The organism is Pseudomonas sp. QTF5, from assembly GCF_000512695.2.
Classification (GTDB): Bacteria; Pseudomonadota; Gammaproteobacteria; order Pseudomonadales; family Pseudomonadaceae; genus Aquipseudomonas.
On record NZ_AZRW02000012.1, the window covers coordinates 1 to 112,910 of the forward strand.

Genomic DNA, 112,910 nt, shown 5'->3' on the forward strand with positions numbered 1-112,910 from the left:
GGCAGCCTTCAGCTATGAAACATGTTTACCGGACACTAGTGACGCGGAGCGTGGGAACGATCAGTGCGTCTGTTAGCCCTGCGGATCGAGGTTATCCAGCACCCGATTCACCGCCAACTCACCGAGCATCACGACCTGTTGAATTCCCAACATCATGTTGCGATGTGGCATGTCCATCAACCCGGCGAACTCACTGAGCATCATGCTCGCTGACGCCAGGGATTCGCAGGCGTTGACCAGTAGGTTTTCGTTATCGACCTCGGTGCCGACATGGTAAATGGTGCTGGGTTTGCGCTTGGTGTCTTTGGGGATGGGCGGCTTGAGGTAGTGATCGAGGGCGCGGTCGGCGGCTTCGTTGAGTTTTTTGGAATCGAGGGATTCGTAGGGGGAGGTTGGATCGGTTTCCGGTGGGTTGGGTGTAGGTTTGAACATGGTGAACTCCTTGATGACTGGAGCTACCGCCGTTCGCGGTCAAACGAACAAGGTGGCAGCTGTACGCGGGTTGACCGACCGGACATCAAGGACTCCGGCACACCCGAAGGTGTCCCACGCACAGCCACCGCGACACGATATTTCAGGCAATGCCTGAATTAGGTCTTGGACGCTGGCGCGCCTTGATTGATTCGGACGGTCAAATCCGATCGCTGATTCGTCAGCGACCCGGAAACGATAGAGCCCGGCCTCAAGGCGCACAAGCCAGCGGATTCTGGCGTAGTCGTAGGCAACGGCGCAAGGATGTGTAGCCTGGGTGAGTGTCTGGAAGTGTCGTTTAAACAATGCTTGTTTAGCGGTCTGACGCCGAGCCTTGTGGTGGCTGTGCCGGCCTCTTCGCGAGCAAGCCCGCTCCCACAGTGGATTTGCAGTGAACCCATTTTTTGCGAACACCATAGATCACCTGTGGTGCGAGAAGGGCAATTTTCTGGGCTGGCTGAGACTTCTCAACTATTGGACGAGTTCATCCCTGCCAGTCGCCCGAGTAGCGCAGATGTCGCCTCGATTTGTTCTGTCAAAACCAATTCTGTAACGTCTTTTGCAACCATGCGGACCGAAATAACTGCATGGCCCAGGAGCTGGTGCCCGGAATCTGTCAGTGTTGCGTAGCCCACTCGTGCATCCCTCGGGTCAGGCTGTCGTGATACCAAGCCCAACTTTTCCAGGGGAAGCAAGCTGCGAGTGACGCCAGAGGCGGTCAAGCCCAAGCGTTCGGCCAAGTCCACCCGACGCAGCCTGCCGCCTGGCGCGCGCTCAAGGTAGTAGAGGGTCATGAAATCGGCAAAGCTGAGCCCGTGCAAACCGGATAACACGTTGTCGAGGCGTCGCGTCAGGGTGGCGTAGGCGCGTGACAATCTGATGCAAAATTCAAGGCCTGAGTCCGCATCGCTGCCAGTGTCAGCTATTTTCACGATGCTCATTCTTGCGGTACTCGCACAAGGTGCGAACCCGACAGTTCACTCTCGGTCGGACGCTCAAAGTACGACTCCATTGCCTCGAACATTCCGGGTGTCACATCGAACGAATACGTTTCTCCCCGCTCCGAGTTCCTGCGAAGCACTCGTTGTCTGCGAATCGGTAATTGGGCATCGACAAAGTGGAAAAGCACCCCATGCCCTGCTTGTTCAACCTTTGCCTTGATCGAGTCTCGGTCTACTTTTCGAAGCAAGCCAAGCTCCAGAACGACATCTGTTCCAGTACCCAGTATTTGTTGTGCAACCGACCAGATCTGGGTCTGGCATCTGGCCACACGAGGCATCACCCAAGACATGTCCATTCGTTCCGGCACGTCATCCCCGAACAGCGCATGCATCCACTCGTCAACGCCGAACCGAACGCCGTTGACTTCCGTGGCAAGCTTTCGGGCAAAGGTTGTTTTTCCTGCGCCGGTCGGTCCGTAAATGAGGTGTGCGGTTCGCTGATCGTTGTTCATGGGTATTCCTGGTTGATAGATACTTGATGACTCAAGCATAGCGCATGAATTTCGCAATCACTTAAAAATCGTCAGGCCAGTTCAGCTTGCTCGCAAAGAGGCCCGAAAGAACACCCTCAAACCCAGGATCAAACCACCGGAAAATGACCCTAACGCTGATTATCCCGAAACTGGCTCGGTGACAAGCTGGTCAAGGCACGAAACTGTCGGCTAAAGGCACTGTGGTCGGTGTAGCCGCAGCGCAGGGCGATTTCGGTGATCGGCAGTTCTGTGTGCAGCAACAACCGCGAACCTTCTTCCAGGCGTGCCTTGTGAATCATCTGCCGTGGGGTGAGCTGGAATACCCGTTTGCAGTGACGCTCCAGTTGCGCCACGGAATAGCCGGCGATGGCGGTCAGTTCGGCGAGGCTGATGGGGCGGGCGAAGTGGCTGCGGATGTGCGCATCCACGGCGGCGAGTTTCTGGAACGCGGGATGGTTGGACTGGGGTGATTGCAGGTCGCGGGAGATCCCGGCCAGGCCAACGATTTGACCCTGTTCATCCTTTAAGGCGAGTTTGTGGGTCAGGCACCAGATCGGCTGGTTGCCGTAATACAAGTGCAGCTCCAGTTGGTCGGACAGTTCGCGGCCGCTGGACAGTACCCGTCGATCCTGTTCGGTGTACAGCGGACCGAAGCGTTCCGGGAAGACCATGTCGGCGGTGCGCCCCAGCAGCTCCTCGCGATGTTTGAAACCGCAACGCCGGGCCAGGGTCTGGTTGACGAAGGCGTAGCGGGCTTCGCAATCCTTGATGAAAAACACCACGTCCGCCAGGGTATCGAGCAGCGGCGCGATCGGCTGCAGACTGTTGAGCAGCGTTGGCAGGTCGCAGGGTTTGAAGGTGCTGAGCGAGGGGTACATGGCGCTGGGGTCTGAGGGCGACCCCGGGATCATAGAGGCTCGGCAGCGTGGCCGAAACCCCCGAGTGGGAATCAGGCCGGCGGGGTGTCGTCCAGGCACATCAAGGTCTCGATCCGCGCCGGGCTGAAGGGCGGGCGGGGCGCTGAAGGTTGCCAGCCGAACAGGTGCTGCACCGCACCACCACACACTCGACCCTGGCAGGCCCCCATGCCGCAGCGACTGGCCAGCTTGGCTTCGCGCCAGTCAGTGTGCCCGGCCAATGCGGCGTAAGGCACGTCTTCGCAGCGGCAGACCAGGGTGTCGGGTTGGGCCAGTGACTTGAGTTGCGGGTCGAGAGCGAATGCCTGATTCAGTGCCTTGGCGAAACCCTGCCAGCGTCCCCGGCGTGGCCACAATTGGCGGGCCGCTTCAATATCACCGACCGCCGCGTGGCCAGCAATTGCACCTTCGACCAACGCCAGTTCACTGCCACCAAACCCGGTGCATTCGCCTGCCGCATAATGATCGGCGCGGCTGCTGGCCTGCCAGGCATCCACCGCCAACGCCTGACCTTCGAGGGCATAACCCAGTGCCTGGCCCAATTGAATGTTCGGAATCAAGCCGAAACCACAAGCCAGTCGATCACATTCCAGCTCAACGATTTTGCCTTGTTGTTGCAGACGCACGCCTTCCAATCGGTCAGTGCCAAGGGCGGCCAGCACATGAGTCGCGGTGCGGTAATGGCGGTCGAACAAGCTGAACGATTGCAACCATTTGGCGGGCCAGCGAGGCAGTTGCGCGGCGAAACCGGCGACGGCGATGCGCGAGGCTTGCTCGGCGATGCGTTGTACTTGCGCGCCATATTTTTTCGCGGTGGCGGCACTCGCCAGCAATAGCGGGCCGCTGCCGGCGATCACCACGCGCTCACCTTGCACCGGCACACCCGCCTTGATCAGCGCCTGCAAGCCACCGGCCCCGGTCACGCCAGGCAACGTCCACCCGGGGAAGGGCAGCAGCAGCTCGCGGGCGCCGGTGCACAGAATCAGTTTGTCGTAGCTGATCAACCAGCCGTTGTCCTCATCTTCGACCAACAGTTGTTTTGGACCGGGACTAGCGATCACCCGGGTGCCGGCGTGATGGCGGATGTTGCTGCAAGCCTGCAAACGCTCACGCAGGCGACGGGCCTGATCGGGTACGTTGGCTTGCGGGCCGTCACGCCAGATTTGCCCGCCCGGCAGCGGATTGTCGTCGAGCATGACGATGCGTGCGCCGCTGGGTGCGGCGGCAAGGGCGGCGGCCATGCCAGCGGGACCGGCACCGATGATCAGCAAATCGGCGTATTCGTTCATGGGCGTGTCTCCACGTGCATGCCATCTCGGCACAGGGTCTGGCAGGCGAGGCGTCGCCGGCCGTCGATGGTCACCCGGCATTCCTGGCAGATGCCCATGCCGCACAGTGGAGCGCGGCGCTGACCACTGACCGACGTGCGTGTGCATCCGTCGCTGCCCAACGCCAAGGCAGCGGCGACGCTGGTGCCCTCGGCCACCTTCAAGGCGCGGCCGTCCAGCAGCAATTCAGGCATAGGCAGGTTCTCCGAGGAAACGCTGGGGCAGATAGGGTTGTGCGGCCAGAGGCGGGGTTTCGTTGAACAGTTGTGCCACCAGCAAGTCGGCCGTGCCGGGGGCCGTGGTGACGCCTAACCCTTCATGACCGACGGCCAGCCACAAGCCTTGGCGCTGCGGGTGTTGGCCCACCAGCGGCAGGCCGTCGGGGCTGGCGGCGCGAAAGCCGGTCCAGGCACGGATGCCGTTGAGCCGGGCCAGCCCGGGCATGTACTCGGCGGCGCGCTTGAGCATTTTCGCCAGCATCCAGCCTTCGACTTGCGGGTCGGTGGTGCCGAATTGCCGTGAGGCACCGATGAACAATTGCCCGGTGGGGCGCGGCTGAATATTGCAGGCGGTCGACGGCCCCGTGGCGTTGTGGGCGCTGGTCACGTAACCCAGCTCCACCAGGGTGTGGGTGACGGTGCGGGGGTAGCGGTCGGTAATCAGCAGGTGACCTTTTTTCGGCTCGATGGGCAACTCCGGGCACAGTTCGTTGGCCTGAATACCGATGGCCAACACCACCGCTTCGGCACTCAACCAGTGGCCGTCATCGAGGCATACGCGGTTGCCATCGACTGCGCTGACCCTCGCCCGGCTCTGACGAATGTTCGGCGTGTCGAGCATCCAGCTGGCCGTCGCCGGCGCATAAAGAATGCCGTCGCCATTGATCAACAAACCGCCTTCCAGACCTTCGCGCAGTTCCGGTTCACGCTGGCGCAAAGCACTGGCGCTGATCAATTCGCACTCCACGCCCTGGGCTTGCAGGTTCAGGTATTTGCCATGGGCGACCGCCATTTCCTCGGCATTGGCCGCTAGCCACAGCGTGCCATTGTTGCGGTAGGCGCAGCCGTCGGGCAGGTCCGGCGCCAGTTCGCGCCAGCGTTGCAGGGAATATTGACTCAGGGCCAGCTCGGCCGGGTTGTCGTCGAGCACCAGCAGGTGGCCCATGCCCGCCGCCGTCGCACCGTGCAGGCCGGCGTCCAGCACCAGCACCTGCAAGCCACGACGGGCCAGCGCCTGGGCACAGGCGGCGCCGATGATGCCGGCGCCGATCACGATCACATCGGCCACAAGGCCCTCGTTCATGGACGAATGCCCCAGGCGAACGGGTCATCCTGTTCGATGATCAAACTGGCTTCGGCGCTGATAAAGGCACGGCCGCGAATGGTCGGCACGACGCGCTCGCCCTGCCATTCGTAAGAGCCTTCGAACTCGCTGCCGATGACACTGGCCTGGCGCCAGATCTGCCCCGGTTGCAACTTGTCGTCCGCTGCCAGGCACGCCAGTTTGGCACTGGTGCCGGTGCCGCACGGTGAGCGGTCATAAGCCTTGCCGGGGCAGAGGACAAAGTTGCGGCTGTCGGCGTGATCGTCATCGGCGAACAGCTCGACATGGTCGATCAGCCCGCCGTCTTCGCCACGAATACCCTGGGCCTCCAGCGCCTGCTGCACAGCGTAGGTATAAGTAGTCAGCGCCTCGAGGTTATCGCCGGCCACCCGCAGGCCATGCTCGGCGATCAGGAAAAACCAGTTGCCGCCCCAGGCGATATCGCCGATCACCTGGCCGACATCTGGCACCTGCAATACCAGCGCCTTGCGGTAACGGTAGGCCGGCACATTGCGCACGCTCACCGAATGGTCCTCGTGCAGAGTCGCCTGCACCGTGCCCACCGGGGTCTCGATGCTGTGCACACCGGGGCCGATTTTGCCCAAGTGCGCCAACGACGCCACCAGGCCGATGGTGCCGTGGCCGCACATGCCCAGGTATCCGGTGTTGTTGAAGAAAATCACCCCGGCACAGGCGCTCGGGTCCACAGGTGTGCAGAGCAGGGCACCCACCAGCACGTCGCTGCCACGGGGTTCCAGCACACAAGCGGCGCGCCATTGATCGTGATGTTCGGCGAGCAGCTTGCGACGCTCGGCCATGCTGCCGGTGCCCAGGTCAGGAAAGCCGGCAGTCACCAGACGGGTCGGTTCGCCGCCGGTGTGGGAGTCGATCACGGTGATGCGTTTCATGGGAGGGCCACGTCCGTTCAGATGAGTGAACGAAAGAGTGGCCTGTGCAGCGGGGTGTCGGCTTGATGGATTTATCCTGTGCCGGCGACGAAATCAGCACAGCATTCTAGTGGTCAGTGCGCGTGAGGCAGGTGTTCGAACAGAGTCTTGCAGACCCCGGCAATGTGCTCGTCCAGCAGCTTCACCGCCAGATCCACATTGCCTGCACGACAGGCTGCGAGAATTTCACGGTGTTCGTGATCAGCCCGTTCCTTGCCCGCCGACAGGCTCATCTGCATGCGCAGGTAGCGCTCCAGCTTGTCGTTGACCGAACGAATCAGGCTGACCAGAAACGGTCGTTGCGCCGGCTCGTAAAGGCAAGCGTGCAGCTCCCAATTGAGCTCGGCCCAGCGGCCCACGTTATCCTCGCCGATGAACTCCTGACAGATGCGCTCGGCACGGGCGAAGGTTTCTTCGGTCATGTTGGGAATGGCCAGGCGCAGTATTTTGTCCTCGAGCAACATCCGCACTTCGAACATCTGTGCCAGTTCGGCATCGGACACCCGCGTGACCATCGCCCCGCGATTGCGCTGGAACATCACCAGCCCTTCGGCCTCCAGCCGCTTGAGGGCCTCGCGCACCGGAATCTTGCTGACGTTGAACTGGCGGGCAATGTCGTCCTGGCGAATCGGCTCATCTTCGGCGAAATGCCCGGCGACGATCGCGTCCCGCAGATGACGGGTGATGATTTCCGAGGTCGAGGGTGTATTGCCAAGGTCGGGAGCGTTGAGTTTGGGTAGGTTCACGGCAGCGGTCGTTTGGAGTGAGATGGCGATAGGGTATACGAAATTCTTTCGCTGCGAAGTTCCGGGCGATGGCCGCCCCGAAGAATAGGCATCAGCGGGGCGCCATCCAGACGCTTCGCGTGGGATCTCACGGGTCTGAATAGTCATTCGACAGCGCGTCGGCCCGGGTCTGAGCGGGATGGCCGAGTGGATATCTGCGCGAAGCCGATTATGCTTCAAAAAACCTTGCAGCGATGCGAGGCCGTCAGCCTGTTTGCATGCTTTGCGCAATCCTTGATCCGATGACATCAGCCCTGGGGCCTGGGTGCGGTAGAAAGGTAAAAAGGTACTCCGGCCTATAACAAGAGCAAGACGGAGAAGACTCATGGCCGCAATCGACAACGCATCCACGGGCAGCGCGCCCCACCACGGGATCACCAAGGAGGAGCGCAAGGTCATTTTCGCCTCGTCCCTGGGCACCGTGTTCGAATGGTACGACTTCTACCTTTACGGCTCCCTCGCCGCGATCATCGCCAAGCACTTCTTCGCCGGCGTCAACGAAACAACGTCCTTCATCTTCGCGCTGCTCGCGTTCGCCGCGGGCTTCGCCGTACGCCCCTTCGGCGCGATCGTGTTCGGTCGACTGGGCGACATGATCGGGCGCAAGCACACGTTCCTCATCACCATTGTCATCATGGGTATCTCCACCGCCATAGTGGGCTTTCTGCCCGGCTATGCGACCATCGGCGTGGCGGCACCGATCATCCTGATCACCCTGCGCCTGTTGCAAGGCCTGGCCCTGGGCGGTGAGTACGGCGGTGCGGCGACCTACGTGGCCGAACATGCGCCCAAAGGCAAGCGCGGCTACTTCACCTCGTGGATCCAGACCACCGCGACCCTCGGCCTGTTTCTTTCGCTGCTGGTGATCCTCGCCTGCCGCACCATTCTCGGCACCGAAGCCTTCGAGGCCTGGGGTTGGCGGATTCCCTTCCTGCTGTCGATCCTGCTGCTGATCGTCTCGGTGTACATCCGCTTGCAACTCAGCGAGTCACCGGTGTTCTTGAAGATGAAGGAAGAAGGCAAGTCCTCCAAGGCGCCGCTGACCGAATCCTTCGCCCGCTGGGACAACCTCAAGATAGTGATCATGGCGTTGCTTGGCGGCACTGCCGGCCAAGCCGTGGTCTGGTACACCGGGCAGTTCTATGCATTGTTCTTCCTGTTGCAGACGCTGAAGATCGACCCGCAGACCGCCAACCTGTTGATTGCCGGCTCCCTGCTGATCGGCACACCGTTTTTCGTCATATTCGGCAGCCTGTCCGACCGCATCGGCCGCAAAGGGATCATCATGGCCGGCTGCATTATCGCGGCGCTGACCTACTTCCCGATCTTCCATGCATTGACCCAATACGGTAACCCCGACGTGTTCATCGCGCAGGAGAAGAACCCGGTCACGGTGATCGCCGATCCGAGTAAGTGCTCGTTCCAGTTCGACCCGGTGGGCAAGGCCAAATTCACCAGCTCCTGCGACCTTGCCAAGACCCTGCTGGCGAAGAGGGCCATACCCTACAAGAACGAAAAGGCTGAACCGGGCGCTGTTGCGCAGGTGCGCATCGGCGACAAGGTGATCCCGAGCTTCGAGGGCACTGGCATGCCGGCCGCTGACTTCAAGGCCCGCAACGATGCCTTCGTCGCGACCCTCGGCACCGCCCTCAAGGACGCCGGTTACCCCGAGAAGGCCGATCCGGCGAAGACCAACTATCCGATGGTGCTGCTGCTCCTGACCATCCTGGTGATCTACGTCACCATGGTCTATGGCCCGATCGCCGCCTGGCTGGTTGAACTCTTCCCGGCGCGCATTCGCTACACCTCGATGTCGCTGCCATACCACATCGGCAATGGCTGGTTCGGCGGCTTTCTGCCCACGGTGGCGTTCGCCATGGTCGCAGCCACGGGGGATATCTATTACGGGCTGTGGTACCCCATCGTCATCGCCGTGATGACGGCCATTCTTGGCACGTTCTTCCTGCCGGAAACCAAGGATCGGGAAATTCATCACACATAGGGTGGCACGTGCCCTCTCCCGCAAGGGGGAGGGCAAGTGCGGTATCAGGAATCTTTGAGAGCTAGCGCTTACGACGATGGCCAGTGATCATCGACAGCGGCAGGTTTTCACGCAAACGCAGGCTTTCCACCACCGCCGCGACGATATGCACGCAAACCAGCGCGAGCAGCACGTTGGCCATAACCTCATGGACATCACGTAGCCAGTCTTCGCCCCAGAAGTAGTCCACTTCTTCCATCAAAAAACCGCTGATGCCGAGGCCGGTCATCAACAGCAGCATGAGGACCATCACCAGTGCACCGATGGGCGAGTGCCCCATGCGGTGATAGCCCTTGCCGGAAAACAGCGCCCGGCCATGATGAGCGACCCGGGTCGGGGTCGGCCAGAAGTCTGCCCAACGTGCCGATGGTGGGCCGATGAACCCCCACACTACGCGCACCAGCACGACCGCCACGGCGTAATAGCCGAGCCAGCGATGCCAGCCGTCGCCTTCCTCGTTGAGGAAGTAGTCGCTGATGAAGACAACCGCCAGGGACCAATGACAAACGCGTACGAGGGGATCCCAGAGACGCAGGGTTTCAGCTTTCACATTCGTCCTATTCGATTTCTTCTTTCACGACTTTGCCGGTGACCGGGTCAAAGTAGATCTCGACTTTGCGCTTGTCTTTGTCAAAGCCGTAGATCTCGTAGCAATTGCCGGTCGTGACTTTGAACTTCTTGATGTTGTAGCCCTTGGCCTTGAGATCTTCCTGAAATTTGGCCTGGTCCTGCCATTGGGCCTTGTCGGCTGTGGTGCATTGAGTACCGGCGAAAGCCAGGGGGGAGGCGGCAAGAAGGGAGAGCAACAGAAGTTTACGCATGGGTTTTCCTCGAAATATTGTTGTTGTCCGACAACGCGAGAGATTCTCAATCAGTCTCGCGCGCTGAAGATTAGTTGAGCTTTTGATCGTTGTCACGATGTTGCGGGCTGCAACAAACGCCCGGGCGTTTGACTAGTGCCAATCGGTTAAGGTGCGAAACCTTTGGGAGCGGGCTTGCTCGCGAAAGCGGTGTGTCAGGCGATATCAATATTGACTGTGCTGCCGTCTTCGCGAGCAAGCCCGCTCCCACAGGAATTTGCGCTTAACTGACCGGTATTGCGGCATTTGATTTCAGGTTTTCACTCAGAACCGATAGTTGGTGCTCAACTCCAGAGTTCGTGGTGCTCCAGGGGTGATCAGGTCCACCGAGCCATGGGCCGAGGCGTAATAGTCCTTGTCGAAGACGTTACGCAAGCGCAGCGCCATGTCCCATTTCGGCAAGTTATAGAGCAACGCCGCGTCCACGGTGGTGTAAGCCGGCATAACCACCTGGTTATCCAGTGCGGTGTAACGATCGTCGACATAGTTTGCCCCCATGCCCACGCGCCAGGTGTTGGTCAGCGAGCGCACCAGCCAGAGGTTGGCACTGTGACGCGGGGTCAGGGTGGGTGTCTGGCCTTCGTTGGCGACGCCGTTGGTTCGGTTGTTGGACTTGGTGATTTCGGCATCCAGATACGCATAGCCGGCATACACTTGCCACTTGTCACTCAACTGCCCGCTGGCGGTCAACTCAAGACCGTCGGTGCGCTGCTCGCCCGACAGGACCAGTTTGGTCGGGTTCGCCGGATCGGTCGTTTTCATGTTGGTGCGTTCCAGACGGAACAGCGCCGCCGTCAACGCCAGGCGATTGTCGAGCAGGTCCCACTTGCCGCCGATCTCGAAGTTGGTGGTTTGCTCCGGCTCGAGGTCCTGGTTGGTGGTGCTCAGGGCGAAGACTTCGGAGGAGGGTTGGTAAGAACGACTCACCGAAATGTAGTAGGACTGAACCTGATCAGGCTGGTAGACCAGGCCTGCGCGCGGGCTCCAGGTATTATCGGTTCGGGACATGGAGGCACCCGTCAGGTCATCCGAGTATTCCTGATCGAACACGTCATAGCGCACACCCAGCAAAGCTTTCCATTGTGGAGTCAGCTCAATCAGATCCTGGACGTAGAAACCGGCCGTGTCCTGGGTATTGGTGCCCTTGGCGGTTTGACGGTTGGCCTGGAACGGCACGTCGACCAGGCCATCGCGGTACACCGGGACCCGCGCTACGTTGCTTTGGCTGAAGACGGATTGGTCCTTGACTTGGCGCCCCAGTTCCACGCCATAGAGCAGGTTGTGGTTCATCCCGGCGAACATGGCCTGTTGCTTCAGTTCGGTCTGGTTGAACCAGCCGTCTTCCTTGCGCTGCACGTTGCCCCGGTTGAGTTTCACCAGCAATTCGCCGTTGGGGGCAGTGACGAAACGTGTCGGGCTGGAGTCGGCGAGTGTGTTGTTGCGATCCAGATCGTAGTGGTAGTAGCGGCTGGTGTTGCTCAGGGTGAAGTCGTCGTTGATGCGGTAGTCGACGCCGGCCGTGAACGAGAACACTTCGCTGCGGGTGTAATCGTCATCCGGGTCGGCGGAACCGAAACGCTTGTCCCGATCGACATCGACTGGGCGATTGCCCCGCGCGGGAATGCCGAAGTCGATCAAGCGTTTGTCGTAGAGGTACGTCGCCCCCAGATTCAGCTCAAGATCGTCGGAGAGCTTGAAGTAGGCCGAAGGCGCAATGGCCTTGCGATCGATATAGCCGTCATCGCGGAAGGTGTCGCTGTTCTCCAGCGCACCGGTCACCCGGAATGCCTTGTCGTTTTGCTGCTGATCGGCCCAGCCAGCATCGAACTGCGTGCGCTTTTTACCTTCGCTGTCGAAGCTGACACCCACTTCCTGCTTGGGGGTGAAGTTGGGTTTCTTGCTGATGCTATTGATCAGGCCACCGGATGAGCCGCGGCCATAGAGCACCGCTGCCGGCCCCTTGATCACTTCCACGCGCTCGACGTTGGACAGATCGCGGAAATACAGCGCGTCGTCACGAACGCCGTCGACGTACATGTCGCCGATGGCACTGAAGCCGCGAATGGTGACCTGGTCGCGCTGGCCATCGCCGTTGGAAAGACCGATGCCTGGAACGTTTTTCAACACGTCTTCCATCGATTGTGCGCCCTGATCCTTGATCACGCTCTGGGGGATCACGTTCACCGTTTGCGGGATATCCCGCAGCGGGGCGTCGATCTTCAGCGCACTGCGGCTGTCGGTCGGCTTGTAGCTCTGCTCGCTGTAATCGCTGGTCACAGCGGTGGCAGGCAGGGCCAATGCCGATTGGGTTTCTGCCTGTAAATCAGGTACTGCAAAAAGCCCCAGCAGTGAGAGAGAGGCGGGGTAAATGCGCGGTAAAGCCACCATGAGCTCCTTTTTTAGTTATTGGCGCTAATGATAACGATTATCTTTTGTAAGTAAATAAATATCATTCACATGCAGGGTCGACACATTTGCCGTTGGCCCAAATGCGTAAACCCCAAACGCTGAGAAACCCAATGGCGTGATCACCAACCTGATGGGTGGCTACCTTGGCGCTCGGCTGGGTCTGGGGGCGTGTTTATGGATATCCAGTGCATTTGTTATTTTCGCAGCGCTGATTTCTGTGGCGTTACCCAGGCATGCCAAGGCGATTCAACTGCCCTGAAAGCCGCTGTTTCATGGGCTTTACACCAAGTAAGAAAGTTTAATTTCTAGTGTGCTTATTATGTGGGTGCCATTTTTCAGGCGTCAAATAGTTGAAGTTTATTATATGGATCGAAAAGTAATTAGTCTTAGCACAATTTATTCATACGCATTTATTAAAACTTCAGCCATAAATAACCAACCAGACCGGGCTGCGAGGAAAACTACAAGAACCTGACAACTAAAAGATTCGCCACAATAAAAATCAAATCCTCCTAATAAGTCGGTGATCATCATGATTAAATTCATGACCTACTTTTTTATAGGAGCTGTTCTTGCAGGATGCAACGGTATGGTAAAACCCGACTTGTCGGGGCCTGCCAATGATTCATACTTTTCAGTCTTCTCGGGCTTTCCTTTGCCTTATCTGTACATGGCTTCGGCCGTGCAATGGAACGAAGACTATGCCGTCACCACTCGCCACACCCCCCTCATCCGCAACGTGAAATACAGCTGCAGCACCGGTTGCGACCTTGTTTTCATCCAGCACAAGGCCGACGGCCGCTACCCGTCATGGCGCGCACCGCGTGTGGGTGAACACATCACCGCCGTGGGGGCGAGCCCCTACATGACCACCGTCAGCGGGCAAGGCAAGGTGTATTCGGCGCCTTTCATCAATAGCAATGAAGGCAGCGGCGAACGCTATGCCATTCATGATGCCCCGATAATAAAGGGGATGTCAGGTGGCCCCGTCATCGCCAATGACGGCAGCATTGTCGGTATCAATGTCGGTTTTTTCTCCACCTCTTTTAATGATGTGAGTTTTCACCCTGGGTTAGAGGGGGCTGAGAGAGTCAGCGTCTTTATCCCTTACTCGATCATTCAGCGTGAATGGGAGTTGATGCAGGTGAAACTTAACGATCCGCACGGCGCGAAGTACGCGAAGAAGTAACTTTACGTCGTCAATCAATTGACCGTCGGGATGTGTCTCATTGTATTGGCTGCAATGAGACACACCTTGGATGGTTAGTTGAATCCAGGCGTATATTGATTGTGTCGATCCAGATCATTGCGGCGAGAGCAGATCGCTGGCGGTGCGACAGACGAGAAGCTGGGGGGCTAGCAGATATCCCAGAACGTTTGGAGGTGTGACATGAGCCAATATCAACGACTCCTTCTAATAGCCGGTCCTACCATGCGTCATACGCCGGCGCTGCAGCGGGCCGTCGCCATTGCCGAAGCCACCGGTGCAGCGCTGCATATCACGGTGGTTATCGAAGACTTCAACCTCATGGGTTTGATACACGCCAGTGCGCGGTTTCGTGAGGCTTGTCAGCAAGAGAACGAAAAATGGCTCAAGGATGAAGCCGATCTAATCCGCGGGCGCGGAATCAACTTGAGCACCGAGGTACTTTTCACTCGCGACGCGCTGCAAGAAATCCTTCAACACGTGGCAACCCTACAGCCGGACCTGGTGATCAAGGACGTGCAGCATGAGTCCGCGCTCAAACGCGTGTTCATCACGCCTCTGGATTGGCATCTGCTGCGCGAATGTCCGGTGCCCGTCCATCTGGTCAGCGAAGTCGGTTGCCCACTTCCGCGCGTGATTGTGGCGGCAGTCGATCCGTCGCACCCAGAGACTCAGATCACTGGAATCAACGACCTGATCATCCAGGCTGCGAATGATTTGGCAACGCAATGCCATGCAGAAATGCATCTGCTGTATGCCTACGATCTGGCGCAGACGCATATGTCCGATGCGGGCGCCGGTGCAGTGACAATGCCTGGCTTCAGTAGCGACGTGCGCAAGTCTTTGCACAAGTCATTCATCGCATTGGCCGATCACTACAGCGTACCCACCGAGCGGCAACACTTCGTTGCAGGGCCGCCTGGTAAAGCGCTGGCCGACTTTGCAGCGCATCACCGGGCCGACGTGATCGTCATGGGAAATGCGCATCGCAAGGGGCTGGACAAGTGGGTGGGCAGTACCACGGAGCATGTTCTCTATCGAGTGCCCTGCAACATTTTCGCCGTCACCGGGCAAGCGGATCAATGAATGGATCCGTTGTTAAGTGATCTGGAAAGGGGATCTCGGCGGCCGGCTCGGGATTTTTTCAGGGCGCGTGCCGAGATATCCCGGTAGGTGTCACTGTCGGTCGCCGCGAGCAGCTTTCCACCGTCCTTCATTGTGGCCATAAAGGTCACTTCGGTGTTTTTGCCGGCGAGCAGATAACCGGCAATGGCTCCAACGGGACCGAGCAACATGGCACCCGCGAGCCCCAGGCCTATGGCGGACTTAATATTCTTGTTGGAATCAGTGTTCTGAATGGTCAGATCTTTAAATTCCGAGACCGGGAAGCTGGTTCCAAGCCGGGGTTTGAGAGACGTTTTGAGGGTGATGGTTCCAAGGTGATATTCCCCGTCGCACTGCGGGAAGTCACCGGCGAGTACTGTGATCTTTGCCATATGGAGTTTTCTCTTGGGCGATCATTTTTGGGTAGGACATTGCGCGCGCCGAAAGTCAAAACGTCAACGATCCGACGATGAGTGGCATCCATAGATTCGCGATGCACAAATACCAGTCCTGCAAAACATTTTCATTCGCCGGCGTAGGTCATTTACAGGGCGCCGGCCCCGGCGCTCCGACATGGACGTTTTATAACGTTTAGCTAAAGCGGGCAGAGAGTGCGCTTTAATCCTCCGCTGGTCCGACAGGTTTAATCGCGATCAGGATCAAATGCTCGGCATCATCAACAGACCTTTCAGCCGAGAGGGTTTAACGGGGGATTAATGGATTTCTGGACCACCACGCAGGTATCGATTCTAGGGTTGGTTGAAGGGCTCACAGAGTTTTTGCCCATCTCCAGCACGGGGCATCAGATCATTGCCGCGGACTTGCTCGACTTCGGCGGTGAGCGAGCGATGGCGTTCAATATCATCATTCAGTTGGGGGCTATTCTGGCGGTCGTCTGGGAGTTTCGTCACAAGATTCTGGAGATCACGACCGGTTTGCCGACCCAGCGTAATGCGCAGCGCTTCACGCTGAATTTATTGATCGGTTTCTTGCCGGCAGTTGTTCTGGGTGTGATGTTCGCCGACAAGATCCATGAGTATCTTTTTAACCCGATCACCGTGGCCGTGGCGCTGGTGATAGGTGGAGTCATCATGTTGTGGGCCGAACAACGCGAGCATGTGGTGGTGATCGATCACGTTGACGAGATGCGCTGGACCGATGCCTTGAAAGTCGGTTGCGCACAGTGCCTGGCGATGATCCCCGGCACTTCGCGCTCGGGATCGACGATTATCGGCGGTTTGCTGTTTGGTCTGTCACGCAAGACGGCTACCGAGTTTTCATTCTTCCTGGCGATGCCGACGATGGTGGGCGCCGCGGTGTACTCGGGCTATAAGTACCGCGACCTGTTCCAGTCCGCGGACTTGCCGGTGTTTGCCTTAGGGTTTGTCGCTGCATTTGTCTTTGCGATGATTGCCGTGCGCGGTTTGCTCAAGTTCATCGCCAACCACAGTTATGCAGTGTTTGCCTGGTACCGGATCGCATTCGGTTTACTGATTCTGGCGACATGGTTTTTGGGTTGGATCGACTGGAATCATCTCTCAGAAGGGGCGTAGGTTTTGTAGGGGCGGGCTCGCCCGCCCAGCCAACATTGATATCGCCTGACACAATGCTTTCGCGGGCCACCCTAATGCCAGTATCACGCTTAACTGACTGGCATTAGGGCAAGCCCGCTCCCACAAAATTTAAAGCTTGTTAACCCCCGCCAACGGCAGGCTGATGCGCTGTTCATGCTGCAAAAAATTCATCATCAGCAGTACCCGTTCCTCGCCGTCCATGGCCAGGAACACCGCTTCGAGATCGGAGAACGGGCCTTCAGTAATGCGCACCGTATCCCCGTGCCTCAACAACGTTGTCACGATCGCCTGGCTGTCTCGCTCCTGGAGCTCGTCGATCAGCGCATCGCGGATCGGCAGTGGCTGACCGCCGAACCCGACGACGCGCGAAACACCGCGGGTCGAGCGCAGCGGGCCCCAACTGTCCTGAAGGCTCAGTTGAATAAACAGATAGCCCGGAAACAACGACTCGCTGATCACACGACGCTGCCCGCGCAAAACGCGCTCACGCCGGTAGGTCGAGCGAAAACAGGCATAGCCCTGACGCTGTAAATGTTCTTCGGCGCGCTCATCCTGTTTGGGTTTGCACTGAAGCAGATACCAGGCTTTCTCGGCGTGTTCTGCAATCGCGTTCATTCGAACTCCCTCCCTGCATCGATTTGCCCCAGCAGTTCGGCGGTTTTGTGCTGCATGAGCACGCTGTCGCCGCGACTTTCCACGGTCAGGCAAGTCACGCAACCATCGTCCAAAAGACGCAGGCTGAGACGCCAGTCGGCAAAGACCAGGTTCAGCCCATCGCTCTCGTCGATGTCGAGGGCATCGGCGGCATAACGCTGCCTGATGCTCGCCAGCAACGCCGGACCATCCTTGACTTGACGGCGGATCTCCCCGGAGGAGGGGAAAGCGCCGATGCGCTCCACCAGCAGCACCGGTGGTTTCTGCACGCGGGGAAAAATCAGCTCCGACGCATAGGCGCGCACGATGAGGTACGCGAGGTTGTTTTTAAGGTCAGCGCCATACGGGCGGCGACTGTCACCTGCCTTGAAACCGCTCAATGTCTTCATAGAGGCTTCGTCCATAGGGAAATAAAGACCATAAAATCAATTCGATAACGCACACGTTTGTCAGGGTTCAGCGCCGTCACCAGGTGTTCTGATGCAGGTGCTCGAAACAGAAGTTGGTGGCTTCGATGTAACCTTCAGCGCCGCCGCAATCGAAGCGTTGGCCCTTGAACTTGTAAGCCAGCACGCAGCCATTTTGGGCCTGCTTCATCAAGGCGTCGGTGATCTGGATTTCACCGCCCTTGCCAGGCTCGGTGTCAGCGATCAGATCGAAGATATCGGGCGTCAGAATGTACCGGCCGATAATGGCCAGGTTGGATGGGGCGTCTTCCGGGCGGGGCTTTTCGACCATGCTGTTGACCCGGTAAATACCCTCGCGAATCAGCTCGCCGGCAATCACGCCGTACTTCTGAGTCTGCTCACGGGGCACTTCCTGAATGGCCACGATCGAGCAGCGGAACTGCTGATAGAGCTTGATCATTTGCGCCAGTACGCCATCGCCCTCAAGGTTCAGGCACAGGTCGTCGGCCAACACCACGGCGAATGGCTCATCACCGATCAACGAACGACCGCTGAGAATCGCGTGACCCAGGCCCTTCATCTCTACCTGGCGGGTATAGGAAAAAGTGCAGGTATCGATCAGCTCTCGAGTGCCTTCCAGGTACCGCTCTTTATCGGTGCCACGAATCTGGTGTTCCAGCTCGAAGCTGACATCGAAATGATCCTCCAACGCTCGTTTGCCCCGGCCGGTGACGATGGCCATATGTTGCAGGCCGGCGTCGCGCGCTTCCTCGACGGCGTACTGGATCAGCGGCTTATTGACGATCGGCAGCATCTCCTTCGGCATGGCTTTTGTGGCGGGCAAAAAGCGGGTCCCATAGCCGGCAGCGGGGAATAGGCATTTACGAATCATGGAAACGTCCTTGAAAGTAGACAGATGGAGTGGCTAATGGCAGTAGGAAAGGTTCCACTCTTGTTGTCGGAACCGACAACGCTGGAGAGTGCGGGCTCTAGATGGTCCGATCACTCGAGAAAATGTTCGCAACCCTCAGTCGGCAGCGAAAAGCCTCTACGCTATGTTTTGCGCCAGGTGCAGGCAGAGAAAAGATCGGGCGGTTGGTTGGCCGGCGAGCATGTCTGGTTGTTCCACGGCATGCTTTTGACTCACCCGCTATAAAAAAAGTTATTGCCCAAGGCATCTCTTACCCAACGATTAACCGAATACCCGACGCCCTGGCAATGCACTAGCGGAACAGCTATACATAAGCCATTCGCTATTTTGGTGTAATTTAGATTGAACGGTCGCGGGAAAATGGTAATTGTTAGAAATTGTCTGGATAAATTCATGAACTGTTATTTTCGGCATTTATTCGGCATTAAAGAGCGAAATGTTATTTTTTGTCTGGAGAAAAAGTTGGGGGGTGTTCAAACCTCATGGTAATAAATACGCACTGATTTCTTGAAAATTTCAGCTGCAGTTGCCGGGTTATAAATACCCGGATTCATTCGTAGTTTAAAGCTCTTATGTTCGGCAAGTGCTATGTCACCGCCAATGTTGACAAGACGGGGAATGTTATCTTGCTTAAAAGGGTTTTGATTGTCTGCGTCGGCAATATTTGCCGCAGTCCCACCGCGGAGCATCTGCTGCGCGGGGCACTCGTTCATTCCGATATTGAGGTCAGTTCGGCTGGCCTAGCTGCCTTGACGGGCAAACCCTTCGAGTCGACGGCACACGCAGTACTCACGGAGCACGGTCATCTGCCCCACGAGCACCAGGCCGTTCAGCTCACGTCTCAAGCCGTTAATGATGCGGACTTGATTCTGGTGATGGAGCGACGACATGTCAGCGGGGTACTCAACATTGCCCCTGAAGCCCGAGGCAAAGTGTTGCTGCTGGGCAAATGGCAAGACGATCGCGAAATCAGCGACCCCTACCGTCAAGGCAAACCTGCTTTTGTGCACGCTTATGCGTTGATCGAAGAAGCCGTACTCGCATGGGCACAGCGCCTGGCGCGCTGATGGCCACTCCTTTTTGAATCGTAATACAGGCAAAGAATCCGACTTATGCAGCAAGCACCGGTAATCAACGTGCGGGACGACGACAATGAAGAGATTGATCTTCTCGGCTTGTTTGGAACACTTATCGACCATAAATGGCTGATTGCCGCGGTTACCGGTGCCTTTATGGCGGCTGGTGTAGCGTTCGCGGTGCTGGCGACGCCGGTATACCAGGCGAATGCATTGTTGCAGGTTGAAGCGAAGAAGAACGATTTGTTGGGCTTCTCCGATGTCAGCAGCATGTTGGGAAAAGAGTCGCCTTCGGCGACCGAGATCGAGTTGATCAAGTCTCGTGCGGTGATTGGCAAGACGGTCGATAACCTGAAACTTGATATCGTCATACAACCGATGTACTTCCCGATTGTCGGCGAGTTCCTGGCGCGTCGGTTCCAGAATAAAAATCCCGGTGAAATAGCCGACCCTTTGTTGGGATTGAACAGTTACGCCTGGGGAGGGGAGTCGCTGAAGATATTCAAACTGGATCTTCCCGACTCGCAACTGGACAAGAAGCTGACCCTGACCACGGGTGAAAATGGGCATTACACCCTGGTGGACGAAGACGACAACTTATTGGCAGACAGCCAGGCGGGTCAACTTTTCGAACAAAATGGCGTTACGTTTCAGATAGAGGAACTGCATGCCAAACCTGGGACCCGTTTCAGAATCATCCGCAATTCCCGCCTGAGCAGTATCCTCGACTACCAAGAGGATCTCGATGTAGTCGAGCGCGGAAAGGATTCGGGCATGATCGGCCTGTCACTGGAAAGTACAGATCCGGACCAGGCCATTAAAACACTCAATGAAATCGCCGCTATTTATGTTCGGCAAAACGTAGAGCGCACTTCCGCTGAGGCAGCGCAGAGCCTGGCGTTTCTCAAAGAGCAACTTCCGGTGGTCAAGAAGGACCTGGAGAAAGCCGGGAATGCCTTGAATGAATACCAGACGCGCAGCAAGTCCGTGGACATCACGCTCGAAACCAAAGCCATTCTCGATCAGATTGTCGGGCTCGATACCAGCATCTCCGAGTTGAAGCTGCAACAAGCCGAAATGGACCGCAAGTTCACCCGGCAACATCCCGCCTATCGCGCATTATTGACCCAGATCGGTGAGTTGAGCAGCAAGCAGAAAAGTTTGGCGAGCAAGGTGGAGGGCCTTCCTTCCACCCAGCAAGAATTGCTGAACCTTACCCGGGATGTAGAAGTCGGTACGGCCATTTATACCCAGTTGCTGAACAAGTCTCAGGAGCTGGATGTGATGCGCGCGGGGACGGTCGGTAACGTGCGTCTGATCGACACTGCAGACGTCAATTTTCTCAAGCCGGTCAAACCGAAAAAAGCCTTGATTGTACTGATCGCCACAATATTTGGCGGCTTCCTAGCGGTGGCCCTGGTGTTGGTACGCAAGGCGCTGAACCGGGGATTGGAAAGCCCGGAAGCCATCGAGCAACTTGGGTTGCCGGTCTACGCTTCGATTCCTTACAGCGCTCTGCAGAAAACCGAAGAAGACAAAATCTCCCGCGGACGAGGGCGTTCCGCAGGTTCTACTTTGCTGGCCGTCAGTCATCCTACCGATCTGGCAATTGAGGCATTGCGCAGTTTGCGTACCAGTCTGCATTTCGCCATGCATGAGGCCGACAATAACCGCCTGATGATTTCCGGGCCTAGCCCTAAAGTGGGTAAAACGTTCGTATCGGTCAACCTTGCGGTGGTGATAGCGCAAACCGGGTTACGGGTATTGTTGATCGACGTCGACATGCGCAAGGGCTATCTGCACAAAGTGTTAGGTACTTCTGCAGACAATGGGCTTTCCGATATCCTGGCCCGGCGCTGCGATGCGGCCACCGCTATCCATAAGACCGCAATCGACAACTTCGATTTTGTCAGTCGAGGCCAAATCCCGCCCAATCCTTCCGAGCTACTGATGCACGCCAATTTCAGCGCGCTATTGGAGCAAGCAAGCAAGCAATACGATCTGGTGATTCTCGACACGCCGCCGCTACTGGCGGTGACAGATGCGGCGATCGTCGGACGCTTGTCCGGGACCAACCTGATCGTGACGCGCTATGGCCTGAACCCGGCGAAAGAAATCGAGTTGACGGTCCGCCGGTTCTCCCAGAATGGCGTTGCCATTAAAGGTGCGATTTTTAACGGCGTGGAGAGAAAGGCGTCCAATAAATATGGCTACAGCGATTATGGTTATTACAACTATGCCTATGCCTCTGACAAAAGTTGATGAGTATTGAATAAGGGCGCGTCATAAGTTCAGATGTTTGACGGCGGTACTATTATTCTTTGGTTTTATCGTTTGCTGCTGTTCCGGATCATTAGCCAATAGGCATGATCGAGCCGATATTTCATGGAAACATCACGTCCTGAGGAATATGACGAAAAATCCTGGGGCGGTAGCGTGCCCGCGCTCTCTAGAAACCTTGTAAAGGTCAAAGGGTTGTCAGTGATTCGAAAAATATTCTTCATGGGTTTTACCGTATTTGTTCGGCTGTTAACTAATGTCGCGCTATTCGTTTTTATGGCGCGTTATTGGAATGTATCTGAGTTTGGTGAGTTCATATATATATATACAGCAGCAACGATAGCATGTTTGATTGTGGATTTTGGATTCACTCAAAGTATATTGCGTGATATAGGAGTCAACAAGAATCAAGAAAGGCAGATATTAGCTGATGTTATAAAGGCTAAGTTAGTGTTGTCATTTGTATTGCTCCTTGTTTCAGCGCTAACGGTAATGTACTTGAAGCTTCATATGTACCAGGTGGTTTTGTTTTTTATTGTGTTAGCTTCATGTGTTATGACCTCGTTTTCCGAATCTATGAATGCGGTGTACAGGGGTATTAATAAGTACCATTACGAATCTGCAATTACACTTATTAGCAATTGTGTATACTTTTCTGTGCTCATGACAATTTTAATTATGGGAGGAGAAGCTAAAAGTGTTGCATTGGGTATGCTCTTTTGTAAGGCGGTGCAGCTTGCTTTGTCTTGTACCATCTATAAATTTATAAACTACCAACAGATGATTCGGGGTAGTCTGAAAAAAACCATAAGCGATATAAGAAGAAATACAGCTTTTGGAATAGATGCATTTTTAACTAACTTTGTGACCAGTATAGACACTCTGATTGTAGGGTATTTACTAGGGCACAACGCGGTTGGTATATATCAGGCAGGGATGCGCCTATTGCAAGGTGCGAATACGGGGGCGCAAGTCTTGTCTAATGTTTATCTTCCGAGTCTTTCACGTCATAATGCTGATGACGACAAGTTAAAAGCTTTGATAGTCCGGCTGTATTTTAAGATGCAGTTGTTAGGCGGTCTAGGAGCTGTGCTGTTCATATATGGCTCCGCGCCAATGACAAGCATAGTTTACGGAGAAAAATATGTAGAGCTAGTAGGCTTACTTCCTCTTATAGGTGTTTTGCTGATGCAGAGATATTTGGCAGCAGCACACGGGATAGTCTTATCTAGCTTAGGGCATCAAAGTTATCGGGCTTTTTACAACGTTTTAAGTATGCTCGTTTTTTTAGCGCTATCTGTATTGGTTGTGCCATATTTGGGAATAAAAGGGATTGTAGTTTCTCTTCTGGTTTCTATTTTGGTGTTGCACATGCTTTATATCTATAGGCTAATTAGCAGTAACGTGCCATTGGGGCTATCGAAACAAAATATAGTGCTAACCATCGGATTCTATATGCTTATAGCTATCTTTTTTATTAATGACTTTGGAGGAATTGGGTAATGAAAAAAATTGGACTTTTATGGCACAACTATCCTTCTGAAAATTTAGGCGTTGGAGCTTTAAGTTATAGTCATTTTTGTTTGATCGAAGAGGCACTTGAAGAACTTAATTTAGATGTTGGTTATCACGTCATTGGAATGATGCCGTCGACGGATAATGAATTTCAAAAAGCTACGACACGCAAGGTAAGTTATTCTCAGTTTTCAATAAGGCAAATAGCTAAAAATCCGTTAAAGCTACTTGATATCAGGAAGGCGATATCTGAATGCTTTATCGTGTTTGATTTGAGTGAAGGTGATAGTTTTACGGATATATATGGTTTTAAAAGGTTTCTTCAGCAGGCATTAAGTAAGGCGTTGGTGATTAATTGCGGTAAAGAACTTGTGCTTAGCCCCCAAACTATTGGGCCCTTTAATAAAGGGTATGGGAAGGTTGTATCAAACTTCATTTTAAAGAAAGCGAGTGCTGTGTTTGCTCGAGATGAGCAGTCCTATAATTATTTGGTAAAAAATGGACATCAGCGTAACTCAAGCGTAGTAACCGACCTGGCTTTTGCACTACCGTATAATCGTGGAAATGTTCAAAAAGTAAAAGAACATATAAATGTAGGGATCAATATTTCCGGGTTGCTAATGAATGGAGGGTACAACGGGGAGAATCAGTTTGGATTAACGATTAATTATCCGAGCTTGATCGAAAGTGTTATTAAAGAATTTTCGAAGGACAGTAATGTTAGAGTGCACTTGGTCTCGCATGTTATAACTGATAGGTATGCGGTTGAAGATGATTATCGCGCTAGCGTGAGTGTTAAGAATAAATTTCCTGAGTGTGTATTAGCGCCTAAATTTTCCTCGCCTGTAGAGGCAAAAAGTTATATTTCGAACTTGGACTTTTTTACTGGTGCCCGTATGCATGCAACGATTGCGGCCTTTTCTAGCGGGGTACCCGTAGTGCCTGTGGCGTACAGTCGCAAGTTTAGCGGTCTATATGGGACATTAGGGTATAAAAATTTAGTAGATGGTCAGTCTGATACAACTCAAGCCGCTATTAATACAATCTTAGAAGGTTACGCTGATAGAGAAAGTCTTGCCAAGGAAATAAGCAAGAGTAATGCTCTGGCGCAAACTAAGCTCGGTGTATATAAATCTTTCCTGAAAAGAAAATTTGAGAGCTGTGAATAAATGAGCTCAAATATTATTAAGTTAGTAGAGAAAAACAATCTATGTACTGGGTGCGGGCTGTGTGAAAGTATCGCGGGCGCCAGTAACATCAAGGTTGCAATGAATGATGAAGGATATTTAAGGCCGAAAATTTATAATGAGCTGAAATTGTTGGATTCAGAAGTTATAAAAGATGTTTGTCCAGGATTGAATGTTAGTCACGCTACTGCTAGTAAAGATCATCACCCATTGTGGGGCGTTGTCGATACAATTTCTATTGGTGCCGCGTCAGATAGCGAAGTGCGTCTGAAAGGGTCATCTGGCGGGGTATTGAGTGCAATTCAAATATATCTACTAGAGGAAAAAATAGTAGATTACGTTGTGAATACTTGTGTTGGTGATGAGAATCCGTTCGATACACAAGTTAATATAGCAAAAAATAGAGTTGAAATATTAAAGGCTACTGGTTCTAGATACTCCCCCTCGGCTCCATTGAATACTATTGTTAGTTTGTTAGACAGGCCGGGAACCTTTGCTTTCGTCGGAAAGCCTTGTGATGTGGCAGCTTTGAGACGATTGGCAAAGCACGATAAGCGAATAGACGACAAAATTAAATATATGTTGTCGTTCATGTGTGCTGGTGTCCCCAGTAAAGAAGGTACTCTGAAAATTGTTAAAGATTTAGGAGTAGAGGAATCTGAAGTTAAAGACTTTAGATACAGAGGCGATGGTTGGCCAGGGTCTGCTACAGTCACACTCAAGGACGATACCACAAGATCTATGTCCTATGAGGAGTCATGGAGATATGTTCTTAGTCCGCGGGTCCAATGGCGTTGTAAGTTATGTCCCGATGGTACAGGTGAATTTGCAGATATTACAGGTGCTGATGCCTGGCATGTTGCGGAGGATGGATCGCCTGATTTTTCAGAAAGGGATGGCCAGAGCTTTATTATTTCTAGAAATAGAGTAGGGCAAAATCTATTAGAGCAATGTATTAAAAGTGGATATATAAACGTTTCTAGTGAAGTAGATTGTTCGAGAGTAGAAAAGGTTCAATTTCATCAAGCATACAGAAAGAAAACGTTGTTGTTTAGATTCTTGGCTCTAAGGCTGATTGGCTTGGCCGTTCCAAGATATAATACGAATATTCTATTGAAGGCAACGATGCTCGCTACGCCTGTATCTTTATTAAGATCATTTGCAGGTACAGTAAGGCGTGGGTTCAAGATGAGAGAAAATAGGAAGAATGTCTGAGTATGCTATATAGACTATACTTGGCATACCTCACGTTGTTCACTTTGTGGCCAACGTATGCGGGTCTTAAAGTTTCGGGTCTACCTATACTTAATATTCAGAGGGTGTACGCATTATTATTGATAGTATTGACGATATTTTCAATGTTGGCTTCGCCAAAAAATATGACGATCGCGTATAGAAGTTTTCGCGAAAGCTCACGTGCGGTCGTTTTTGTAAGTTTGTTCTTTTTATGGCGATTAATATCATCTGTTTTTTCAGAAGATCCTATATATTCAGTTTTTATTGCTACTTTAGATATTCTTTTGCAGTATTCTTTTTTTATGATGACCATTTTGTTGGTGTCAAATAAAAAGAAGATAATTGAAGCGCTTAAGTTTGTGTTGTATGGCGCGGTCATAGTCTCTGTGATTGGGGTTATTGAGTCTTTAATCCAAGCTAATATGTTTTATAATTTAGTTCCTAGAAGTGCAATGGAAACGGGGTATGTTGCATCGGCGTTAACAGAAAAAATTAGGGGGACTTACAGAGTTCAGGCTGGTTTCTTACATCCGTTAGTATTGGCTGAATACTTAATATTAACTATTCCAGTGGCGATTTTGTTTTTAAAAATAAAAGTCAGTAAGCATATAAAGCTTGCTTCTGTCACAGTTTTATTGCTTGGAACATATACGCTGATTTCGACTGGGTCGAGAGCTGGAGTCCTTATTTTTATACTTCAGCTTGGGCTTATGTTTTTGTTTAAATTGATCCGGGACCTAAAAAATCAACGAGAGATAATGCCCATTGTTAGATCGTTTGTCATGATTGCTGTTGTTTTTACGTGTATTCCAGTCGCATATAATTTTGCGAGTATTACACTTGAAAGGCAAAGTGATTCTGAGTCAATGAGCACTCAAGCGAGAATTGATCAGTTTAATCTTGGGCTGGAGACATTTGAAAAACATCCACTGGTAGGATGGGGTCCTGGGTTGGCTGTGGATCATGTTGCAAGTTCAAATGTCACAACGGGTGAAAAGTCAGTTGATAACTACTACCTAACAATTGCAGCTGATTCCGGATTGCCTGCGTTTATATTTTTTGTTTGTATAGTGGTGGCTTATTATAGGAAGGCAAGAAAGCTTACGGCTAAGTTAGAGTCGCCGTATAGTAATGTGTCGGACGGTCTTTCAATATCGCTGTTTGGGTTTTTAATATTTTGTGCTGTATTAAGTACCTTTGAAGTGTTTACGTTGGCGTATGTATATTTTGCGCTTATAACTAAACTTGAAGTCTTTCAAAAAAACAAAGGTTTATGAATTTTTAGTAAGGGGCGACGAGATGGCTAATTCAAGTGGTTCTGTGACTATCCTGCTTTCAACATATAACGGTGAGAAGTATCTAAGAGAACAGATAGATTCTATCGTTCAACAACAATACCAAGATTGGGTGTTGCTTGTAAGGGATGATGGTTCTTCTGATAGCACGCTTGAAATTGTAAAATCTTATTCGGTAAAAGATGCACGGGTGCAGATAATTGCTGATGGTTATGGAAACCAAGGTCCCGCCGGATCATTCATTAAGCTTTTAGCTTGTGTTGAAACAGAATATTTTATGTTTTGCGATCAAGATGATGTTTGGTTGCCAAATAAGGTTTATGACAGCATAAAAATTCTCAAGTCATATGATGGGCCACATTTAGTATTTACTGATCTAAAGGTCGTCGACGAGCATTTGGAAGAGATGTCAAGCTCTTTTATGGAGAAGAGTAGATTTGATCCTATAAAAGGAGTCAATTTTTCAAAACTATTAATTCAGAATGTCGTTGTTGGATGCACAATTGCGGCGAATAAAAAACTACTCGAAGAAAGTAAACTATCCGCATTTGCTACACCGAATAACATAATGATGCACGACTGGTGGTTGGCGTTGGTCGCATCTAGTTTAGGTAAAATCACTTATTTGGATAAGCCCACTATTCTTTATCGCCAGCATGGAGGTAATTGTCTAGGTGCCAAAGATTCCGGCTTTCGGCATTATCTACGACTTCTATATAATCAAAAACCATGGTTAAAAGCTCAAAAATATCTAAACAGAGTCATATTGCAGGCTGCTAGTTTTAATGAGTGTTACGGTTGGAGAGTAACACCTTCTCAACGGAAATTATTATCTTTAACTGTTGGGTTGAGAAGTGGTTCAGTCGTTTTGGGTTTGTCGAAATGTTTTTCCTCAGGTATTAGCATGCATAAACTAGATCGAAATGTAGCTCTGCTATTATCCTTTATTTTTGGAAGGTTGAAAGACTGGAAGGCTGTGGAGAGTTAGCCTATGAAAAGTTTGGGTGCAAGGGCTGTTGGTTTTTTTGCGAAACAGTTTTTTCGCACTGTCGCGATCTTTTTTATTCTGCTCAACAGTTGCTTTGGTGAAGAAGCTACCAGTATAGGCGTGTATTATTTTCCAGGCTGGAAGCAGGAGGCTCCATTGATCAAGCGTCCGCCATGGGATTTAATAAAAAGGTTCCCTGATAAAGAACCATTGCTTGGCTGGTATAAGGATGGATCAAAAGATGTAACTGCTAAGCAGTTAATGTGGATGAAAGACAATCACATTGATTTCGTAGTATATGACTGGTATTGGGTCCCGAAATATGGGGTGACTCTAAACCACGCTATTGATTCATTTATAGAGCACAGTAAAACAACAGATATTGATTTTGCGATCTTATGGGCAAATCACACTGATACACCATCAAGTTTAAGACAGTTTGATGAGATTGTTGCATATTGGCTAAAAAACTATTTTGTCAATAGCAATTATAAGAAAATCAATAGTGAGCCGGTCGTAGTAATTTTTTCACCAGAGTCTCTTGAAAAACATGCAAAACAATTTGGAGAGAGTACCAAAAGCTTGTTAGCCCGAGCCCGTCAACAGGCAAGAAATGAAGGATTTAAGGGTATATATTTTATATCCAATACGGCGCCGATCGATAACGTTGTTAAGAAAATATTACCTGATGCAACTTATGATGCGTTAACTGCTTATAACTACCAATCTGCTCCTGTTTTAAAGCAGAGCTTATACAAGCAGTCTCGTTCTTATACTGAGTTGTCTGATGCTTATCAGGAAAATTGGAGCTGGATGATTAACAATTCGCCTCTGCCGTTCCTTGTGCCAGCTACCTCCGGTTGGGACCGAAGGCCGTGGGGTGGGAGTGCTGATCCTCTCCACGATAGTTCTATCAGCACGCCAGACGAATTTGATCATCATATACATGAAGCTATAACTACTGCTCGTTCCAATAAAGAAAAAACCCACAATACTGTGATTATATGCTGTTGGAATGAGTATGGCGAGGGGTCGTATATAGAGCCAACGAAAAAGTATAGGTTTAAATATTTAGATGCGATAAGGAGAAATTTTTTAAAATGAAGGTTTGTTGTTTATATCGTTAATTGGAGGGGGGTGTATGGGGGTTGATAAAAAAATTCATATATTGGGCATACGAGGTATTCCAGCTCAGCATGGCGGATTCGAAACCTTCGCAGAGAAACTCGCACTTTACTTAACAAATAATGGTTGGAAGGTCACCGTTTATTGCCAAGAAAAAGGCAGTGGCGGGATCTCCACTACCGAATGGCGTAGCGTTCAACGAATACATATCCCGTCCGCCAATACGGGGGTCGCTGGAACCATGATTTTCGACTGGAAAGCAACTGTCCACGCATTGGGCCAAGATGGTCTTTTTTTGACCCTCGGTTACAACACAGCTGTCTTCAATATTCTTCAACGCATAAAGGGCCAAACTAATGTCATCAATATGGATGGCATTGAATGGAAGCGCGAAAAGTGGGGTTTGATTGCCAAAACCTGGTTTTGGCTAAATGAGCGGGCAGGTTGCTGGTTCGGCAACCATCTGGTGGCCGATCATCCGAAAATCAAGGATCACCTGGCCACCCGGGTCAAGGATTCGAAGATCACCATGATCCCCTATGGCGGGGACCGGGTGAACGAGGCAGACCCGGCCGTGCTGGCCGGTTTTGGCCTCGAGCCCCATGGTTTCTCCGTAGTTATCGCCCGGCCGGAACCGGAGAACTCCTTTCTGCAGGTCGTCAAGGCCTTTAGTAGCAAGCGCCGTAACCATAAGTTGGTTGTGCTGGGCAACTTCACGCCAGAGAAGAATGAGTACCACAAGCGGGTGATGGACGCAGCCGGCGAGGAAGTGATCTTCCCCGGCGCCATCTATGAGGCGGCGGTGGTCCAGGCCCTGCGGTTTTTCAGCCGCTTTTACATCCATGGCCATCAGGTCGGGGGCACCAACCCTTCGCTGGTGGAGGCATTGGGTGCCGGCTGCTCGGTGATTGCCCATAACAACCATTTCAACCGTTGGGTCGCCGGTGATGCGGCGGTGTACTTCGACGACGAGCACGACTGTGCCAAGTTGTTCGAGAAGTACTTGCGCGACGACCACAACCATTTGATCGCAGCGATGAAGGCTGAAAGCACCCGCCGCTTCAACGAAAAGTTCACCTGGGAAAACATCCTTTCCCAATATGAAAAATTACTGATCCAGTGGTACCCCAAGGAGTACAGCAAGTGACCCAACGTATTATCGTCACCGGCGGTGCCGGTTTTATCGGCTCTGCCGTCGTTCGCCATCTGATCGACAACACCGATGTGAGTGTGCTCAATATCGACAAGCTCACCTACGCCGGCAATACCGAGTCCCTGGCGTCGGTGGCGGGCAGCCCCCGGTATGAATTCCAGCAGGTGGATATCTGCGACACCGAGGCGCTGCACGAGTTGTTCGCGCGTTTTCAGCCCGATGCGGTGATGCATCTGGCGGCCGAGTCTCATGTAGACCGTTCCATCGACAGCCCATCGGACTTCATCCAGACCAACATCGTCGGCACCTACAGCATGCTGGAAGCCAGCCGTCGCTATTGGTCGGGACTGGCGGCGGAGCAGAAACAGGGCTTTCGCTTCCACCATATCTCCACCGATGAAGTCTATGGCGACCTGGAAGGCACCGACGACCTGTTCACCGAAACCACGCCCTACGAGCCGAGCTCGCCATACTCGGCATCTAAGGCTGGCTCCGACCATTTGGTGCGCGCCTGGCACCGCACGTATGGCCTGCCGGTGCTGGTCACGAACTGCTCGAACAACTACGGGCCTTTCCACTTCCCCGAGAAGCTGATCCCCCATGTGATTCTCAATGCCATCCACGGCAAGCCGCTGCCGGTATATGGCGATGGCTCGCAGATCCGCGACTGGCTGTTTGTCGAGGACCATGCCCGAGCGCTGTTCGAAGTGGTGTCGCGCGGCACTGTGGGCGAAACCTACAACATCGGCGGGCACAATGAGAAGCGCAACCTGCAAGTGGTGGAAACCATCTGCGAGCTGCTTGATGAGCTGCGCCCACGCGATGGGGAGCTGGGCTCTTATAAGGAACTGATCACCTTCGTCGCCGATCGCCCCGGGCATGATCTTCGTTACGCCATCGATGCGAGCAAGATCGAGCGTGAACTCGGTTGGCAACCACAGGAAACCTTTGAAAGCGGTATACGCAAAACGGTTCAGTGGTATCTGGAGCATCAAGGGTGGTGGCAAAGGGTCCTTAGCGGTGAGTACCGCCCGGAGCGTCTTGGCCATATCGGTTGAACCATTCAAACCCTGCCACTATTAAACTTTGAAAGGAATCCTCATATGAAAGGCATCATTCTGGCGGGCGGCTCCGGCACTCGCTTGCATCCTATTACTCGTGGTGTATCCAAACAGCTGCTTCCGGTCTACGACAAGCCGATGATTTATTATCCGCTGTCGGTATTAATGCTGGCAGGCATTCGCGAGATATTGATTATTTCCACGCCGCAGGATTTGCCCAACTTCCAGAACCTGTTGGGTGACGGCTCTTCTTTCGGCATTGAACTCAGTTATGCCGAACAACCTTCTCCCGATGGTCTGGCTCAAGCCTTTCTGATCGGCGAGGACTTTATCGGCGACAGTAATGTGGCGCTGATTCTGGGCGACAACATCTTCTACGGTTATGGCTTCAGCGCCTTGTTGCGCGAAGCGTCTCAACGACAGTCTGGGGCGACCGTCTTCGGTTATCGCGTCAGCGATCCGGAGCGTTTTGGCGTTGTTGAGTTCGACAGCGAAGGCAAGGCGATCTCGATCGAAGAGAAGCCGAAACATCCGAAGTCCGACCATGCCGTCACCGGCTTGTATTTCTATGACAAAGACGTGGTGAGCATTGCCAAGCAAGTCAAACCTTCGATCCGCGGCGAGCTTGAAATCACTGACGTGAACAACGCGTATCTGCAGCGTGGGGATCTGCATGTCAGTGTGCTGGGGCGTGGTTTTGCCTGGCTGGACACCGGCACCCATGATTCGTTGATGGAGGCCGGGCATTTCGTTCAGACCATTGAAGCGCGGCAGGGCTTGAAAGTGGCTTGCCTTGAAGAAGTGGCTTACCACCAGGGGTGGTTGTCGGCCGCGCAGCTGGATCAGCAAGCAACCGCGCTGCACAAAACCGGTTATGGCCAATACCTGGCGCGGGTACTGGCGACGGAGCCTGCGAAATGAATGTCATCAACACCCGGTTACCCGGCGTATTGATTATCGAGCCCAAGGTGTTTGGCGATGCTCGCGGGTTCTTTCTCGAGAGCTATCATGAGCAGCGTTATCGCGACGCCGGCATCGACTTGCCTTTCGTCCAGGACAATCACTCGCGCTCGCAGTATGGGGTGTTACGTGGTTTGCACTTCCAGCGGACTCGGCCCCAGGGCAAGTTGGTGCGAGTCACCCAAGGGGCAGTGTACGACGTGGTGGTAGACATCAATCCTGAATCCCCGACATGTGGTGAACATGTGGGGGTCAAGTTGACCGCCGACAACCATCTTCAGCTATGGGTGCCGCCAGGTTATGCCCACGGCTTTTGCGTGCTCAGCGATATCGCCGATTTTCAATACAAATGCACTGACCTGTATTTTCCCGAGGATGAGGGTGGGTTGCTCTGGAATGATCCGGAGCTGGGCATTGCCTGGCCTTTAGAATCGCCCCAACTTTCGGAAAAAGACCAGCGCAATCCAAGGTTGCGCGCGGTGTTGAACGGGGAATGACTGACCCATCATTGTCTATAATTAACATTAACTCTTTATGACCTGATGTTATTTAACAATGAGGCTCCTGACGCACTGGAATCTTGCGGACTGGATGCTGTGAAAATACTGACTAATAATAACAATCGGCGCAAAAGAGGGATGAGTTGCATCCGGGATTTTTCGTGAAAAAACCATAATTTCGGCGGCAACGTCTTAAAAAATGCGCTAAATTTCCAGTTGTCACTGTCTTATGTAAATGCTTTACCCGTGAGGTGACCAGGTTTGGCATATGGCAAGTAATGCCTATAAATGACATCCTTCAGCGGAGGCGATGGTATGAACTGGCTGGTTCAATGGGCCGGTTTTATTCGTTCTGCTGTTCCATTCCCGGTCCCTTAGTATCAACTCTAATGAAAGTTTGATGACGAGAAGGAGTCTGACATGAAGAAGCTACTTACGGCCGGCTTGCTGGCTGTCATGAGCACCGCGGCATTGGCAGCGGATGAACCACCGAGTAAACCGGTAAACGAGCCACTTACCTTGAACACCCCGCTGGTCGGGGAGGTGACGGTCGCCGAAACCGTGCTGATCGGCGCGGCCGTTCTTGGCGTTGCTGCGGCTGCTTCAAACTCCGGTGGCAACTCCAATGGCGGTACCTCTGGCACAGGTGGCACCACCGGCACTGGCGGTACGACCGGTACCAACTAATACCCCGCGAAGTGTGTTGTTCAAGATCACTCAGAGTTCTCTGGGTGATCTTGTTTTAGATTTGCCCTCGACTAGCGTAGTGCCATTTATGATCCGTAGATTATCTGTTGTTATGCTGGCAAGCATCAGCTTGCACGGCTGTATGTTTTCGCCTGGTCAACACATGGACACCAGTCAAATGGTCAGTGACGGTTCTCCGGAAAGTAGCCGGGTGGAGCTTATTCCGATCACGCCTAAATTGATTGCCATGGATGCCGCCACGCAAGTTCGCGAATCGGTTCCCGCAGCATTGTCCTCCTATGTGCCTGGCGGTTATCGCGTGGGTGCCAATGACCTGTTGTTTATCACAGTCTGGGATCATCCCGAGTTGACAGCGCCTTCTGGCCCGCAACAACAAATCGATGCCAACGGTCGTCTGGTGCGCCCGGACGGCACGCTGTTTTATCCCTACATCGGTAATATTCCGGCCGCGGGTAAAACCATTGAAGAGCTGCGAGCCTATATCGCCGAGCGTTTATCGCAATTTGTCGAAAGCCCACAGGTTGACGTCAGCGTTTTGCGTTTCGCCAGCCAAACCGTGGTGGTTTCCGGTGCGGTACTCAAAGCTGGCCAGCAACCGATCACCACCAACCCGTTGAGTGTGGTGGAGGCCGTTGGCGCGGCCGGTGTGGACCCGTTGAACGCAGATTTGTCGGGCCTGACGCTGACCCGTGACGGGCGCGAATACAAGCTGGATCTGGACATGCTCAATCGCCCGGACGCACAGCTGCAGGGCGTTTACCTCAAGGGTGGCGACCGGTTGTACTTGCCTTATAACGACCAAAAGCGAATCTATGTCATGGGTGAGGTCAACCAGCCTCGCGCGCTGAGCTTCAAGAGCAAATCGATCAACCTGACCGATGCTCTGGGCACTGTAGGAGGCTTGAACCAGACCACTTCCAATGGCAACGCGGTGTACGTGATTCGCGGCGCGGACAATCTGGAAACCGAGCCGGCCAAAGTATTCCAGCTCGATGCCGAATCCCCTTCGGCCCTGGTGCTGGCCACCCGTTTCGATTTGCAGCCGCAAGACATCGTCTACGTTGGCCCGGCCGGCGTGACACGCTGGAACCGTCTGATCAGCCAGCTTCTGCCTACGGCCGCAGTCCTCGGGACCGGCGCCAGCTCTGTTAATAACCTCAGCGAAGCTAACAGCAGATAAGGCTCTATCCCGCCGTGAAAATTTTGCCTACCTGCGCCTGTCTGACGATGGCGCTCTTGCTGTGCGGGTGTAATCCGTTGATGAAGGCTTCCTGGGACACCCTTGGCGCTTCCGTCGCGGGGCCTGCCTCCATCCACTTGACCCGTGCTCAGGTCGACGCCGTGCCGTATCCGCAGATTCTGGTCACCACCACCTCTAGCGAGGGGGTGATGGCCATGGCTCGCCGGCGTGGCGATCTGCAGTTCTGGGTCGCTTCCGGCAAGCAAGTACTGATGATGCGCGACGGTCTGGTGGTGCGCACCGTTGGGCTGGGTGTTTCCCTGGATGGTACTCACTTCGATGATGAGTCGCCGTTCAAGCGCGGCCTTCAGCATTTACCCAACGGCTATGTCAGTACGCGCTGGATCGACATCTACGACGGCAACCGCATCGGCATCGCGGTCAATAGCCGTTTCAGCACCCACGACATCGAGACCATCCGCATTCTGGACAAGGATTACGCCTTGCTGCGCATCGACGAGCAGGTGGATGCACCCACCCTGAATTTTCACGCTACCAACCGTTACTGGGTCGACCCCCAGGACGGTTTTATCCTGCGCAGCGAGCAGCATCTGACGCCGCAGCTGTTCCTCAAAATCGTGCAGTTGCGCCCTGATCGGGGAGCTGGCCGGTGAAGTGTCCGAACCTTCTATTGCTTGGCTTGCTCTTGATCGGCCCGGGCGTGGGGCACGCTGGCGTCACGGTCAGCGGTGATGTGCGCAGCCCGGGCGACTTTGATGTCAAACCTGGGGCACGTTTGCTGGATGCCATTCACAACGCCCAACCCAACGCCGAGAGTTATTGGCTGGGGGCGGCCTGGCTGCATCGTTCATTGGAGGATCAGCAGGCCCGGCTAAAGGCCGGCGTACTGTTCGATCTGAAACTGGTGCAACGGGGTGCCTTGCTCGATGGCAGGGAAGCGCGAGCGGATTTGAGTGCGCGCCTGTATGAACAGATCGAGCGACTGCCGGTTACCGGACGCAAGGTCGCGGTGCTGGACCCGATCGCCGTGGAAGTTGGGTTTGCCCACAATGCCCGGCTGGATGACGGCGACCGTCTGATTTACCCGATGCGCCCCTCTACCGTGGAAGTTCTCGGGGCAGTCATTCAGCCCTGTCAGGTGCCTTACCGTGCCCTGCAGGAAGTGAGTGCCTATGCGCGCGATTGCGCCATTCTCGACGGCGCTGAGCGCGATTATCTGTGGCTGATCCAGCCCGATGGTCAGGTGCGGCGCGTGGGCGTGGCGGCATGGAATCGTGAGGAGGGCGTCGTAGCTGCTCCCGGCAGCAGGATTCTGGTACCGATCAGGAGTGACGACCTCGAGACGCCGACCCCTGAACTCAATCAACAACTGGCCGAGTTTCTCGCCACCCAACCCTTGGCTGAGGTGGCTCCTTGAAGTGCCCGTTTAAGTTACGTTTTGCTGCTGCATTGCTCCTGCCCTGTGGATTGGCCCATGGTGAGCCGCGTTACACCCAGAGTGATTTTGGTGGCGTCGGTCTGCTACAGACCCCCACCGCACGCATGGCCCCCGCAGGTGAATTGAGCGCTACCGCGAGTCGTACCGATCCTTACTCGCGCTACAGTTTTTCGTTGCAGCCGCTCGATTGGCTGGAGGGATCGTTTCGTTATACGGCGATCACCAACCGCAATTATGGTCCCGAGGATTTTAGCGGCGATCAGAGCTTCAAAGACAAGGCCATCGACGTCAAGGCGCGGCTTTGGGAAGAAAGTCACTGGGCGCCGCAGATCGCTGTCGGCGCTCGGGACATCGGCGGTACCGGTTTGTTTTCCAGCGAATATTTTGTCGCCAACAAGCGTTATGAAAACCTGGATTTCAGCCTCGGCATTGCCTGGGGCTATCTGGGTAATCGGGGGGATTTCAGTAACCCGCTGGCGGTCTTCGGCAGCAAGTTCAACGACCGGCCAGAGAGCTCGGCGGCTGTCGCCAGGGCAGGGGACGTGAACACCAACGCTTACTTCAGGGGCCATCCTTCGTTGTTTGGCGGGGTTGCCTATCAAACGCCGTGGGCGCCGCTGAGCCTGAAGCTCGAGTACGAGGGCAATGATTACAAGAATGAACCGCTGGACAACTCGATCAAACAAGACCTGCCGATCAACATTGGCGTGGTCTACAAGCTGGCCGACAGCATCGATCTGAGTGCCGGCTGGGAGCGTGGCAATACGGCGATGTTCGGCATCACCTTGCACACCAACTTTGTCAGCCGCAAGGCACCGGCCAAAACGTATGACCCTCCCGCCGAGTCGTTGCCGGTGCAGGCACCGTCGACCCCGGCCGACCAGGTCAACTGGGCTGATGTTTCCGATCGGCTGCAGCAAAATGCCGGCTATAAAGTGAAGCGCATCACCCAGCGCGGTTCGGAGCTGATGGTGTATGGCGAGCAGTCCCGCTATTTCTATTCGGCCAAGGCCGTTGGGCGAGCCAGTCGGATTCTCGATAACAGCGTCAATCAGGACATCGACTGGTTCACCCTGGTGAACCAGCGTTATGACATGTCCATTGAGGAAACCAGCGTGCCGCGGGAAACCTTCCGTGCGGTCGTGAACAACGACCTGCCGATGAAGGATCTGCACCGTACGACCGAGGTCAATCCGGCGACAGCGCACCGGGAAACCACGCTCTACACCCAGGCGCTGGAACCGTTCAGCTACGGCTTGGGCCTGGGCTACAAACAGAACATCGGCGGCCCCGACGGACTGCTTTATCAGTTCACCGCCGATGCCGACGCGGAATACCGTTTCACCCGCAATACCTGGTGGAACGGCTTGCTCAGTGCCAACCTACTGAACAACTTCGACAAGTTCACCTACGACGCGCCGAGCGGGCTGCCGAGAGTGCGCACTGATCTGCGCCAATACATGACCACCTCCGACGTGATGATGCCGACGTTCCAGTTCAACCATGCGGTGCAACTGGATCGGGATTTGTATGGCATGGCCTACGGCGGCTATCTGGAATCCATGTATGCCGGGGTCGGCAGCGAAGTGCTGTATCGACCCACGGGGAAACGCTGGTCGGTGGGCGCTGACCTGAACTTTGTGCGTCAGCGTGATTACAATCAAGGCTTCGGTCTGCGTGACTACCAGACCGTGACCGGGCATATCACCAGCTATACTCAGTTGCCCTATGACATGCTTGCAGCGGTCAGTGTGGGGCGTTATCTGGCGCGGGACTGGGGTACCACCATGGATTTGTCGCGGGAGTTCAAGAATGGCGTGAAGTTTGGCGGCTGGGTCACGCTGACCAGTGCATCGAAAGAGGAATATGGCGAGGGCAGCTTCGACAAAGGGATTTATGTATCCATCCCGTTTGACGAGTTGTTGAATACCTCGACCGTGCGCCGGGCCAATATCGTCTGGGCGCCGCTGACCCGAGATGGCGGTGCACGTCTGAGCCGCACCTACTCACTGCAGACCATGACCGATGGACGCGACAGCGACCTGTTCTACAACAACTTCGAGAAAATTACCGAATGATCATGTGGCTCAAAGGCTTGGTTGAGTTGCCATTCTGGCTCCGGGGCCTGGCCTTTGCCGCAGTGACGGTGATTCTGCTGTTCGCGGGTTTGCGATCTCAGCCGATCCCGGAACTGTTCGTCGAAGAGGACAAGCTTCATCACTGGATCGGCTTTCTGGTATTTGCGTGCAGCTGCCGTCTGGCCTTTCCCACTGTGAAATTTCACTGGGTAGCCGTGGGGTGCTTGCTCACCGGCGTACTCATCGAGGCCGCGCAGGGTTTGATGCCGCTGCGCACGGCTTCGCCCTATGACATGCTGGCAAATACTATCGGCGTGTTGATGGGGTTATTGATTTCAAGGTGCTGGGTGCGCTGAAAAGGTGCGAAATGCCAAGCAGTCTGCCGGCATGTTGCAACTGTAGATCCTCTCTCTATCCCCCTCCAGCAACACCTCTCTTGCCACTTCATCCAGTCAAATGCCTGTAGCCGCACCCGAGCCTGGGTTCGGCTTCATGGGCGCTGCATGACGTGGGGCCGTCTTTGCTGGCAAGCCAGCTCCTACAATATTGTGAACGACACCGAACCCCGTGGGAGCCGGTTTGCCGGTGAAGGCGTTTTCATGGGCGCTACATGACGTGAGGCCGTCTTCGCTGGCAAGCCAGCTCCTACAATATTGTGAACGACGCGAACCCGTAGGAGTCCGGCTTGCCGGCGAAGGCATTTTCACGATAAGCGCGCCATAAACCCGGAGCAACGAACATGGAATACGACGATAAACTGATTGAAGAAGCCGTGCTTGCCCTGTTGGCAGCCTTCAGTTTCGATAACGGCAATACTTGGAAAGGGTTCGACTTCGAGACCATGAACCGATTGCATGAACAGGGTTTCATCAGTAATCCGGTGAACAAGAACAAATCGATTTGGTTGACGGCTGAAGGGCTGGAGCGAGGTCGGCAGATAGCCGACCGGTTGTTTGGGGTAAGAACTCAAGTGGAGCATATATCCGACTCGGATACATGACTTCATACCCCGGCCGTTTCCTGTATCACCACGAAGAATATAAAGATTGGCCGCCAAATTCACGACTGCTTCGTCAGAGCGCAGCCTTTGGCGGCGGCTACAAAAAAGAGTGCGAATGAGATGAGAAAGAGGGGTTCCGGACAGTCAGAAGTCTGACTGCCCGGACTGCAGCGTTGTTAGCCGCAAGCTGAAGAAAGGGCGGGTGAATCGCAGCAGTTAATAGATGTCCTTGGAAAAGAGCGTGAAGGGCGTTTTGATCAGGATCTTGATATCAAGCCACAACGACCAGTTGTTGATGTAGTTGAGGTCGATCTCCACACGCTTCTGCATCTTGTCCAGGGTTTCGGTTTCGCCACGGCAGCCGCTGATCTGGGCTAGCCCGGTGATGCCCGGTTTGATTCGATGGCGGGCCATGTAGGCCTGGATCTTGCCGGTGTAGTAGTCGTTATGCGCGATCGCATGTGGCCGTGGCCCGACCAGCGCCATATGGCCTTGCAGTACGTTGAAGAACTGCGGTAATTCATCGATGGAGGTGCGTCGAATGAAGCGTCCGACCGCAGTAATGCGCGGGTCTTCGCGACCGGCCTGGCGGACTTGGTGGTCGTCGTGCACGCGCATGGAGCGGAACTTCCAGACTTTGATGATCTTGCCGTTCCAGCCGTGCCGTTCCTGTTTGAAGATGATCGGGCCCGGGGAAGACATCTTCACGGCGGCGGCGATCACCAGAAGCAGCGGGCTGAAGCCGATCAGCGCGAGGGCAGCAAGGCTTCTGTCCAGCAAGGTTTTGCTCAACGCCGCTGTCGGGTAACTGGTCAGCGGGCTTTCATTGAGGTGGATGGCAGGCAGGCCGTCCAGTTCGCTGATGGAGTGATTGAGCAACGTCATGCTGCCCAGGTCGGGAACCCAGACCACATCGACATTGGCGTCGAGCAGGTCGATGTACAGCGCCTCGACCTGTTTGGCCTCGCTCAAGGGCAGCGCGATATACAGCCGCCGAACGTCGTGCACCTGGATCAGCTCACGCAGTTCCTGCAATGGGCCCAGAACCCGGTGGGCATTGACCTGGGTCGACAGCTCGTTGGGATTCGAGCTGATCAGGCCCACCAGCGGCGGATACTCGGTTTTGGTCAGTTTGTCTGCCAGATTAACCGCCAGTTGATCGGTGCCGATAATCAGGGTGTTGTACTGGCTGTGCAATTGCCGCTGGTAGTGCTTGGAAAAACTGTGCAATGGCAGGTACAGCAAGGCCTGAATGCAATAACCGGCCGTGGCCCAGACCACGATGATTTCCCGGGAGAACAATTCGCTGGTCTTGCTGAAAAAACCAATACTGGTCAGCCCGGCCAGCAGCAGCAGCCATCCCAGTAGCAGGCGCGCCAAGCCGCTGAGGTAACTATGCTGCTTGTGATAGACCAGCAGCAGGGAGTAGGAAGGGACCGAACCGAGGAACGTGAGTACTGCAAGCACACGATAATGGGCGTCGATTTCTCCTGTCTGGTACAACGCCAGACCAAATAACAATGTATTGACCGAAGTGATGGCAATTATCCATTGCCCCCAGAAGGTCAGTCCTTTGGTTATGTTATTTCGATTAATACGATTATGTACCATCGCGGTGTCCCTCGGGCCTGCGCCACGTTGTGTATCAGTCGACGGTTAAAAAATGGCAGCCACGCACAAAGGCTGAGCGAGCGCGTCAGTCAGGAAATGTTTTTATTATTAGAAGGGAATAACGGGGCTTATGGCTGGCCATCCTGGCTTTGTTTTCAAGTCAGCTGATACGGTTGTCTCAGTGTCCAGTTTTATACTAGTACCTAAATCTTTGTGGGTCTCAGACGAATTATAACGGCCATGCCTTTAGCGGCCTTGTTATAAAAGGACGTGCTCTTTTGTTTGGAGGATATCGCTCAGTCGTCTATATAATTGCAGCATTCGATAAACGTTTGTCGTGTTGGCGAGGGATGAAGCGGAGCGGGGCGCCATACCTGGAAGAGTTGATGGCGATAATCAGGATGTGTAGTGCAAGGAGGCAGGTCGTGGGTGTGGGTGGATCAGGTGGGGCAGTGAGTCGCATTTATTGTTATTGTTTTTGCGATCACTCGATCAGTAAGCGACTCGTATCCTTTGTGCGAGGCAATAGCCGCGGTTTCTGACCGAGCGGATCAGCCGTTCTCCATTGGCTGCCGTCTTGAACTTTTTCTGCAACCGACTCAGGCACATCTCAAGGCCGCTATAGTTTTCCGGGTCTTTATCGATGCGTAGAATAAGATCGTTTTTGCTGAGGACCCGTCGATCGCTGAGGATCAGCTGGTTGAGCATTAACGATTCGGTGCCGGTCAATGGAATAGTGATGTCTTCTTTGACTAATGTTCGATCATCAGCGTTAAACCACCAGATATCAGGATTGCCCTGGGACTCTTTAACCCGACTAACTGCCGTGATGAACTCGTCGTCAGCCACTGGCTTCTTGAGAAAGCCATCAACACCGAAATGCGAAAAATGATGAAGTTCCGAAGGTTCAGCGTTAGGCGTTATGAGGATGATTTCCGCATCTTTTTGATTTTTACGGATGAAACTGACATCGCTCAGCGATATGTCCGCCTGGTCGAGCAGGATGTGCGTGAATCGACTCTTTCGGATGCGTTCGCTGCTGAGTTTGCCTGACTCGATTTCAAACGATTGATACGAGCGTTGGGCGAGAAGCGATTCGATTGCTTGTCGTGCCAGTTGGTCTCGCGTGAAAATCAGAAAGCTGTTATTTGGTGTGTTCACGATAAGGTTCCTTCCTAGTGGGGTGAAATTTTCAAAACTTAAATAAGCTCGGTTGGCGAGTAGTACCTCCCCTGAAAAAAGTCGAAAGGCATGCTGCGAGCCAGTGTGTGTAGGGCTTTGTGCTCCACGCGGTCCGCCACGAATTTGATCTTGCTGTCATGGATCATGCCGCTCAGGCGGTCGTAAGACCTGTTGAAAAAGTCCTGATTGTTGTCGACCATGATGTCGAAATTGGATTTGGTCAAGTCCACTTTTATGTAATCGAACAGCATCGGACTGATCAGTTTTGCAGTGCTGTCATCGCTTAAATCGTAGCCGTCGAAAGCGATCTCGATCCCATTGTCTTTTAATAAATGAATATGATCGATAATGGTTCGTTTTTCTTTCAGGTTGAACGACAGGAACGAACTGCTGTTAATGCAGGGGATCAGCTGTTGCTCATGCTTGCTGAGTGTCACTTGAGCGTCGTTCAGTTCCTTGATGAACGTTTTATCCAACAAGGCGGACTGGTTCATGGTCATGAACAGTTTGTTGGGCAGGTGTGCCGACGGAGAGGGTAGGGTCTCGATCTGTGAGAGGGCATTTAATTGGATCCGCATGAGTACTTCGCGATAAATCGCCAGCGGGTGATCGAGGTGCAATAGTTGATACCCCTTATTCAGAGGTATCTCTTGCTGGGTCGCCTTGGCATAGATTTCACTGCCGAACAGTTCATCGTTTCGTTTCAGAATCGATTGCCTGAAGAAAGCCAATGCAAAGTTTTCGTGCGCTATAGGTTGCCTGCTTGGCTCCATCATTGAATCCCTTTAAGAGTGAAAGTTTACCGGGTTGGCTGATATGACGCCTCGAAGCAATCGATAGCCATAACCGCGAACACTGTGGATGATGTTAATGCCAAAGTGTTTTTTGATTTTATTTCGAAGCCGGCTTATGGACTTCTCCAGGACGCGTGAGTCATAGAGTTTTATATTCAAGCCCATTGATTCGGCCATGCAATCATGGTGCAGGATATTGCCTTCTGCGTTAATAAGCGCATCCAGGGCTTTCATTTCCTGATAGGCCAGATCCAGTTTATATTCGTTGTTGTATAAGTGCAGGCATGTTGGGTCCAGGGTCAACTTGACGCTGGATTGCCATTCAGGAGTTTCGAGCAACTCTGATAGTAGCCTGGCTTTTTCATCCTGATCGTTAGGTACATTGATGCAGTGATCGGCGCCGGCCATGTAGCATTCAATTTTAGTTTGCGGAGAGCGATAATTGATTGCAACGATAATGGCCAGTTCTTCCGGGTTCGCACGTAGCTTCTTGATCAGCGCCAGGCAGTCATTAAGCTTGGAGGGGCTTTCAATGTCGATCAGTACGGTATCGAATGTTTGCGTTTCGATATCCGGACTTGGCGGGTTTGAATGAGCCAATGTATAAACATGTGTGAGGTTGGGTGCAAATAACTGTCGAAGTTTTTCTGCCGAGCGCCAAGTGTGCCCAATAGCGAGAGTTTCTCTCTGGCTATTTTCGATTTTGCTCTCAGTATTCATCCGTAAATTACTCATATGTGCTGGCGCTGCAATCTTAATACACAAAATACTGACGTTATCTGACGTTTTCTAACATTTTCCATCGAGAACGCGCGTCCCACATCGTCAGTAGTTTCAGCTGAATCAATGACATAGGCAAGTGCCGAGGCTTAAGCCCAGTTGTTTTTGCGACCTCGGGATTAGTTCGTGGACCCTTTTCAGTCGCACTCTAGATGTGATGGCTTATCGCCCATCTGGCTGCAGAACGAAGCACAATCGAGAAGTCTTGCGTATGAACTGTGCACCAGTCCGCATTTTTGAAAATTGCAGTTGATTTATAAGGATATTCCACGGTGTTCTAGATGCACGTTGAGGAGGCGTCGGGTGCAACGATCGCCTCTTTCCAGGGCGAACGGAACGGAGCGCTATATTAATTGAGTTATTTTGCATTATAGTCGTAATATTTATGTCAAAGGCTGAATTTGTGAACGGGTAGTTATTCTGTTGGGTTATTGAAAAAAACCCAGAATTGACACTAAAGTGCCAGCGATTTTTATGCGCTCACCGGTGGAGGCCGCTCATTGATCCTTTTCGCAATTAACCATCCATGACACGCCAAACCGATCGACCAGCATCCCGAAACGTGCCGCCCAGAACGTCTCTTCCAATGGCATTTGAATACTGCCGCCCTCCGCCAATGCAGCAAATACCCGCTCTGCCTCAGTCACACTGTCGACATTCAACGAAACCGAACAACCGCTCATGCCAGCGGTGGGGCGATCAGGTGTGGTATCGGAGCCCATGATTGCCTGATCCCCGACCAGCAGACGCGTATGAATGATCAGGTTATGGCAGTCCGTCGGCACATGGTCGCGCGCCGGGGTTTCGCCGAAGGTCATCATGACTTCTATCTGGCCTGGCAGGCTTTTGGCGTAGAACGTGAAGGCAGCCTTGCATTCGCCATTGAAGATCAGGTAGGGATTGATTTTCATGTTTTGCTCCGACTTATAGAGAGGGGGCGCATCGGCTGAATGTCCCGATGGGCATTGACTCTCCATAGCAAAGCGCTAAAACGTGGCGAGTGACGGTGTTTTTTTAGATGTTTTTATGATGGGTGAGGCCAGCCTTATCGCGTCATATTCCCTGAAGTCGATGGCTTGTTCTTGCGTACTGTAACGCCTGTCGCGACATCCGCCAATCGAGACCATTGTCCAATGCCAATTCTGACCCGTTTCGTCTCTTTGCTCGACCAGGCGAGACGTGCCTTGTTGCTGGTCTGGGGAACGTCCCGTGGGCTGTTTCTGGGATTGGTACTGGCGACGCTGATTGCCGGTGTGCTGCCGGCGCTGGCGGCCTGGCTGGGGCAGCGGATTGTCGACGCCGTAGTCGCCGCCATGCAGTTGCACACCCAGCAGGGCAGTGCACCGCTTTGGCCGGTTGTGCGGTATGTGCTGTTTGAAGCGGGCGTGCTTGCGTTGCTGTCCGGGACACAGCGCGCACTGTCGGTTCAGCAATCGCTGTTGCGGGTGCAGTTGGGGCAGAAGGTCAACACGATGATTCTGGAGAAAGCCCAGACGTTATCGTTGGTGCAGTTCGAGAATTCCGAGTTCTACGACAAGCTGGTACGGGTGCGGCGCGAGGCATCCACCCGGCCGCTGGCGCTGGTGATGAAGTCGCTGGGGCTGATCCAGAACCTGATCGTGTTGATCAGCTTCGGTGTATTGCTGGTGCATTTTTCGCCATGGGCGCTGGTGCTGCTGGTGGTTGGGGCGTTGCCGGTGTTCTTTGCCGAGGCGCACTTTTCCGGGGATGCCTTTCGGCTGTTCACGCGCCGGGCGCCGGAGAGTCGGCAGCAGAATTACATCGAGACGCTGCTTTCCCATGAGGGCTACATTAAAGAGGTGAAGCTGTTCGGCTTCGCGCCGCTGCTGTTGAAGCGTTATCGGGACACGTTCGCTCGTCTTTACGCCGAAGACCGGCGCCTGACGCTGCGCCGCGATGGCTGGGGTTTTGTACTGGGGCTGCTGGGCACTGCTGCGTTTTATCTGGCCTATGCCTGGATTGTGATCGATACCGTTCACGGCAGTATCAGCCTCGGGCAAATGACCATGTACCTGGTGCTGTTCAAGCAGGGGCAAGCCGCCGTGAGCAGCAGCTTGAGCGCGATCAGTGGTCTCTACGAGGATGGTCTTTATCTGTCGAGCCTCTACGAGTACTTGGCCGAGCCAGTTATTGCCGATAGTGGAAGCCTTACCGTGGGCGCGCTGCCCGGCGATGGTTTGCGTTTCGAGAATGTCGGTTTCCGTTATCCGGGGGCGAGTCGCGATGCTTTGCAGGGCATCGATCTGCACCTGCTTCCCGGGCACAGCGTTGCGCTGGTGGGGGAAAACGGTTCGGGCAAAACCACGCTGATCAAGTTGCTGACTCGTCTGTATCGCCCCGATCAGGGCCGTATTTTGCTGGACGGCAGCGATTTGCAGTCCTGGGACGAAGAGGCGCTGAGACGGCGCATCGGCGTGATCTTCCAGGACTACATTCGCTATCAGTTCTCCGTGGGCGAGAACATCGGTGTTGGCGATACGTTGGCGTTCAACGATCAAGCGCGTTGGCAGCAAGCAGCCGATGAGGGCATGGCCGCGTCCTTTATCGAGCGTCTGGATCGCGGTTATGCCACGCAACTGGGACGGTGGTTTGCCGGTGGGCAGGAATTGTCCGGTGGGCAATGGCAAAAGATTGCCTTGTCTCGCGCCTACATGCGCCGCGATGCCGATATCCTGATTCTGGATGAGCCGACCTCGGCCCTGGACCCTGCGGCGGAAGCAGCGGTGTTCGAGCATTTCAGCCAACACACCGAAGGCCGCATGACGTTGTTGATTTCTCACCGCTTCTCCAGCGTGCGCAATGCCGACCACATCATCGTGCTGGACCAGGGTTCGATTCTTGAGCGAGGCGATCACGACAGTCTGGTCACGGCGGGCGGGCGCTATGCGCAGTTGTTCAGCGTGCAGGCCCGTGGTTATCGGTAGTTTGAAAGTCTCATGAATCACGAGATTGTCGTAAATCCCAAAGGCACCTCAATCCCCCTGTGGGAGCGGGCTTGCTCGCGAAGGCGTCGGGTCAGCCAATATTAATGTTGAATGACACACCGCCTTCGCGAGCAAGCCCGCTCCCACAGGGGGGGGGCTTTCGGCTCATCAGACTTCACGGCATTTGCGGCAACTCTTGCGGCCGCAAATCAAACACCAGCACTTCGGCATCCACGCCGTTGCTCAAGGTCAGCACTTGCTCCTCACGCACCCGCACACCATCACCTTCCTGCAACTGCACGCCATTCAACTCGACACTGCCTCGCGCCACATGCACATAGGCATAGCGATCGGCGGCCAGTTCCAGCATGGCGCTTTCCTTGCCGTCGATCAGGCCGGCATACACCCGCGCATCCTGCCGAACTTTCAGCGAACCGTTGGCCCCGTCAGGGGAGATGATCAGTTGCAAGCGCCCGCGTTTTTTCTGCGTGCTGAAATGCTCTTGCTGGTAACGCGGTTTGGCGCCGCTGACGTCTGGCACGATCCAGATTTGCAGGAAGTGCACCGGGCGTGTCGCCGAGTGATTGTATTCACTGTGCGCGACGCCGCTGCCGGCGCTCATTAACTGCACGTCACCGGGACGGATCACCGAACCGGTGCCCAAGGTGTCCTTGTGTTCCAGGGCGCCTTCCAGCACATAGGAAAAAATCTCCATGTCGCGGTGAGGGTGCTGGCCAAAACCTTTGCCGGCCGCCACGCGATCGTCGTTGATCACCAGCAGGTCGGAAAAACCCTGCTCCCGCGGATTGCGGTAATTGGCGAAGGAAAAAGTATGGAAGGACTTCAACCAACCGTGATTGGCTGCGCCGCGATCCGAAGCTTTACGAAGGGTCAGCATGATGAAATCTCCTGTCAGGACGTGAATTCGTCCGAGTGAGGAGAAGGTTAATGTTTACCGTTGAATGCAATAAGTAGATGAAAATTGAAATACTGTCTCTTTCAAGTTGACAGTTGTGTGATCAGGTTCATGTATTCTTATTGTTACATTTGGCCATAATGCCGGGCGCGATACCTGTGGGAGCGGGCTTGCTCGCGAAGGGGCCTTCAGGGTCGCCAAAAGCTTCGCGAGCAAGCCCGCTCCCACAGGTTAAGCAATCCTCTACTAGTGACCTCAGTGATTTTGAACCCATGAAAACCGTGGCAATGGTGCTGTTCCCCGACTTTCTTCTGCTCGACATGGCCGGTCCCATGGAGGTGTTTTCCATCGCCAATCGTTATCTGGCACCCGGCGACCGTTACGAGTTGTCGACCATTGGCACCGAGCCGGGTGTGCTACGAGCCTCAAATGGCGTCAATGTTCAGGCCGATTTGCATATCGATCAGGCGAACGAACGTTATGACTTGTTGCTGGTGCCGGGCGGGCCGGGAGCCTACAACGAAAAACATCCACCGCTGCTGGGCTGGCTTCAGGGCGCTGTCAGCCGGGCGAACCGTTATGGCTCGATCTGCACCGGCGCGTTCGTGCTCGGGCATGCCGGGCTGCTGGACGGTTATCGCGTGACCACGCATTGGCATTACACCGAACGCCTGATCAAAGGCTTTCCCAAGGCAAGTGTCGAGACCGATCAGATTTACGTGCAGGACCGCAATCTCATCACCTCTGGCGGTGTCACCGCTGGCATCGACCTGGCGCTCGCGGTGGTTGCCGAAGACCATGGCAAGAAGGTCGCCCAGGACGTCGCCAAGGTGTTGCTGGTGGTGATGAAGCGTCAGGGCGGGCAGGCGCAGTTCAGTCCGTTGATGGCAGCAGTGGCACCTCAAGAAACGCCGATCACCCGGGTGCAGAACCATGTGCTCGAGCACCTCGATGAAGCGTTCAGCATTGAACGCATGGCCAGTCTGGTGAACATGAGTGCGCGGCACTTCGCCCGGGTTTTCGCCCGGGAAGTGAACATGACGCCGATGGAGTTTCTGCAAAGCGCGCGTATCGACCACGCCAGGAATCTGCTGGAAACCAGTGACCTGCCACTTAAGACCGTGGCCTATAAAAGTGGTTTTGGCAGCGTGCGGCATATGCGTTTTCTGTTCAGTGAAAAGCTCGGCCTGACCCCCACTCAATACCGCGAACAGTTCAGTTAGGTGGCATTGTCCGTCACGCGCACCGTGATGGCCGTGATGCTCCTCCCGTGGTCATTGTTCCGTTACTCATGCCTGCCAAGATACCCGTGAACTCTTTACCATGGAGGTGCGGGAACCTGGATGGACCGGTGCGATGGATGTTGCAGTACCTTGAGCCGGGCCAGGTTTTCAGCGCGTGAACGTGCATGAACAGCCTCAGAGATATAAACAGCGATGCGGTGCTGCGGTTCGGGCCCTACGCGTTTCACCTGCGTCAGCGACTGATCCTTCAGGGTGATCGCCCGCTGCGCATGGGCGGGCGAGCCCTGGATATTTTGCAGGTGCTGGTCGAACGCGCCGGTTCAGTGGTGAGCAAGGAAGCCCTGATTACCCACGTCTGGCCGACCTCAGTGGTCGAAGAAATCAACCTGCGCGTGCACATCGCCGCCCTGCGCCGGGCACTTGGCGATGACCAGAACGGGCAGCCTTACATCGTCAATATTCCCCAGCGCGGCTATAGCTTCATCGCCCCGGTACATCAGGACGGGACAGGCACGCCGGTGCCGGTCGACACTGTGCACAAGCCTCAGCACAACCTGCCGACGCGGCTCACTCCGGTGACCGGTCGCGACTCGATTGTCGGCAGTGTGGTCCGGCAGTTGCCGGTTCGACGTCTCATGACCTTGGTGGGTCCCGCCGGTATCGGCAAAACCACCGTGGCGTTGCGCGTGGCCGAGTTGCTGTTGCAGCACTATCAGGACGGTGTCTGGAGGGTTGATCTGGCGGCCATCGATGACCCGGCGCAACTCGTCGAGTATCTGTCGCGCACGCTGGAACTGGACGTCGGCGTGGCGGCGCTGGTGCAACGACATACCTTGGTGGTGCTCGACAATTGCGATCACCTGCTCGAATGCTGTCGGGCAGTGGTGGACAATCTGCTGGCCTCGGCACCACGGCTGTCGATCCTGGCCACCAGCCGCGAACCCCTGCAAGCGGCGGGGGAAACGCTGCTGCATATACCGGCCCTGGCGGTGCCACCGACCTGCGCGATATACAACGTGGCCGAGGCCATGGGTTATTCGGCGGTGCAGCTGTTGGTCAGCCGCGCCCGAGCCCGTCAGCAAGGGTTTACCCTGCGCCAACAGGATCTCAATGTGGTGCGCGAAATCTGTCGGCGGCTCGATGGCCTGCCCCTGGCCATTGAACTGGCGGCGGCGCAGATCGATGCGTTGGCGCTGGTGGGGTTGCAAGCGCAACTCGGCAATTGTTTTCAGCTGCTGACCCAGGGTCGGCGCACTGCGGTGCCACGGCATCAGAGTCTGAAAGCCGCACTGGACTGGAGTTATGAACAGCTGAGCTCGTTGGAGCAAACCGTGCTGCAGCGGCTGGCGGTGTTCAAAATGGCGTTCACGCTGGACGCGGCGATTGGCGTGATCAATTGCGCGGTGCTGCGGCCCAGCTGCCTGGGCGAAATCGTAGAACGGCTGGCGAGCAAATCACTGCTGTCGCTGGAGCAGGGCAGCGGCGTGATCCGTTACCGTTTCCTCAACACCACCCGTATCTACGCCTTGGAGAAACTCGAACGCAGCGGTCGCTTGCGTGCCTTTGAACTGCGTTATGCCCGCTATATCAGCCGGGCATGCTGGACATCAGCCGGGCAGGTGTCGCTGCAGCTCGTCGAGTAGCCGACGGCCTTTCATCAGGTCTGGTGTAGCAAAGCCTTCGGTGAAACGCTGGTAAATCGGCGCCAGCAACTCATGGGCCTGCCGGAACAGACCTTGACGCTGCCACAGTTGGGCCAATGAGGTGGCGCTGCGCAGTTCCCAGGCCAGCGCTCCATGGGTCTTTGCCACGGCTAAGGCTTTGAGCAGCACTGCCTCAGCCGCGCTGACCCCGGTCGGGCAATCCTCTGCCAGCAACACGTCGGCCCGGGCTCGCAGAATTTCCGCGGTGCTCCAGCCGGCCGCGCCTTTCTCGGCCCGTTCCAGCAACGCGTCATCGATGAAGCGGCTGTCCAGCGTGACCATGATTTCCTTGATCAACCCGGTTTTCGGTCGCGGCGACGAAGGCGCATCGGCAGCATCGATCACCTGCGCGTAATGTTTGGCCCAGGTGTGGAACAGCGACACCGAGTGTTTTTGCGCTTGCTCAAGCAGCAGACCCAGGAGTTCGCGGGCAACCGGGGTGTCGCCGTTGTAGTGAGCGATCAGGCAACCGGCCAGCGCCAGGGTGTAGCAGATGGACGTGCCATGATTGATCTGAATCGCGATGTCGAGCGCCTGTCGCGCGGTGCGCCAGGCTTTTTCCGGGTGCCCTTGTAACCAGAGAATGCGCGCCAGAATTGTCAGGGCCGCGACGCTCTGATCGTAATGCACGCCAAAGCAGTAGCTGAAGCGGTTGAGGTGACCATTCTGGGCCAGGCATTGAATGACCTGTTCCACATTCTCCCGCGCCAGAGCCTGATCCCCGGCAAAGTGCAGGGCCAGAACCCGCAAGCGTTGGGTGCTGAGGGCCAACACTGCGTCACCGTGCAGCCCCAACTGCTCGAATTGTCGGCTCTGCTCCAGGGCCTGTTGGTAGTGGCCGCAACTCAGATCAACCGCCAAATGTCCGGAAATCGCTTTGAGCTGACCGGCCACATCGTTGCAGTGTTCGGCCAGGTGTTTGGCGCTGACGAACGCTTCGACGGCTTCAGCGCTACTGCCCAGGGTGTGGTAGCAGGCACTGCCGAGGGCAAGCTTGAGGGTCATGGTCAAACGCGGGCAGGGCTGGTGCGTCGCTTCGAGTAGTGCCAGGGCTTTGCGCACGTACACGCCGTGTTCCTTGAGCAACGACAGCTCCTGCCAGAGCGGCGTCGAGGCCGCAGCGAGGCGGATCGCCAAGGCCTGCGGTCCTTGAGCATTCAAGCCCCAATCGAGCGCAGCGCGAATGTCTTCCAGGCTGCGGGCGTAACGCTCGGTCCAGCGATCGCTCGAGATATGCTCCCAGTCGTCCTGGGCTTGCTGCATCAAGGCCAGGCAGCGTTCGGCGTGGCGTTCGCGGGTGTCCGGCAGCTCTTGGGCCTCGGCGAGTTTTTCCAGTGCATAGCCACGTGTGGTATCGAGTAGACGGTAGAACACCTCTTCGTCGCCGACTTCCACGTTCAGCAATGACTTGGCAACCAATTGGGTGATCGAGGCGAACACCACGCCGGGTTCGAGGTGCTCACCGACGATCACGGCGGCCGCCGACTCCAGGGTAAAACCGCCACGGAACACCCCCAATCGGCGCAGGCAGGTTTGCTCACAGGCATTGAGCAGTTCGAAGCTCCAGTCCAGTGTCGCGCGCAGGGTCTGATGGCGGCCCAAGGCCGTTTGGCAGCCTTGGGTGAGCAGGCGAAAGCTGCCTTGCAGTTGCGACAGCAACCCATTCAACCCCAGGCTGCCCACTTGCGCTGCCGCCAGTTCGATGGCCAGCGGTATGCCGTCCAGACGCCGGCAGATTTCAATGGCCAGCGGCAATTCATCGTCAGTCAGTTCGAAACTGTCGTGGCTGGCCATCGCCCGCTCGACAAACAATTGCAGTGCCGAAAACGCCAGGGCTTGAGCGCGGTCGAGCACGGCGATGGGCGGCGGGCAGTCCAGCGATTCCAGGCGCTGTACGCATTCGCCTTCGGCCCGCAGGCTCTCGCGGCTGGTGGCCAGAATGTGCACGTGGGGTGCTGCGCGCAGGATGCTTTCGCTGAGCAACGCAATGGCGTCGATCAGGTGTTCGCAGTTGTCGATGACCAGCAGCATCTGCCGTTCGCGCAGGAGCGTGGCGAGACCGCTCGTGGGTCCGGCTTCGTGCAAGGACAAATTCAGCAGCGTTGCCAAGTGTGTGGCGATCATCAACGGGTCGTTGATCGGTGCCAGGTCCAGCAGGCGAATACCGTCGCGATAATGACCGATCAGTTGCTCGGCAACACGCAGCGCCACGGTCGTCTTGCCGATCCCGCCGGGGCCCACGAGGGTGATGAAGCGCTGCCGCGCCAGTTGCGTCACCAGACTGTCGACCAGAGCCTGGCGACCGATCATGCGGGTCCGGCGAATCGGCAAGTTATGGCTACCCGGCGCATTGGCGTCGTTTTTCGGGTGTTGTTGGATGGGCTCAAGGGAAAACGGCGCGACAAAACTGTACCCGCGCTGGGCGACGGTGACGATGTAACGCTGACCCGCCTGACCGTCACCGAGGGCTTTACGCAGTGCCGCCATGTGCACCCGCAGGTTGATGTCTTCCACCACACTTTTGGGCCAGACCCGGGCGATCAGTTGTTGCTTGCTCACCACATGCCCGGCGTGTTCCAGCAGGATCAACAGAATGTCCATGGCCCGCCGACTCAGGCGCAGGGGTTGGCCGGCCTCCATGACCAGGCGTTGTCCGGGGTAGATCCGGTAGGGGCCGAAATGAATGGCCTGTTCGGGGGGAAGGGTCAACGGGTCACTCCTGCTTGCATCCGTCTATCACGCGGTATTCGGGCATATTCCTCAGGTTTTTTCGGCAGCGCAACGCGGCGTCGAGCGCCTCGACGGTGTGTGCATAGGCTGCTGCATTTTCGTCCTTGCTCATTGGCCCTGTATTTATTGGGTGCGAGGTTTGTGAGAGGGGCGCCAGTTCCGTTGCCACACCCTTAAAAATTAACAACGTTTAACTCGTCCTGCGTCTGGTCTACGCTCAAAAATCCAAACCTTCAAGTTCATCCACCCGAAGACCGCCGCACATTTGGGCGAGCTGGTCGCACGCCTGGCCGAACGCATGGCCCACACCGCTTTTTAACCACCGCAAAATCCTTGCATGAGGAGTCATCCTGATGAGCACCTTTACCACCCGAGACGGCACCGAGATTTACTATAAGGACTGGGGCACCGGTCAGCCGATCGTCTTCAGCCACGGTTGGCCGTTGAACGCCGACAGTTGGGAATCGCAAATGATCTTCCTGGCCTCCCAAGGCTACCGGGTCATCGCCCATGACCGCCGTGGTCACGGTCGTTCGAGCCAGCCATGGTTCGGCAATGACATGGACACCTACGCCGATGACCTGGCGCAGCTGATCGAGCATCTGGATCTGCAAAACGCCGTGCTGTTCGGCTTCTCCACCGGTGGTGGCGAAGTGGCGCGCTACATCGGTCGCCACGGCACTGGTCGCGTGGCCAAAGCCGGGCTGATTTCCTCGGTGCCACCGTTGATGCTCAAAACCGAGGCCAACCCTGGCGGCCTGCCGCTGGAGGTGTTCGATGGTATTCGTCAGGCGTCCCTGGTCGACCGTTCGCAGTTGTACAAGGATTTGGCCAGCGGTCCGTTCTTTGGCTTCAATCGCCCGGGTGCCAAGCCGTCCCAAGGCATGATCGACTGGTTCTGGCTGCAAGGCATGATGTCTGGCCACAAGAATGCCTATGACTGCATCAAGGCGTTCTCCGAAACCGACTTTACCGAAGACCTGAAGAAGTTCGACGTGCCGACCCTGGTGGTGCATGGCGACGACGACCAGGTCGTGCCGATCGAAGCCGCCGGCATCGCCGCGGCGAAACTGGTCAAGGGCTCTACATTGAAGGTCTACCCCGGAGCACCCCACGGCCTGACCGATACCCACAAGGACCAACTCAACGAAGATCTGCTGGCATTCATCAAGGGCTGATCAAGATCAAAAGATCGCAGGCTGCGCCAGTGCCTACACGGGTATGTGAACCCCTGTAGGCGCTGGCGAAGACTGCGATCTTCTGATTGTGAGAGAGGGAAGATAACGCACAGTTCGACAGCGCCAGGCAAACGGTGAAACGCCTTCGCTGCGGGTGAAAATATGGGAAAAATACGCCTGATCGCAGAAGCCGCATTCCAGGCTGATTTGCGTCAGGGTCAAGTCGGTGTTCTGGATCAACTGCTTGGCCCGGGCGATGCGTTGCTGACGAATCCAGTCTTGCGGCGAGAGGCCGGTGCTGCACTTGAACGCACGGGAAAAATGGCTGCGTGAAAGGGCGCACGCCCGTGCCAGTTCAGTCACTTCCAGGGTTTCGCCGAGGTGGTCGAGGATCAACTGCCTGGCCAGATTTTCACGCCAGGGGCTGAGCCCGCCAGTAGTTTTTTTTCGCGTTTCAGTGGAGGACGCGCTGATCGCGTTTTGCTGAAAATGAGCCATGGCCAATGTCCGTGTCGAAGGGCGCGCGCGGGTGCACTGCACGGTGAGTCAGCACGCTCCCTCTAAAAAAAGGTCTGCGCAGAGGGCTTCATTCTTGGTCGCGGGGGCTTTGGCTTGCGAGTTAAACGTTGTTAATTCATCGATCGGCGCGGGCAGTCTCGAGTACAGTCAGCCACACTCGTCAACCCTCTTGCCAGGCCGAAAACACAATGGGATTGTGCTTATGAACCGTAACGATCTGCGCCGCGTCGACATGAACCTGCTGGTGATTTTCGAAGCCCTGATGTTCGAAAAGAACCTGACCCGGGTCGCCGAAAAACTCTTCATGGGCCAACCAGCGGTGAGTGCCGCGCTGGGGCGGTTGCGTGATTTGTTCGACGACCCGTTGTTGCTGCGCAACGGTCGCGGGATGGAGCCGACGGCACGGGCGTTGGCGATTCTCAAGGAACTGCAACCGGCGATGGACACCATCTCGGGGGCGGTCAGCCGCGCCAAGGAATTCGACCCGACGACCAGCTGCGATGTGTTTCGCATCGGGTTGTCGGACGATGCCGAGTTCGGTCTCTTTCCTCCGTTGTTACGACAACTGCAAGAAGAAGCACCGGGGATCGTGGTGGTCGTGCGCCGCGCCAATTACCTGTTGATGCCGGCATTGCTGGCCTCCGGGGAAATTTCGGTGGGCGTCAGCTACACCACCGATCTGCCGGCCAACGCCAAACGCAAAAAGCTGCGCGACATTCCGTGCAAAGTACTGCGCGGCGACAACCGGCCAGAACCGCTGACCCTGGACGATTACTGTGCGCGGCCCCATGCGATGGTGTCGTTTTCCGGTGACCTGAGCGGCAACATCGATGTGGATTTGGCCAAGGTCGGGCGCACGCGACGCGTTGTACTTGGGGTGCCGCAATTCAGTGGGTTACGCGCGTTGCTCGCCGGCACTGAGATGATCGCCACTGTCCCCGATTACGCAGCCTGCGCGTTGGTTGAGGGATGTGCTTTGCGTGCCGAAGATCCACCGTTCCCCATCGATGCGGCGCAGTTGTCGATGGCGTGGAGTGGGGTGCACGACAACGATCCTGCGGAGCGCTGGTTGAGGTCGCGGATCAGCCAGTTCATGTCGGTGGCGCTGGATATTCCGGTGGTTTAAGGCTGTAAATACAGGTCTTCAACACTCCTCGAACCCTGTGGGAGCGGGCTTGCTCGCGAAGGCGGTGTGTCATTCAACGGTGATGTCGACTGACCCGCCGCCTTCGCGAGCAAGCCCGCTCCCACAGGGGAATGTGTGTTGATTCGAGGGCTGTGTTTAATGGTGTTTAGCGTTACTTCCTGAAAGCTACAGATCCTTGCGCCGTTGCCTACGACTGCGCCAGAATCCGCCGGCTTGTGCGCTTTGGGCCTGGTCTTTATCGTTTCCGCATCGCTGCCAATCAGCGATCGGGTTTAGCGACTTGAACAGGTATAAGCGCAACAACGCTCCGTCATATTGCAGGCATTCCATGTCTGCAGTTTCGATATGGTGGCTGTGCGCGGGAGACCCTCGGGTCTGCCGGGTCTTATACCTCTCGGTTCGCTAACCTGCGTACAGCCGCCACCCTTACTTGTTTAGCGACAGGTACTGGTGGTTCCATCAGGTATAACCGGAGATTCACCATGTTCAAAGCCACACCTAACCCGCCAGAAACCGACGACGTTTCCCCCTACGATCCCCTCGATCCCAAAAAACTCAACGAAGCCGCCGAGCGTGCTCTCGATCACTACCTCAAACCGTCCGACCCCGACGGCGCCAATCAGCCCCCACGCAAACCGAGCACGATTTACACCGTCGCCCCAAACATCGACATCGAAGAGCTACTGGCCAATGCCTGCGAATCCTTTGCCTCGGCCAAGGTGATCGCCAGTGACTGTGCCGGGTTTCTGGAGGGGCCGCAGCGCAATACGATACTGGGCGTCGCGCAGCTCATCATGCTGGGTGAACTGGCGGTGAGTCGGGCGCTGGATAGTCTGGAATTGAAGGCAGCCCCGGCCCTATAACCTGATCCCTGTGGCGAGGGAGCTTGCTCCCGCTCGGCTGCGCAGCAGTCGTAATCCCTGTGCATGCGGTTTGCCAGACAAACCGTGATTGCGGATTTTGGGGCCGCTTCGCAGCCCAACGGGAGCAAGCTCCCTCGCCACAATGGGGTGTGTTGTATTTGTGTGCGGCGTTCCCGCAGTACAAAGAGAGCACGTACATTCAATTTTTCCCTACCCCGTCGCTGCACTATTCAGGGCAATGATTGATCAAGGGTAGGGCCATGAACGCTTCGCGATGGAATGAACAGGCTCAAGATTTCGGGCTGCTGTTTCTGCGGGTCAGCGGCGGGCTGTTTCTGTTGTGGGTGCATGGCTTGCCGAAATTGCTCGATTTCAGCGCCGAACTGCAACGCATCGAAGACCCTTTCCACCTCGGCGCCCACCTCACCCTGAGCCTGGCGATTTTCGCCGAAGTGCTGTGCCCGTTGCTGATTGTCGCCGGTGTGCTGGCGCGGCTGGCGTGCTTGCCTATTCTGTTTGTGCTGCTGGTGGCGCTGCTGGTCGTGCACCCGCAATGGAGTGTGGCCGAAGGGCAGTTCGGCTGGCTGCTGTTGATCCTCTTCACCAGTGTGTTTATCGCCGGGCCGGGACGGCTGGCGCTCAATGTCCGTTTGCCCGGAGTGCTCCGTTATGCCTGAAGCCCGAACTCAAAAAGCGCCGGGGTCCGATGAGATCGTGACGCTGATCGTCAAGCACCGGGTCAAGGCCGGTTTCGAAGCAGCGTATGAAGCTTGGTTGCGCAATATCGTCAGCGTCGCAGGGCGCACGGAAGGACATCTGGGCGTGGACGTGATCCGCGGCAAGAACGGTGGCCTGGATATGTTCACCTGCGTGCTGCGTTTTTGCTCCACCGAGGCGATGCAGCGCTGGCTCGATTCGTCGCAACGCCAGGCACTGGTCGACGAAGCCGCGCCGATGCTGGCCGACGGCGACCAGACCGAGGTCAACCCGGTCAATGAATTCTGGTTCTCACCGCTGGCTGAGACCGGTTCGCCACCGCCGCGCTGGAAGCAGGCCGTGGTGACGTTGCTGGTGATTCTGCCCCACACCTTGCTGGTGCCGCTGCTCTGGGGGCCGTTGCTGCAGCTCAATGCCTTTCTTTCCAATTACGTGGTCGCCACGTTTCTGATCACGCTGACCATCGTGCTGTCGGTGGTGTACGTCTTTATGCCGCTGGCCACGCGCCTGTTCACGCCGTGGCTGGAAGCCGGCCAGTCCCATTCCACACAGCCTTAAGGAAACGCGATGAATGCCGATCTGATTCTGTTCAATGGTCAGTTCCATACCGTTGACCGTGAAAAACCCCTCGCCAGTGCCGTGGCGATCAGCGACGGCCGCTTCATCGCGGTCGGCTCCGATGCCGAAGCCATGGCCCTGCGCGGTTCGAGCACCCAGGTCATCGACCTCAAGGGCCGCTGCGTCATCCCCGGCCTCAATGACTCGCACTTGCACTTGATTCGTGGCGGGTTGAACTACAACCTCGAACTGCGCTGGGAAGGCGTGCCGTCCCTGGCCGATGCCTTGCGCATGCTCAAGGATCAAGCCGACCGCACGCCGACGCCGCAGTGGGTGCGGGTGGTGGGTGGCTGGAACGAGTTCCAGTTTGCCGAAAAACGCATGCCGACCCTGGAAGAACTCAACCAGGCTGCACCCGATACCCCGGTGTTCGTGTTGCATTTGTACGACCGCGCCTTGCTCAACCGCGCCGCACTGCGCGTTGCCGGTTACACCCGCAACACACCGAACCCGCCGGGCGGCGAGATTGTGCGCGATGCCAATGGTGAGCCGACCGGCATGTTGGTGGCGCGGCCGAACGCGATGATTCTGTACTCGACCTTGGCCAAGGGACCGAAGTTGCCGCTGGAGTATCAGGTCAACTCGACCCGCCAATTCATGCGCGAACTCAATCGTCTCGGCCTGACCAGCGCCATTGACGCCGGCGGTGGTTTCCAGAATTACCCGGACGACTACGCGGTGATCGAGCAGTTGGCCAAGGACCAACAATTGACCATCCGCATCGCTTACAACCTGTTCACCCAGAAGCCCAAGGAAGAACTGACCGATTTCAAGAACTGGACCGGCAGCGTCAAGTTGCATCAGGGCGACGACTTTCTGCGGCACAACGGCGCCGGAGAAATGCTGGTGTTCTCGGCGGCGGATTTCGAGGATTTCCTCGAGCCGCGTCCGGACTTGCCGCAAACCATGGAAGACGAACTGGAGCCGGTGGTCCGCCACCTCGTCGAGCAGCGCTGGCCGTTCCGTTTGCATGCGACCTACAACGAGTCCATCAGCCGCATGCTCGACGTGTTCGAGAAGGTCAACCGCGACATTCCCTTCAATGGTTTGCCATGGTTCTTCGACCACGCTGAAACCATCACCCCGCAGAACATCGAGCGGGTGAGGGCGCTGGGCGGTGGTATCGCGATTCAGGATCGCATGGCGTTTCAGGGGGAATATTTCGCCGAGCGTTATGGCGCCAAGGCCGCCGAAAACACGCCACCGATCAAGCGCATGCTGGCCGAGGGTGTACCGGTCGGTGCCGGCACCGATGCGACTCGAGTGTCCAGCTACAACCCCTGGACTTCGTTGTACTGGATGGTCAGCGGTCGCACCGTCGGTGGCCTGGCGCTGCACAGCGAAGGCCTGCCCCGGCAGACCGCGCTGGAATTGTTCACCCATGGCAGTGCCTGGTTTTCGTCGGAACAGGGCAAGAAAGGCCAGATCAAGGTCGGTCAACTGGCTGACGTGGCGGCATTGAGCGCGGACTTTTTCAGTGTCGAGGAAGAAGCCATCAAGTGGATCGAGTCAGTGTTGACCGTGGTCGGCGGCAAAGTGGTGTATGCCGCCGGCGACTTCGAAAAACTGGGGCCTCCCAGCGTGCCGGTGCTGCCGGACTGGTCGCCGGTGGTCAAGGTGCCGGGTCACTGGCGTCCGACTTCGCCGATGCAGGCGCAGGTTCACCATTGCAGCGGGCCGTGCGCGGTGCATTCCCACAGCCATGAACGGGCGCGTTTGTCGAACGCACCGGTCAGCGATTTCCAGGGGTTCTGGGGCGCGTTTGGCTGCTCGTGTTTTGCCTTCTAGTCATTCCAAAAAAGCGCCGGCCTGGCGTGTCGGCGCCCTAAGCATCATCCATCCTCCGAGGAGTTTCACATGAGCAATGTTCCTTACAAACGTTTGAACAAAGATGATGCAGTTGTATTGCTGGTCGATCACCAGACTGGTCTGATCTCGTTGGTGCAGGACTTCTCGCCGAACGAATTCAAGAACAACGTGTTGGCCCTGGGCGACATCGCCAAATTCTTCAACCTGCCGACCATCCTCACCACCAGTTTCGACAGCGGTCCAAACGGCCCGATCGTGCCGGAGCTCAAAGAGCAGTTCCCGGACGCTCCGTTCATTGCGCGCCCGGGTCAGATCAACGCCTGGGACAACGAAGACTTCGTCAAAGCCGTCAAGGCCACCGGCCGCAAGCAACTGATCATCGCCGGTGTAGTGACTGACGTGTGTGTGGCGTTCCCGACTCTGTCGGCGCTGGCTGAAGGTTTTGAAGTATTCGTGGTGACCGACGCTTCCGGCACTTTCAACACCACCGTGCAACAAGCCTCCTGGGCGCGCATGGCGGCGGCCGGTGCACAACTGATGAACTGGTTCTCGGTGGCTTGCGAGCTGCAGGGCGACTGGCGTAACGACATGGAAGGCCTGGCCAACCTGTTATCGCAGCGCATTCCGAACTACCGCAACCTGATCAACAGCTACACGACGTTCACAGCGAAGTAAGGGGTACGGCTGCCGGTCTCGGTCGGCAGCTTAAAAGATCGCAGGCTTCGCCAGCTCCTACAAGATTGTGAGCTGGCGAAGCCTGCGATCTTTTTTATCTTTTGATTTGGGAAGCCGGGAACGGAAAAAGCGGCTATAAAGCGTTTTACTGTCAACCAGAGCGCGACAATGAATCCGTTCGAGGATATGCGTATTTTTTGCCAGGTCATGGACTCCGGCAGCTTCACGGCGGCAGCCGATCAATTAGGGTTGTCCAAGCAGTTCGTCAGCCGCCGCCTGATGCAACTGGAAGAGCGCCTCGGTGTGCGCCTGCTCAACCGTTCGACCCGGCGGCTGGACGTCACGCCACTGGGGCAGAGTTATTACGAATCGGCCCTGCGCTTGCTCAGCGAAGTTGAGCAAGTGGAACAGGGCATCGCCGGCCAGACCACCGAGCCTCGCGGCACTATTCGCCTGAGCGCACCGTTGTCGTTTGCCGTGGCGCATCTGGGGTGTCTGTTACCGGAGTTTTTGCAGCGTTATCGCGATGTCACCGTGGAAGTCGACCTGAGTGATCGGCCAGTGGACTTGCTTGGCGAAGGCTACGATCTGGCATTGCGCATCGGCGTGCTGGAAGACTCGACACTGATCGCCCGACGCCTCGCCTCCATCGAGCGGGTGTACTGCGCGAGCCCTGCGTATCTGGCCGAGCGTGGCACGCCGCTTAAACCGGAGGATCTGCACACCCACGATTGCTTGCCTTACGGTCACGGTCGTCAGGTGCAGTGGCGTTTCGATGGGCAGGGCAAGCCGCTAACGGTCAACGTCACCGGGCGGATGCGGGTCAACAATGGTGAGTTGCTCAAAGACGCGGCCATCGCCGGCATGGGGATCACCTACCTGCCGACGTTCATTGTCGGTTCGGCCCTGGAGGACGGCCGACTCGTGCCGGTGCTGGATGATTTGCGCCCCGAACCGCTGATTTTGTCGGCAGTTTACCCGCAGCATCGCCAGGGATCGCGACCGGTGCAGGCGCTGATCGAGTTCTTGCGTGAGCGGTTGAATCAACGCGAAGAGGTTTCGCCCCACCGGTGATTACAAGATCGCAACAAAGCTCGAATGGTAGTTTTCCTGACGCTGATCCAGACTCTTGCCGGCCAATCAAAGGCCCGAATTCTGGAGCGTGCAATGGAAATGCCGACAAAAGAAAAAGCCATCACCAGCAATCGCGATGCGTGGAATGACTCCGCCCCACACCACAAAGACACCCCTGAGTGGCAGGCCTGTTTGAGTGCCGTGAGCCATGGCGATTTTTCCTGCCTGGATGACACCCTCACCGGGTTGCTTCAACAGGTCGGCGTCGACGGCAAGGATGTGGTGCAACTGGGCTGCAACAACGGACGCGAAAGTCTTTCGCTGTTTGCCCTGGGCGCCCGTCGTGTCGTGGGTATTGATCAGTCGGAGGCCTTTCTCGATCAGGCCCGGGAGCTGGCATCCCGTTCGCCCCATGAGCCCGAATTTATCGAGGCTGACATCCATCACCTGCCGACTGATCTTCACCAGCGCTTCGACGTGGCACTGATTACCATCGGCGTATTGAACTGGATGCCGGACATCACCGAATTCTTGCGCCATGCCGCGCAAACCCTCAAGCCCGGCGGCAGCCTGGTGGTATACGAAACCCACCCGTTCCTGGAAATGTTCGACCCCGAGTCAGCCGATCCCTATCGCCCGGACAGCTCGTATTTTCGCAGCGAACCTTTCGTCCAGAACCAGCCGATCGTTTACGAAGGCAAAGTCGAACAGCCGGCTTCAGCGTCCTACTGGTTCGTCCACACCCTGGGCGCCATCTTCACCGGTGCCGTTGAGGCGGGGTTGCAGATCAGCCACTTCAAGGAATACCCGCATTCCAACCGCGAAGAACTCTACGATCGGTATCAGCAGCAAAAGGCGCAGTTGCCGTTGTGTTACACGTTGGTGGCGAACAACGTAGTGCCGAGGACATTCTCAGAGAGTTGAGTGATTTGCCGCATGTCCCGGTTGTGCGCAGAGATCAATGCCAAGGGCATGAATGACCTTTAGAACCGTATCAAAACGTGGTTTCGCGCCTGGCGCGAAGGCTTTGTACAGGCTTTCGCGGCCCATTCCGGAATCTTTGGCAATTTGTGTCATGCCACGGGCCTTTACCACGTAGCCAATAGCACGAAGAAACTCTTCGTTGTCGCCGTCTGCCAGTACCTGAGAGAGGTACTCGCTGATGGCTTCGTCACTGTCGAGCAGTGCCGCCATATCGAAAGTAGTCAAAGTCTGGCTCATGTTTAAACCTCCCTTGCCAATTTTTTCGCCCGCCGGATATCGGTGTTTTTGCGAGGACTTGTCACCACCGGCCAGCAATACGATGACTACGCCATTTCTCATGGTGAAGTAGACCCGATAGCCTGCACCGACGTCCACGCGCATTTCGGAGACACCATCACCCACCGGCTTTATATCGCCTAGATTACCCGCAGAGGCACGGTCAATGCGACGAGCGATCGCAACCTTGGCCCGCAAGTCGCGAATCGAGGCATGCCATGTCACGAAGATTGTGGTTTGTTGAATAAGATAATTCATTGCTCGAATGTATCCATATGAATACGGACGAGCAGTCAGTTCATTCTCTGGTCTAGTGTGTGTTTTTCCCTAAATTGTGTAGGCAAAATGACGCCATCGCAGGAAAGCCCGCGATGGCGGCAAATCAAGCAACGAACTCCCACCAGCCAAAATCACGCCTGCGCCGCAGTCGCCGTCGGCTGTGCAGGTTTGCGCAGCTCAGTCAGCCGCGAGCCGCTGTAGTGGGTTTCGCGGAAGAAGCGAAAGCGGCCGAACAGGTCGTAGATGTGGGTGATGCGACCTTGCTCTTGATAGTCCATGCGGATGTGCATTTTCATGGCCTGGATGTTGCGGGTATCGCAGACGTCCACGATCTTGTTGCAGCCTTTGGCCCGCATTGCATCCCAGAGCTTGAACTGGGCATCAACTGACAAGCTGGTGCCAAAGTATTGGGGGATCATTTCACCGCCGAACTCGAAAAATTCACCGGGATTGACCCGGAACCAGCAGCCGTAATAGTGCCGGTCAAAGTAGTCCCTGGCGCTGCCCCAGATAAATCCGATGGCATCACCTTCCTCGTCCACGTACATGTGCCCGGTGTGACCCTCGGCGGCGATTTCGGCCATGGCCTTGACGCGGTTACCGTAATACTTGGTGAAAGCCGTGGCGTTTTCCGGGGTGATGGTCACCAGACGCAAGCCCGTGTAGGGCCGCAGATTGTGCGGTGCCACCGGGGTAACCAGATCGCGCCCCAGCCATAACAGCTCCCGATGGAAGAACACATAGCGCTTCCAGAGCGTCTGGAGTGTTTGGAGCAGGCCTTTTTGTTTGATGCGTTCGCGAAGCTTGTCGATGACGCTCATGAAGTCCTCCGAGGCTGACGCCAGGGTTGGGTGGGTAACGTTTTCAATGGCGAAAAATCAAGGTTGTACGGTGTGTAGCTCAGTCGCGTGCTGCGGTTGCTCTTTCAACGCCTTTGGCACTACGGCATAGGACACTCTCGGAATGCCCGGAAGACGCTGCTCCAGCATGTGAGCCAGAGACTCTCCGGGGTTTAAATAGATATCGCCAAAATCGGCCCCGATAGGGGTCGGGTGGACCACGATTTCCAGCAGGCCGTCGATCGGCATCGCCACGTTGCGCAAGTCCACCGGGGTGCAGACGTACTCGGCGGTCGCTCCGGCGAGGCGGTTCAATCGATAATTGAGCAACGTCTTGAACACCCGCTTTTGCATACTCAGATTATTCCCCAGATGGCGCGCCAATCGCACGGGCACCCCTTGGTAGGCGGCAAAGCGCGCGACGATGACGCCGATGGGCCAGATGTTGTGCACGTGCTGATGGGAATCGATGTGGCTGGGGCGCAGGCCGTTGTCCAGGCAACGTTGCCATTGGGCTTCGAGTTCCTCCAGCACCGCTTCGCGATCCAGGCGGTTGAGCCAGAGACTGTGGCGGGGCAGGTCGAGGTCGAACAGGCCCTGGCTGTTACAGAACGTCGAACGCGCGAGAATCGACGGGCTCAACGGCCGGCCGTAGGTGAGATTGAAATGCAAGCCGATTCGCCCCTTGAGCAACGGCTCTTGGGCCAGGACGCAGGCTTCCTCAAACGCCGGCATATTGGCCATGGCGGTGGCGGAGCTGATGACCCCGGCCATGAAGGCGCCGAGGATCACCGCGTTTTCGCTCAGGCTGAGGCCGAAATCGTCAGCGTTGACTATGACTTGACGAGGCATGTTCACCCTCCATGTTTTTTTTCGTGGGCGGGGGTGTAGGAGTGGAAGCAGGAACAACCTGCGCCGCCCGCCAGGCCCGCCACTTTTCCAACCAGGGCTTGAATTGATGCCAGAGTCGCATGGTCAGCCCCAGGGCGAGGCCACTGGGGCGCCAGGAGTAGAAGCTCCAGCGCCAGTGTTCCAGTTGCCCGGTCATGCGCTCCTGGAGTTGATGGCTGGAGTTCGTCAGACTGACCCGCGAGGCGTCGATCCAGTGCCAGTTATCGTCAACGCCCCAGCGAATCCACTCTTCGAGCAGCACACGACCGCTGCCCAGGTCGGCGTATTGCGGCAGGAACGCCAGGTTGTAGTCGTACAACCGGCCCTGTTCCAGCAAGCCAAGCCGGTAGCTGATGCAGCGCCCGTCCAGTTCCACCACCACCACTCGCATCAACCCCTGTTCGGCGAGTGCGGTGAAGGCACGCTCCATCCATTGTCGACTGCGGTCGTTGGTGAAAATCCCCACGCCTTGCATGCCTTTCCAGCTCTGCGCTTCGACTTCGCCGAGGGTCTGCAACAAAGGCCCGATGGTGGCCGCGTCAGGGGTTACGCGTCGGACCTGGGCCCCATAGGCCAAGATACGTTTACGCGCCCGGCGCAGTTTGTAGCGCGGATCGCCGGAGACTTCCTGGCGGTCGGTCTCGTTGATCAAATGCACCGGCACCCGGCAACTGAGACGGCGCTCACCGCTCGAGCTGTGGGCCATCCATGTGGTCAGCGCGCTTTCTTCGCCGATGGGTTCGGATAATTCATTGAGTTGCAACATCGCATGGGGCAAGCGACGGCGGATGATCACCAGCGCCTTGCGCATGCTGTCGGCATCGAGGCAGGTGAGCAGGGCCAGGCGGTCGGTCAGGGGATAACCGAGGTGACGCAGGACCCGAAATGGCAACCTTCCAAAGTGCTCCATGGACGCCACCAGCGGCAAACACAAAGCCAATTCATCGCCTTGCCAGCCCAGCAGGACGTGCAAGTGTTCCTTGGCCGTCAGTGCCTGTTCCGATGCGCGCAGCCAGGCGAGGGTGTTGAACGGCGTATGGTCCGTCACGCGCCCGCACAACCCCTCATAAGCGGCTGTCGGAAAGTCCGGGGTGCACAACGACGTGCGCCATTCGAATCGAGCCATCATAGGTTCAGCCCACCGCCGCAGGAACAGGTGAACGGGACGGTTTGCGTAGCTGGCAAAGTCTCCCCAAGGCATTCATGTCATTGCCTCCTGACAGGGACCGTTTGCGGATAACGTGCTGCAACACGCAGTCGAGCGCGGTGCGGTCGTGGTGATGCAAGTTGACAGCGTTCATGAGGCGCTCCAGCTCAAGGCGAACAGGGTTTCGCCCGGCAGGTCGAAGCTGACGCGACCGTCGTGACAGTTGAATTGGGCGCTACGACTGCGGCTGTCGGCACCGAAATACATCAGCGTGCCCTTGGCCAGCGGGCACGTCGCCCCGGCCAGATCGACACGCTGCAAGCGCACCCCCTTGTTGACTCCCAGCAAACTTCGCTGGCGTTCGGTGGCCATGGCCAGCACATCGACCTCGAAGGCGTCGTTGTCCAGGCGCATGACGTTTTTCAGCCAGTGTTGCTGGATGAATTGCTGGGCCAGCCCCACCGGTTTGAGTTCGAAACGATCGCCGCCCAGTACCCGCACCATGCCTTTGGGGTAGGTCGGTTCATCGGCAGCCTGGAACCAGTTGAGCATGTCCAGTAACCCATCCTGCGCCGAGTTGATGACCACCGAAGTCCACCACAGCGAAGCAAAATGGGTTTCCTGATCGTAAGGGCTCAGGCTCGAACCGCTGGACAGGTTGGTCTGATCCAGCAGCAAGGCCTTGCGTGGCCGGCCCTTGGCATCGAGGCCTACCAGCTCGGCGGCACGGCGCACGCTGTCGCGGTAGACCCGAGTCGCCAGCAGGTCGCGGATCATCCATTCGTGCCAGGCGAGGGCGTCGATCTGCTCGCCGGATTCGGCCAGCAGACGCCGTGCCCAATCGATACCGCGCTTGTCGGCGGCGTTGTCGGCGAACGGGCCGTTGACGAAGCGCGAAGTGGCGGGCATGGCGATGCGCACACCGGCCCTGGCATTGGCCGGATCGCTGCGCACTTGCCGGGCCATGCTGTTGAAGATCGCCTGGTAGTCGGCGTAGCTCGGGTAATTGAGGTTCGGCTCGTCGGCGAACGCGATGTAGTGCGTACCGCTGCCGCCGAGGGCGCGAGTGGCGGCGAGCCAGGCCTCGAGGCCGGCGTTGCTTTGGGTGTCGGCCCGCAGATCGGCCTGACGCTGGCTGCCGGCCAACAGCGTGAGGTCCTGCGTGATGCCGAAGCGGTTCTGGTAGAGCTGGCGGAACGCATCTTCGTGATGCGGATTTTGCGCGGTGACGTCAACGAAACTGTAATAGGTGCCCGCCTGGGGCTTGAGGGCGTCGAGCGCTGCGAAACTGGATTGAGGGGGCAGTACGTAGGGCAAATAAATCCCCAGGTTCGGGGTGGGGCCGAGCATCTCCTTGTGCAGGGTCAAGCGGGTCTGGCCATCGTCCTCGCGCAGGGGTTTGAGCTGCTGCGGGTTCTGGGCGAACAGGTTCGCCGTGCCATCGAGCCAGAACGCAACCTTGCCGCTGCCTTGCAGGCGCAGGCGCCAAACCTGTTCGTCCTGGGTGACGGGCAATGCCACCTGATCGAACTGCCAATAGGCGCGATAGGGTTTCAGCGCCAGGGACAGTTGTTTATTGTCGCTCACGCGCTGGGCCTGCAAGGCATTGATCCCACCATGAAACTTGCCGGCCAGCACTGCGTGTTCCCCCGGCGCGACCTTGAAATACAGCTCATCGCCGCCGCGGGTTTCGGCGCTGAAATGCACCTTGGCCGGGGCGAACAACGCCACGGTGTGTTCGTCGTGTTCGATCGTGTAGCGGCGGAAACTGTAGCCCGGAATTTCCAGTCGATAGCTGGCGGCACTCGGCGCCAGTGGCCAGCTCTGCTTGCCTCGGGTTTCACTGGCGGCGATCAGGCGTTCGCCCTTCAGGTTGCCGTTGCCATCGAGCAGGTACAGGCGTTCTTCGTTGGCATCGGCTTGCCATGCCGGAGCCCAGCGAATAGTCAGCGTGTCGGGACGATCCGTTTGCAGGTACAGGCTGCCGTCGCGAATATCAGCCCAGCGCATGGGCGCCGCCTGGGCGCTCAAACCGAGGCCCAGGCTCAACAGCAGCACGAGGCGTTTCATGCCGATTTCCGCTGCAGCATCTGAAGCATCGGAGCCACATCGCTGGGCAGGATGATCAGGGTTTGCCAGACCGGTACACCGCTCAACCGGCAATACATCACCAGCAGCGCGAGGGTGACCGCCAGGTAGGCGATGGACGATGCCGTGGCGGCGCCGACGATGCCGTAAATCGGGATCAGCAACAGGTTCAGGGCCAGGTTCAGCAACGCGCCGAGGCCCATCAACAGTGAAATCGTGCCGGGGCGATTTTTGCCCAGCAAATCCAGGCGCAGGATGCTCGCATAGCACAGACCGAGCAGCCCCGGCAGTAGCGCCAGCAATGCCGGGTAGGCCGGCTGATAGGCAATACCGAACAGCGTGACGATCAGCCATTCACCGATCACCGCCATGGTCAGGCAGGCACCGAGCATCACCGTGGCGGTCAGACGCAGGGCCAACGGCGTCAGGCGATCCATGCCTTCGTCCTGTTGCAGCAGGCGTTTCATCAGTGGCGTGGTCACCGCTTCCGGGACGATCAGCAGCAACTCGGCGGCGGCGCTGGCCATGGCGTAATGACCCAATGCGGTGCTGCCGAGCAGGGCGCCGATGAACAGGAAATCGGAGCGCAGAATCACTTGTTGGAACAGCAAGTCCGGATGGCTGCGAGCGCTGTAGCGCCACAGTTCATTCTGGCTGGCGCGGTCCCATTGCAACTTCAAGGGCTGAGCGCGCTTGAGCCAGAACCAGCCGGCCAGCACCACCAGGCTGATGCCGGCGAGCCAACTGATCAGCGCCGCTTCCAGCGCAGCGTCTTTCCACATCCAGAACAAGGCCAGAAACACCAGCAGGGGCGCCAGCGATTCCACCAGCCGCAAGACATTGAACGCCACCACACCGCCCGACGCATTGTGCAAGGTCAGCAGGCCACTCTTGAGCACGGTCAGCGGTACCGCCAGCAGCAATAGCCAGGCGAGCAATCCCAGTTGCGTGGTGATGTCGAGTTCGCTGCCGAACTCCCGCACCAGCGCCACCACCAACAACGTCAGCAAACCCGCCAACAGGCAACCGAACACCAGCACCTGGCTCAGCAACAATCCCATGGGGCGTTGCTTGGCCGCCTGATACCCCACCGCCGAATTCAGCCCGCCGCTGGTCGCGGCGCTGATCAAGTCGGGCAGGGTACTGAGCAACGCAAACAGACCTCGCTCGCTAGGCCCCAGAATCCGCGCCAGCAATACGTTGCGCAGCAGCCGCAGGCCGATCATCGCCAGTTTGGTGCCCATGCTCAGGGCCAGGTGTTTGAGGTAATGACTGCGACTCATGGCTTGGCTCCGCGGTAGATGCGCCAGGACAGCAACTCCGGATTGCGCGCCGTGCGCTGGCTGATGCCGATTCGCGGCAAGGCCAATGGATCGCTGATACCACGATAAATCCCGGCGACGGTGCCCAGGGCAAACGGGAAGTCGTGGTCCGCCACGTGTTCGCGCACCCGCGCATCATGGTTGCCATTGGGGTAGCAGTAGACCGGCAGTGGCCGGTTGCAACCGTTCAGCAGGGCATTGCGGCTGCGGCTCAGTTCCTCATCCAGGTGTTGATCGTCAAGGCCGGTGAGAATCGCGTGGCTGGCGCCGTGGGGGCCGAAGCGGATCAACCCGCTGGCTTCCAGCGCGCGTACTTGATGCCAGTCCAGAGCCTGGGGCAACGACTCCTCCGGGCATTGATCGGTGAGCCGGTTCAGTTCACCCGGGGGCAGGGTTTTCAAGCTTTGCAGAAAATGCAAAAGCGCCAGGCTACGGCGCTGCACGTCCAGATCATCGAGCCGCACCGGTAGCGGTCGCCCAAGCTGTCGCAGGCATTCAATCAAATGCGTCCGGGCTTTTTCACCGTGGCTGTGCCACAGGGTTTCCCCCAGGCTTTCCCACCAGAAGCGTTGCCGGCTGCCAATGAAATCGGTGGAGAGAAAAATGCTCGCCGGCACCTGATGTTTTTTCAGCAACGGGAAGGCATTCAGGGCGTTGTCGCGCCAGCCGTCGTCGAAGGTCAGCGCGATTTTTGGCCGCCCGGTTCTGATGGCGCCGGGTTGCAAGATTTCCATCAGCGGCACGCAGTCGAAGTATTTTTTCAACCAGAGCAGCAGATGTGCAAAGGCCTTCGGCCCGACGCACAGTTCATTGCGATGGGGCAGGTCGGCGGCGCGGTCATTGGCCAGCACCCGGTGCAGCATCAGGATCACCCCGGCACCGTGCAATTGGTGACGGCCTACAGGCGAGTTGAGATAAAGCCAGCCGCTGGTGCGTTTTAATAGTTGTTTGATCGCCATGGCGCGGTCCTTTCAACGATTTTGCTCGGGGTTCCACTGCGCGTACCGCTGGCCGCGCAGGAACTGCCACAGACCGATACTCATCCCGGCAAGGGTCACCAGAACAAACGCGGCGAGGCGAAAAGGTTTGGGAAAACGGTGTTGCACATCCAGCAGGCCGACGATGGCCATCGCGTAACCGAGCAGTTGCACGATCAGGCTCAGGCGATAGAAGCCATGTACATTCCACAGCCAGAAATTGCTCAGCAGCAATGGCAGCAACAGGATCGGTGCCAGGCGTCGAATCAGCTTGTGGCTGATCAGTGCAATCGCATACAAGCCATGGCGCCAAGGGTTCAGCAGCTCCCGGCGCTGGGTCAGGCTTTGCAGGCCGCCGACGGTGACGCGCTGGCGACGACGCCATTGCTTGGCGATTTCGTCGACGCCCTGGTCGCTCACTTGTGCTTCGGGCACATAGACGATGCGTTTGAACGCCACCGGCGCGCAGGTACTGATAAAGAAATCGTCGTTGACCTCCGCCGGCACGTGCTGGAACAGTTGGCGACGCAGGGCGAGCAGGGCGCCGTCGGCGGAGACCATGCAGCCGGTGCGATTTTCCATCTTGCGCAACCAGCCTTCGTAATGCCGATAAAGGCTGTCGCCCAGGCTCAGGCCTGTGCCCGCTACCGGGATCATCATGTGCCCGGCACAGGCCCCGACCTCTGGATCGGCCAGGGGCGCGAGCAACTGGCCGAGGGTGTCGGTCGACCATTGGTTGTCGGCATCGGTGAACACCAGAATCTCGCCCGTGCTCAGGGCAACGCCGGCATTCAAGGTGGCTGCCTTGCCCTGACGGGGCAGGTCGAGCACGCTGATGCGCGGGTCGATCACCTTGCGGGCGCAGGCCACGGTGTCATCGGTGGAGCCGTCGCTGGCCAGAATGATGTGTAGCGAGCGCGCCTGATAATCCTGAGTGAGCAGGGTGCGCAACTTCTCTTCGATATGCCGGGCCTCGTTGTGCGCGGCAATGATGATGCTGACATTCATCGGTTGTGCTGGTGCATGACGCCGCACGCGGAACAACGGCGCGATCAGCGTCAGCAGCAGCGGGTAGCCGAGCCAGGCATACACCGGCAATAACAGGCACAACCAGAAAATGAATTCAGCCACGGGCCGGCCTCCTTGCATTCCAATGACAAAGGCTGAGGAGGAGCGCGGCACCGGCCAGGTGCAGGCGCACCCAGTGCAGGCCCCACAGTTGCAGCATCAGGCCAAGGTCACGGTGTTTCAGGCTCTGGCGCAGGCTCTGGGCGAGCGCGGGCAGTGTGGTGACGAACAGCATGAATAACGCCACTCGGGGGAAACCATTGAACAGGGTGGATATCGCCATGAAATCCAACACCCAGGCGATGATCGACAGCATCGGGAAACGCAGTAAACGCAGATTCATGCCGTGGCTGCGCAGTAATTGCAGGTGACTTCCCTGACGCCAGAACTCCTTGCCCATCCATTCGCGCCAACTGCTCTCGTAACCCCAATGCAGGGCAACGCTCTGGTTGACGGACAGCAGGCGTGCGCCAGAGTGGGAAAGGCGCATGGTGAAATCTTTGTCTTCGCCAGTGCGCAGGTTTTCGTTGAAGCCGCGGACCTTGTCGAACCATGGACGACGCATCAACAGGTTGGAACTGGGCAGCCATCGCACTGTTTTCACCGTTTCATCGTTCGGGCGCAACGTGCGGCGTTGCCAGGCATTGGCATACCACGGGGCTTCGGCCGGGGTGTGCAGGTCCAGTCCCAGGACGTCGACCTGAACTGCGGGTTGGATGCTCAACAACAGCGTGAGCCAGTCCTCGGGCACTTCGATGTCGGCATCAATGAAGGCCAGCCATTCGCCTGTGGCAACAGCGGCGCCGCGATTGCGCAGCGCACCTATCAACAGGCTCGGCAGAACCAGCACCTGCGCGCCCATTTGCCGCGCAATGTGCGGCCCTTGATCCTTGGAACCGTTATCGACCACGATCAATTCGCAATCCAGCCCGGCGGCCTCGGCGGCTTTTTTCGCGGCGAGCAACGTGCGACCGATGTGTCGGGCTTCGTTGTACATCGGGATGACGAGGCTGATGCGGCTCATGTCTTGGCTTCCATCAGCGGACTTTCTTCAGCCTTGAGGCGCAACACGCAGGTCAGGGCGAGCATGATCCACAGGTATTTGTGATTCGGTGCGCTGAGGAACATCAAAAACAGCAGCAGCGACAGATAGCTGATACCCAGGTGCGTGATCATGTCGGCTTGGTCCCAGTTGCGTCGCAACAACCAGGCGTGTCGGGCGCGGATCAGGTTGTACGTCCCAACGCCCAGTATGCTGACGAACAACAGCCCGGCGGGAATTCCCAGTTCACTGAAAATTTCCAGGTAAGTGTTGTGAGCGCGGCGGTACAGGTCACCGGGCTTGCGGTTGGCGGAAAACGCCATGGCGTAACCGGTGGTGGCGTACTGCAGTGGGAAGGTGCCGGGGCCGGAACCGAGTAACGGGTGCTCACGAATGACCTGGCTGCCGACCACAAGGTATGACGCGCGCCGGCCAAGGGATTCGTCCTGACTTTTGGCACCGGCCTTCAAGATGCTCAATGACTGGATACGCGCGACGTAACCGGCCGGCATCGAATAAATGGCCAGCGGAATCACGAGCACCAGACCGAGCATGGCAAAACCCAGATGGCGTGGACGGATGCGTGGCAACTGAGCGCGGTAGTGCCAGGCGCCGATCATCAAGCTGAGGAACAACACCACCAACCCGGAACGGGATTCGGTCTTGGTCATGCCGCCCAGCAGCAAAATGCAGCAGGCGCCCCAGAACAACCGGTGCAACAGGTTCGGGCCACGAATCACCAGCAGCAGGCCCAACGGCACGGCGAAGGCGATCAGCAGGGCAAAGGAGTTCGGGTCCTCCAGCAGCCCGGCAGCGCGGCCCTTGTCCTGATACTTGATGGAGAACATGGCCAGCGCGCAGGTCGCGCTGACGCTGAGGGTCACCAGCCGGGCGAACAGATCGAGGTTCAGCTCACGGCCGATCAGCAAGGTGATCACAAACAAAATCAGGCCGACGGCAAGTTCCCGCAGATGAGACTGGGACATGTCCAGGTTGTCGGTAATGATCATGCTCAACAGGTACAACACCATGAACCAGATCAAGTAGCGCCAGATGTTGCTGCGCAGACGCTCGGACGGAATCTGGTGAATGGCCAGTTGCAACATCAGGATCAGTGCCAGTGACGCACCGATGAACTTGGTACCCGACACCGCATTGCCCTTGAAGAAACCTTCAAACGGCACCAGCGCCGCAATGCCCAACAAACCCCACGCGGGTTTTCGGTACAACACCGCGATGGCCACCAGGCCCAGCACCGCGCCCGGCGCCAGAAACGGATAAGGGCTGGCCAGCAAACCAAGGCAGACCAGGGCGAGCAGACTGACGATCGAGAGCGGAAAGATCACGCGCGTGCCTCCCGTGCAATACGGATATAAAGCTGCGACCAACGTTCAGCCAAAGCCTTCAGGTCGTAACGGTCCAGTTGCGTACGTCTTGCGTTGTCGATCAGTTCGCGTGCCAGTGCCGGCTCGCTCAGCAGCGTATCGATCTGCCGGGCAAGGGCGGCGCTGTCGGTAGCGGGTGCCAGCAGGCCGTTGTGTCGGTCCTCCAGCACGTCGGGTATCCCGCCGACGCTGAACGCCACCACCGGCACCCCGGCCTGCATCGCCTCCAGCAAAATCATCGGCGTGCCCTCGGTGCGCGAGCTGATCACCAGCGCATCCAGTTGCTGCCACCACCGGTTCATGTCGGTCTGATAACCCGGCAGGATGATGCGTTCGTGCAAACCGGCAGCGGCAATCCGCGCCAGCAGGGATTCTTGTTCCGGGCCGTCGCCGAGCATCACGGCGTCCAGTTGCGGGTGTTGCTGACAGAGCGGAATCAATGCATCGAGAAACAGGTCCGGGCCTTTTTCGTTGCTCAGCCGACCGACGTAGCCCGCCAGCCAGCGCTGGCGTTTGGTGGTGATGGGCAGCCGGTCGCTGGCCTTGGGCAGACCGTTGGGAATCACTTGCAGTTTCTCCGTCCGGACACTGGCTTTGCGGTGCAGCACCGCGATGCTTTCGGCCACGCAAACCACGCGATGCACCGACGCCGTGCGGCACAGTTGCAAACTCAGCCAGCCGTAGAGGCGTTGCTTGCGACTGCGCGGGGTAAAACCGTGTTGGGTAATCACCAGCGGCAAGTCCAACAACGTCGCACTCACCCAACCAAATAACAGACCCTTGAAATTGTGCGTGTTGATCAGCGGTTGTTCAGCTCGCCGCTGACGTAAATGACGCAGCAATTCCCTCAAACCCGCAAAGCTGCGGCAGTCGACCCCTGCCTCGCGAAATCGCGCGATCAGCACTGGCGGCGCATCGAGAAACAGCACCTGGTGCTGCCCCGGCGTCGCCAGGCAATGGTCCAGCAGCATCCGCTCAGCCCCATAGAAGCCGCCGCTGCTGATCAAATGCATGATCGGCAGAGCGCTGGCGCTGAGCGGCCCGTTCAATGGCGCACCCAATGCACGAAGCTGTCCACGGTCCAGTTTTTGTGCGGGTTGTTCGGCATAACGTCTTGCTCGTTGATCACCAACAGCACCGGCAAGCCCAGTTCATGGGTGATTTGCGCAGGGTGTTTGAAGCGGTGATCGAAGAACTCACGCATGTAGACGAAGGCAATCGCCAGCAGCAGCCCGGTCAGCATCCCGAACGGAATGATCAGCAGCGGTTTGGGAAACGCTGCCTCGGTCGGTTCGTACGGCGGGCTGAGTACCCGGGCATTGGACATATCGTTGTCCAGCAAACCGGCGGAACTGCTTTCGGCAAAGCGTTGGGCGTAGGTGGAGAACGCCGCGTGCAAGGCATTGATCTCGGTGTCCATCTGCTGCAACTTGCTTTGAGCCACTTGCAACTGATGGATGCGGTCCTTGAACTGGGCGATGCGCGCGGTTTTCTGTTTGATCACCGAGGTGACAATCGCCAGATCGTTGGTCCGCTCCTGAATCCGGTTGCTGACGATTTTCAGGAACTGCTGACGGGTGCGGGAAATCTGCTCGCGGGTCAACAGCATCGGTTCACTGCCCGGCTTGAAGATCGCCAGGTCGTTCATGTAGCGGCTGACCTGAGTCGTCAGTTGTTCACCGAGCTGTCTGATCTCCCGGTCTTCGAACGCAATATTGTCCACCGTGGTGGTGAAGGTGTAGGGGAAGGTGTACTCGCTGAGCCGGGACGTATTGGTGGCGGTCGTCAGGGCGGTTTTCAGGTAGTCGAGCCAGCGCTGGCTTTGCAACAGGCGATCCTGATACAGATTCAGGGCCTGTTCCTCAGTGTTGATGGCATTGAGGCGGAAGGTGATTTCTTCCTTCGGATCGGAAGAACCCACCCCTTCGAGCAACGTCAGTCGAGTGCCTTCCAGGCCATCGAGACGCACTTGATATTGCTTCTTCTTGGTTTCGTAGAAGCTCTGCGGCAGTTCGATCGATTGCAGTTCCTGACGGTTGGCCAGGTAATTTTGCAGCAACGCCGCGACAAACCGGGTGCCCTGAGCGGGATCGCCAAAGCTGTAGACAATGGAGATTACGTTGGAACCCGGCAGGGTTTCGATTTTCAGGTTTTCGGTGGCCTGCTGGGTGAAGACATCCAGGTCGGTATCGCGCACGGGATCGGTCTCAAGCCCAAACGCGTCGCGCACCGGATTGATCACGTATTCACGCAAGGGGGTGGTCACAAAACGTTTGATCGGTTCGGTCACCAGTTTGCTGAAGGTCCCGGTGTTGGGCGCGTACTCGCCTTTATCCCGCAGGTCGCTGATGGTCTGACGGATCAGGGCTGGCGAACGCAGGATATTGCTCTCGGTTTCCATGTCTGCCAGTGATGGCGGAATGAACGAGGCATCACCTTGGGTCAGGGACGTGGTGGCGTCTCCCTGGGAGAGTTTTTTGGACTGCACGATCACCTGCGCGGTGATATCGAAGCTCTGTTTGAGCATCAGCGGCAAGAGCAGGGCGATCACTGCAAAGATCAGGAAGACTCGTTTCACCAACTTTTTGTTGGCGAAGAAAATCCTGAAGAACTCATGCAGGTAGTTTTCCTTTGGGTTCATGGTCGGTCACCTGAGCGTTAGTTATCACTGCCTTTGTTGTCGACGCGGTAGCCGAAGCTGAAGCCGACCCCCTGAAACAACACCACGTCCGCCAGTTGCCGCGCGAGCTCACCGGCGCTGGCCAGTTTGGTCTTGGGCACGTAGAGCATGTCGTCCGGTTGCAGGTAAGCAATCTGCGAGGCGTCACCGGACAAGGCTTTTTCAACGTCGTAGTGCACGGCCTGCACATGGTTGCCGGTGCGGCGCATGATCACCACCGAATCGAGCCGCGCCTTGACGTTAGTGCCACGGGCCAGGGTCAACGCTTCGAGCACCGAGACCGGCCGGCGAATCGGGTAGGAGCCCGGTTGCGCGACTTCGCCCAGCACATAGATTTCGTTGCCCGAGGTGGATTTGAGCATGACGTCGACCCTCATCCGCCCCGGCAGTTGCGCGTAACGTTGATTGAGGAAAGTTTCCAGTTGGTTGACCGTCATGCCTTGCAGCGGTACGGAGCCTATTTCCGGGAAACTCGCATAGCCGTCGTTGCCCACGGTGATCTCCCGGGTCATACCGCTACCGGGCTGGCTCAGGGTGGTCTTGAGGTTCTGCTCACCGCTCAGCGGGCTGGTGACCAGCACAGTTACCTGATTGCGATTGGGCTGAAACAGGGATTTGCGCTCATAGGCGCGCTGGATCTCCTGCCGCGCTTCGACAGCCGTCAGCCCGGCGATTTTTACCGCGGTATTGGCCCCCGGCAGTTCGATGGTGCCGTCGGGCAGCACCAGTTGAGTGCCGTTGAGCTGGCTGGCCGCGGTGAAGTTCAGGGCGACCTGGTCACCGGACTGAATGCGGTAAGCGCCCGAGCCACTGGTGGTGCTGATGTGGAAGATCACGTCCAGCACGTCCTTGGGCCGCAAGGTCTGTTCGATCTTGGGCATGTCGGTGGCCTGGGCATTGGCCGGGTCGGCCGTGAGGATCTGCACCGGCATATGTTGGGTTTCACTTGTGCTGGAGCAACCTGCAAGCGGCAGCAACAGCAGGACAAGTATTTTGGCGTTCATGGCGTCATCCTTTCTGCGGTTGCTTACAGGTTTTTGTAAAGCCATTTGGGCATGTAGTACTTGCGCCGGTTGAAGACGCTGCCCACCAGTTTGGCGCCGGCCTGGGTCAGGCGCTGGACCGCGGCCTGGGCCACTTCCCAGCGCGTGTCTTCAGCGCGCACCACCATGATCACGCCGTCCACCAGGGTGCTGATGACCAGGGTGTCTGCGGCCGAATACACCGCGTCGCCGTCGATCACCACGAAGCGATACCGATCGCCCAGTTGGTCGAGCAACGGGGCTAATTGCTCAGTCGTCAGGTGCTCGGCGCCGCGGATGTGTCGCCCGTTGGGCAGGATGTGGAAGGGCAGGCTGGAGACGTTCACCAGGCAGTCCTGCAGCAGCGGCGGGGAGTCGTTGAACAGCAGGTCGCGAAAGCCGCGTTCTTTGGTCAGCCCCAGTTGTTGCGTGAGGTTGTCCTCTGACTGGCTGGCGTCCACCAGTAGCACTTGGCCGCTGCTCATTGACGCCAGTTGGCTGGTCAGCGCCAGGGCGCTGGTGGTGGTGCCGGCGCCTGGATTGGCGGCGGTCAGAAAGAGGATCCGCAGATCCAGATCGAGCACGGTCGAGGTCAGGTTGGACTCGCTCGGGCTGGCGATGGTCAGGCTTTTGTTCGATGAACCGTCCATTTAACTCGCTCCGTGGCCGCTGAATACTTTGAAGGGGGTTTTCAACAGGATCTTCAGATCGAGCAAAAGGCTCTGCTCGGCGATGTAGTTGAGATCCAACTCAACGCGCTGGTCGAAGTTGATATTGCTGCGCCCGGAGATCTGCCACAGGCCGGTCATGCCGGGGTAAATGCTCAGGCGTGCAAGGTGACTGTCTTTGTAGCGATAGGCGTTGAATGAGGTCGGTCGCGGACCGACCAAACGCATGTCGCCGCTGACCACATTGATCAGGTTCGGCAGTTCATCGAGGCTGCTGCGCCGCAGGAAGCCGCCGATAGGGGTGATCCGTGGGTCGTTGTCGATCTTGAAATCGATGGCGTCGGCACCGTGCTTGTTCAGATGCCGCAAAGACTCCTTGAGCTCCTCGGCGTTGCTCACCATGGTGCGAAACTTGTACATGCCGAATATGCGGCCGCGGTAGCCGGTGCGTTTCTGCACGAACATCACCGGCCCCGGACTGCTGAACTTGATCACCAGGGCCAGGCCCAGCAGTACCGGGGAGAGCAGCAGCAGAATCACCAGCGCGCCAACGCATGCGACCATCCGATTGGTTCGCGAAAGCGTCCAGGGCCGACCGCCATCGCGGCCGGTCACCCAGCCGCGACCCTGCATGTGGATCGCCTTGTCCAGGCGCATTCGGTGATCGGGGTCCAGGCGTTTGTCACGCTGCATGTGATTGAGCAACATGCCTTTTTCTTGTCCAGTCATAGGGGCCTCCGCTGAAGCCCGGACGCGAGCGGCGAGTGGGCGATGCGCAGTGGGTAGTAGTCACGGAACCAGGCGATGAATCGTCCGAGTCCTTCATCCAGCTCGATCCGTGGCTGGAAACCGGTGGCCTGCGCCAGATCGCTGGCATCGGCGCAGGTGTTGAGCACATCGCCCGGTTGCAGGGGCAGCAACTCGACGAGGGCTTTTTGTCCGAGGTGTTTTTCCAGCAGCGCCAGGTAGTCCTTGAGCTCCACCGGTTGTTGTCCGCCAATGTTGTAAATGCACCACGGCGCCATGCTGCTGGCCGGGTCCGGTTGTTCGCGGTTCCAGTCCCGTGCTGCTTGGGGCGCGCGTTCGAGCAGACGGGCGATGCTCTCGATGATGTCGTCGATGTAGGTGAAATCCCGCTGGTGCTGGCCGTAGTTGAACAGCTTCAGCGGCTGACCTTCGGCAATCGCCCGGGCGAACTGGATCGGCGACATGTCTGGCCGGCCCCAAGGCCCGTACACGGTGAAAAAACGCAAACCGGTGCAGGGAATGCCGAACAGATGGCTGTAGCTGTGGGCCATCAGCTCATTGGCTTTTTTGGTTGCGGCGTACAGTGACAACGGATGGTCGACGCAGTCCTTGACCGAATAAGGCGTGTGCTGGTTGGCGCCATACACCGAACTGGACGAGGCATAGATCAAGTGCTTGACCGGGTGATGGCGGCAGCTTTCGAGGATGTTCAGGAATCCGCTCAGATTGCTGTCGAGGTAGGCCTGGGGATTTTCCAGGGAGTAGCGCACCCCGGCCTGGGCCGCGAGATGAATCACCACCTCCGGTTGTTCACGAACAAACAAGGCATCGAGGGCCGTGGCGTCGGCCAGATCGACTTTCGCCAGCGGGAAATCACCGACGTGCCCACGTACCCAATCCACGCGGTCGTGTTTGAGTTGCGGGTCGTAGAAATCGTTGAAATTATCCAGCCCGCACACCTGATGCCCGTCACGTATCAACCGCAATACGCAATGGGCGCCAATGAAACCGGCCGCTCCGGTGACGAGTATCTTCATGGCCGTGGCGCCTCGGGAACGATGTGCCGAAGCCCGATGCCGCTGTAGTGCAAACCGGCCGCCGCCACATGTTCCGGGTTGTAAAGGTTGCGCCCGTCGACAATCACCCGCGCGCGCAGTTTGCTCGCCAGCAGGTCGAAATCGACCACACGGAAATTCTTCCACTCGGTGCAGATCACCAGCGCATCGGCATCTTCCAGGGTGTCGTCGCGGGTAGCGCACAGGTGCAGGTCATTGCGGTAGCCGTAGATGCGCCGGCACTCGGACATGGCTTCCGGATCGTAAGCCTGCACGCTCGCACCTTCGGTCCACAGCGCCTCCATCAGATAACGGCTGGGAGCTTCGCGCATGTCATCGGTATTGGGCTTGAAGGCCAGGCCCCAAATGGCGATGGATTTGCCAACCAGGCCATCGGGAAATAGCGCCTGCAGTTTGCTGAAGAGGATGTGCCGCTGGCTGTCGTTCACGTCGGTGACGCTGCGCAGCAGACGCAATGGCATGCCGTGGTGTTCTGCGGTGTGCAGCAGGGCACGCAGGTCTTTGGGAAAGCACGAGCCGCCGAAGCCACAGCCGGGGTAGATGAAGTGGTAACCGATGCGCGGGTCCGAGCCGATGCCTTTGCGCACCGCTTCGATGTCGGCCCCCAGCAACTCGGTGAGGTTGGCCAGTTCGTTCATGAAACTGATGCGGGTGGCGAGCATTGCGTTAGCGGCGTACTTGGTCAGCTCGGCGCTGCGGTTGTCCATGAACATGAGCTTTTCGCGGTTGCGGCAGAACGGCGCATAGAGTTCGCTCAATTGGTTGCGCGCTTCATCGTCATTGGTGCCGACGATGATTCGGTCCGGGCGCATGCAATCGGCCAGGGCGCTGCCTTCCTTGAGAAACTCCGGGTTGGACACTACTCGCACGTTCAACGCCTGTTTGCCACGGCGTTGCAGTTCTTCGCTGGCGGTGCTCGCCACCTGGTCCGCGGTGCCCACCGGCACGGTGGACTTGATGATCAGGGTACGGTCGGCCTCCATGAAACTGGCGATCTGCCGAGCGACATTCAGCACATGGCTGAGGTCGGCGGAACCGTCTTCATCGGCGGGTGTACCCACCGCGATGAAAATCAGCTCGGCGTGTTCGACCGCGTCACTGGCCTGAGTGGAGAAGAGCAGGCGACCGGCCTTGATGTTGTCTTCCAGTGTGCTGGACAGTCCCGGTTCGCTGATCGGAGGCACGGCTTGCTGCAGTTGCTTGATCTTGTTGGGGTCAATATCAACGCACAGCACACGATGTCCGACATCGGCCAATGCCGCGGCTTGAATCAGACCGACATAGCCCGTACCAAATACGCTCACGTCCATAATTGGCGTGCCTCGTAAAACGGTGGATGTAACTGAAATGAGACTGTCAAAAGGGGTATAGCCCAGCCATGGGAAAGCGTGTCAGCAAAATGACGGGTTGCTGGGGCAGGAAACCCTGATTTCACGGGCTCTTTGCCATCAAGTGCTTGCCGCTGCTGGATTTACCGCGGTTTTGAGAGGTTTTTGAGGGTTTGAAGAATGCGATAAACGGTCGAAAGGCCTGTAATACAAGGGTTACAGGCATTTTGCTGTGTCAGATTTGATTCAACATTTTTTTGACGCTTTTGGCAAAAAACCGGCATTTCTTGCGCTTCGATGGCTCGGTGCTAGTGTCAGAAAGTGGCCGACAATCTTGGCCAACGATGTTCGCGGAGTGACTCCAACTGCCATGATCCGATACCTCAAGGAACTGTTGCTGGTTCTGTATTTACTCAAAAACTACGACGACTACTTTGATCGCCTCACTGCATTGGGCATCGGTTACCCGGTGGTGTTGTATGGCGGGATGTTCGTGGCACTGACGGTGGCGCTGTTCATGACCGCGTACATCCGTCAGACGCTGATCCGTCATCTGTTCGCATTGGCGATGTTTGCCTCGGCGGTGTTCTTTGACGTCTATACGCATGTGACCGCCGGCTACATGACTTACAGCAGTTTCGTGTCGCTGGTGTACTCCGGCGGGTTCATCCAAGAGGCGGCGCTCCAGTACCGCGATGCAATCATCAGCGGGATGGTCAGTGGTTTGTTGCTGCTGTTCGGTATCGGGCTCAAGCCGCGTCGACGGGCGCCATTACCGGGTGCGCTGTTGGTGGCGGCACCGGTGCTCGGGGTGTTACTGCTCAGCGTAGTACTGTTCGTGCGGGCGGGTGAGGGCGCCCGTGGCTTGCCGATCATGTACACACCGTTGGCCTATTTGAATCTGTTCACCTATGAAGCACTGCACAACACCGTCGGCCCGCGTGAGCCGGTGAGCCTGACGCGCATCGATCAGCCGGTGGGGCACGACATCGTGCTGATCATCGACGAGAGCATCTCCGGCAACTACCTGGACATCAACACGCCGTTCGGTGTGCACAGCAACCTCAAGGAACCGCAACCGGGCGTGGATATTTTCAATTACGGCTATGCGGCGTCCATCGCCAATTGCAGTGCCGACACCAACGTCACCTTGCGCTACGGTGGCACCCGCGGCGACTACAGGCGGATCAACAGCACGTTGCCGTCGATCTGGCAGTACGCAAAAAAGGCCGGGCTGCGCACCGTTTACATCGACTCCCAGCGCACCGGTGGCAACCTGCAGAACCTGATGAACGCTGCCGAGGAAAAGGACATCGACGAGTTCGTGCAATTCGACCGGACCAGCGTTCGCGATCGCGACATGGCAGCCGCCGCCAAGCTGATCGAACTGCTCAACGACGGCAAGCCGGAACTGGTGGTGATCAACAAGGTCGGCGCGCACTTTCCCGTGCATGACAAGTACCCGGACACGTTCATGGCTTACCGACCGACATTGCCCCGAGGGCAATTTGTCGAAGTGGCGGACACGGGCAAACGCGATGGTTTCAACGGTCAGCCGGATGATTGGTTGCTGTACCGCAATGCTTACAAAAATACGCTGTTGTGGAATGTCGGCGAGTTCTTCGCACGGGTTTTTGCCCAGGCGGATTTGAGTCATGCGCTGCTGATTTACACCTCGGATCATGGGCAGGATCTGCACGAGCGCGGTAACCCGGGACTCAATACGCACTGCGGTGGTGATCCGGTGGAAGAGGAGGGGTTGGTGCCGTTGGTGGTGATTTCGGGCAGCGGTTTGAAGACCCTGGATTGGCAGGCGCAGTTGCCGGCCAACAAGGATCGCTCCAGTCACTACAACATTTTCCCGACCTTGCTGCAGCTGATGGGCTATGACCTGGCGGGGATCGAGGCGGTGTACGGCAAACCATTGAGTGTGCCGACGGTGGACGACTTCACGTTTAACTATCGCTTCAATGCGCGGTTGGGGGCAATGCCTGCGTGGAAGCATATTGATCTGAACCGCATCGTGACGCCGGGCCGGGTGGTGCCGAGTGTGGCGGTGGGGCAGTGAGGTTGTTTGTTGGCTGAGCCGGTCCCTTCGCGAGCAAGTCGAATCGTCGCACCGCCGCTCCCACATTTGATCGATGTGTACACAGATTCTGCGTACACCGGCGATCCCTGTGGGAGCGGCGGTGCGACGATTCGACTTGCTCGCGAAGAACGATAACGCGGTGTCGCTGCCGTCCGCTATCCTAGGCCCACTGTCTTCAACGAGTCTCCCCTCATGCTTTCGGTCCAGGGCGTCTTCAAAAGCTACGCCACCCCCCAAGGCCCATTGCCCGTGCTGCAAGGTGTCGACCTCACGCTGAAACCCGGCAGCAGCCTGGCGCTGATGGGCGAATCGGGCAGTGGCAAGAGCACCTTGCTGCACCTGATCGCCGGGCTGGACAAGGTCGACCGTGGCAGCATCCGCAGCGGCGAGCATCGGCTGGAGCAGATGACCGAAAGCCAACTGGCCAACTGGCGGCGGACCGAAATCGGTCTGGTGTTCCAGCAGTTCAACCTGATCGGCAGTTTGCGCGTCGAAGACAACCTGGCATTTCAGGCGCGTCTGGCCGGGCGCCACGATCCGCGTTGGCAAGCGCATTTGGTGCAACGTCTTGGGTTGCAGGATTTGCTGCGGCGCTATCCGGAGCAACTGTCCGGCGGGCAACAGCAGCGCGTCGCTCTGGGTCGCGCCCTGGCATCGCAACCCAAACTGCTGTTGGCCGACGAGCCCACCGGCAGCCTCGATGAAGCCACCAGCGATGAGGTGTTGAAGTTGTTGCTGGAACTGCTCGACGACAGCCCGACGACTTTGTTGATGGTCACTCACAGCCCTCGGGTTGCCGCGCGGTTGGCAGACAAAGTGGTGCTGCACGGTGGCCGTCTGGCTGGCGCGGACGAGCGCTGAGGTGCGGGTTTTTCGCGAAACGCTGCGGGCGCTGCTCAGCCATTGGCGGCAACATCCGGTGCAATTTTTCAGCGTGCTGACCGGGCTCTGGCTCGCCACCAGCCTGCTGACCGGCGTGCAAGCGCTGAACAGCCAGGCGCGAGAAAGCTACGCCCGGGCCAGTCAGCTGATCGGCGGCGAACCGCAAGCCAGTCTCGCTGCACTCGGCGGTGGGGTGTTTTCCCAGCAAGTGTTTGTCGACCTGCGTCGTGCGGGTTGGCCGGTATCGCCTGTGTTGCAAGGCCGGGTGACGCTCAAGGGACTTGAAGACCAGCGCTTGCAGTTAATGGGGATTGAACCGGTGTCGTTGCCGGCCGGTTCCGCAGTGGCCGGGCGGTCGTTGCCGATCGAGCAGGTTGTCGAGTTTTTCACCCCGCCGGGCAGCACCTGGATTTCACCGCAGACTTTGCAGGCGTTGGGCTTGCACGAAGGTCAAACCCCGGTGGCCCAGAGCGGAGTCACCTTGCCACCGCTGCGTGCTCAGACCGACATGGCGCCCGGTGTGTTGCTGGTGGACATCGGCTTCGCCCAGCAGATTCTGCAATTGCCGGATCAATTGTCACGGCTGCTGCTGCCCAAGGATTTCAAGGCGACCCTGCCTGATGAGCTCAAGGGCCAACTTCAGTTCAAAAGCAGCGGCGAAGAAAACAATCTCGCGCGCCTGACCGAGAGCTTTCACCTGAACCTCGATGCCTTGGGCTTTCTGTCGTTTGTGGTCGGCCTGTTCATCGTTCACGCGGCGATCGGGTTGGCGCTGGAGCAACGTCGAAGCTTGCTCAGAACCCTGCGCGCCTGTGGAGTCAGCGCCCGCATGTTGATTGCCTGTCTCGCTGTCGAGCTGGGGGGGCTGGCGCTGGTCGGTGGTCTCGCCGGCGTCGTCAGCGGCTACCTGTTGGCGGGTGTGTTGTTGCCAGATGTCGCCGCCAGCCTGCGCGGCTTGTACGGCGCCGAAGTGCCGGGGCAGTTGAACCTCAGTGCGCTGTGGTGGCTCAGCGGTATCGGCCTGAGCCTGTTCGGCGCCTTGCTGGCCGGCGCCAACAGTTTGCTGCGGGCGGCGCGTTTGCCGTTGCTGGCGCTGGCCGATCCGCAAGCCTGGCATCAGGCCCACGCGCGCTGGTTGCGGCGCCAGGGTTGGGTCGCCGCGATGGCGGCGGTGATCGCGTTATTGGCGTTGATCCTGGGCGACAGCCTGAGCAGCGGTTTCGTGTTGATGGCCGCGTTGTTGATCGGCGCCGCACTGGCCTTGCCGGTGGTGTTGAATAGTGTGCTCAACTGGGTGCTTGGGCGCAGTCGTTCGGTGCTCGGCCAATGGTTTCTCGCCGACTGCCGCCAGCAACTGCCGGCCCTGAGCCTGGCCTTGATGGCGCTGTTGTTGGCGCTGGCGGCAAACATCGGTGCCGGCAGCATGACCGCCGGTTTCCGCCAGACGTTCAGCGACTGGCTCGAACAACGCCTGACCGCCGAGCTGTACCTCAATCCGCAAAATCCCGCCCAGGCTCGAGAACTGCACACCTGGCTCAAACAACAACCTCAAGTCACGGCGGTACTGCCGAACTGGCAAGTGTCGATCCAGTTGCAGGGCTGGCCGGCGGACGTCTTTGGCGTGATCGATCACCCGACTTATCGTCAGCACTGGCCCCTGCTGGAAGCCTTGGGCGACAACCCTTGGGATCGACTGGCCAAGGACGACGCACTGATGCTCAGCGAGCAACTGGCCCGGCGGCTGAAGGTACGGCTCGGTGATCACCTGACGATCTCCACGCCGAATGGCCCATGGTCGCCACGGATCGTCGGGATCTACGCCGACTACGGCAATCCCAAGGGGCACTTGCTGGTCAACATCAATCACCTGTTGCGCGGCTGGCCGCAGTTGACGCCCAACCGGTTCAACCTGCGCATCGACCCGGCATCCATTCCTGGGTTCCTGACCACGCTGCAAACCCGCTTCACCCTGGACGACAGCCGCATCGTCGATCAAGCCCGGCTCAAGGGCTGGTCCACGCAAGTGTTCGAACGCACCTTCGCCGCCACCGCCGCGCTCAACAGCCTGACGCTTTGCGTCGCGGGCGTGGCGCTGTTCATCAGCCTGCTGACCCAAAGCCAAAGCCGCCTCGGGCAACTCGCGCCACTGTGGGCGCTGGGCGTGACGCGGCGGCAGTTGATGCTGCTGAACCTCGGGCAAACCTGGTTGCTGGCGGTACTGACGCTGGTGCTGGCATTGCCTTTGGGCATTGCGTTGGCGTGGTGCCTGGACACGGTGATCAACGTTCAGGCCTTCGGTTGGCGTTTGCCGCTACGGGTGTTTCCGTTGCAACTGTTGCAGTTGATGGGCCTGGCGTTGCTTGCGACATTGTTCGCGTCGGCGTGGCCGTTGTATTCGCTGTATCGCACGCAACCGGCGGATCTGCTGAGGACGTTTGCTCATGAAGATTAAGCTCGGCGTGTTGTTACTGGCCGCGCTGCTGAGCGGATGTGACAACACGCCTGCGCCAGAAAAAGGCTTCGCCGGCCTCGGCCATCAGGCCGCTGCATTTACCCCGGTGGTGCCCGGGCGAGTCTTCAATTTCCCGGCGGACCACGGCCCCCACGATGGCTTTCGTATCGAATGGTGGTACGTCACCGCCAACCTCAAGGACGATCAGGGCCAGGAATTCGGCGCGCAATGGACGCTGTTTCGCAGCGCCTTGAAAGCGACTCCCGAACAATCCGGCTGGAGCAATCAGACCATTTGGCTGGGCCATGCGGCCGTGACTTCCGCCACGGCGCACCATGCCGCCGAACGCTACGCCCGAGGCGGCGTCGGCCAGGCCGGCGTGAGCCTGGCGCCGTTCAAGGCATGGATCGACGATTGGCGTTTCAGCAGTCAGGCCACCGCTGAAGATCCTCTGGCGGACCTGCAACTCAGCGCTCGCGACAAGGCGTTCAGCTACCAGCTTCGACTGACTTCAAGTCGGCCACTGGTGCTTCAGGGAGACAAAGGCTTCAGCCAGAAGTCCGAACAAGGCCAGGCGTCGTACTACTACAGTCAGCCGTTTTTCCAGGCCAGCGGCACGTTGGAAGTCGACGGCAAAACTTACACGGTCAGCGGCCCGGCCTGGCTCGACCGCGAGTGGAGCAGCCAACCCCTGACCGCCAATCAAACCGGTTGGGACTGGTTCTCCCTGCACCTGGACAGCGGCGAACAGGTCATGCTCTACCGCATGCGGCAAAAGGACGGCGCGCCGTACCTCACCGGCACCTGGATCGACGCTCAAGGGCAGACACAGTTATTGCATGCCGACGACATCAGCCTCACACCGCAAGACACCGCCAACGTGGCCGGGCGTTCAATGCCCGTGCATTGGTCGATCAAAATCCCCGCCAGGCACCTCGATATCACTATCGCCGCCCTCAACCCCAAGGCCTGGATGGATTTGCGCATTCCCTATTGGGAAGGGCCGGTGCGGCTCAGCGGCAGTCATGGCGGGCAGGGGTATCTGGAGATGACCGGCTATTGACCCGGAACTCTCGGCGCCACGCCGTTTTCCTACGTAATGAAGCCCATTCACGGGAGCCCGCCATGAGCGACGACCTCAAACCGCCCGACCTGGCCACCTGGCAACGGCTGTTCGACGACAAGGCCTACTGGCAGCAATCCCCCGATGCGCATTACAGCGAACTGCTGCGCATCGCCGACGATCTGCTGGGGCAGGGCACCATCGACCTCGATCAATGGCAGATCCTCAAAACCAAGGCCGATCAATCCCACAAAGACTCACCCGCCGTGAACGTCGCCCACGAAGTCGACGATCCTGAAGCCTGAGGAACATTCCATGAGTCCCAAACCGACCACCCCCTCCGAAAACCCCGACGAACCGCGGCCACCAGGCGAAGTCGAGCGCGACAACGACGCCCTGCGCCCCACCGACCCGACCCGGCGCAAGGAAAGCGGCAAGGGCACAGACAGCGGGGAGTCCACCGCGCAAGAAACTGCGGACACTCCTTGAGCAGCGTCTATGCAGGCGAAAATGAAAGATCTGAACGTAGAACAGAGCGTTGTGGTGATCGATACCAATAGGTTGAAAGTGACTCACCATCCCGCAAGTTGATCATTACTTGTACAGATTGATTGTTCTTGTGCAGATAGTTGTATAAGAACAATCCGTTTTAATGGTCGAACTGGTGAGTTTAGGAAGTTTGTAGACGCTTTGTAAGCAAAGCCTTACGAAATATTACGTGCATAAATTTCATGTTTATACAGAGGACATATCGGCCAAATTCTATTAAAATCCTCCCCGTTCGCCCGGTGTCAGGGCTCTTTACCGGTGCATGGATTGCCAGGCCATTACACTGGGCGAACACCTCCTCTGGAACGCAATGTTTAAAAGTTTCGGACATAAAAAATGGGCGACCTTGAAGTCGCCCATTTTTGTTGGGTGATTTAAAGCTGCGCCCGCAACCGCCCCCCCGCGCAAATGCCTGCTACAACGCAGCGACATCGCCAAGCGCCTCACCCAGGGAAAGCGTTTCCAACCGTTGAAACACGCTGCGAATGTGCCCTGAGCCCATTTAAACTTTAAATGGCATCCACTACCGGAGTGCTGGCCTGGAGCTGCTGTCGGTAGTTGGCTGCACGCTGAAGCACTCGGGTCAAGGCCATAAAGTTCGCCGGTTTGGTTAAAACGTCATTGGCACCAGCGGCCCTGAAACGCTCTGTCTCGCTCGAAAAAGCGCTCGCGGTGAAAGCAACGATGTAGCAAGTATCGCCCAATGGTAGTTTGCGGATTTTACGAATGGCCGCTAGCCCATCCATAACAGGCATGTTGATATCCATAAAAATGATATCTGGAGTCGACGTCATACACTGATTGACCGCCTCCAGGCCATCTGACGCAAGGTCGGGTGTATAACCCAACTCCCGTAACATCGCCATGGCAACTTTCTGACTCACGGGATGGTTTTCCACCAGCAGGATATCGAGCGGGTAGTCCCCGGCAAAAAATGAGTCGAAACCCACCACTGCATGATCGTCCCCGATGGGTATTTCCGAGACTGAAAAAAGCTCCATGGGGAGTGAGAAGGAGAACGTCGATCCAACGCCAGGCTGACTGGTAAAGGATAAAGTCCCATGCTGCGCCTCGACCAGATTTTTGCAGATTGAAAGACCGAGCCCACTCCCGGTAAAGCGTTGACTGGCCGGCCCTTTGAACTGAGTAAAGGGCTTGAATAGGCTGTTTTGCCGTTCAGCGGGGATACCTATGCCGGTATCGCGTATGGAGAAGTCGAGTCGGGCTTGAGGGCCGTAACCGCTAGTCGTGACCATGAGCGATATTTTTCCGGTTTCGGTGAATTTGACCGCATTGCCCAACAAGTTGAGCAATATCTGGCGAAGGCAATCGGTATCGGTTTTGACCAAGGAAGGTACGTCCGGTGAGACTTGGGCCTCAAGTGCTATTGGCTTGTCCTGAATGTTTTGCCGGATCATTTCAATACTGGATGAAACCAGAGCTCTTACTTCGAAGACACGAGGCTTCAATTCAAGTTTGCCCGCTTCAATTTTTGCAAGGTCGAGAATGTTGTCGATAAGAGACAGCAGGGTTCGTCCGCTGGTATTAATCGTCTTTAGCAGACTGCTTTGCTCGGGATTCAGGGTGGACCTCGCCAGCAACTCGGTCGCGCCGATAACACCGTACATGGGCGTGCGGATTTCATGACTCATGGTGGCCAAAAATCTGGTTTTTGAACGATCAGCGTCCTCGGCGGCATTTTTTGCCTGATTCAATACCTGTTCGTTTATTTGAAGTTGCTGGAGATGAGCGCGCATGCGAATAAGGCTAAAGACGAGAAATACCAGAATGGCCAGGATGATATGGTGCAGGGAGTCTTGATTAAGTTGCTGGTAGTAATCCGCCAACGTCATCTCCGCACCCGCGATATAAATCGTACCGTCCTGCGATTTCATCGGGACGAAGACCGCGCGAAAATCTCCCCAGTGATCCGAGTAGTCGATCCAGGTGGGTTTGGTACGTTCAAAACTGTCGAGCAACGCCTGACTGGCATCCGGGTAGGGATCGAAAAATCGTACGAAATTCTTCTCCAGGATCTCTTTTTTCGATGCGCTGGAGCTGACTAGATAGGCCTTGCCCGAGCGTTTGACCACGCTGTAGACAAAGGCAGTACCCATGGAATCGTTGAAGCTGGAGAGTCGCTGAATGGCATTCCAGTCTTCTGCTTCGGATTTGGACTGTTTGTCGATCAGATTGTCATGGTAGCGGTCGCCAAGGATGGCCGAAGCGCCCAACGCGGCATGCAGCAGCTTGTTATTAATATTCTCTGTGAGGATTCCTTGAGTCTCGACGTAGAGGTAGTAGATATAGCCACTGACACCTACGATGTAGACCAAGAGGAAAATCCATGTTTTCTGTTTGAGTTTGAACATAAATCACAGCCTCCATACTGCGCGCGGAAGTATAGTTTGAAGGTTGGTTGAAAACCATTGTTTTGTTTTTCGCTGTTTTCAGGTGAGGCGGTGAGGCGTTACCTGACCGAAGAGCCAGTTTTTTGGGTTTTTTGTGCTCGCGATGTTGAGTCGGTTTTTGAAAGCAAAAGGGGACAGATTTATTTTCATGAGTGCGTAGAAAATAAATCTTTCCCCTTTTATTTTTGTCCCTTTTTATTTTTTATTGTTAGATGCTGCTACCATAAGTCTATTCTTGCACACTCGAATTCAATGATGTTCCCAATCTCAAATTCGCCTGGTAAAAAATCATCGATCACCATATGTATGTCGCCAACGGCAACCACTTAGTTAGTAATGTCGATAACTTTGGCACGACTTTCCTATCAAGTTTTATGTCGCTTAAGTTCCATATTCCTACCGCCGACTGATTACTGATCATTGCGTTTTTTACAGAAAAAACGTGGAGTGGTTGAGTTAGATTCTCGCCCACTATGACATTGCAAGGTTGAGAGAAGGCGATGCATGTGAAGTCACCGTCACTAATTTCAACTTCCGCTTCTTCGTGCCAACGCGCACGGCCAGGCCGATACCGCCAGTCAGGACAACACCGACCAGAATGTTCAGCAATACCTCTGTAGTCAGTTGCGCCAGCACTTCTGTGCAAGTCTGCGGCGGCAGCATCTTCACCAGGCTACGATGGCTGCGACGTAGATCCACATCAGTGGTTCATCGCTGGCAATCAATAAGGCGGTATGGTTCCGCGTTCAGCACGCCGCCGTACCAAGCCTCGGCATGCTCACGGTAGTCCTTCAGGCACTGCTTGAAGTCACTGATGATGGCCTGAGCATCTGGTTGTTTTGCCGTGAGGTTTCCTACAATCTCACCCATCAAAATGCTCATACAGCCACCTCATTTTCCAGATGGGCCTTCAACAGCCCTGTGTAGTTTTCTTCCGTGAGTGGGGTGCGTTTTACGAAGCGCGCCACTTTTTCTCGCAGGTTGGATTCGGGGAACGAGAAATACAGCTCGGCGTGGTCGTCCCGCAGCCACTGCATCATGTTGCCGATTACGGTCGATGGGGTTTGCTTGGTCAGCCCATCCAGCAATGCTTTCGGCACCTCCCACCATGGCCAATCCTTCGCCGGTGGCACCGCGCGCGACCCCACCTTCAGGCTTTTCCCATTGATCAGGTACCGATCAAACACCGGCAGTACTTCACCGGCGGCATTGCCGAGTCCTTCCAGAATCGGGTAGATATGCCGCCCATCCCAGAACCGGAAAAACACTTCAGTCCCATCCGGCATCTGAACCTGAGTGAGGCTACGCAGATGTTCGAACACCACGTTCGGTTCGCTGCTGGAAACGGCCAGCCACCCCCAATCGAGGGCGTCGGTTTCGGCAATCCATGGCAGGAGGGTTTCAACTCGGTGAGGTAGGGCATCACTGGCTGCCAAGCCGCATAAGGCGTACGGCCCCAGATCGGGATCGCCTGGGTTGTTGGTTCATTTTGGTAAAGCGTTTTGAGCGCTTCGGCATTGCTGGCCGCGCTAACGATCAAGTACAAACGCTCACCCGTCTGCAACGGCCGTTCAGCCAACCACGCTTGAGGGGTCAAAAGATCAGATCGCACAAGCACCTGCCTTGTATTTCTCGCACTCTTCACAGAGCGGCGCATTACGTTTCAGCGTATTGATCTGCGCCGGGGTTAGAACCGCGCCAGCCTTGTCCGCATCAGCACCTTCGATAGTCAGGGCAAAGTGAGTCTGATTGGCCGGCGCGAACATCCCTTGTTCCTCGTGCAGTGCTGCGGCGTTCGCGGCACCCGGGGGAGCTTGCGGACGCTAAAATTCTTGGAGGGCGCAAACAACATCGACCAGCAGAGCTGGCCGATGCTTGAAACGGTCAGCCTGGATCAGGCGACCGGAACGCGCCAGTCATCGGAACCCGAAGTACCGGATACTTCGTGGGTCCAGGTGATTTTGCGGTAGGTGAATTGCACTTCTTCCAGGTGCGTGAAGTGCGAGTTCGACGGATCCTGGCAGTTGTGCATTTTATTGTTGATGGCGACGATGATCGCGTCTTCCAGTTTGGTGGTGTAGTAGTGTTCCTGGGTGCCTTGAGCCGAGGTGCGGTACCACTGGATAACGATTTCGCTCATGCGCTCGCCGGAGGTCAGCGCCGCTTGCAGCAGTGGCGAAGACTTGTCGTAGACCTTGGTGATCATGGCTGGCTTGTGTATGCGCTGACCGGTCGGTTGGCCGGACTGCGGGTCGCGCGGGATGATCACATCATGGCTGAAAGCCTGAATCATGACCTGGTCTTCATGACCTTCCTGGTAGGCGTTGCCGATGGAGTCGGCGGTGAAAGCACCGGCAGTGATCAGGCCTTGTTTCTCGCCAATAACGGACATGTACGCTGGTGTAGCCATGGATGCATTCCTTGCTAAAAGTTAGAGTGCCCGGGAGGCGGTATCGCCCGGTGGGTGCCTGACTGTTATCAAGGACCGTGCCAGAAATACTGAAAGCTATATGATTCAGATGGTTGAGGCGTTTTTTAAAGTGCCGAGAGGGGTTTTGGCAAGGAACACCTGAAAAAGTGCGCAAGAAGTTGCGCGCCACCGCGCAACTCTTGCGTGCTCGGCTGGAGGGCTTGTTAAACCTGGTCGCGGGGGGCTTTTGGGAGGAGCGACTGAGCAATTTCTTGCGCATCAAGGCCATGAGCAATCATCGCAACGAACAGCGCTGCCCGAAGGTCAAATCCAGCGCCGAGTTCACTGAACAATCCTGAAAAGTGGAGAGCGACATGAAAATCCTGATGGTTTTAACGTCCCACGATCAATTGGGTAACACCGGTAAGAAAACCGGCTTCTGGCTCGAAGAATTCGCCGCACCGTATTACACCTTCAAGGACGCTGGCGCGCAGTTGACCCTGGTTTCACCCAAGGGTGGCCAGCCACCGCTGGACCCCAAGAGCGATGAGCCAGACGCGCAAACCGCCGCCACTGATCGCTTCCGCAAGGATCCCGCTGCCCAGTCCGCATTGGCGTCTACCGGGATACTGAGCACTGTGAAGGCCGAAGATTACGACGCTGTTTTCTATCCAGGCGGACATGGCCCGATGTGGGATCTGGCTGAAGACACCTTTTCAATTGCGCTGATCGAAGCGTTTTACACGGCGGGCAAACCGGTTGCAGCGGTCTGTCATGCGCCGGGAGTGTTGCGTCACGTCAAGGAGGCGGACGGCCAGCCGTTAGTCAAAGGCAAGGGTGTGACGGGCTTCGCCAATTCCGAAGAGGCCGCTGTGCAGCTGACGGACGTGGTGCCATTTTTGGTGGAAGACATGCTCAAGGCCAATGGTGGCCTGTACTCCAAGGCGGATGACTGGGCGAGTTACATGGTCGAGGATGGTCTGTTGTTGACCGGTCAGAACCCGGCCTCGTCGGAAGCGACCGCCAAGGCGTTGTTGGCGAAGCTGAAATAAGATCAAAAGATCGCAGCCCCCGTAGGAGCCGGCTTGCCGGCGAAGGCGTTTTCATGGGCGATGCAGGACATGAGGCCGTCTTCGCTGGCAAGCCAGCTCCTACACCAATGGTGCACACCTTGATTTTGTGAACACCGCCGACTGTGCACACCGTCATTTTGTGCGCTGCCGACCTCGTAGGAGCCGGCAAGCCGGCTCTTACGGAAAAACAAGCAACCTCCATGGATAGCCCATGTCGATATCAACATGTCCCCCGCTATTCGTCACCCATACCTATCCAGGTTGTCAGCGTTTATGGTGGGCTGAAAGCGGCCGTAGCTGAATGGTCAGGAGGTGCCTATGAACTGTCCGCTGTGTGGAAACACCAGTGCGCTGGAAGATCTTTCGTTCGGGGGCGGCTTGCGTATTTATTGTGAGCCGTGTGGTGGTTTCTATCGGATCTCATCAACCCTGAATGCCTTGGCCGATGCAAAGACCTATGACACTGAGCGTGCTCGAACCCGGCTGAAAAAGAAGCGTGAAACCGGCAGATTGGAGGATCAAGAGCCGGCGCTCGGTCCGGATGACAAAGACCTGCTCATCGAGCCGGACTGATGTCTGCAGAAGGACTCGCCTGACCCTGAAGCCTGGTTTCGAACGGGATTCCAGGCCAGGCGAGCGTGCCAGATCCATGCGAGCTTTAATCCTGATGAACGCTGAAGCGGCCCGGTTAATGATGAGCCTGTGCCACTCCGTGTAAAACCGTAGCAGCGGCGGATTGAGATCGAGTGCTGGCAATGTTTCCCAGCGACACGACGCCAACCAGACGCTTGTCTCGGTTGAGCACGGGCAGGCGACGCAGTTGCACGTCCGCCATGTTTTTAGCCACATGCTCTATGTCTTCATCCTCGAAGCAATAGCGGATGCCGCCAGTCATTATTTTACTGATAGGGGTTTTGCCGGTAAGTCCTTCGGCTACGGCTCTAATGGTTATATCCCGGTCCGTGATCATGCCAATCAGACGCTCTTGCTCCTCGACCATGATGGCGCCGCTATCGATCCTGGCCATCATGTTCGCGGCCTCCTGGATCGTCTGGCTTGGTTTGGCTGTTAAAACATCTTTCGTCATGACTTCCGAAATCTTCATGAAAAGACTCCTTTAAAGAGATGCTTCAGTGATTAAGGGCTGCCAATTTTTTCGACTTGGAGGGGACGTGCGGGTTCAGATTGTTTTATCCCCGCTCGTCATGGTTGCGGACGGATAGGGCGTGTCCGGCCATACCCTGTTCGATGGTGGCGGAGGATGGTGGCGGGGCGTCACTGGGGATTCGTACAGGCGGGTAAGTCTGGGGGGCGAGTCATGTGCGCGGGCCGTCGACAGGCTCTATCAGTTCTGAGCCCTGGTTCTTCACATTGCCCACAGCCAGGTCCACTTTGAACCATTCGAAGGCATCGCAAGGTTCGCCTTGCTGCAGAAGCATCTGTTCGGCACGCTCCTTGGGCGTGTACGGATCAAGCCATTCCCGCGCCAGTTCAGGATTGAGCGTCACTGGCCTACGGTCGTGAATGTCCACCATGCCGCCCTCACTGTCCGCAGTGATGATCACGAAGCCGTCATGCTCGTCCGGTTCATTTTCGTACCTTGGATACTGACCAATCGCAGCGCACAGGATCGGCGCGCGATCCTTGCGACGGATCAGGTAAGGCTGTTTCTTCGGACCGCCCTCGTAAACCCATTCAAACCAGTTGTCGATGGCGATAATTGCCCGGTGCGGCCATATTGCCTTGAAGAAAGGGTCATGGGCGACTTTCTCAACCCTGGCATTGATCGGTGTCGCGTGATCCCTGGCCCAGTGCGGTCGCCAGCCCCAACGAACCCTGTCGGCGTGCAGCACGCCGCTTTCCTCATGGAAGAGGGCGAGCTGAGTCGACGGCGCGGCATTGTAGAGTGCTAACGGCTGATCGCCAGCATTGTTGATCAGGGCGTTGGGCATGCTCAGCGCCGCCACGAACTCGTGAACACCTCGATACTGCGAAAGTCGTCCGCACATGGCTGAGCCCTCATGCTGAACCTTGAGCTTAGACAATAGTGAGTCCGAGCGTCTCCATCAGATCCTTGATCAGCTGCACAGGGGTGCACGTCGCCTCAAAAGCGGCATTCGATTCGCGAAACTGGTCGGAGTCGCGCTGGTAGGCCAGAATTTCGTCCTCGAGTTCAACGAGAATTTTCTCCTCGACCTTGCTCAATTCGCGCCCGTCGGTGAGTTCATCGAGCAGGTCGGTCGCACGCTCATAGTCAGCGGGGGTCTTGATGCCGTGCACAAATTCACCGCGCAGGCGATCAAGCGCCGCGTGTAGCTCGCCAAGCGTTGCGATCACGGTTTGAAGGATGTTTAACAATCGGCAGGACGCCGGAGGGGGGGGGCAGCCGCTGAGTTCTGGAACACGTCCATAATAGTTATGGAACACATGCCGAGAGCCGCGATTTTTATCAAACCCCAGAAACGAAAAAGCCCTGAATAATCAGGGCTCTAACGTACAAATATGGCGGAGGCGATGGGATTCGAACTCATGGACCTGTTACAGTCGACGGTTTTCAAGACCGCTATTTAAAGCCGCTAAAACCTTGGCCTGTAGCTCTTTTTCGTTACAGTACTTTTGTTTTTCGGCCCCTCTGTAGACCGCATTCTACAAGGGGCGAATTTTGAGTTTTGTAACGGGTTTTCGGGCTATTTTGATGGCTTGGCGATGGCGCCGATGCGGCGGTAAACGCGTTCCGTGATGTCGCCCTTGGTGTGACCCAAGAGCAGGCTCGCATCACCGACGTCGAGGATTTCTGACGCGGCTTTTGGTCTGATGTCACGAAACTGGAAGCTGCCGATTTTCTCGGCCAGCAGTGTGTCGCCAATCTCGTCAGCCTCTTTTTTGGCCTTTTCACGCGCCTTGTCCCACCGGTCGCGAAGCATCTTCGCAGTCATGCGCTTGCCGCGCGCACTCACAATCAGGTAGCTGCAGATGTGCTGGGCATTGCGCTCGGCCATATTCGCGATCAGCAGCCCCAAGCTGTTCGCCTCGTCGCCGTCAGTCATCTGGATACGCAGCTTCTTGTGTGTCTTGTTCTGCTGCACGCCCAAATATTTCCCCTCGACATCATCCTTTCTCATGACCAGAACATCTGCCGGCCGTTGCCCGGTGAGATAAGCCAGGTCCATCGCGTCTTTCAGCTCTTGAGCTGCCTTCTTGTAAACAGCATCCCAAACCACATCATTCGCGTAATAGTCCCTGGGCGTTTCCTTGTTTTTGCGCACGCCCTGGCAGGGGTTCTCCTTGGTCGTCAGCCCCCATTCCCGGGCGATATTGAAGATGTGGGAGAGGGTGGCGATCTCACGATTAGCCCGCACTTTAGCTGTCCGTGCATCCCGGTACCCGGCAATCGTGGCCGGGGTGATCGATTCGATGGGGGCGCTATCGAACATCGGTCGGAGCTGCTTGATCTCCGCCAGATTGTCTTTCTGGGTGCGCGGTGCTTTTTTGGAGACGATGTCGCGGATGTACCGGTCGAAGATGCCCTTCATGGTGCGCAGATCGAGCGGCTTTTCCTTGGCCTCCAGTTCTGCCCATTTGATCCTGGCCAGGTCCAAGTCTTTGCCCAGCGGGATCGCCTTACCAGTCAAGTCCAGGTAGTAATAGGCAATCCAGTCCTTTCCGCTTTTCCGTTTCCGCGTCCACTGATACATCCGGGGCGGCAAGTTGCGTGTTTCGGCCTTGCGGGGTCGCATATCAGTTCACTCGTGAGAAGTCGGGCGTCCATGCCGGTGCCGCCGGCGGTGGGTTGGGGTCAGCGATGGTGGGCGTGATCATGCCCAGCTTCATGCGGGCGTACATGCGCCCCACGAGTGGACGCTTACCGCGGCTTTCGACGAACACCCAATGACGATCAATCAGCCAGCGCCGCTGGTAAGCCCTGGCCTTGTAGCCGGTGAGATCTGCCAGTTCTTCGTCTGAGAGAATTTCAGTTTCCATGTTGATGCTCCATGCCACGCGTGGCGGCAGAAGGTGGGGAGGGGATCAGATGATTGCGGTCAGCGTCTGACTGCCGTCGGCATGGGTAGTGGTCATGTGCATCACGGATCGGCTGGGCGGCCTGATGATGTTCAGCGCTTGGACGAATCTTTCATCTGACACATCGTCATCGCCGGGGAGGATGCTCGTGCAGTAAAGCGTTTCATCGTCTTCGTCTTGGAGCTGGGCCGAGAGCAGCAACGCGATGTTGTGTTCCTTGCAGATTTCGATGATCTGGTGGACTAGCGGGCTGATTTGTTCGTCGTACACATTTTCTTTTGACATGAGGATTCCTCGCCCGCCGCTCACCGGCAGGCTGGTAGGGGTTAGGTAGGGTTACGCTCGAGGGATTTGGTTTTCTGTGGGCATGGGAATACCTCGGAGGTATATTTAGTCTTTTGGGGGAGGGAAGGGGAGAAAGCATGAAAAGCCCAACGGATAGCTATTTCGCCACTGATTACAACAAGCAAGTTTTATCTAACGTGATGAGTAAAGTTCGCGGTGGATTAGATGCGATAAGAGATAGCAATAATGATAAACATAAGTTTCTTCTTGAGTTTGTCGGGATCACGCTTTTTCATATTCAAAGCAATCCTGGCAGTTTTGATGAAAGATGTATTATGAATATTGCCTCTATAGGCGACCGGTTCATGGAAGAAGTTAGGAGTTTTGACCTGAGCGAAGAAAGCGCCGAACATCTTTTTGCTTACTGCTACCGATTTGTAGTTGAGTATCAGATCAGCACTCCGCATTCGATTTCGTCAGAGCTACTGGCTATTTTATCTCGTGTTTCGGATTTCGAATATGGCGCTTCAGCCAGTCAAGTCAGATATGCTGGTCACCAAATGTTGTTTAACGTTGTACAGCATTACTTGTATCACCCAAGTCTAACGTCATTGAAAAATTTGCCGGAGGTTATTCAGCGTTCTGAAACCGAACGGGAGAATGCTGAAAAATCCATCCTCGACAGGGAGACCAGAGTAAACGCTTTAGCTGAAAAGCTTGAGACGTATGAAACAGCGTTTAATTTTGTTGGGCTTTACTCAGGTTTCAAAAGTCTGAAGATTACAAAGGTTTCTGAAAGGAGGTGGAGTTTTTTCTTTCTTCTCGTGCTTGGTGCCTTGCTGCTATTTCCGGTAGTTATAAAATTCGCAAGCTTGCTCAACGCACCAGCAAAATCAGAACCAGACTTGATAGGCCTTGCCGCTCTAGCTGGCTTGGAATTACTGCTTCTTTATTTTTTCAGAGTGGCACTCCAAAACTTTCGTTCTATCAAAGCTCAACTGCTTCAGATTGATTTGCGGATGACGCTTTGCCAATTTGTGCAGAGGTATGCGGAATATTCAAAAGGCGCACCTGAGGGTAGCAAGGGGCTGCTGGAGCGTTTTGAGCAGGTTGTGTTTAGTGGCATAGTTAATGATGAAAGCGCGATACCTTCTACATTCGATGGCTTAGATAAGCTTGCCGAATTGGTGGGTAAAATCCGCAAATGATCAGGGCGGGTCACTAGCCGGCTGGCGTGTTTCGTTGAAGTGGGGTATTTGTGTTCGGACCAGGGGTTAGCCTAATCAAGGAGGCAGGGTGGAAGTAGAAGTGCTAAAAAGTTTAAATGACGACATGATTTTATGGAGATACATGTCTCTGGATAAATTTGTAAATTTATTGGATGACGGTGGAATTTATTTTGCACCTCTTGACTCCTACATGACATCCGATCCATATGAGGGTTTTCCTCCGGCTGTGGCCATAAAAGCAATGTATTCGGTCAGTGATTCTACATATGAAGGTGTAATCAATTTTGTGTCTTCGCTGGAGAATTCTGCGCGCCAAAAAACTCCTGAATTTTTAGATGCAATACAGAAAGCAAAAGATCAGCTGGCAACACGTTCAGCGGTGTTTCGTAAGCTACTCAGTTTGCTATCAAAGGGAACGTTAGTAAGCTGCTGGTATTATTCTGAGCATCAATCAGAGGCTATGTGGAAGCTTTACAGCGATCAAGGGAAAGGAGTTGCCGTAAAAACTACTGTTGGTAAGCTGAAGCATGCTTTGAGCGCTGCAATTGCCACGGAAAGACAAACAAAAATATTTCTTGGAAAGGTTAAATATCTAGACTATTCCGATTCTTCTATCGCACCTTCTGATTGCGTTGTTGATGGCCATATAATGCCATTGCTCAAAAGGGTGTCATACTCGCATGAGAACGAAGTTCGTGCTTTTTTGTGTCCTGATTTAGATGTAAATAATTTGGATGATTTTGTTATTAAGCCATACATGGCTAATTGCGATGTTTTCAAACTTATTGATGGGGTTTATGTATCCCCTTTTGTAAGTGGCTCTTACGTGAAGGCTGTCGGCGCAATTGCAAAATCGTTCGGCCTCCCTTGCCCAGTTGAACAGTCAAATCTTCTAAATGGAGCTGACGATTTATTTCATTGGTTAGATCGAGATGAGTAGTTGTAACGTACCGGGTGTCAGTAGTCAGGCCGGTTACCCGGCCTGTGTGCTTATTTCGGATCGAACGAGCCCAAGGATAACCCGGCAGCATCGCCAATCTTCTCCTGCAGTACAGTCTTAAACTCTTGCGCGATGTCCTCGCGCTGAACCTCTTCTCCAACCCAGCGCAGCTTCAGCGCCGGCTGTGCGCTGCTGGTGATCACGGAAATCCGCAGGTTGATCTGCTGTTCAGTCAAACCCTCGTAAGGAATGGTGTTGAATAGCAGAGCCGCCGGTAACGTCTCCTTGCTGCGGGCCTCAATCTGGTCCATGGCGCTACGGCTGGCGCTGGTGTCGCCGACGGTGGTTTCGGATTCGCTGGTTGCCTTAACCGTGATCGTCCGTACGGCTGCAATGGCCCTGGCGACAGGAATCGCTTTGCCTTCGTCATCCACAGGTGTCAGGTATTGGTGCCAGTCCTCGATCCAGTCGCTCAAGTCCTTCTGCGACATGGCCCGGCCACCAATGGCTTGCGCGGCCTTGTAGCCGGCCGATGCCTTGAGTTTCAGGACTGCACGGTCGTCTGCGTGACCCGGCTCTGCATCAGTTCCCAGGTTGAACAGCAATGTGCAGGTCATTTCGTCCTGGTCGATGAAGCCTTTGGCAGTTGAGATTGCCCGCTCGGCGACGTAAGTGCTGAAGTCGGCCAGCGAGTGGGTGGAGTAGATGCCACGGAAACGGCTGCGGCCGGCGTTCCATTTTTCCATGGTGACCACTTGGCAACCTTCGGGTAGCACAATGGTAGGCGTATGGGTGGCCAGCGCTTTGCCACTCGCTTCGAGCGCGGTGTCGGTGATGAGCTGGATCGCTTCTTTGGTCAGAGACATTGTTCAGTTCCTTGATGGTCGAGCGGTTAGGTGCGGGGAGTGATAGGGGCTTGTTCGCGGCTGAAGAGCTGATCATGCTTCTCCGCGAAGAGGGTGATCTTGCCGCCGGAGCCGACGTGCATCGGCGTGTCCAGGCTGGTGTTCTCGCTGCGGGTGCCACGCTTGGTCGGCACCTTGTAGTCGAGTCTGTGCTTGATCTTCACCTGGCTCGATTCGCCGATCTGGCAGAAGTCCAGGGTGATCACCAACTTGCCGGCCTTGCCGTGATCAACGACTCCGGCAGCTACTTCGGAAAGGGCGTGGCCGATCTGGCTGGCGAAAGCGCCGCCGTTGAGCTCTTCGAGGAATTCTGCGGTATCGGTAGGAGTGGGCATGGCTGTTGCTCCGGGGTGGCCAATAGGCCGCTAGGTGGGAGGTTGAATTGCGACTGACGAAGGCGCTGGCGCACCTGGTTGTTGATGCGTCTCACGGCGGCCCCGGGAACTTGATGTTGTTCTCGCGGGCGATGAGCCTGGCGCGTTTGGTTTCCATGCCCATTTCTTTCGCTGCTTCGATGACGGTCTTGCCGGCGTCGGCCAGATGCTTCAGCCGCGGTGCGAGCTTGTCGCGCTCAATTTTCAGCTTATTGCTGTGGGAGCTGCCGAACACCAACTCCCTTTCACCACTGAAGCCCGGGGCGATTTCCTGCACCGATCGACCGGCGCCGAAGAATTGATCCAGCTGCCGATTCAGGTTCGCGATGAGCGAGTCTCGCGGATTGGGCATTGGTACGCCGATCACTGCGCACCTCCAGGAAGGCGGCTGGCCTTTTCCTCGAGCTGCATGGCGTAGTCGACAGCTGATGCGTATTCGAAGCGGAAGCCCCGGGTCTTGCCGGTGACCAGGTCGACAATGTGGTAAGCCTTTGGCCCGACGGTCTTCACCTGGAAGCGCACTTTCTGCACAGGCGCTTCCTTGCCGATCAATGAGTAGAACTCGGACGTTGCGATAACTGCGCGAAGACGCAGAGCCTGAAGCCCGTCGATGCGCTGCTGAATGAGTGATTGCATGGCTGATTCCTCGGGGTGGGTTGCGTGTATCCGTCAGCACTCTGGCTGCCTGCTGGTTGCCGTTGGACGCAGGGGAGAGTGCTGACGGATAAAGGCAGGCGTAAAAAAACCAGACCGAAATCTGGCTTTACCTCCTACGTAACGAGCCCGCCGAGCGCATAAGGGCTGTGCGGGTATCTGAAGTTCACATGGGCCAATCCTCCACGCAGGGTGAGCTGAACAATGCAGGTGGCCGGTACAAGCCGGGGTTTCGCCCGCATCCCGCTGCCCACTCAGTGAATGGGCAGAAGTGATGCTGTCTATCCAATTGCCGCTGGAAGGGGCGGGGTGCATTACATGCCGGGTCATTCACTCGGTTCTGGCGTTTCACCATCGAGCAGCCGCCCAGGTTGTTCCTGTCGTTGGCAGGCCTTCGGGCCTGTCTGCTCGCCGGTCGCCGGTAGAGGCAATGCGGTCTGTTGTTTGTTGCGCTGACTGTTAAAGAGCGGCGGTCCTTTTACTGCGGAGCCGATGGTGCGCTGGCTTGAGATACAAATTACTAGCGATAATAATATTGGTCAAGACCGCAGGTAATAAAAAATATTGTAGGTAATAAAAAACCCGCTCAATGGCGGGCTTCCTTATGCATCGCAGTAGCCTTTCCAGCCTATCCTGACAGCTCCGCTCTCTAGGTGATCAATTCGGACGCCGCTGGTTTCCTCGATTTCCAAGAGGATCTGCTGCCAGACCTCAGAATTTTCGTCTTCTTGTCTGGTGACGGTAATGGTCTGGACCTTCTGCACATTTGGTGCAGCTATGAGTCGCTGTACGCGTCTGCCGATTCGCTCGTATGCGCCAGCAAATTTATCTTCCGTACCAATCATCGCATGAGCTTCCTTTGTATACTGTATGCATATACAGTATATTTTGCTTTCCGTGTTTTACAAGCCTGTTTTGATACGCTCGCATACAGGTCTGGGCAGGCAGAACGCCTTCCCTAAGCTATGATCCAAACCAGATACGATGGAGGCGGAATGTTAGGAAAACCAACCAGAGTGCTGCTGGCACTCACCGCGATAGCACCTTTATCGGTTTCGTTGGCTTATGTTTTCGCGACACGAGACCACAACTGGTTAATGGCGATATGGGCTATTTGTGGTTGTGTTGCACTCGGGATTATTTCAAGTTGGATTATAAGTTCAGCTTCTACAAAGTTTGAGCAGCTTCCGATAGTTATAAAAAAGGCAAAGAGTGCGGATAAGGAAGTCGTAGGGTTTTTTATTGCGTATGCTTTGCCATTGATTTTTAAAGGCCAGACCGATGCCGATATTGGGGCCTGGCTGTTGGCTTCTTTAATGTTGGTATTTGTACTCTGGACTACTCATGCATTACAAGTTAATCCGGTTTTAGGTCTGTTGGGATTTCATTTCTATGAGGTTGAAACTCAGGAGGGGGTGACATATCTATTGATAAGTAAACGTACGATAAATAATGTTACAAGTATTAAAAAAGTCGTTCAGCTCACTGAATATGGAATATTGGAAGCAGACATAAAGGGATAGACTATGAATCTTTTTGCTCTTACTGATGTTGCTGGATCTAGAATAATCAGATTTCCGCTTTCGGCGGACCTGCGGGATGACATCGCCACGATATTTGAGAATCAGGCAAATGCCTTTTTTGACGGCGTAGATACAATAGTGCCTTTCGACGGGCGTTATATTCCTGAAGAGGGCGAACTGCTTTCAATTAATGACTTCGCAGATGTGGATGGGCTCTCTAATGCCGTCGCCAGCCCCTTATCCATTGATCAGTATGATCCTGAGGTTCATAGCCTAGACTCGGTGAAAGCGTTGTTCATGGGGCGAATACACAATAATAACCCTCAGATACTGATTCAGCTGTTTGAAAGGCGAAGGCTCATTGCACGCAGTGGACTAGCGATGTTTTTCGCAGGTAATCAATTTCAGAAAATGACGGACTCAGGTCTGTCCTTGGATACAAAGCTGCTAGCTGTTATTGAAGGGGATGCTCTGAAATTTCAAAGCTTCCACTTTGCTCGTCGAGTGTTTGAGCTGAGTGAGTATTTTAAAGAAGCTACGAATGAAGAAGTTACTACGTTCGCTGGGCATGAAAAGCTTGCAGTGGCGAACATGGCTGATTTTTTAGAATCAGCTGGTCCGCAAGTTCGCAAGAAAATATCCTTGATCAGACAGTCGGCGGTTTTGGAGAATTACTCGGTTCAAGATATTCTAGCTGTTGCGACTACATTTCAGTTTCCGATCAATCTAAGTGAAGATGGGAGGATTGAGGTTCCAACTAATCGCACTGAGCTTCGTCGGCTTTTGCGTTTTTTAGATGAGGATTATTATGAATCTCCTCTTTCTAGAACGCGTTTTATCTCAAACTCCAAGAGAGTTGCAGATTAAAAGTGCAGCTCTAGAGAGCGTACTTCGCTTCTCTAGAGCTTCTGCAGTGCCCTAACCACCACGCCGACGATCCGGCAGTTCTCCGCACACATCTCGATAGGGTAGGCCGGGTTCAGGGGTTTCAAGAAGCGTCGCCCGCCATCATCAACCAATTTTTTGAACGTGGCCTGATCGCTGTCAGCCAGCTTGGCGACGACCAGTTTCCCAGACTGTGCATCGGCCTCTGTGTCGACGAGGATTAACGTACCCTCAGTAATACTCATGCCGACAGGCGAGGTCATCGAGTCACCTTTGACCTCAAGCCAGAACGCTGGGCCTTTTGAGTTGTAGTCAGACAGTTCGTATCGATCAGAAAACCCAGGCGGGAAGGGCTCGACCGCTTCGGCCCAAGCCCCCGCGGCAACCCAGCTGATTACCGGGTACCGGAACGACTCTATTGGCTGGCTCGTCATTTCGATGTTAGGTAACTCCGAGCTTGAAAGTCTGCCGATCTCTTTGGCCAAGCGCTCGCTAAAAGCAGAGACAGGGACTTTTAAGTAACGTGCAAATACAGACGCAGCCTCGACATTCAGGGCATTTCGCCCCGTCAAATAATGGCTTGCGGCGCTCTGACTGTTCGCCTTAAGACCTTCGATTGCGATCTTTTCTTGGCTAAGCCCGAGCTCTTTCTTTTTCGCCTTGTAAATGGCGTTGAGGGCTGCGCACTCGCTTGCCTCGATATCGGACAGTTGGCGCTTTTTCACTTTTATATTCATTGGTCAACTGTATTACTTCCGATATTAACATTCCAAGACCGCGGATATTGACACAAATAAGACCGCAGGTAATACTGCTCATGCGTAGAGCAGGAGAATCCCGTATGCAACGCATTCCGTTGAAAGAGTTTGTAGAAAAGGTTGGGCAGATGAGAGCAGCAGCCGCGCTTGGATTGACTCAGGGCGGGATAAGTAAGGCTATCAGCGCTGACCGAGCGGTTTACGTAATCGAGCTTTCCAATGGCTCCTTCAGGGCTGAGGAGATCAAGCCCTTCCCTGGTCAGGTTCCGCGCCTAGCAGCTGAATCCTTACCAGATCAGCCAGCAGCTCAAAGAAGGCCATAGCCTGATTTTTAGGCAGAGAGGAAAGGGCGGTTGCTAAAGCCCCCGACATGCAGTGAAGGCCATTTACCCCGCCTTGCAGTTCGGTTGTCGTCATGAAGCATCCTTGAACAGATTCAGTACGCAAATGATCGCTTCAACACCTGCGGGGCACCACGGAAACAAAGTCGAGGTTTTACGAATGGAAGATTTCTTGAGGGCATGCCAGAGCGCCGTCCTCGACAACGCGGCCAAATCGCTTGCTGCAAAGATGGGTGTGCCGCATGTCAGCCTACTCCAGCGTGCGAATCCGGATAACGACGCTCATCACCTGACCATCGAACATCTGTTTGGGATTCTTCTACACACCGGTGACTTGCGCCCACTGATTGCTCTTGCCAATGAGTTCGGCTTCGACCTTGTCGCTAAAGAAGCACCGGCACCGAAGGCTTTGACTACTTCGATGATCGGCGTGGGCAAGGAGGTCGCTGACTTGACCATTGCGGTGCATGACGCCCTAGAGGACAGCCACATATCCAGCAGCGAGAAAGCCGAAATCCTGACAGAGATCGGGCATGTGCGAGAGAGCTTGTCGGTCATGGAAGTTTCGGTAAAGGCCGCCTGAATCACAGACACAAAAAAGCCGACGGACTAGGTCGGCTTTTTCAACAGCGTTAAAACTTTCTGGAGTCGATTATGCACATCCACATCACCCCCGGCAATACCCGCCATGTCGTGACACATTTCGAGCATCCGCTAAACGTGTCACGGCCCAGTGTCACAATCGAATTTGAGAGCGGAGATCGGGTGTGAGCACCATAATTATGAGCTTGTGCTGGCCGCTTCAGGGCATGAGCCCTGCTCAGAAGTCCGTGCTGATTTCTTTATCTGACAATGCGAATGATGAGGGCGTCTGCTGGCCTTCAATCGCCAAAATTGGTCAAAGAACTTGCCTCGCTGAGCGAACTGTACAAAGCGCGATTAGGTGGCTGTGTTCAGCAGGGATTCTGACTGTTCGGGAGCGTTTGGGGCGCTCGACGATGTACATGATCACCCCCGCGACATATGCACCCCCGCAGGAAATTCACCCCGCAAATGCTGCGGGGGTACCTCCGCATCAGTCGCACCCCACCCCCGCAAATGCTGCGCCACCCCCCCGCAGCAGCTGCACCCAGAACCGTAATAGAACCGCCATTGAACCATCAGTAGAACCGCAATCCTCTTTCCCGGCCCTAATCGGGCAGGGCACGGTCGTTGTTGCGGCCCCCGAGAAAGAGATTCGGTCGAAGGCAAAAATTGAAGCTGACCGTCAAGAAGCATGCCGGGGAATTTGGACGAGCTACGCAGCGGCTTACTTCGAACGCTATCAGACAGAGCCAGTTCGCAATGCAACCGTGAATACCCAAATAAACAACCTGCTGAAACGCCTGGGTGCTGATGAGGCACGCTCTGTCGCTGCTTACTACGTCTCGATTCAAGACGCTTACTTAATTCGTTCATGCCACGACATCGGCTCGTTGTTGGCCAAGGCGGAGGCCTATCGCACCCAGTGGGCAACCAACACTCAGGTCAATGGCACTACTGCGAAACAGATGGAAAACACCCAGGCGAACATGTCGACGGCCGAGCAAGCCAAGGCAATGTTGCGCAAGCGTGGTGTCGAAAATGCTTAACCAAAACGAGCTCGAAATTGCCATCGACTTGCTCTGCGGCACGGCTGAAGCGATGGGTGTGACCTTGAGCCCAAATGCTGCAGCGATCATGGCGGTGGATTTGAGCGAGTGTCCACTGAACCTCATTGAGAAGGCGCTGAAGGCTTGCCGCAAGGAAGTCCGCGGCAAGCTGACGATGGCGGACATCATGTCGCGCATCGAATCGGCGGATGGACGTCCAGACAAAGACGAGGCTTGGGCAATCGCTCTCGCTTCGAGCGACGAATTCAACACCGTTGTCATGACCGATGAAGTCCAGATCGCCCTCGGCGCCGCGCGTCCAGTGCTCAATCTTGGCGACAAGGTTGGTGCCCGTATGGCGTTCATCAACGCTTACGAGCGACTTGTTACCCAGTCTCGCGCCGAATCGAAGCCGGTGAATTGGCATGTCTCCATTGGGTTCGATTCGAATCGTCGGATCGAAGCAGTCAATGCCGCCGTTCAAATGCAGCGTATCCCGCAAGAACGCGGGCGTCTTTACCTGGCCGACTTGAGTCATGAGCCGATCACTGAAGATGGGCGCGCCCTCGCGGGGCTGATCACGGGGCAGATCGTTAAAGCGACACCTGAGGTGAGGGAAAAGCTGAAGGACGTAAAAGCCAGCATGCTGAAGATACGCAAAGCAAGTGCCGAGCAAAAAAGGCTGGCCCGTGTGACGGCCGAACAAGAATTTGCTGCCCGTCGGGCGTTTTTGTCCCAGCAGGCAATTGATGCAATGTCTAAGGGGGCCCCCTATGTCTGATCGCCGCCTGGCTAATCCTGATCCAGCGAACTACCGATTCGCCGTGTTCTGTTGCTCTTACAAGTGGGATCTAGGGAGTACTCCCGATCACGCACTGGCGCTGTTTGTTGATCAGGCGATGGCCGAGCGTTATGGCGCATCGATGTGGCCGAACACCTTTCAAGTCGTCGATCTTCTGGCGCCCGTAGGTAACCCGCAATGACGGCCCAAGTGAAAACCCTGACCGTGAAACTTTCGGATGCCGAAATTGAGCGCAGTGCCAAGAAGCTGCACATCCGCGATCTGCGAGATGCGAGTCACCCGGCGTTGCACTTTCGTTTCGCGAAGAATCGAGCGCACGGTTCCTGGTACTTGCTCAGCAAGCGCACCTGGCACCGGATTGGCGGGTTTCCAGATCTGAGTACCAAGCAGGTTGTGGCCGCGTTGCCGGCGGTGCGCCTTCGGGTTGCTGCCAACGAGGGCTCAACGCTTTCAACTTGGGTCACTACCGGTGAGTTGTTGGCTTGGTATGCCGATCGAATGGCCCGCGACCGCAACCTGTCCGAGAAACGCAAAAAAACCGGTGCCTCGGCCATTAAGTGCCACCTGATGCCACGCCTGGGCGACCTGCCGCTGACCGGCATTGACAAGGCCACCCTCGACAGTCAGCTCATGTGGCCATTGCAGGAAAGCATTTCCATTGACTACGTGCGCCTGGTGTTCCAGTTGCTGGCCCTGGCCTTCCGACAGGCGTTCAAGTTGGGCCTTATTTCGTCCAACCCCCTGGCGTCCGTCAAGTTCAGTGACTTCTCCAAGGCGAAGGTGGGTATCAAACCTTCCCGGTTACGCAGCACCCAGCTTCAAGACCTCATGACACGTTTGCTCGGTGCCATGGCGAACAACCCGTCGGATGGGCTGCTCGCGCTGATGATGCTTTGCCACGGCACGCGCATCGGTGAAACGCGACAGACGCGGTGGTCGCACATCAGCCTGGCGGAGTGCGAGTGGTTCATTCCGGCCGAGCACACCAAGACGGGCGTGGAGCATCACCTGCCGCTGACTGAACAGGTGCGCAAGGTGCTGATCAGTTATCGCGAGATCCAGCGGGCCAAAGGATATGACGGTCAGTTCCTGTTTCCGTCGCGCAACGGCAAAGCGCTCAGTGAAGGGCAGGCGAGTGCCGTATTCGGGCGGCTGGGGCAGGGCGAGTGGACCAGCCATGACTTGCGCAAAGTCGCCCGCACCGGTTGGGCAGACCTTGGCGTCGACCACCTGATCGGTGAGTTGCTGATCAATCATGCCATGGGCCACAACGTGAAGGTGTACATCCAGTCGGACGTCATGAGCCGTAAGCGCGAGGCTCTTGAGCAGTGGCACGCGCATCTAGATACGAAGGGCTTTGACCAGATTCATATGTTGACCGGCNAGAATCAACCATAGGCGAGGTTTAAAAATGATGAAAAAGCAGCATGGCCCCGCCTTTCGCAAACAGCTGATCGAGCTGGCCCAGTGCCCGGCGTGCCGGGGGAAGGCAGTTATCAAGGGCGTTTTCCACGAGATGGAATGCATCCAGTGCAACGCGTCCGGGTGGGTCGTTGCCGAAACCGGCGAGGCGCTTCAGTTACAGGATTTGGTTATGCAATTGAGCTTCAAGTTGCAGGAGGCACAGCGGAAGGTCGAGGCGTTGAAGCGTGCATCGACCACCGGTATCGGAAAGCACTACGAATTGAACAACCGCCTGGGAGCAGGCGGGTCGAACTACACAGGGGATTGAGAGCATGATGATTCGCAAGCCGGCAGGACGGCCTTTGGGGGATACCGAGTACTTACTGGAACAGTGGGGCTGGTGGCGTATGGATGGGATGGGTGTACCTGGTTACACATCGCCGAGTTTTGCGCTGATGTGCCAAGCGATACCGCAGCCATCTGCAAGTAGGAGCTACTGCATTACGGATGATTGGGCTATCGCCATCGACAGCGCCGTTGCCAGACTGGCTAGTCGTGATCAACAAATGGGGGATATCGTTTGGTTGTATTTTGGCAGCAAGTGGCCTATGGCGAGAGTAGGTAAATATTACGGAATTAGTGAGGGGAAAGCTCGTGAACTGGCGCGAGCTGGTGCGGCATGGATCGATTGCGCATTAAGTTGCATACGAGAGGCAGCATAAAGGGACTGGGTCAGTGCATCTGCTTGGTGTTTTTTCGCATTCCTAGAGAGTGCTTTAACCAAGAACTAAAGATCGCTTTTGACCCAGATTTCATACCCGTATTTAAATTGTTGCAGTCATTGAGAGTCAGGAGTGCTGAGTAGAGTGGCGTTTGATGTGGCTAATTCGTCAAGCGCCTGAAGTGTCTCAGATCCTAATTTTCCAGTTTCTTTGTCACTGTCATTTACTGCCTCGACAAATACTCTGATTGCCTTAAGGATTGTTCCGGCCGTGCCGGTCTGAACCGCTACGGCGATGCCTAGTATAGAACCTGCAACAGTAAGTATTTTTTCAATGTTTTTTACTAGTTTAACAAACTCCTCGATCCTTTCTGATGCGCTTTGAAGTGCAGTGATCGCGTCTTTAGACTCCTGTCCTCTGACAACGATGTCGAGCGCGTACAGTCGATCGGCTTGGCGCAGAAACTCTCTTTCAGTGTCGTATATCTCTTGTTCTTTTTCTAAGGGTAGTATCTGTCTTCGAGCCAATCTAAGTACGCTCGCTTGTTCTAAAAAAGAATCTGCCAGTGCTATTCTTTCTTTGGGGATATTGCCGCCATTGCTCATGATATAGATCTCTCTCTATTGTTACGCCCGAAGGACGATGAAGTTTTCGCGTGCTTCTTTCGCTTTCTCATAGAAGTTTTTAATTTCTTCGAGAAGTTCTTCTTTGCTAAGTTCGCCGAAATTGTTCTTCAGGTCTGAATGGGCGTCGATCAAAGCATCACATGCTTCTGAGAATTTGCTTAGCGCATTCTTTTCTGCATCTATACCGGCTTGTTGCTTCAATATCTCGGCCTGCGCCAGCCTATATGGGAGTCGCGCACCTTTTGCTGCTTCTGGTTGTTGTGAGAATGTACCACTTGCTAGCAGCGTCAAAAATTGATCTTTGTCATTTCCAGGAGAGTACGAAAGATCAACAAGTCGAGCGAGAGGTTCGTTGGCGTAATTTTTTGCTGTATTAAGTTGGCTTTGAAGGTTTTTTTCAAATTCTTTCATGTTTTTTATCACGGCAACCAAGCTTTTATGATTGTCGCGCAGTTCTCGTTTTATCTTTTGGTCTACAATTATGCCTGTTGCTGCTTGTGAAACTGAGTTAAGTAGCTTTGTTGCAGCATCTACGGCTTTTTGATCTACTAACTTGCCGCCTGAGTTCTCGAGTTTTGATACTTTGGTCATGATTCCATTTATGTTGTCATCAAAGACTGAAGGTTCTAGTCCGGCTAAGACTCCAAGTGATTTGGCATATGATGAAACAACCGAGGAATAAGTTTGTAATGTATTAAAGGCTTGGTCATAGTCTTGGCATTCTTTGGTTGAGTTATTTGCTTGAGCAATGTACTCGGCGGGTTTTGTGAGTTCTTGATATATGTATTTTTTTTGACATGTGGCTTTTGCGTTTGATGCGTAGCTATTGAATGTATTTGTTAGCGACTCCGCTGAAGTTGAGAAAACCTTAACTGGCTCTTTGTTTGCGCATGCGGCAATTAAAACAGACCCGAAAACAATGCACGCTTTTGTCCGTGTGCTCATGCTTGGAACTCCAATTAAATTGCGTTCAGATACCATTTATTTGGGTATGGCCGAACCCAAAAGATATCGGTTGTACTAAAGTGAGATATCAAGTCACCATCATACTTTCTAGAGAAAAGCTGATTTCCGATGATAGTCAAGCGGCTAAGAAATTTTAATTATAACTTAGTGGCTGATAGCATTTTACTATCATTTTTGTGCGCTTGAATTTACTGCATTAGTTAGACTTTCTTTTGTTCTTCGTTTTTACACTGTTCCGATCCCATTCACTGCGGGCCATAGCTTATGGTTGATATGGATTCGACATTTTTTTGTCGTTTGAATTGTTTGTCGACATACATAGACATAGGAAGCGAAGCCATCTTTGGCAAGCAATGTGC

Annotated in this window: 116 protein-coding genes and 4 pseudogenes; 56 read left to right on the top strand and 64 right to left on the bottom strand. The window is 55.9% G+C overall.

Annotation, left to right across the window (positions count from 1 at the left end):
• Positions 1-72: 72 nt before the first annotated feature.
• From IC37_RS11990 to IC37_RS12030, 9 genes are all read right to left on the bottom strand, one after another.
• Complete coding sequence (locus IC37_RS11990) at positions 73-432, bottom strand: DUF6124 family protein (RefSeq protein WP_030132039.1); 360 nt, start codon at positions 430-432, stop codon at positions 73-75.
• A 506-nt stretch (positions 433-938) separates the two neighbouring features.
• Positions 939-1,412, bottom strand: a complete 474-nt coding sequence (locus IC37_RS11995; RefSeq protein WP_030132040.1) for a MarR family winged helix-turn-helix transcriptional regulator — start codon at positions 1,410-1,412, stop codon at positions 939-941.
• Complete coding sequence (locus IC37_RS12000; RefSeq protein ID WP_033865016.1) at positions 1,409-1,924, bottom strand: ATP-binding protein; 516 nt, start codon at positions 1,922-1,924, stop codon at positions 1,409-1,411. The genes IC37_RS11995 and IC37_RS12000 overlap by 4 nt, the downstream gene beginning before the upstream one ends.
• A gap of 149 nt (positions 1,925-2,073) precedes the next feature.
• A complete protein-coding gene (locus tag IC37_RS12005) occupies positions 2,074-2,823 on the bottom strand; it encodes an AraC family transcriptional regulator (RefSeq protein WP_030132042.1) in 750 nt (249 codons plus the stop codon).
• Between the two features lie 71 nt (positions 2,824-2,894).
• Positions 2,895-4,151, bottom strand: coding sequence for an FAD/NAD(P)-binding oxidoreductase (locus IC37_RS12010; RefSeq protein WP_030132043.1), 1,257 nt, complete (start codon positions 4,149-4,151; stop codon positions 2,895-2,897).
• A complete protein-coding gene (locus IC37_RS12015) occupies positions 4,148-4,384 on the bottom strand; it encodes a (2Fe-2S)-binding protein (protein ID WP_030132044.1) in 237 nt (78 codons plus the stop codon). The genes IC37_RS12010 and IC37_RS12015 overlap by 4 nt, the downstream gene beginning before the upstream one ends.
• Positions 4,377-5,492, bottom strand: a complete 1,116-nt coding sequence (locus IC37_RS12020; protein ID WP_030132045.1) for an FAD-binding oxidoreductase — start codon at positions 5,490-5,492, stop codon at positions 4,377-4,379. Before IC37_RS12020 ends, IC37_RS12015 begins: the two co-directional genes overlap by 8 nt.
• Positions 5,489-6,421 carry a 4-hydroxyproline epimerase gene (locus tag IC37_RS12025; protein ID WP_030132046.1) on the bottom strand — a complete coding sequence of 311 codons (933 nt, stop codon included), beginning with the start codon at positions 6,419-6,421 and terminating at the stop codon, positions 5,489-5,491. Before IC37_RS12025 ends, IC37_RS12020 begins: the two co-directional genes overlap by 4 nt.
• Before the next feature lie 113 nt (positions 6,422-6,534).
• Positions 6,535-7,206, bottom strand: coding sequence for a GntR family transcriptional regulator (locus tag IC37_RS12030; RefSeq protein WP_030132047.1), 672 nt, complete (start codon positions 7,204-7,206; stop codon positions 6,535-6,537).
• A 364-nt stretch (positions 7,207-7,570) separates the two neighbouring features.
• On the opposite strand from IC37_RS12030, the gene IC37_RS12035 reads away from it, so the two are divergent.
• Positions 7,571-9,247, top strand: a complete 1,677-nt coding sequence (locus tag IC37_RS12035) for an MFS transporter (RefSeq protein WP_030132048.1) — start codon at positions 7,571-7,573, stop codon at positions 9,245-9,247.
• Between the two features lie 61 nt (positions 9,248-9,308).
• Here the strand turns inward: IC37_RS12035 and IC37_RS12040 are convergent, their stop codons facing one another.
• From IC37_RS12040 to IC37_RS12050, 3 genes are all read right to left on the bottom strand, one after another.
• Positions 9,309-9,836, bottom strand: a complete 528-nt coding sequence (locus IC37_RS12040) for a cytochrome b/b6 domain-containing protein (RefSeq protein ID WP_030132049.1) — start codon at positions 9,834-9,836, stop codon at positions 9,309-9,311.
• Positions 9,837-9,843: 7 nt separating this feature from the next.
• Positions 9,844-10,107: a PepSY domain-containing protein gene (locus IC37_RS12045; RefSeq protein ID WP_030132050.1), complete on the bottom strand. Its 264-nt coding sequence runs from the start codon at positions 10,105-10,107 to the stop codon at positions 9,844-9,846.
• A gap of 303 nt (positions 10,108-10,410) precedes the next feature.
• Positions 10,411-12,534 carry a TonB-dependent siderophore receptor gene (locus tag IC37_RS12050; RefSeq protein WP_030132051.1) on the bottom strand — a complete coding sequence of 708 codons (2,124 nt, stop codon included), beginning with the start codon at positions 12,532-12,534 and terminating at the stop codon, positions 10,411-10,413.
• 610 nt (positions 12,535-13,144) lie between these two features.
• Between IC37_RS12050 and IC37_RS12055 the strand changes: the two genes are divergently transcribed.
• Both IC37_RS12055 and IC37_RS12060 read left to right on the top strand, forming a co-directional pair.
• The gene (locus tag IC37_RS12055; protein ID WP_030132052.1) at positions 13,145-13,744 is read left to right on the top strand and encodes a serine protease; all 600 of its coding nucleotides are present in this window, start codon (positions 13,145-13,147) and stop codon (positions 13,742-13,744) included.
• A gap of 201 nt (positions 13,745-13,945) precedes the next feature.
• Entirely contained in the window at positions 13,946-14,848 is a 903-nt protein-coding gene (locus tag IC37_RS12060) for a universal stress protein (RefSeq protein WP_030132053.1), read from the top strand.
• Here IC37_RS12060 and IC37_RS12065 read toward each other — a convergent pair.
• Complete coding sequence (locus IC37_RS12065; protein WP_030132054.1) at positions 14,842-15,258, bottom strand: hypothetical protein; 417 nt, start codon at positions 15,256-15,258, stop codon at positions 14,842-14,844. The genes IC37_RS12060 and IC37_RS12065 overlap by 7 nt on opposite strands.
• A gap of 324 nt (positions 15,259-15,582) precedes the next feature.
• Here IC37_RS12065 and IC37_RS12070 point away from each other — a divergent pair, with 324 nt between their 5' ends.
• Positions 15,583-16,419 carry an undecaprenyl-diphosphate phosphatase gene (locus IC37_RS12070; protein WP_030132055.1) on the top strand — a complete coding sequence of 279 codons (837 nt, stop codon included), beginning with the start codon at positions 15,583-15,585 and terminating at the stop codon, positions 16,417-16,419.
• 129 nt (positions 16,420-16,548) lie between these two features.
• On the opposite strand, the gene rfaH is transcribed toward IC37_RS12070, so the two are convergent.
• The 3 genes from rfaH to galU all read right to left on the bottom strand — a co-directional run bounded on the left by rfaH (position 16,549) and on the right by galU (position 18,393).
• The gene (gene rfaH, locus IC37_RS12075; protein ID WP_030132056.1) at positions 16,549-17,055 is read right to left on the bottom strand and encodes a transcription/translation regulatory transformer protein RfaH; all 507 of its coding nucleotides are present in this window, start codon (positions 17,053-17,055) and stop codon (positions 16,549-16,551) included.
• On the bottom strand, positions 17,052-17,483 hold the full coding sequence (locus IC37_RS12080; RefSeq protein WP_030132057.1) for a hypothetical protein: 432 nt from the start codon (positions 17,481-17,483) through the stop codon (positions 17,052-17,054). Before IC37_RS12080 ends, rfaH begins: the two co-directional genes overlap by 4 nt.
• A gap of 76 nt (positions 17,484-17,559) precedes the next feature.
• The gene (galU, locus tag IC37_RS12085; RefSeq protein WP_008074716.1) at positions 17,560-18,393 is read right to left on the bottom strand and encodes a UTP--glucose-1-phosphate uridylyltransferase GalU; all 834 of its coding nucleotides are present in this window, start codon (positions 18,391-18,393) and stop codon (positions 17,560-17,562) included.
• Positions 18,394-19,004: 611 nt separating this feature from the next.
• On the opposite strand from galU, the gene IC37_RS12090 reads away from it, so the two are divergent.
• The 19 genes from IC37_RS12090 (at position 19,005) to IC37_RS12180 (ending at position 39,233) form a co-directional block, all read left to right on the top strand.
• Positions 19,005-19,499, top strand: a complete 495-nt coding sequence (locus tag IC37_RS12090; RefSeq protein ID WP_033865019.1) for a low molecular weight protein-tyrosine-phosphatase — start codon at positions 19,005-19,007, stop codon at positions 19,497-19,499.
• A 45-nt stretch (positions 19,500-19,544) separates the two neighbouring features.
• A complete protein-coding gene (locus IC37_RS12095; protein WP_030132059.1) occupies positions 19,545-21,770 on the top strand; it encodes a polysaccharide biosynthesis tyrosine autokinase in 2,226 nt (741 codons plus the stop codon).
• 123 nt (positions 21,771-21,893) lie between these two features.
• Complete coding sequence (locus IC37_RS12100) at positions 21,894-23,291, top strand: oligosaccharide flippase family protein (RefSeq protein ID WP_030132060.1); 1,398 nt, start codon at positions 21,894-21,896, stop codon at positions 23,289-23,291.
• On the top strand, positions 23,291-24,472 hold the full coding sequence (locus IC37_RS12105; RefSeq protein ID WP_030132061.1) for a polysaccharide pyruvyl transferase family protein: 1,182 nt from the start codon (positions 23,291-23,293) through the stop codon (positions 24,470-24,472). The genes IC37_RS12100 and IC37_RS12105 overlap by 1 nt, the downstream gene beginning before the upstream one ends.
• Positions 24,473-25,705 (top strand): Coenzyme F420 hydrogenase/dehydrogenase, beta subunit C-terminal domain, encoded by a 1,233-nt coding sequence (locus IC37_RS12110; protein ID WP_081729412.1) that lies wholly within the window; start codon positions 24,473-24,475, stop codon positions 25,703-25,705.
• A gap of 143 nt (positions 25,706-25,848) precedes the next feature.
• A complete protein-coding gene (locus IC37_RS12115) occupies positions 25,849-27,003 on the top strand; it encodes an O-antigen ligase (RefSeq protein WP_158225660.1) in 1,155 nt (384 codons plus the stop codon).
• A 22-nt stretch (positions 27,004-27,025) separates the two neighbouring features.
• The gene (locus tag IC37_RS12120) at positions 27,026-28,009 is read left to right on the top strand and encodes a glycosyltransferase family 2 protein (protein ID WP_081729413.1); all 984 of its coding nucleotides are present in this window, start codon (positions 27,026-27,028) and stop codon (positions 28,007-28,009) included.
• 3 nt (positions 28,010-28,012) lie between these two features.
• Positions 28,013-29,113, top strand: a complete 1,101-nt coding sequence (locus IC37_RS12125) for a glycoside hydrolase family 99-like domain-containing protein (RefSeq protein WP_081729414.1) — start codon at positions 28,013-28,015, stop codon at positions 29,111-29,113.
• Positions 29,114-29,150: 37 nt separating this feature from the next.
• Entirely contained in the window at positions 29,151-30,281 is a 1,131-nt protein-coding gene (locus tag IC37_RS12130) for a DUF1972 domain-containing protein (RefSeq protein ID WP_030132064.1), read from the top strand.
• On the top strand, positions 30,278-31,345 hold the full coding sequence (rfbB, locus tag IC37_RS12135; protein ID WP_030132065.1) for a dTDP-glucose 4,6-dehydratase: 1,068 nt from the start codon (positions 30,278-30,280) through the stop codon (positions 31,343-31,345). The genes IC37_RS12130 and rfbB overlap by 4 nt, the downstream gene beginning before the upstream one ends.
• Before the next feature lie 45 nt (positions 31,346-31,390).
• Positions 31,391-32,269, top strand: coding sequence for a glucose-1-phosphate thymidylyltransferase RfbA (rfbA, locus tag IC37_RS12140; RefSeq protein WP_030132066.1), 879 nt, complete (start codon positions 31,391-31,393; stop codon positions 32,267-32,269).
• Entirely contained in the window at positions 32,266-32,805 is a 540-nt protein-coding gene (gene rfbC / locus IC37_RS12145; protein ID WP_030132067.1) for a dTDP-4-dehydrorhamnose 3,5-epimerase, read from the top strand. Before rfbA ends, rfbC begins: the two co-directional genes overlap by 4 nt.
• A 423-nt stretch (positions 32,806-33,228) precedes the next feature.
• Positions 33,229-33,495: a hypothetical protein gene (locus IC37_RS12150; protein ID WP_030132068.1), complete on the top strand. Its 267-nt coding sequence runs from the start codon at positions 33,229-33,231 to the stop codon at positions 33,493-33,495.
• 88 nt (positions 33,496-33,583) lie between these two features.
• The gene (locus tag IC37_RS12155) at positions 33,584-34,696 is read left to right on the top strand and encodes a polysaccharide biosynthesis/export family protein (RefSeq protein WP_177409393.1); all 1,113 of its coding nucleotides are present in this window, start codon (positions 33,584-33,586) and stop codon (positions 34,694-34,696) included.
• A 14-nt stretch (positions 34,697-34,710) separates the two neighbouring features.
• Complete coding sequence (locus IC37_RS12160) at positions 34,711-35,370, top strand: YjbF family lipoprotein (protein WP_033865022.1); 660 nt, start codon at positions 34,711-34,713, stop codon at positions 35,368-35,370.
• The gene (locus IC37_RS12165) at positions 35,367-36,134 is read left to right on the top strand and encodes a capsule biosynthesis GfcC family protein (protein ID WP_030132071.1); all 768 of its coding nucleotides are present in this window, start codon (positions 35,367-35,369) and stop codon (positions 36,132-36,134) included. Before IC37_RS12160 ends, IC37_RS12165 begins: the two co-directional genes overlap by 4 nt.
• Positions 36,131-38,233: a YjbH domain-containing protein gene (locus IC37_RS12170; RefSeq protein ID WP_030132072.1), complete on the top strand. Its 2,103-nt coding sequence runs from the start codon at positions 36,131-36,133 to the stop codon at positions 38,231-38,233. The genes IC37_RS12165 and IC37_RS12170 overlap by 4 nt, the downstream gene beginning before the upstream one ends.
• Positions 38,230-38,589: a VanZ family protein gene (locus IC37_RS12175; protein ID WP_030132073.1), complete on the top strand. Its 360-nt coding sequence runs from the start codon at positions 38,230-38,232 to the stop codon at positions 38,587-38,589. The genes IC37_RS12170 and IC37_RS12175 overlap by 4 nt, the downstream gene beginning before the upstream one ends.
• 383 nt (positions 38,590-38,972) lie before the next feature.
• Positions 38,973-39,233 (top strand): DUF6429 family protein, encoded by a 261-nt coding sequence (locus tag IC37_RS12180; RefSeq protein WP_030132074.1) that lies wholly within the window; start codon positions 38,973-38,975, stop codon positions 39,231-39,233.
• A 216-nt stretch (positions 39,234-39,449) separates the two neighbouring features.
• Here IC37_RS12180 and IC37_RS12185 read toward each other — a convergent pair whose 3' ends face one another.
• The 5 genes from IC37_RS12185 to IC37_RS12205 all read right to left on the bottom strand — a co-directional run bounded on the left by IC37_RS12185 (position 39,450) and on the right by IC37_RS12205 (position 44,511).
• Positions 39,450-40,844: an undecaprenyl-phosphate glucose phosphotransferase gene (locus tag IC37_RS12185; RefSeq protein WP_030132075.1), complete on the bottom strand. Its 1,395-nt coding sequence runs from the start codon at positions 40,842-40,844 to the stop codon at positions 39,450-39,452.
• A gap of 492 nt (positions 40,845-41,336) precedes the next feature.
• Positions 41,337-42,005: a response regulator gene (locus tag IC37_RS12190; protein ID WP_030132076.1), complete on the bottom strand. Its 669-nt coding sequence runs from the start codon at positions 42,003-42,005 to the stop codon at positions 41,337-41,339.
• A gap of 38 nt (positions 42,006-42,043) precedes the next feature.
• The gene (locus tag IC37_RS12195) at positions 42,044-42,802 is read right to left on the bottom strand and encodes an EAL domain-containing protein (RefSeq protein ID WP_256580719.1); all 759 of its coding nucleotides are present in this window, start codon (positions 42,800-42,802) and stop codon (positions 42,044-42,046) included.
• 9 nt (positions 42,803-42,811) lie between these two features.
• On the bottom strand, positions 42,812-43,540 hold the full coding sequence (locus tag IC37_RS12200) for a winged helix-turn-helix domain-containing protein (protein ID WP_030132078.1): 729 nt from the start codon (positions 43,538-43,540) through the stop codon (positions 42,812-42,814).
• A gap of 557 nt (positions 43,541-44,097) precedes the next feature.
• Positions 44,098-44,511, bottom strand: a complete 414-nt coding sequence (locus IC37_RS12205; RefSeq protein WP_030132079.1) for a VOC family protein — start codon at positions 44,509-44,511, stop codon at positions 44,098-44,100.
• Positions 44,512-44,733: 222 nt separating this feature from the next.
• Between IC37_RS12205 and IC37_RS12210 the strand changes: the two genes are divergently transcribed.
• Positions 44,734-46,545, top strand: a complete 1,812-nt coding sequence (locus tag IC37_RS12210; protein WP_030132080.1) for an ABC transporter ATP-binding protein — start codon at positions 44,734-44,736, stop codon at positions 46,543-46,545.
• Between the two features lie 175 nt (positions 46,546-46,720).
• Here IC37_RS12210 and IC37_RS12215 read toward each other — a convergent pair whose 3' ends face one another.
• Positions 46,721-47,443 carry a pirin family protein gene (locus IC37_RS12215; RefSeq protein WP_030132081.1) on the bottom strand — a complete coding sequence of 241 codons (723 nt, stop codon included), beginning with the start codon at positions 47,441-47,443 and terminating at the stop codon, positions 46,721-46,723.
• Between the two features lie 290 nt (positions 47,444-47,733).
• Here IC37_RS12215 and IC37_RS12220 point away from each other — a divergent pair, with 290 nt between their 5' ends.
• Both IC37_RS12220 and IC37_RS12225 read left to right on the top strand, forming a co-directional pair.
• Complete coding sequence (locus IC37_RS12220; protein WP_030132082.1) at positions 47,734-48,684, top strand: GlxA family transcriptional regulator; 951 nt, start codon at positions 47,734-47,736, stop codon at positions 48,682-48,684.
• 185 nt (positions 48,685-48,869) lie between these two features.
• On the top strand, positions 48,870-50,348 hold the full coding sequence (locus tag IC37_RS12225) for a winged helix-turn-helix domain-containing protein (RefSeq protein WP_030132083.1): 1,479 nt from the start codon (positions 48,870-48,872) through the stop codon (positions 50,346-50,348).
• On the opposite strand, the gene IC37_RS12230 is transcribed toward IC37_RS12225, so the two are convergent.
• On the bottom strand, positions 50,313-53,117 hold the full coding sequence (locus tag IC37_RS12230; RefSeq protein ID WP_030132084.1) for a winged helix-turn-helix domain-containing protein: 2,805 nt from the start codon (positions 53,115-53,117) through the stop codon (positions 50,313-50,315). The genes IC37_RS12225 and IC37_RS12230 overlap by 36 nt on opposite strands.
• A 4-nt stretch (positions 53,118-53,121) precedes the next feature.
• A complete protein-coding gene (locus tag IC37_RS30495; protein ID WP_256580720.1) occupies positions 53,122-53,250 on the bottom strand; it encodes a hypothetical protein in 129 nt (42 codons plus the stop codon).
• A 241-nt stretch (positions 53,251-53,491) separates the two neighbouring features.
• Here IC37_RS30495 and IC37_RS12235 point away from each other — a divergent pair, with 241 nt between their 5' ends.
• Positions 53,492-54,316: an alpha/beta fold hydrolase gene (locus IC37_RS12235; RefSeq protein WP_030132085.1), complete on the top strand. Its 825-nt coding sequence runs from the start codon at positions 53,492-53,494 to the stop codon at positions 54,314-54,316.
• A gap of 33 nt (positions 54,317-54,349) precedes the next feature.
• On the opposite strand, the gene IC37_RS12240 is transcribed toward IC37_RS12235, so the two are convergent.
• Positions 54,350-54,814, bottom strand: coding sequence for a helix-turn-helix domain-containing protein (locus IC37_RS12240; RefSeq protein ID WP_030132086.1), 465 nt, complete (start codon positions 54,812-54,814; stop codon positions 54,350-54,352).
• 223 nt (positions 54,815-55,037) lie between these two features.
• Between IC37_RS12240 and IC37_RS12245 the strand changes: the two genes are divergently transcribed.
• The 8 genes from IC37_RS12245 (at position 55,038) to IC37_RS12285 (ending at position 62,662) form a co-directional block, all read left to right on the top strand.
• On the top strand, positions 55,038-55,961 hold the full coding sequence (locus IC37_RS12245) for a LysR family transcriptional regulator (RefSeq protein ID WP_030132087.1): 924 nt from the start codon (positions 55,038-55,040) through the stop codon (positions 55,959-55,961).
• A 503-nt stretch (positions 55,962-56,464) separates the two neighbouring features.
• Positions 56,465-56,845, top strand: coding sequence for a DUF6124 family protein (locus tag IC37_RS12250; RefSeq protein WP_030132088.1), 381 nt, complete (start codon positions 56,465-56,467; stop codon positions 56,843-56,845).
• A gap of 260 nt (positions 56,846-57,105) precedes the next feature.
• Positions 57,106-57,522, top strand: a complete 417-nt coding sequence (locus IC37_RS12260; protein ID WP_030132089.1) for a DoxX family protein — start codon at positions 57,106-57,108, stop codon at positions 57,520-57,522.
• Positions 57,515-58,120, top strand: a complete 606-nt coding sequence (locus IC37_RS12265) for an antibiotic biosynthesis monooxygenase (RefSeq protein ID WP_030132090.1) — start codon at positions 57,515-57,517, stop codon at positions 58,118-58,120. The genes IC37_RS12260 and IC37_RS12265 overlap by 8 nt, the downstream gene beginning before the upstream one ends.
• A 9-nt stretch (positions 58,121-58,129) precedes the next feature.
• Positions 58,130-59,968, top strand: coding sequence for an amidohydrolase (locus IC37_RS12270; RefSeq protein ID WP_030132091.1), 1,839 nt, complete (start codon positions 58,130-58,132; stop codon positions 59,966-59,968).
• A 69-nt stretch (positions 59,969-60,037) separates the two neighbouring features.
• A complete protein-coding gene (ycaC, locus tag IC37_RS12275) occupies positions 60,038-60,664 on the top strand; it encodes an isochorismate family cysteine hydrolase YcaC (RefSeq protein ID WP_030132092.1) in 627 nt (208 codons plus the stop codon).
• Between the two features lie 168 nt (positions 60,665-60,832).
• Positions 60,833-61,738: a LysR family transcriptional regulator gene (locus IC37_RS12280; RefSeq protein ID WP_030132093.1), complete on the top strand. Its 906-nt coding sequence runs from the start codon at positions 60,833-60,835 to the stop codon at positions 61,736-61,738.
• Between the two features lie 93 nt (positions 61,739-61,831).
• A complete protein-coding gene (locus tag IC37_RS12285; RefSeq protein WP_051414887.1) occupies positions 61,832-62,662 on the top strand; it encodes a class I SAM-dependent methyltransferase in 831 nt (276 codons plus the stop codon).
• Here IC37_RS12285 and IC37_RS12290 read toward each other — a convergent pair.
• The 19 genes and pseudogenes from IC37_RS12290 to IC37_RS12380 all read right to left on the bottom strand — a co-directional run bounded on the left by IC37_RS12290 (position 62,651) and on the right by IC37_RS12380 (position 81,539).
• Complete coding sequence (locus IC37_RS12290; RefSeq protein WP_030132095.1) at positions 62,651-62,959, bottom strand: addiction module antidote protein; 309 nt, start codon at positions 62,957-62,959, stop codon at positions 62,651-62,653. The genes IC37_RS12285 and IC37_RS12290 overlap by 12 nt on opposite strands.
• Positions 62,960-62,961: 2 nt before the next feature.
• Positions 62,962-63,256: pseudogene (locus tag IC37_RS12295) on the bottom strand (type II toxin-antitoxin system RelE/ParE family toxin).
• A 152-nt stretch (positions 63,257-63,408) separates the two neighbouring features.
• Complete coding sequence (locus IC37_RS12300; protein ID WP_030132096.1) at positions 63,409-64,098, bottom strand: hypothetical protein; 690 nt, start codon at positions 64,096-64,098, stop codon at positions 63,409-63,411.
• A 57-nt stretch (positions 64,099-64,155) separates the two neighbouring features.
• Entirely contained in the window at positions 64,156-64,968 is an 813-nt protein-coding gene (locus IC37_RS12305) for a ChbG/HpnK family deacetylase (RefSeq protein ID WP_030132097.1), read from the bottom strand.
• Positions 64,940-66,136 carry a GNAT family N-acetyltransferase gene (locus tag IC37_RS12310; protein WP_030132098.1) on the bottom strand — a complete coding sequence of 399 codons (1,197 nt, stop codon included), beginning with the start codon at positions 66,134-66,136 and terminating at the stop codon, positions 64,940-64,942. The genes IC37_RS12305 and IC37_RS12310 overlap by 29 nt, the downstream gene beginning before the upstream one ends.
• 4 nt (positions 66,137-66,140) lie before the next feature.
• A complete protein-coding gene (locus IC37_RS12315; RefSeq protein ID WP_256580723.1) occupies positions 66,141-66,308 on the bottom strand; it encodes a hypothetical protein in 168 nt (55 codons plus the stop codon).
• Entirely contained in the window at positions 66,305-68,224 is a 1,920-nt protein-coding gene (locus IC37_RS12320) for a hypothetical protein (RefSeq protein ID WP_030132099.1), read from the bottom strand. Before IC37_RS12320 ends, IC37_RS12315 begins: the two co-directional genes overlap by 4 nt.
• Entirely contained in the window at positions 68,221-69,525 is a 1,305-nt protein-coding gene (locus IC37_RS12325) for a lipopolysaccharide biosynthesis protein (protein ID WP_030132100.1), read from the bottom strand. The genes IC37_RS12320 and IC37_RS12325 overlap by 4 nt, the downstream gene beginning before the upstream one ends.
• The gene (locus IC37_RS12330; RefSeq protein ID WP_030132101.1) at positions 69,522-70,523 is read right to left on the bottom strand and encodes a polysaccharide deacetylase family protein; all 1,002 of its coding nucleotides are present in this window, start codon (positions 70,521-70,523) and stop codon (positions 69,522-69,524) included. The genes IC37_RS12325 and IC37_RS12330 overlap by 4 nt, the downstream gene beginning before the upstream one ends.
• A gap of 12 nt (positions 70,524-70,535) precedes the next feature.
• The gene (locus IC37_RS12335) at positions 70,536-71,672 is read right to left on the bottom strand and encodes a glycosyltransferase family 2 protein (RefSeq protein ID WP_030132102.1); all 1,137 of its coding nucleotides are present in this window, start codon (positions 71,670-71,672) and stop codon (positions 70,536-70,538) included.
• A complete protein-coding gene (locus tag IC37_RS12340; RefSeq protein ID WP_030132103.1) occupies positions 71,665-72,633 on the bottom strand; it encodes a glycosyltransferase family 2 protein in 969 nt (322 codons plus the stop codon). The genes IC37_RS12335 and IC37_RS12340 overlap by 8 nt, the downstream gene beginning before the upstream one ends.
• Positions 72,630-73,997, bottom strand: a complete 1,368-nt coding sequence (locus tag IC37_RS12345; RefSeq protein ID WP_030132104.1) for an O-antigen ligase — start codon at positions 73,995-73,997, stop codon at positions 72,630-72,632. Before IC37_RS12345 ends, IC37_RS12340 begins: the two co-directional genes overlap by 4 nt.
• Complete coding sequence (locus IC37_RS12350; RefSeq protein ID WP_371916324.1) at positions 73,994-75,049, bottom strand: glycosyltransferase family 4 protein; 1,056 nt, start codon at positions 75,047-75,049, stop codon at positions 73,994-73,996. Before IC37_RS12350 ends, IC37_RS12345 begins: the two co-directional genes overlap by 4 nt.
• A gap of 32 nt (positions 75,050-75,081) precedes the next feature.
• On the bottom strand, positions 75,082-76,677 hold the full coding sequence (locus tag IC37_RS12355; protein ID WP_030132106.1) for a Wzz/FepE/Etk N-terminal domain-containing protein: 1,596 nt from the start codon (positions 76,675-76,677) through the stop codon (positions 75,082-75,084).
• Between the two features lie 17 nt (positions 76,678-76,694).
• On the bottom strand, positions 76,695-77,720 hold the full coding sequence (locus IC37_RS12360; RefSeq protein WP_030132107.1) for a polysaccharide biosynthesis/export family protein: 1,026 nt from the start codon (positions 77,718-77,720) through the stop codon (positions 76,695-76,697).
• A 23-nt stretch (positions 77,721-77,743) separates the two neighbouring features.
• Positions 77,744-78,388 (bottom strand): CpsD/CapB family tyrosine-protein kinase, encoded by a 645-nt coding sequence (locus tag IC37_RS12365; protein ID WP_030132108.1) that lies wholly within the window; start codon positions 78,386-78,388, stop codon positions 77,744-77,746.
• Positions 78,389-79,135, bottom strand: coding sequence for a sugar transferase (locus IC37_RS12370; RefSeq protein WP_030132109.1), 747 nt, complete (start codon positions 79,133-79,135; stop codon positions 78,389-78,391).
• The gene (locus IC37_RS12375; RefSeq protein ID WP_030132110.1) at positions 79,132-80,190 is read right to left on the bottom strand and encodes an NAD-dependent epimerase; all 1,059 of its coding nucleotides are present in this window, start codon (positions 80,188-80,190) and stop codon (positions 79,132-79,134) included. Before IC37_RS12375 ends, IC37_RS12370 begins: the two co-directional genes overlap by 4 nt.
• Positions 80,187-81,539, bottom strand: a complete 1,353-nt coding sequence (locus IC37_RS12380; RefSeq protein ID WP_030132111.1) for a UDP-glucose/GDP-mannose dehydrogenase family protein — start codon at positions 81,537-81,539, stop codon at positions 80,187-80,189. Before IC37_RS12380 ends, IC37_RS12375 begins: the two co-directional genes overlap by 4 nt.
• A 388-nt stretch (positions 81,540-81,927) precedes the next feature.
• Between IC37_RS12380 and IC37_RS12385 the strand changes: the two genes are divergently transcribed.
• The 6 genes from IC37_RS12385 to IC37_RS30090 all read left to right on the top strand — a co-directional run bounded on the left by IC37_RS12385 (position 81,928) and on the right by IC37_RS30090 (position 88,532).
• Positions 81,928-83,625 carry a sulfatase-like hydrolase/transferase gene (locus IC37_RS12385; protein ID WP_030132112.1) on the top strand — a complete coding sequence of 566 codons (1,698 nt, stop codon included), beginning with the start codon at positions 81,928-81,930 and terminating at the stop codon, positions 83,623-83,625.
• Between the two features lie 213 nt (positions 83,626-83,838).
• Positions 83,839-84,507: an ABC transporter ATP-binding protein gene (locus IC37_RS12390; protein ID WP_030132113.1), complete on the top strand. Its 669-nt coding sequence runs from the start codon at positions 83,839-83,841 to the stop codon at positions 84,505-84,507.
• Between the two features lies 1 nt (position 84,508).
• A complete protein-coding gene (locus IC37_RS12395; protein WP_030132114.1) occupies positions 84,509-86,980 on the top strand; it encodes an FtsX-like permease family protein in 2,472 nt (823 codons plus the stop codon).
• Entirely contained in the window at positions 86,970-88,043 is a 1,074-nt protein-coding gene (locus IC37_RS12400; protein ID WP_030132115.1) for a lipocalin-like domain-containing protein, read from the top strand. The genes IC37_RS12395 and IC37_RS12400 overlap by 11 nt, the downstream gene beginning before the upstream one ends.
• A 62-nt stretch (positions 88,044-88,105) precedes the next feature.
• Positions 88,106-88,348 carry a hypothetical protein gene (locus IC37_RS12405; protein ID WP_030132116.1) on the top strand — a complete coding sequence of 81 codons (243 nt, stop codon included), beginning with the start codon at positions 88,106-88,108 and terminating at the stop codon, positions 88,346-88,348.
• Between the two features lie 10 nt (positions 88,349-88,358).
• Positions 88,359-88,532, top strand: coding sequence for a hypothetical protein (locus tag IC37_RS30090; protein ID WP_177409394.1), 174 nt, complete (start codon positions 88,359-88,361; stop codon positions 88,530-88,532).
• A 569-nt stretch (positions 88,533-89,101) separates the two neighbouring features.
• Here IC37_RS30090 and IC37_RS12410 read toward each other — a convergent pair.
• From IC37_RS12410 to IC37_RS12430, 6 genes and pseudogenes are all read right to left on the bottom strand, one after another.
• Positions 89,102-90,964, bottom strand: coding sequence for an ATP-binding protein (locus IC37_RS12410; RefSeq protein WP_030132117.1), 1,863 nt, complete (start codon positions 90,962-90,964; stop codon positions 89,102-89,104).
• A gap of 570 nt (positions 90,965-91,534) precedes the next feature.
• A pseudogene (locus IC37_RS30500) lies at positions 91,535-91,737 on the bottom strand (hypothetical protein); the annotation flags it as partial.
• Positions 91,712-91,885 (bottom strand): hypothetical protein, encoded by a 174-nt coding sequence (locus IC37_RS30505; protein ID WP_256580724.1) that lies wholly within the window; start codon positions 91,883-91,885, stop codon positions 91,712-91,714. The pseudogene IC37_RS30500 and the gene IC37_RS30505, both read right to left, overlap by 26 nt.
• Positions 91,882-92,660: pseudogene (locus tag IC37_RS12420) on the bottom strand (DUF4123 domain-containing protein). Before IC37_RS12420 ends, IC37_RS30505 begins: the two are co-directional and overlap by 4 nt.
• A complete protein-coding gene (locus IC37_RS12425; protein ID WP_177409392.1) occupies positions 92,605-92,769 on the bottom strand; it encodes a hypothetical protein in 165 nt (54 codons plus the stop codon). The pseudogene IC37_RS12420 and the gene IC37_RS12425 overlap by 56 nt, the downstream one beginning before the upstream one ends.
• A 128-nt stretch (positions 92,770-92,897) precedes the next feature.
• A complete protein-coding gene (locus IC37_RS12430; protein ID WP_030132119.1) occupies positions 92,898-93,413 on the bottom strand; it encodes an Hcp family type VI secretion system effector in 516 nt (171 codons plus the stop codon).
• 167 nt (positions 93,414-93,580) lie between these two features.
• Between IC37_RS12430 and IC37_RS12435 the strand changes: the two genes are divergently transcribed.
• From IC37_RS12435 to IC37_RS12445, 3 genes are all read left to right on the top strand, one after another.
• Positions 93,581-93,772: a hypothetical protein gene (locus IC37_RS12435; protein WP_030132120.1), complete on the top strand. Its 192-nt coding sequence runs from the start codon at positions 93,581-93,583 to the stop codon at positions 93,770-93,772.
• A gap of 15 nt (positions 93,773-93,787) precedes the next feature.
• Positions 93,788-94,465, top strand: a complete 678-nt coding sequence (locus IC37_RS12440) for a type 1 glutamine amidotransferase domain-containing protein (RefSeq protein WP_030132121.1) — start codon at positions 93,788-93,790, stop codon at positions 94,463-94,465.
• Between the two features lie 339 nt (positions 94,466-94,804).
• The gene (locus IC37_RS12445) at positions 94,805-95,059 is read left to right on the top strand and encodes a hypothetical protein (protein ID WP_030132122.1); all 255 of its coding nucleotides are present in this window, start codon (positions 94,805-94,807) and stop codon (positions 95,057-95,059) included.
• A gap of 115 nt (positions 95,060-95,174) precedes the next feature.
• Here IC37_RS12445 and IC37_RS12450 read toward each other — a convergent pair whose 3' ends face one another.
• The 6 genes and pseudogenes from IC37_RS12450 to IC37_RS12475 form a co-directional block, all read right to left on the bottom strand.
• The gene (locus IC37_RS12450; protein ID WP_030132123.1) at positions 95,175-95,591 is read right to left on the bottom strand and encodes a CBS domain-containing protein; all 417 of its coding nucleotides are present in this window, start codon (positions 95,589-95,591) and stop codon (positions 95,175-95,177) included.
• Between the two features lie 211 nt (positions 95,592-95,802).
• Positions 95,803-96,495, bottom strand: coding sequence for an SOS response-associated peptidase family protein (locus IC37_RS12455; RefSeq protein ID WP_030132124.1), 693 nt, complete (start codon positions 96,493-96,495; stop codon positions 95,803-95,805).
• A gap of 37 nt (positions 96,496-96,532) precedes the next feature.
• Positions 96,533-96,844 (bottom strand): annotated as a pseudogene (locus tag IC37_RS12460) (XRE family transcriptional regulator); the annotation flags it as partial.
• Positions 96,845-97,173: 329 nt separating this feature from the next.
• Positions 97,174-98,223, bottom strand: a complete 1,050-nt coding sequence (locus tag IC37_RS12465) for a tyrosine-type recombinase/integrase (protein ID WP_030132126.1) — start codon at positions 98,221-98,223, stop codon at positions 97,174-97,176.
• Position 98,224: 1 nt separating this feature from the next.
• Positions 98,225-98,467, bottom strand: coding sequence for a DUF4224 domain-containing protein (locus IC37_RS12470; RefSeq protein ID WP_030132127.1), 243 nt, complete (start codon positions 98,465-98,467; stop codon positions 98,225-98,227).
• 45 nt (positions 98,468-98,512) lie between these two features.
• Complete coding sequence (locus IC37_RS12475) at positions 98,513-98,791, bottom strand: hypothetical protein (RefSeq protein ID WP_030132128.1); 279 nt, start codon at positions 98,789-98,791, stop codon at positions 98,513-98,515.
• A 137-nt stretch (positions 98,792-98,928) separates the two neighbouring features.
• Between IC37_RS12475 and IC37_RS29215 the strand changes: the two genes are divergently transcribed.
• Both IC37_RS29215 and IC37_RS29220 read left to right on the top strand, forming a co-directional pair.
• A complete protein-coding gene (locus IC37_RS29215) occupies positions 98,929-99,999 on the top strand; it encodes a hypothetical protein (RefSeq protein WP_143519180.1) in 1,071 nt (356 codons plus the stop codon).
• Positions 100,000-100,087: 88 nt separating this feature from the next.
• A complete protein-coding gene (locus IC37_RS29220) occupies positions 100,088-100,960 on the top strand; it encodes a DUF2971 domain-containing protein (RefSeq protein ID WP_143519181.1) in 873 nt (290 codons plus the stop codon).
• Between the two features lie 50 nt (positions 100,961-101,010).
• On the opposite strand, the gene IC37_RS12490 is transcribed toward IC37_RS29220, so the two are convergent.
• The 5 genes from IC37_RS12490 to IC37_RS12510 all read right to left on the bottom strand — a co-directional run bounded on the left by IC37_RS12490 (position 101,011) and on the right by IC37_RS12510 (position 103,738).
• Positions 101,011-101,826, bottom strand: coding sequence for a DUF2303 family protein (locus tag IC37_RS12490; protein ID WP_030132131.1), 816 nt, complete (start codon positions 101,824-101,826; stop codon positions 101,011-101,013).
• A 26-nt stretch (positions 101,827-101,852) separates the two neighbouring features.
• Positions 101,853-102,200: a hypothetical protein gene (locus IC37_RS12495; RefSeq protein ID WP_030132132.1), complete on the bottom strand. Its 348-nt coding sequence runs from the start codon at positions 102,198-102,200 to the stop codon at positions 101,853-101,855.
• Between the two features lie 91 nt (positions 102,201-102,291).
• Entirely contained in the window at positions 102,292-102,606 is a 315-nt protein-coding gene (locus IC37_RS12500; RefSeq protein ID WP_030132133.1) for a hypothetical protein, read from the bottom strand.
• Entirely contained in the window at positions 102,603-102,875 is a 273-nt protein-coding gene (locus IC37_RS12505) for a hypothetical protein (protein ID WP_030132134.1), read from the bottom strand. The genes IC37_RS12500 and IC37_RS12505 overlap by 4 nt, the downstream gene beginning before the upstream one ends.
• Before the next feature lie 620 nt (positions 102,876-103,495).
• Positions 103,496-103,738 carry a DUF1654 domain-containing protein gene (locus IC37_RS12510; RefSeq protein WP_030132135.1) on the bottom strand — a complete coding sequence of 81 codons (243 nt, stop codon included), beginning with the start codon at positions 103,736-103,738 and terminating at the stop codon, positions 103,496-103,498.
• Positions 103,739-103,888: 150 nt separating this feature from the next.
• Between IC37_RS12510 and IC37_RS12515 the strand changes: the two genes are divergently transcribed.
• Complete coding sequence (locus IC37_RS12515; RefSeq protein WP_030132136.1) at positions 103,889-104,416, top strand: hypothetical protein; 528 nt, start codon at positions 103,889-103,891, stop codon at positions 104,414-104,416.
• A 3-nt stretch (positions 104,417-104,419) separates the two neighbouring features.
• Positions 104,420-105,283: a Kiwa anti-phage protein KwaB-like domain-containing protein gene (locus tag IC37_RS12520; protein WP_030132137.1), complete on the top strand. Its 864-nt coding sequence runs from the start codon at positions 104,420-104,422 to the stop codon at positions 105,281-105,283.
• Positions 105,284-105,315: 32 nt separating this feature from the next.
• On the opposite strand, the gene IC37_RS12525 is transcribed toward IC37_RS12520, so the two are convergent.
• Positions 105,316-106,026, bottom strand: a complete 711-nt coding sequence (locus tag IC37_RS12525; protein ID WP_256580726.1) for a S24 family peptidase — start codon at positions 106,024-106,026, stop codon at positions 105,316-105,318.
• A gap of 116 nt (positions 106,027-106,142) precedes the next feature.
• On the opposite strand from IC37_RS12525, the gene IC37_RS12530 reads away from it, so the two are divergent.
• The 8 genes from IC37_RS12530 to IC37_RS12565 all read left to right on the top strand — a co-directional run bounded on the left by IC37_RS12530 (position 106,143) and on the right by IC37_RS12565 (position 110,959).
• The gene (locus tag IC37_RS12530) at positions 106,143-106,382 is read left to right on the top strand and encodes a Cro/CI family transcriptional regulator (RefSeq protein WP_051414889.1); all 240 of its coding nucleotides are present in this window, start codon (positions 106,143-106,145) and stop codon (positions 106,380-106,382) included.
• A gap of 178 nt (positions 106,383-106,560) precedes the next feature.
• Complete coding sequence (locus tag IC37_RS12535) at positions 106,561-106,983, top strand: phage regulatory CII family protein (protein ID WP_030132140.1); 423 nt, start codon at positions 106,561-106,563, stop codon at positions 106,981-106,983.
• Between the two features lie 184 nt (positions 106,984-107,167).
• Positions 107,168-108,031 (top strand): helix-turn-helix domain-containing protein, encoded by an 864-nt coding sequence (locus IC37_RS12540; RefSeq protein ID WP_030132141.1) that lies wholly within the window; start codon positions 107,168-107,170, stop codon positions 108,029-108,031.
• Positions 108,024-108,812, top strand: coding sequence for a hypothetical protein (locus IC37_RS12545; RefSeq protein WP_030132142.1), 789 nt, complete (start codon positions 108,024-108,026; stop codon positions 108,810-108,812). Before IC37_RS12540 ends, IC37_RS12545 begins: the two co-directional genes overlap by 8 nt.
• On the top strand, positions 108,805-109,014 hold the full coding sequence (locus IC37_RS12550) for a hypothetical protein (protein ID WP_081729415.1): 210 nt from the start codon (positions 108,805-108,807) through the stop codon (positions 109,012-109,014). Before IC37_RS12545 ends, IC37_RS12550 begins: the two co-directional genes overlap by 8 nt.
• A partial coding sequence (locus IC37_RS12555; RefSeq protein ID WP_143519188.1) for a site-specific integrase occupies positions 109,011-110,216 on the top strand: 1,206 nt, incomplete at its 3' end. The genes IC37_RS12550 and IC37_RS12555, both read left to right, overlap by 4 nt.
• A gap of 31 nt (positions 110,217-110,247) precedes the next feature.
• On the top strand, positions 110,248-110,565 hold the full coding sequence (locus IC37_RS30510) for a hypothetical protein (protein WP_030132144.1): 318 nt from the start codon (positions 110,248-110,250) through the stop codon (positions 110,563-110,565).
• Between the two features lie 4 nt (positions 110,566-110,569).
• On the top strand, positions 110,570-110,959 hold the full coding sequence (locus IC37_RS12565) for an antiterminator Q family protein (RefSeq protein ID WP_030132145.1): 390 nt from the start codon (positions 110,570-110,572) through the stop codon (positions 110,957-110,959).
• Positions 110,960-111,075: 116 nt separating this feature from the next.
• Here IC37_RS12565 and IC37_RS12570 read toward each other — a convergent pair whose 3' ends face one another.
• Both IC37_RS12570 and IC37_RS29225 read right to left on the bottom strand, forming a co-directional pair.
• Positions 111,076-111,564 (bottom strand): hypothetical protein, encoded by a 489-nt coding sequence (locus IC37_RS12570; protein ID WP_030132146.1) that lies wholly within the window; start codon positions 111,562-111,564, stop codon positions 111,076-111,078.
• Positions 111,565-111,585: 21 nt separating this feature from the next.
• Complete coding sequence (locus IC37_RS29225; RefSeq protein ID WP_143519182.1) at positions 111,586-112,530, bottom strand: hypothetical protein; 945 nt, start codon at positions 112,528-112,530, stop codon at positions 111,586-111,588.
• Positions 112,531-112,910: the final 380 nt, after the last annotated feature.

Excerpts from the sequence above, each read along its gene's own strand:
- IC37_RS11990 (WP_030132039.1), bottom strand. The coding sequence starts at position 432 with ATGTTCAAACCTACACCCAACCCACCGGAAACCGATCCAACCTCCCCC.
- IC37_RS11995 (WP_030132040.1), bottom strand. The coding sequence starts at position 1,412 with ATGAGCATCGTGAAAATAGCTGACACTGGCAGCGATGCGGACTCAGGC.
- IC37_RS12000 (WP_033865016.1), bottom strand. The coding sequence starts at position 1,924 with ATGAACAACGATCAGCGAACCGCACACCTCATTTACGGACCGACCGGC.
- IC37_RS12005 (WP_030132042.1), bottom strand. The coding sequence starts at position 2,823 with ATGTACCCCTCGCTCAGCACCTTCAAACCCTGCGACCTGCCAACGCTG.
- IC37_RS12010 (WP_030132043.1), bottom strand. The coding sequence starts at position 4,151 with ATGAACGAATACGCCGATTTGCTGATCATCGGTGCCGGTCCCGCTGGC.
- IC37_RS12015 (WP_030132044.1), bottom strand. The coding sequence starts at position 4,384 with ATGCCTGAATTGCTGCTGGACGGCCGCGCCTTGAAGGTGGCCGAGGGC.
- IC37_RS12020 (WP_030132045.1), bottom strand. The coding sequence starts at position 5,492 with ATGAACGAGGGCCTTGTGGCCGATGTGATCGTGATCGGCGCCGGCATC.
- IC37_RS12025 (WP_030132046.1), bottom strand. The coding sequence starts at position 6,421 with ATGAAACGCATCACCGTGATCGACTCCCACACCGGCGGCGAACCGACC.
- IC37_RS12035 (WP_030132048.1), top strand. The coding sequence starts at position 7,571 with ATGGCCGCAATCGACAACGCATCCACGGGCAGCGCGCCCCACCACGGG.
- IC37_RS12045 (WP_030132050.1), bottom strand. The coding sequence starts at position 10,107 with ATGCGTAAACTTCTGTTGCTCTCCCTTCTTGCCGCCTCCCCCCTGGCT.
- IC37_RS12050 (WP_030132051.1), bottom strand. The coding sequence starts at position 12,534 with ATGGTGGCTTTACCGCGCATTTACCCCGCCTCTCTCTCACTGCTGGGG.
- IC37_RS12055 (WP_030132052.1), top strand. The coding sequence starts at position 13,145 with ATGGTAAAACCCGACTTGTCGGGGCCTGCCAATGATTCATACTTTTCA.
- IC37_RS12060 (WP_030132053.1), top strand. The coding sequence starts at position 13,946 with ATGAGCCAATATCAACGACTCCTTCTAATAGCCGGTCCTACCATGCGT.
- IC37_RS12065 (WP_030132054.1), bottom strand. The coding sequence starts at position 15,258 with ATGGCAAAGATCACAGTACTCGCCGGTGACTTCCCGCAGTGCGACGGG.
- IC37_RS12070 (WP_030132055.1), top strand. The coding sequence starts at position 15,583 with ATGGATTTCTGGACCACCACGCAGGTATCGATTCTAGGGTTGGTTGAA.
- rfaH (WP_030132056.1), bottom strand. The coding sequence starts at position 17,055 with ATGAACGCGATTGCAGAACACGCCGAGAAAGCCTGGTATCTGCTTCAG.
- IC37_RS12080 (WP_030132057.1), bottom strand. The coding sequence starts at position 17,483 with ATGAAGACATTGAGCGGTTTCAAGGCAGGTGACAGTCGCCGCCCGTAT.
- galU (WP_008074716.1), bottom strand. The coding sequence starts at position 18,393 with ATGATTCGTAAATGCCTATTCCCCGCTGCCGGCTATGGGACCCGCTTT.
- IC37_RS12090 (WP_033865019.1), top strand. The coding sequence starts at position 19,005 with ATGTTCGGCAAGTGCTATGTCACCGCCAATGTTGACAAGACGGGGAAT.
- IC37_RS12095 (WP_030132059.1), top strand. The coding sequence starts at position 19,545 with ATGCAGCAAGCACCGGTAATCAACGTGCGGGACGACGACAATGAAGAG.
- IC37_RS12100 (WP_030132060.1), top strand. The coding sequence starts at position 21,894 with ATGGAAACATCACGTCCTGAGGAATATGACGAAAAATCCTGGGGCGGT.
- IC37_RS12105 (WP_030132061.1), top strand. The coding sequence starts at position 23,291 with ATGAAAAAAATTGGACTTTTATGGCACAACTATCCTTCTGAAAATTTA.
- IC37_RS12110 (WP_081729412.1), top strand. The coding sequence starts at position 24,473 with ATGAGCTCAAATATTATTAAGTTAGTAGAGAAAAACAATCTATGTACT.
- IC37_RS12115 (WP_158225660.1), top strand. The coding sequence starts at position 25,849 with ATGTTGGCTTCGCCAAAAAATATGACGATCGCGTATAGAAGTTTTCGC.
- IC37_RS12120 (WP_081729413.1), top strand. The coding sequence starts at position 27,026 with ATGGCTAATTCAAGTGGTTCTGTGACTATCCTGCTTTCAACATATAAC.
- IC37_RS12125 (WP_081729414.1), top strand. The coding sequence starts at position 28,013 with ATGAAAAGTTTGGGTGCAAGGGCTGTTGGTTTTTTTGCGAAACAGTTT.
- IC37_RS12130 (WP_030132064.1), top strand. The coding sequence starts at position 29,151 with ATGGGGGTTGATAAAAAAATTCATATATTGGGCATACGAGGTATTCCA.
- rfbA (WP_030132066.1), top strand. The coding sequence starts at position 31,391 with ATGAAAGGCATCATTCTGGCGGGCGGCTCCGGCACTCGCTTGCATCCT.
- rfbC (WP_030132067.1), top strand. The coding sequence starts at position 32,266 with ATGAATGTCATCAACACCCGGTTACCCGGCGTATTGATTATCGAGCCC.
- IC37_RS12150 (WP_030132068.1), top strand. The coding sequence starts at position 33,229 with ATGAAGAAGCTACTTACGGCCGGCTTGCTGGCTGTCATGAGCACCGCG.
- IC37_RS12155 (WP_177409393.1), top strand. The coding sequence starts at position 33,584 with ATGATCCGTAGATTATCTGTTGTTATGCTGGCAAGCATCAGCTTGCAC.
- IC37_RS12175 (WP_030132073.1), top strand. The coding sequence starts at position 38,230 with ATGATCATGTGGCTCAAAGGCTTGGTTGAGTTGCCATTCTGGCTCCGG.
- IC37_RS12180 (WP_030132074.1), top strand. The coding sequence starts at position 38,973 with ATGGAATACGACGATAAACTGATTGAAGAAGCCGTGCTTGCCCTGTTG.
- IC37_RS12185 (WP_030132075.1), bottom strand. The coding sequence starts at position 40,844 with ATGGTACATAATCGTATTAATCGAAATAACATAACCAAAGGACTGACC.
- IC37_RS12195 (WP_256580719.1), bottom strand. The coding sequence starts at position 42,802 with ATGATGGAGCCAAGCAGGCAACCTATAGCGCACGAAAACTTTGCATTG.
- IC37_RS12200 (WP_030132078.1), bottom strand. The coding sequence starts at position 43,540 with ATGAATACTGAGAGCAAAATCGAAAATAGCCAGAGAGAAACTCTCGCT.
- IC37_RS12205 (WP_030132079.1), bottom strand. The coding sequence starts at position 44,511 with ATGAAAATCAATCCCTACCTGATCTTCAATGGCGAATGCAAGGCTGCC.
- IC37_RS12210 (WP_030132080.1), top strand. The coding sequence starts at position 44,734 with ATGCCAATTCTGACCCGTTTCGTCTCTTTGCTCGACCAGGCGAGACGT.
- IC37_RS12215 (WP_030132081.1), bottom strand. The coding sequence starts at position 47,443 with ATGCTGACCCTTCGTAAAGCTTCGGATCGCGGCGCAGCCAATCACGGT.
- IC37_RS12220 (WP_030132082.1), top strand. The coding sequence starts at position 47,734 with ATGAAAACCGTGGCAATGGTGCTGTTCCCCGACTTTCTTCTGCTCGAC.
- IC37_RS12225 (WP_030132083.1), top strand. The coding sequence starts at position 48,870 with ATGAACAGCCTCAGAGATATAAACAGCGATGCGGTGCTGCGGTTCGGG.
- IC37_RS30495 (WP_256580720.1), bottom strand. The coding sequence starts at position 53,250 with ATGAGCAAGGACGAAAATGCAGCAGCCTATGCACACACCGTCGAGGCG.
- IC37_RS12235 (WP_030132085.1), top strand. The coding sequence starts at position 53,492 with ATGAGCACCTTTACCACCCGAGACGGCACCGAGATTTACTATAAGGAC.
- IC37_RS12240 (WP_030132086.1), bottom strand. The coding sequence starts at position 54,814 with ATGGCTCATTTTCAGCAAAACGCGATCAGCGCGTCCTCCACTGAAACG.
- IC37_RS12245 (WP_030132087.1), top strand. The coding sequence starts at position 55,038 with ATGAACCGTAACGATCTGCGCCGCGTCGACATGAACCTGCTGGTGATT.
- IC37_RS12250 (WP_030132088.1), top strand. The coding sequence starts at position 56,465 with ATGTTCAAAGCCACACCTAACCCGCCAGAAACCGACGACGTTTCCCCC.
- IC37_RS12260 (WP_030132089.1), top strand. The coding sequence starts at position 57,106 with ATGAACGCTTCGCGATGGAATGAACAGGCTCAAGATTTCGGGCTGCTG.
- IC37_RS12265 (WP_030132090.1), top strand. The coding sequence starts at position 57,515 with ATGCCTGAAGCCCGAACTCAAAAAGCGCCGGGGTCCGATGAGATCGTG.
- IC37_RS12270 (WP_030132091.1), top strand. The coding sequence starts at position 58,130 with ATGAATGCCGATCTGATTCTGTTCAATGGTCAGTTCCATACCGTTGAC.
- ycaC (WP_030132092.1), top strand. The coding sequence starts at position 60,038 with ATGAGCAATGTTCCTTACAAACGTTTGAACAAAGATGATGCAGTTGTA.
- IC37_RS12280 (WP_030132093.1), top strand. The coding sequence starts at position 60,833 with ATGAATCCGTTCGAGGATATGCGTATTTTTTGCCAGGTCATGGACTCC.
- IC37_RS12285 (WP_051414887.1), top strand. The coding sequence starts at position 61,832 with ATGGAAATGCCGACAAAAGAAAAAGCCATCACCAGCAATCGCGATGCG.
- IC37_RS12290 (WP_030132095.1), bottom strand. The coding sequence starts at position 62,959 with ATGAGCCAGACTTTGACTACTTTCGATATGGCGGCACTGCTCGACAGT.
- IC37_RS12300 (WP_030132096.1), bottom strand. The coding sequence starts at position 64,098 with ATGAGCGTCATCGACAAGCTTCGCGAACGCATCAAACAAAAAGGCCTG.
- IC37_RS12305 (WP_030132097.1), bottom strand. The coding sequence starts at position 64,968 with ATGCCTCGTCAAGTCATAGTCAACGCTGACGATTTCGGCCTCAGCCTG.
- IC37_RS12310 (WP_030132098.1), bottom strand. The coding sequence starts at position 66,136 with ATGATGGCTCGATTCGAATGGCGCACGTCGTTGTGCACCCCGGACTTT.
- IC37_RS12315 (WP_256580723.1), bottom strand. The coding sequence starts at position 66,308 with ATGAACGCTGTCAACTTGCATCACCACGACCGCACCGCGCTCGACTGC.
- IC37_RS12320 (WP_030132099.1), bottom strand. The coding sequence starts at position 68,224 with ATGAAACGCCTCGTGCTGCTGTTGAGCCTGGGCCTCGGTTTGAGCGCC.
- IC37_RS12325 (WP_030132100.1), bottom strand. The coding sequence starts at position 69,525 with ATGAGTCGCAGTCATTACCTCAAACACCTGGCCCTGAGCATGGGCACC.
- IC37_RS12330 (WP_030132101.1), bottom strand. The coding sequence starts at position 70,523 with ATGGCGATCAAACAACTATTAAAACGCACCAGCGGCTGGCTTTATCTC.
- IC37_RS12340 (WP_030132103.1), bottom strand. The coding sequence starts at position 72,633 with ATGAGCCGCATCAGCCTCGTCATCCCGATGTACAACGAAGCCCGACAC.
- IC37_RS12350 (WP_371916324.1), bottom strand. The coding sequence starts at position 75,049 with ATGCATTTGATCAGCAGCGGCGGCTTCTATGGGGCTGAGCGGATGCTG.
- IC37_RS12355 (WP_030132106.1), bottom strand. The coding sequence starts at position 76,677 with ATGAACCCAAAGGAAAACTACCTGCATGAGTTCTTCAGGATTTTCTTC.
- IC37_RS12360 (WP_030132107.1), bottom strand. The coding sequence starts at position 77,720 with ATGAACGCCAAAATACTTGTCCTGCTGTTGCTGCCGCTTGCAGGTTGC.
- IC37_RS12365 (WP_030132108.1), bottom strand. The coding sequence starts at position 78,388 with ATGGACGGTTCATCGAACAAAAGCCTGACCATCGCCAGCCCGAGCGAG.
- IC37_RS12370 (WP_030132109.1), bottom strand. The coding sequence starts at position 79,135 with ATGACTGGACAAGAAAAAGGCATGTTGCTCAATCACATGCAGCGTGAC.
- IC37_RS12375 (WP_030132110.1), bottom strand. The coding sequence starts at position 80,190 with ATGAAGATACTCGTCACCGGAGCGGCCGGTTTCATTGGCGCCCATTGC.
- IC37_RS12380 (WP_030132111.1), bottom strand. The coding sequence starts at position 81,539 with ATGGACGTGAGCGTATTTGGTACGGGCTATGTCGGTCTGATTCAAGCC.
- IC37_RS12385 (WP_030132112.1), top strand. The coding sequence starts at position 81,928 with ATGATCCGATACCTCAAGGAACTGTTGCTGGTTCTGTATTTACTCAAA.
- IC37_RS12390 (WP_030132113.1), top strand. The coding sequence starts at position 83,839 with ATGCTTTCGGTCCAGGGCGTCTTCAAAAGCTACGCCACCCCCCAAGGC.
- IC37_RS12400 (WP_030132115.1), top strand. The coding sequence starts at position 86,970 with ATGAAGATTAAGCTCGGCGTGTTGTTACTGGCCGCGCTGCTGAGCGGA.
- IC37_RS12405 (WP_030132116.1), top strand. The coding sequence starts at position 88,106 with ATGAGCGACGACCTCAAACCGCCCGACCTGGCCACCTGGCAACGGCTG.
- IC37_RS30090 (WP_177409394.1), top strand. The coding sequence starts at position 88,359 with ATGAGTCCCAAACCGACCACCCCCTCCGAAAACCCCGACGAACCGCGG.
- IC37_RS12410 (WP_030132117.1), bottom strand. The coding sequence starts at position 90,964 with ATGTTCAAACTCAAACAGAAAACATGGATTTTCCTCTTGGTCTACATC.
- IC37_RS30505 (WP_256580724.1), bottom strand. The coding sequence starts at position 91,885 with ATGAGCATTTTGATGGGTGAGATTGTAGGAAACCTCACGGCAAAACAA.
- IC37_RS12425 (WP_177409392.1), bottom strand. The coding sequence starts at position 92,769 with ATGTTCGCGCCGGCCAATCAGACTCACTTTGCCCTGACTATCGAAGGT.
- IC37_RS12430 (WP_030132119.1), bottom strand. The coding sequence starts at position 93,413 with ATGGCTACACCAGCGTACATGTCCGTTATTGGCGAGAAACAAGGCCTG.
- IC37_RS12440 (WP_030132121.1), top strand. The coding sequence starts at position 93,788 with ATGAAAATCCTGATGGTTTTAACGTCCCACGATCAATTGGGTAACACC.
- IC37_RS12445 (WP_030132122.1), top strand. The coding sequence starts at position 94,805 with ATGAACTGTCCGCTGTGTGGAAACACCAGTGCGCTGGAAGATCTTTCG.
- IC37_RS12450 (WP_030132123.1), bottom strand. The coding sequence starts at position 95,591 with ATGAAGATTTCGGAAGTCATGACGAAAGATGTTTTAACAGCCAAACCA.
- IC37_RS12455 (WP_030132124.1), bottom strand. The coding sequence starts at position 96,495 with ATGTGCGGACGACTTTCGCAGTATCGAGGTGTTCACGAGTTCGTGGCG.
- IC37_RS12465 (WP_030132126.1), bottom strand. The coding sequence starts at position 98,223 with ATGCGACCCCGCAAGGCCGAAACACGCAACTTGCCGCCCCGGATGTAT.
- IC37_RS12470 (WP_030132127.1), bottom strand. The coding sequence starts at position 98,467 with ATGGAAACTGAAATTCTCTCAGACGAAGAACTGGCAGATCTCACCGGC.
- IC37_RS12475 (WP_030132128.1), bottom strand. The coding sequence starts at position 98,791 with ATGTCAAAAGAAAATGTGTACGACGAACAAATCAGCCCGCTAGTCCAC.
- IC37_RS29215 (WP_143519180.1), top strand. The coding sequence starts at position 98,929 with ATGAAAAGCCCAACGGATAGCTATTTCGCCACTGATTACAACAAGCAA.
- IC37_RS12490 (WP_030132131.1), bottom strand. The coding sequence starts at position 101,826 with ATGTCTCTGACCAAAGAAGCGATCCAGCTCATCACCGACACCGCGCTC.
- IC37_RS12495 (WP_030132132.1), bottom strand. The coding sequence starts at position 102,200 with ATGCCCACTCCTACCGATACCGCAGAATTCCTCGAAGAGCTCAACGGC.
- IC37_RS12505 (WP_030132134.1), bottom strand. The coding sequence starts at position 102,875 with ATGCAATCACTCATTCAGCAGCGCATCGACGGGCTTCAGGCTCTGCGT.
- IC37_RS12510 (WP_030132135.1), bottom strand. The coding sequence starts at position 103,738 with ATGATTGGTACGGAAGATAAATTTGCTGGCGCATACGAGCGAATCGGC.
- IC37_RS12515 (WP_030132136.1), top strand. The coding sequence starts at position 103,889 with ATGTTAGGAAAACCAACCAGAGTGCTGCTGGCACTCACCGCGATAGCA.
- IC37_RS12520 (WP_030132137.1), top strand. The coding sequence starts at position 104,420 with ATGAATCTTTTTGCTCTTACTGATGTTGCTGGATCTAGAATAATCAGA.
- IC37_RS12530 (WP_051414889.1), top strand. The coding sequence starts at position 106,143 with ATGCAACGCATTCCGTTGAAAGAGTTTGTAGAAAAGGTTGGGCAGATG.
- IC37_RS12535 (WP_030132140.1), top strand. The coding sequence starts at position 106,561 with ATGGAAGATTTCTTGAGGGCATGCCAGAGCGCCGTCCTCGACAACGCG.
- IC37_RS12545 (WP_030132142.1), top strand. The coding sequence starts at position 108,024 with ATGCTTAACCAAAACGAGCTCGAAATTGCCATCGACTTGCTCTGCGGC.
- IC37_RS12550 (WP_081729415.1), top strand. The coding sequence starts at position 108,805 with ATGTCTGATCGCCGCCTGGCTAATCCTGATCCAGCGAACTACCGATTC.
- IC37_RS30510 (WP_030132144.1), top strand. The coding sequence starts at position 110,248 with ATGAAAAAGCAGCATGGCCCCGCCTTTCGCAAACAGCTGATCGAGCTG.
- IC37_RS12565 (WP_030132145.1), top strand. The coding sequence starts at position 110,570 with ATGATGATTCGCAAGCCGGCAGGACGGCCTTTGGGGGATACCGAGTAC.
- IC37_RS12570 (WP_030132146.1), bottom strand. The coding sequence starts at position 111,564 with ATGAGCAATGGCGGCAATATCCCCAAAGAAAGAATAGCACTGGCAGAT.
- IC37_RS29225 (WP_143519182.1), bottom strand. The coding sequence starts at position 112,530 with ATGAGCACACGGACAAAAGCGTGCATTGTTTTCGGGTCTGTTTTAATT.